We start from the raw sequence: 114364 nt of genomic DNA on the forward strand, positions 1-114364 counted from the left end.
GAGGTCGGCCGGGCGGGTGGCAGCCGTCGGCCCGAACGGGAAGATGCCGGCGCTGTTGACCAGCACGTCGACACGACCGCCACCGAGGTCGGTGGCCCGGGAGGCGAGGTCCCGGGCACTGGACGCGTCCCGGAGGTCGGCGGCGACGAAGTCGGCTCGTCCGCCGGCGGCGCGAAGGGCGGCGACGGCGGCGTCCCCCCGAGCGGAGTCGCGCCCGGACACCAGGACGTGGGCGCCGCGCGCGGCCAGGGCGGTCGCCGTGGCGCGGCCGATGCCGCTGGTGGCACCGGTGACCAGGGCGACGTGATCGGCGAGGTCGTTGCTCATGAGAGGTCCTTCCTGAATGGAGTGATTGCTCCACTATCAGAGCATCTTTCTGGAGAGACAACTCCAAAACGGCTACGGTGGTGGCGTGCCCAGGACCGGACCCCGTGCCGCGAGCGCGGCCCCGCGTCGGCTCACGGCCAAAGGAGAGGCGACGCGCGCCCGGATCATCGAGGCGGCCTCCGGTCTGGTGTTCGCGCACGGCGTCACCCGGACGGGTGTCGAGGACGTCCAGCGCGAGGCCGGTGTCAGCGCTTCGCAGCTCTACCACTACTTCGGTGACAAGCAGACCCTGATGCGCGCGGTGATCGCCCACCAGACCGCCGAGGTGCTGGCGGCCCAGCAACCCGAGCTCGACGCCCTCGACAGCTTCGACGCGCTGGCGCGGTGGCGGGACCGGTTGGTCACCCTGCAGCGGTCGCGGCACTGTGCCGGCGGGTGCCCGATCGGCTCGATCGCCGCCGAGATCGCCGACGACGACCCGGAGGCGCGGGCTGATCTGGTCGAGAGCTTCGAACAGTGGGAGTCGCCGATCCGGTCAGGGCTGGCGTCGATGCGCGAGCGCGGTCTGCTCCGCAGCGAGGCCGACACCGACCGGCTCGCTCTCGCTCTGCTCGCCGCTCTGCAGGGCGGCCTGTTGCTCACGCAGACCCGCAGGACCACGGTGCCGCTGGAGACTGCTCTCGACGCCGTCCTGGAGCTGATCAGCAGCTACGGGACCGTTCGCTCCGAGCACCGCTGACTAGGGTGAAGCGGTGGTGAAGCGGGCCGGGGAGGGCAGCGCGTTGGTGATCATGGTCGGCGAGCTCGCGCTCCTGGTCTGCAGCGCCTGCTACCTCGTCTGGTGGACGCTCACCTTTCGTCCCACGGCGCCGGGTGGCGGCGGTGGGCCGTTCCTCGGCGGCGCCGTGCTCGGTGGTCTGGCCGGACTGGTGCTGCTGGCCGTGGGCATCGCCGCGCTGATCCCACGGGCGTCCCTGCCGGGCCTGGTCGGAGTGATCATCGGCGGGGTGCTGGTCGGGGTGCTGCTGCTGGTGCTGACCACGACGATCGCGCACCGCCCGGTCACGACGGAGCTGCCGTTGATCATCGTCTGGGGAACCGCGCAGCTCGCCACCGCCGTCACCCTGAGGACGGCCGGGGCGCTGAGCGGCTCGGCGGCGACGCTGTGGGTCGTCCTCCTCGCCCTCGCGACCGTGGTCGGGCTGGTCTGCTATCTGATCTTCTACCGGCTCGACCCGGCACCGGCCTACTGGGTGGGCATGGTGCCGCTGGCCGTGGACGGGGTCGTCGCGGCGGCGCTGGCCGTGCTCGCCTGGCAGTCCCACGCGCGCTGATCTCGAACCCGAACAGGTCCGGGACTCGCGCGGTCAGCGAGCGTCGAGACCGTCGAGCCGCAGGGTCGCCTCGGCGTCGCGGTGGCTCCCCGTGCTCCCGACATGCTTCGCCGGGGCGACCGGTCCGTTCTTGAGCACCCCGTACAGCGCCATCGCGTGACCCCGGCCCAGGTCGTAGGTCCCACCCAGCCAGGCGACGACCTCCGCGGCCTTGGTGCTCGGTCCGTACCCGCGCTCGGCCGCCTCGTCCAGCAGCTGTCGCGGGGTGCGTCCGGTCTTGCGTTCGATCGCGTCGAGATAGGCCTGGTAGGACATCTGCTCGTCTCCTCCGTGCGGGTGCGTTGATCATCAGACCGTGGCGGTGGAGAAAACTCATCGGCCGGCGGAAGCTGCCGGGGGCAGGATGGCGGGATGACCAGCACCCTGCGCCTCGAGTCGATCAGGTTCGCGACCGTCGACGCTCCGTCCGCCGCTGCCTTCTGGGCCGGTCTGCTCGCACGGGAGGTCCACGCCGACGCGGACGGGCTGTTGCTGCCCGGCGACCGGGGCCAGGTCGGTCTGCGGTTCGCCCCGGCCCTTGCTGCACCTGCGAACCGACCCTGGCTCCACCTGCACGTGACCAGCCGGAGCCTCGAACACCAGCAGCAGCTCGTCGAGACCGCACTCGGCCTCGGCGGGCGTCGTCTCGACGTGGGGCAGGGCCCGGAGGACAGGTTCGTGGTGCTGGCCGATCCGGGTGGCAACGAACTGTGCTTCATCGAACCGGGCAACCGGTTCCTGGCCGGCACGGGTCCTCTCGGTGAGGTGACCTGTGAGGGCACCCCGCGGGTCGGGCGCTTCTGGCACGAGGCGTTGGACTGGCTGCTGGTCTGGGACGAGGGCGAGCAGACGGCGATCCAGTCGCCCGAGGGGGGCACCAAGATCTCCTGGGATGGTGAGGGCTGGGAGGGCCGGTCGTCGGGCGGGGAGCGGAGGCGTCAACGCTTCGTCCTGGTCGGCTCGGAGCCCGAGCGTGAGATCGCACGGCTGCTGGGGCTGGGAGCGACGAGGTCTGGGGAGGACCCCACGGAGCTGGCCGACCCCGACGGCAACCTCGTCACCTTGCGCGCCGGCTGACCGACGGCTGCGTCCTCAGCCCACCGACGAACCCAGCACCGACAGCAGCTCGAGCTTCTCGTGGCTCTCGCTGCCGGGAACGGCGGTGTAGACCAGCAGCAGGTGCGACTGGTCGGGATCGAGCAGGGTCTGGCACTGCAGATCGAGCTGGCCGACCTCCGGGTGGACGAACCGCTTGCCGCTGCCGGGGCGCAGCCCCACCTCGTGAAGCTCCCAGTACTCGCGGAACAGCGCGCTCTCGGTGAGCAGCTGGTCGGCGAGCCGAGCGGCGCGGGAGCGCGGGCCGCGGAGGGTGACCAGGTCGCGCAGCCCGGCCGCATAGATCCGGGACAGCTGATGATGATCATCGGCGAGATAGCGGGCCCGGGTGGCCGGGTCGGTGAACCAGCGGTAGCCCAGGCTCCGGGCCGGTCCGCGGAAGCCGGTCAGGTCACCGGTCAGCGCGACGCCCATCCGGGTCTGGCGCAGCGTCTCCCCGAGCTCGGTGACGATCTCGGCCGGGGTGTCGTCGAGCCGGTCGAGCACCCGGAGCAGTCCGGGGCTGACGTGCCGGTCGTCCGAGGCTCCGCGGACCGGCGGCTGGTGCCCGGCGAGCCGGAAGAGATGATCACGTTCCTCCAGCCCGAGGTGCAGTCCCTGGGCGATCGCCGCGATCATCTGCTCGGACGGCTGCGGCCCGCGCGCGCGTTCGAGCCGGGCGTAGTAGTCGGTCGACATCGAGCAGAGCACCGCGACCTCCTCGCGCCGGAGTCCCTCGGTCCGCCGCCGCTGTCCGCGCGGCAGCCCGACGTCCTCCGGCTGCAGCGCCTCGCGGCGGCGCCGCAGGAACTCGGCCAGACCGGTGCGGTCGATCGCCATGCGCACCTCCTCGGCAGCGTTTCTACCCTGCCGTCGCCACCGGAGCCACGGTCCGTCGATCCGCCCCTCGGCACGTACGCACGCTCGACCACCCCGCGGGGCGGACCCGCCAGCCACGGATCGCCAGGCCGTGGACAGTCGCCAGGGTGTGCCGCAGGCTCGTTGATCACCGACCCGACGACGAAGGAGCCCACCACCGTGGCACGCCGATCCACCGACATCACCGTCCCCGACCTCACCGGCCGGCGCGCCGTCCTCACCGGCGGCAGCGACGGCATGGGCCTGGTGATCGCCGCCCGGCTGGCGGCCGCCGGGGCCGAGCTGGTCCTCCCGGTCCGCAACCCGGCCAAGGGCGAGGCCGCGCTCGCGGCCATCCGCCGGCAGACGCCCGACGCCGACGTCACGCTGCGTGCGCTCGACCTGTCCTCGCTCGCCTCGGTGGCCGCCCTCGGGGAGACGCTGCGTCAGGACGGTCGGCCGATCCACTTGTTCATCGGCAACGCCGGCGTGATGACGCCGCCCGAGCGGCAGTCCACCGCGGACGGCTTCGAGCTGCAGTTCGGCACCAACCACCTCGGGCACGCGGCGCTGGTCGGGCACCTGCTGCCGCTCCTGCGGGAGGGTCGCGCCCGGGTCACGTTCCAGCTCAGCGTCGCGGCCCGACGGGGCGCGGTGCACTGGGACGACCCCAACTGGGAGCGCTCCTACGACGGCATGGCCGCCTATGCGCAGTCCAAGATCGCCTTCGGCCTGCTCGGTCTCGAGCTCGACCGGCGCAGCCGGGCCGGGAACTGGGGCATCACCGCGACCCTCGCGCACCCCGGCGTCGCCCCGACCAACCTGCTGGCCGCGCGACCCGAGATCGGCCGCTCCCAGGCGGTGTCGGCCCGACGGCTGATCAGCGCGCTGTCCCGGATCGGTCTGACGGGCACGGTGGAGAGCGCCGCGCTCCCGGCGCTGGTCGCCGCGACCGCCCCGGGTGTCCGCGGCGGCGCGTTCGTCGGCCCGAACGGCCCCGGTGGGGTGGCCGGCCGGCCCGCGGAGCAGAAGCTGTACCCACCGCTGCGGAGCCCGGAGGACGCCCGGCGGGTCTGGGAGCTCACCGAGGAGCTGACGCAGGTGCCGCTCGCGGTGTCCTGACTCCGCCAGCCGTGCGCTCGCGGCAGCTCCAGCGGGCCGGAACGCCGACGAGGCGGCACGTCGGGATCGACGTGCCGCCTCGGAGCGGTGCTGCGGGTCTCCGGGGCGTCCCGGAGCCGGATCAGGCGTTGAGCTTGGTGCTGATCCCGATCGCCCGGGTGACCAGGTGGTCCAGCGCGGTGTTCACCGTGTCGTCGACCGGCGCGTCATTGGCCGGGCCGGTGACGTGGCTGACGCCGTAGGGGTTGCCGTCGACGAACTTCGAGCCGTCGGTGTAGCCCGGGGACACGATCAGACCGCCGAAGTGGTGGATCGTGTTGTAGAGCGCGAGCAGCGTGGTCTCCTGGCCGCCGTGCGCGGTCTGGCTGGAGGTGAAGCCGGCGTACACCTTGTCGGCGAGCTGGCCCTGCGCCCACTGCGCACCCAGGCTGTCGATGAAGACCTTGAGCCGGCCGGCCACGTTCCCGTAGCGGGTCGGAGTGCCGAACAGGACCACGTCGGCCCAGACGATGTCGTCCGGGGTCGGGCGCTGCGGCTCGTCGGCGGCGGCCTCGTCCCCGTCGCGCCCGACCGAACGGACGCGGACCTCGGCACCCAGCGACTCGGCGGTCTGCGCGAGGCGGTTCGCCATCGTGGCGACGGTGCCCGTCTGCGAGTAGTAGATGATGGCGACCTTCGTCGACATACAGCCTCCCAAGTAGTTGATACTTCAACCTTTCTACCAGGTGCGCAGGTCGTTCTCAAGCGGGGGGACAACTCGGTTGCCGAGGGTTCACCGGCGAGGGAGGGTGGCGCCATGCAGTTGTTGCTGGTGATCGGTCCGCCCGCGGTCGGGAAGATGACGGTCGGCCGGGCGATCGCCGCGCGCAGCGACTTCCGGCTGTTCCACAACCATCACACCATCGAGCCGCTGGTCGAGGTGTTCGGCTACGGCACCCCGCCGTTCGCCGTGCTCAACGCCGAGTTCCGGCGGCGGGTGATCGAGGAGGCGGTGGCCCACGACGTCGACCTCGTCTTCAGCTTCGTCTGGGACCTGCAGAGCGAGGACGACGCGCGGTACGTCGAGGAGCTGGTCGCACCGGTCGAGCGCGGCGGCGGCCGGCTCGCCGTGCTCGAGCTCGCCGCCGACCTCGACACCCGGCTGGTCCGCAACCGCGGCGAGAGCCGGCTGGCCTCCAAGCCGACCAAACGCGATCTGGCCTGGTCGGAGGCCAACGTGCGGGAGAACGAGGCCTTCGTGCTCAACAGCGACCCGTCCGGGACGGTGCCGACCGTGGCCGACCGCTTCCTGGCCCGGCACCCGCACCTCCGGCTCGACACCTCGGGGATGGAGCCCGACGAGGTCGCGCGGGTCGCGCTCGACTGGCTGGGGGCCCGACCGGCCGGCGCGGATGAGCCGATCGGAGGCGACGGGTCCGGCGCGCGCGCGGCGGACGCGGTCAGTCGAGGACGGTGACCTCACCTCGCGCTCCCGGCCGGTGCCGACCGAAGGTGGCGACCACCTGTGCGGCTAGCGCCTCGGGTGACCGGCCCTCGACGTGGATCCGGAGATCGCAGGGCAGTTGGTCGACCACGGCGGCGTAGGCGTCGTGGTGACGACGCAGGAAGTCGGGATCCCGGCTGAGGCCGCGGCCCGGATCGCCCTGGGCCCGGGCGAGCGACGCGGCGTAGTCGGCCGTCAGCACGACGTGGAAGACCCCGCAGTCCGGCGGGGCGGCGGCGAGCACCTGACGCACCTCTTCCGGGGTGGAGGTGCCCTCGTCGACGACGAGCTCGATCCCCGTGCGGAGCCAGGCCCCGACGACGTCGGCGTGGATGCGGTGCGCCCACTCCCAGTCGGGGAGCGTCGGCAGCGCCATCTCCGCCACCGTGTCGAGATCGGTGCGGGCGACGGTCCGCCGCTGGCTGCGCAGCAGCTCGCCCACCGCCACCGCGAGGGTGCTCTTCCCGGCGGCGATCGGACCGCTGATCATCAGCAGCCTTGTCCGGCCCACCTTGTCCTGATGATCGTCAGGCGAACGCGCATGATCATCCAGATCATCCGGACCGGTCACCCGCGGCCCTGCCGGGCTTCGGTGAGGGCCTCGCGGCTCCGCTCGATCAACGGCGTCAGAGCAGCGTGCAGGGCCAGCACATCGCTCTCGTCGAGACGGAGACGTTCCATCACCGTCACCGGCACGGCCAGGGCGCGCTCACGGAGCCGGGCGCCGGTCGGGGTCAGTCCGATCCGGATGCTCCGCTCGTCCTTCGGGTCCCGCGACCGGGTGACGTAACCGATCGCCTCGAGCCGCTTGACCAGCGGCGAGAGCGTCGCCAGCTCGAGCTGGAGCAACCGTCCGATCTCGCTCAGTGACAGCGGTGCGTCCTCCCAGAGCGCGAGCATCACCAGGTACTGCGGATGGGTGAGGTCGAGCTCCTCGAGGACGGGGCGGTAGACGCTGATCACGTTGCGCGAGGCGACCGCGAGCGCGAAGCAGACCTGCCGCTCGAGCGACAGCGGGTCCGCCGCCGGCTCCGCGGCGAGGTCGTCGGAGGAACCCGTGGTCTTCACCTGCCGAACTTTACGCGTCCCCTAATACTTCGTACACTAAGCATATGACGACCTCCACCCCGATCGCGCCCGAGGACAGCTTCGGACTCTGGTACCGGTTCAGCGCGCCGCTGGTGATCAGCCTGCTCTCGGTGATCGGACCGGCTCAGCTCGAGGACCACCAGGATCCGCGCCGGCAGGCCGAGGCGGACTACATCCGGCGCGCCAACCTGCACCGCGCACGTCAGGGGAAGGGGCCGCTGCGCAAGAACCCGTTCCACTTCGGGCGCAGCATCGACCCGCTGGTGGTGGCGCTCGTCGCCGGGCCGCTGGCCCTCGTGGTGCTGCTGGCCTGGGCCGTGGCCAGCAAGTTCTGATCCGCGTGCCCGACGACCTGCGCGACCGGGCGCGGCGTGCGGCGGTGGCCGTACAGGACGCGGTGACGAACGACCTGCGTTACCACCGGACCAGCCGGCTGCTGATCGTGGCCGACGACGCCGTGCTCGTGGACGACCGCTACCGCGATCCCGGGGCCGAGCACGTCTTCTCGGTGACCAAGAGCGTGCTGGCCACTGTGCTCGGGGTGATCGCCGGTCGGGAGGGACTGCCGTCGCTGGAGGCGCCGGTCTCGGACGTGCTCGCCGAACTCCGCGGCACGCCGTCGGCCGGACAGACCTGGCGCCAGCTGTTGACCATGACCCGCGGCGCCGTGACCGACGGCACGTGGGAGATCGACGCGGTCAACGGGCTCCCGTCCGGTCAGGTCGCGCACCTGGCCCGGGCGCCGCAGGTCAGCCCGCCGGGTGAGCAGTTCGGTTACGACAACGGCGCCGCCCACCTGCTCAGCGCGGCGGCGGCGGAGCACGTCGGGGTCTCGGTCGCCGACTACGCCGAGCGGCACCTCTTCGCGCCGCTCGGGATCGAGGGCGCCCGTTGGGCGCACGACCCGGACGGCATCGCCCAGGGCGCCGACGGGCTGCAGCTGTCGGCCGACGGCGTCGCGGCGATCGGGCGGCTCTGGCTCGGTGCGGGTCGGCACCACGGTCACGAACTGGTCGAGCAGGGGTTCCTGGAGGCCATGACGAGCCGGCAGAACGACGGCGGTCCGCCCGAGGACGTCCCCTACGGCTTCCTGACCTGGCTGCCCCCGGGGCTGGTCATGGCCGCCGGCTGGGCGGGCCAGCACCTGCTGGTCGACCGGTCACGCCGGCTCGTCGTGGTGGTCACCACGGACGCCGGCTTCCGGCCGGGACCACCGCCCATCGACGCGATGCCGCAGGACTGGCGCCCCGCCGTCGAGCTGGTGCGTCCGGTCCTGTTCGGCTGAGCCCACCCGGGTCCCCGGCGGCCTCAGCCGACCCCGTGCTCCGGCAGGGTGATCACGAACTCGGCACCCTGTTCGCGGCCGACGGTTGCGGTGACCTGCCCGTCCATGGCCTGGACGAGGCGGCGGACGATGTGCAGGCCGAGCCCGGTGCCCTCGATGCCGCTGGTGTTCGAGCCGCGGACGAAGGCGGTGAACAGGTCCTCCTGGTCGGAGCCGCCGGGCAACCCGACGCCGTGGTCGGAGATCACGAAGACGATCTCCCGGGTCTCCGGCCGCCGGCTCAGGGCGATGGTGATCACGCCGCCGTCCGGGGAGTACTTCACCGCGTTCTCGGCGAGGTGCCAGAGCGCCTGGCGAGCCGCCTCCGGGTCGGCGTGGACCCAGAGGTCCGGGATGATCTCCCGCGCGATCCGGTGATCGGGACCGCAGAGGCCCTGCAGGTCGTCCGCGATCCACTCGGACAGCCGGCTGAGGTCGAGCGGCTCGGGACGCAACGACGCCGACAGGCTGCGGTCGCGTGCCTCCTCGAGCAGCGAGTCCAGCTGGCCGACCGCCCGCTTCGACGCCTCCTGGATGCTGGTCAGCCCGCGTTGCAGCTTCGGCCGCTCACGGACGTCGGTGTCCTCGAGCAGCGTCTCCGCCCACCCGGTGATGATCGCCAGCGGCGACTTCAGCTGGTGCTCGGCCTCGGCCAGGCCGACGTCGTGGTCGCGGGCCAGCTGCTCGAGGTCGCCGAGATGGTCCATCGCCGCGCGGTGGGTGCGGTCGCGGTTCCAGTGCTCGGCGATCAGCTGGGCCAGCACCAGCAGGACCGGTCGCGCACTACTGGCCACCCGGTGGTGGTCGTGACTGGCGCCGCACAGCGTGGCCACCAGCCGACGGTCGTCGTCGACGATCGGGACGCTGACGAAGGCGTTGATTCCCAGCTCGCCGGCCACCGCGGTGCCCGGCAGATCCCGTTCGACGTCGTCGGTCGCCCAGGTGCCGGTGTCGAGCGCCCGCCGGCACAGCGAGTCCCACCAGGCCGTCATCGTCCCGTTGGCGATGTCGAGCGCCGCGAGGTTGCTCGAGAACCGCACGGTCTGAGCGGTGCGGCCACCGTCGACCTCGGCGATGTAGGTCGACTCCAGACCCGTGACCGCGTGCACCATGTCGAGGATCGACGGGGCGATCATCGGGAGCGGCCGGATCCGGATCGGTGCTTCCACCCCGTCGGGTTCGAGGAAGAACGCGGCGGGCGAGGTGCGGGGGCGGGGGTCGGGCATGTCCGCGCTGAGATCTCGTTTCCGGCTCGGGTTCGACGGCGAAACGCCTGGTGACGGCAACATTATCGCGAGCGACGGACCCGGACCAGGGGTCACCGTGCGCCGTCGTCCGGCCGGTCCGTGCCAGGCTGCGCGGGTGTCCTCTCCGGTCCAGCTGCTCCGGGTCCCCGGTCTCGCGCCCGTCCCCTACGCCTACGCCGCGGTCGTCGACCCGACCCGGCGTCTGGTCCTCACCGCCGGTGCCTGCCCGCTCGACGCCGACGGCCGCACCGTCGCGGTGGGCGATCCGGTGGGGCAGGCCGAGCGGGTGCTCGACAACCTGACCGCGACGCTCGCTGCCGCCGGCGCCGGGCTGACCGACGTGGTGCGGACGACGGTCTACGTCGCGAGCAGCGACCGGGCCGACCTGGGCGCCGTGTGGGAGGTGGTGGCGGATCGCTTCGGCGACCACGACGTCCCCAGCACGCTGCTCGGCGTCGCGGCGCTCGGCTGGCCCGACCAGCTGGTCGAGATCGAGGCCGTGGCCGTGGCCGACAGCGAGCCGGTCCCTCCGGCTGATCCGCGGTGACGGCGTTGGACCGCGCTGCCACACTGGCCGTCCCGACGCGGCGCCGGGCCGCGCGGGTCCGAGCTCAGGAGTGACGATGGCCGAGTCCACGCGATCGAGCGAGACCGCGGCACCCGACCGCGACGGCGGGCTCGAACACCTGCTCAACCGGGTCGTCGCGATGAACGCCGACCTGGCCCGTCGGCACGTCCGTCGGTTCGGCGGTGATCGCACGGGTGAGGAGCTGCTGCGCCGCCTCGACCGGCAGTACCGCGCGGCGGTCACCGCCTCGGGCGGCTTCGTCGGCGCGACCGCCGCGGTGCCGGGTGTCGGGACGGCGGTCAGCGCCGCGCTCGCTGCCGGCCAGACCCTCGGCACGCTGCAGGCGACCATGCTCTACGTGCTGTCCTACGCCGAGGCGACCGGCGTCTCCGTCGACGACGTCGACCGTCGCCGGGTGCTGCTGATGGCCGTGCTTCTCGGGGAGACCGGCCAGCAGGTGGTCGAGAAGATCCTCGGCAACAGCGACCAGGACTGGGTCTCGCTGATCGGCGGCAGAGCCTCCAAGGACCTCGTCTCGCGGATCAACCGTGAGCTGCGGCGTCGCTTCCTCGGCCGCTTCGGGGTGCGCCAGGGCATCACCTCGCTGGCCCGGATGCTGCCGTTCGGGGCCGGTGCCGCACTCGGCGGGATCGCCGGGGCGGCCAGCAGTGCCGCGGTGATCAGATCGACCCGCCGCGCCTTCGGCGTCTGAGGGCGGGACCCGGCGTCCACCGGGCCGGAACGGACGCGTCGCCCGGGTGCCGGTGGGGGCACCCGGGCGACGCGTGATCTCGGGTCGGCGGTCGTGCCGCCGGGTCGTGCGTCCGGTTCAGCTGCTGGTCTCGACCAGCCGCTCGAACAGGAACTCGTAGGGCAGGTAGGAGACGTCGTACTCGTGCCCGGGCTGGTGCGCGGTGAGCTGCGACATCTGGATCAGCCGCCAGCCGTCGATCAGGGCCTCCAGCCCGGTCGCGTACGGCGGGACGTCGCTGTCGCCCATGGTCGGGCGCGACCGGCCGGTGCCGTCGTAACGCGACCAGCCGATCACGTTCGAGTCGAGGGCCGAGGTGCCCAGGTAGAGGACGAGCACCTGCTGGCGCAGGTGGGCGTCGATCGGCCGGGCCGAGAACGATTCTTCGACGGAGATGGTCATCAGGCTTCCCTTCGCTGTGCGGTCGCGGTGATCAGAAGTTCCAGCCGGCGCTCGGCTTGTTCGAGCCGAGCCGCGGGTCGGTGGCCCCCGGGGCCAGGAACTGCGGCCGCAGCGTCTCCCGGGTCAGGTAGTAGTCGATGTCGAACTCCTGGTCGCCGGTCAGCGTCCGCCACAGCTTGGCGCGGTTGACCAGCTCGAGCCGACCCTCGTTCGCCGAGGTCCAGCCGAAGTTGGTCCGGAGCTCCTTGACCACCGCGGGGTCGTCGATGTCGTCGGTGTTCCACAGCCGCAGCTGGCGCACGGTCGGGTTGAACCTGATCTTGAACATGTAGCGCGGCTGGTCGGAGTCGTTGCGGCGTCCGCCGTGCCAGATGCCGTGGTGCAGGAAGACCACGGTGCCGGCCGGGCAGGTGAGCCGGGTCTGGCCGGCCAGGTTCTGGTAGCGGCCGATCCCGGTCTGGTTGATCTTGCGCAGGTGGGTGCCCGGCACGCTCAGCGTGCCGCCCTGCTCGAGGGTGACCTCGCGCGGGTAGTACATGAGCTGGACGTCGAACGCGTCGGTCCGGGTGTCCAGGATCGCGTCGCCGTGCATGTTCTGGGCCTCGCCGCCGCGCGGCGGGCGGACGTGCACCGCGTGGTGGTCGATCACCGGGTTGGGGCCGACCAGGCTCTGCACCGCACCGGCCACGGCGGGCAGGTCGAGCAGCTCGCGGACGAAGGTCCCGGTCGGGAACGCCTCGTCGAGCGCGGTGCCGTAGGGGTAGCCGGGGATGCCTTCGTCGAGCACGTCGATCGCGCGCTCGTTCATGCTCGCCGGGACCACCGCTTCCAGAGCGATCGCGCCGTGCGACACGAAGTGGGCCATTTCCACCGAACTCAGCAGGTGCTTGCGATCCACCAGGGGCGTCACCACGCCGTCCTTTCCTCAAGTCGGGATCCGGGCGCGACTGCCGATTGCGTCACGCTCCGGTGGTCGAGCCTAAGCCGGGCGGGTCGACCCGCGGATGGTGCAAAGCCCACCGCTGCTGGTTCAATTCGTGCATGACGAGCCGAGTCGCCGACGACGTCCCGGCTACCCCGCTGGACCTGTCCGGGCCACCGGAGGTCGCGGGGATCGGGCGCAGCACCCACGGGGTGGTCCGGCCGGTCGACGAGTTCCGGCTGCCCGAGCTGTGGTCGCTGCACCTGTACAGCTACCACGCCGAGCTCGAGGTCGACGGCGCCGCCCACGCGATCGCCCCCGGCACGGTCAGCCTGGTGCCGCCGGGTGCGGTGATCCGCTACCGCTACCAGGGGCCCTCCACGCACCTGTACGCCCACCTCCGGGCCCGCGCGCTCCCGGTGCGCCGGGCTCACGCGCCGGGGTCCCGGCTGCGGCTGGTGATGTCGCCGGGGGCTGACCTCCCAGTGGTCAACGACCTGATGGCCTCTGCGGTGGCCAGCGCGCCGAGCCGACCGACGCGGTCGCGCTGCGATCTCTGGGCCGTGCTGCTGCGCCTCGACGAGCGGCCCGTGCTCGGTCAGGCGCCGCCCGCCCAGCAGCATCTGACCGCGGCGATGAGCTACGTCGAGTCCAGGCTCCCCGATCCGATCACGGTCCCCGAGATCGCGGCCGCCGTCGGCGTCTCGGCCAACCACCTGACCCGGGTGTTCACCGCCGAGCTGGGCAGCACGGTGGTCGGCTACGTGCGCCGGCGGCGGATCGAGCACGCCCGGCGGCTGCTGGCCAGCACCACGATGTCCATCGCCGCGGTCGCCGCGAGCGTCGGTTTCACCGACCTCCAGGCGTTCAACAAGACCTGTCGCGCCGTCACCGGGGTGTCCCCGCGCCAGCTGCGACGGGCGGCCGAGGAGGTCTGATCCGGGTGCCGGCCATATACCCCCAAGGGGTATATTGCGGGCCATGAGCAGTCACCAGCCCGAGCACACCGACGTCGCCACCCTCGACCCGGTGTGCGGCATGACGGTCGGGAGCGACACCCCGCACCGGTTCGTGCACGACGGTGTCGAGTACCGGTTCTGCTCGGCCGGCTGCCGGGTCCGGTTCGCCGCGGACCCCGCGTCGTTCCTCGGCGGCGACGCACCCAGCCACGGGCACGAGGAGCACGCGCACACCGATCCCGCGACGACCGACCCGGTCTGCGGAATGACCGTCGGTCCGGACAGCCCCTATCGGCTGGTCCGCGACGGTGTCGAGCACCGGTTCTGCTCCGCCGGCTGCCGGGACTCCTTCGCCGCCGGCGAGGGCGGAGGACACGACCACGGGCACGATCACGGCGGCCACGCAGGGCCGGACGCGCCCACCGAGGCCGAGTACACCTGCCCGATGCACCCGGAGATCCGCCAGGTCGGGCCCGGGAGCTGCCCGATCTGCGGCATGGCGCTCGAGCCGGTGCTGATCACCGCCGAGGCCGCTCCCAACCACGAGCTGATCGACTTCCGCCGCCGGCTGCTGATCGGGATCGCGCCGACGGTGCTGGTCGTCGCGCTCGAGATGGGCAGCCACTTCGTGCCTGGCTTCGACCGGGTGATCGGCGACCGGCTCAACGTCTGGCTGCAGCTGGTGCTCGCGACGCCGGTGGTGCTCTGGGCGGGCTGGCCGTTCTTCGTCCGCGGGGTCAACTCGGTGCGGACGCGGAACCTCAACATGTTCACGCTGATCGCCCTCGGCACCGGGGTGGCGTGGCTCTACAGCCTGGTGGCGACGGTCGCGCCCGGGATCTTCCCGAGCGGGTTCCGCAACGCGATGGGTGGCGTCGACGTCTACTTCGAGCCGGCGGCGGTGATCACCCTGCTGGTGCTCGTCGGGCAGGTGCTCGAGCTGCGGGCCCGGGACCGGACGGCCGGCTCGATCCGCGCGCTGCTCGACCTCACCCCGCGGTCGGCCCGGCGGATCGAGGCCGACGGCACCGAGCGCGAGGTGCCGCTCGACGCGGTGGTGGTCGGCGACCGGCTCCGGGTCCGTCCGGGCGAGCAGGTGCCGGTCGACGGCACGGTCGCCGGCGGCCGGTCCGACGTCGACGAGTCGATGGTCACCGGTGAGCCGATGCCGGTCGGCAAGACCACCGGCGACCCGGTGATCGGCGGCACGCTGAACGGGTCGGGAGCACTGGTCGTCGAGGCCGGTGCCGTCGGACAGGACACCATGTTGGCCCGGATCGTCGGCATGGTCGCCGAGGCCCAGCGCTCGCGGGCACCGATCCAGCGGTTGGCCGACCGGGTCTCCGGGGTGTTCGTCCCGGTGGTGATCGCCATCGCGGTGATCGCGTTCGTCGTGTGGCTGCTGGTCGGTCCCGAGCCGCGGGCTGCGCACGCACTGATCGCTGCGGTCGCGGTGCTGATCATCGCCTGCCCCTGCGCCCTCGGGCTGGCCACCCCGATCTCGATCATGGTCGGGGTCGGCCGCGGGGCGCGCTCGGGGGTGCTGATCAAGGACGCCGAGGCGCTCGAGCGGATGGAGAAGGTCGACGTGCTGGTGGTCGACAAGACCGGCACCCTCACCGAGGGCCGGCCGTCGGTGACCGCTGTCGTCACCGTGCCCGGGACCGACGAGGACCGGGTGCTCGGTCTGGCGGCCGCGGTCGAACAGGTCTCCGAACACCCGCTCGCCCGGGCGGTGCTGGCCGCCGCTCGCGACCGCGGTCTCGAGCCGTCCGCGGTCGACGACTTCGACGCCGTCGCCGGCCGCGGGGTGACCGGGACGGTCGACGGCCACCGGGTGCTGGTCGGCACCAGCGAGCTGCTGGCCGACGCGGGCCTCGACCCCCGGCCGGACGGCACGGCGGGCGTCGACCTGGCCGCGCGGGCCGAGCAGGAGCGCGCGTCCGGGGCGACCGCGGTGTTCGTCGCGGTCGACGACCGGGCGATCGGGCTGCTGGCCGTCGCCGACCCGGTCAAGGCGGGCACCCCGGACGCGCTCCGCGACCTGCGCGCCGACGGCGTCCGGGTGGTGATGCTGACCGGGGACAACCCGACGACCGCGCGCGCCGTGGCCGACCGGCTCGGGATCGACGAGGTCGAGGCCGGCGTGCTGCCCGACCGCAAGGGCGAGGTGGTGCAGCAGCTGCAATCCGCCGGGCAGGTGGTGGCGATGGCCGGCGACGGCGTCAACGACGCCCCCGCGCTGGCCGCCGCCGACGTCGGGCTGGCCATGTCGACCGGCACCGACGTGGCCATCGAGTCGGCCGGGATCACCCTGCTGCACGGTGATCTCGCCGGCATCGCGACCGCCCGACGGCTCTCGACCCGGGTGATGCGCAACATCCGGCAGAACCTGGTGTTCGCGTTCGTCTACAACGCCGCCGGGCTGCCGATCGCGGCCGGGGTCCTCTACCCGCTGTTCGGGATCACCCTGTCGCCGATCATCGCGGCCGCGGCGATGGCGCTCTCGTCGGTGTCGGTGATCGGCAACGCCCTCCGGTTGCGGACCCAGCGGCTCGGCTGACCCGGCGCCGGCGCACTGACCGTCGGGTTCGGCAGGGTCTACCAGTCCCAACCCGACGACGGAGGCGCCGGACACCGCGGACAACGGGCCGGGAGGCCCGACCAGCCGCGGTCGCGGAGCACCGTCGCGACCTGCCGGGCCACCCGGCACGGCCGGCTGGCGACGTCGGACCAGCCGTAGCGCAACGTGGTCAGCCCGCGCACCGCGGCCACGTTGTCGCGCTCGAGGTCCCGGAACCGGCCGGCGCCGAGATGGCCGAGCCGACCGTCGAGCTCCACCAGCAGGGCGAAGTCGTCGTAGGCGACGTCGACCACGCCGAGCCCACGCCGCCGCTGCCGGAGCCCGGTGGGCAGTCCGTGCGCGCGTTCGACGGTGCGCAGGTAGCGCAGCTCGAGCGGGGTCTCGGCACCGGCGGCGACGTCCTCGGGCAGGCTGCCGAGCAGCCGCCGGTGCCGCAGCCGCGGCCGGGCCGAGGCGGCGCGGGCCAACCGGGCCGGCGTGGTGCGACGGCGTTGGACCGCTCGGGTGACCCAGTCGAGCGCGGCCCTCTGGTCGCCGAGGTCGACCAGGTCGAGCACGGTGTCCTCGACGGTGGTGCGAGGCAGGTCGTCGAGCAGTGACACCCGACGGTGCGGGAGGGACTGCCGCCGCCAGCTCCACCCGTACGGAGGCTCCGGGCGGCGGAGCGGCAGGTCGGCGTCGGCGGGCAACCAGACGGCGATCTCGTCCGGCGGGTCGTCGACCAGTCCGCGGGTGAACGCGGCCGCCTCGGCCGCGAGCACGGCACCGTCGCCGCCGACCAGGACCGCGGCCCAGGCCTGGCTGAACCAGGTGGGCGGGCCGGTCAGCAGGTAGACCGCCCGGCACAGCCGCGGCCAGCCGCCCGGTCCGGTGAGCCGGGCGAGAGCGGTGCGGCTCAGTCCGTGACCGAGGCACAGGGCGCGGGTGGCGGCGCCGGCCTGGCGGTCGGCCAGGGCGAGCAGGGCAGCGGGAACCGGCTGTCGTGGGTACACACCCGCACCCTGGGGAGGTCACCGCGGCCCGCGCGGGCGTCGTCCACAGGGCCGGTCAGTGGTTCGCTCGATCCACCGTCGGATCCGGCCCCGTAGACCCTGCACAAGCCGACGACGGCGCGCCCGACGAGTTCGTTGACAGGGGAAAGCGTTGTCCACTAGCCTCCAGAAAACGCTTTCTGACTCGAGGACGAGGGTGGAGGACATGGGCGTCAACCGGAGACAGTTCCTGATCGGTGGGCTCGGAGCGATGGCCGCGACGGCCGGTCTCGCCGGGTTGAGCGGCTGCGGCGGGAGCTCGAGCAGCGGCTCCGCGACCAGCGGCGACCTGGCCTTCACCTGGTGGGGCAACGACGTCCGCAACAAGGAGACCACCGAGGCGATCGCCGCCTACGGCAAGGCGAACCCCGGGGTCAAGATCTCGCCGCAGCCGGGGGAGTGGGCGAGCTACTGGGACAAGCTGGCCACCCAGACCGCCGCCAACAACGCGCCCGACGTCATCCAGATGGACATGGCCTACATCTCCGAGTACGGCAACCGCGGCGCGCTGCTCGACCTGTCCAAGTACGGCGCGGACACCTCGAAGTTCGCGGCCGGCACGGTCGACTCGGGCAAGATCGACGGCACCCTCTACGGCATCAACGCCGGCATCAACACCCCGACGATCCTGGTCAACCCGAAGCTGTTCGCCAAAGCCGGCATCGACGTCCCGGACGACAAGACCTGGACCTGGAACGACTACAAGCAGATCGCCGGCGAGCTGACCGGCAAGCTCGGCAACGGCATCGTCGGCACCGCCTCGCCGTTCAACGACGCCACCCTGAGCGCCTGGCTGCGCCAGCAGGGCAAGGAGCTCTTCGTCGACAAGGGGCTCGGCTTCACCGCCACCGACGTCGTCGGCTGGTTCCAGCTGATGCTCGACTTCCAGAACGCGAAGGCCATGCCGTCGGCCTCGGCGATCACCGAGGAGGCCTCGCAGTCGCTCGACCAGGGCTCGCTGGTCACCGGCAAGGCCGCGATGGCCTACTTCTGGTCCAACCAGGTGGAAGCCGTCAACCAGGCCGCGGGAACCGAGATGAAGCTGCTCCGCTATCCGAGCCTGGCCGGCAAGGCCGCCGAGCGGAAGGCCTGGTACAAGGCGTCGATGCTCTGGTCGGCCTCGAGCCGGTCGAAGTCGCCCGAGGCCGCGGTCGCGTTGATCAACTGGTGGGTCAACAGCACGGACTGCGCGAACATCTGCCTGGCCGAGCGCGGCATCCCGGCCAACACCGAGGTGCTGGGCACCGTCAAGCCCAAGCTGTCCAAGGCCCAGCAGAGCGTCGCCACCTTCATCGACGAGATCAAGCCCGAGCTGGCCGACACCCCGATCGCCCCACCGCCCGGCGGCGGCACCCTGGGGGACGTGATGAGCCGGGCGATGAGCGACCTGCTCTTCGGCCGGAGCAACGTCAACGACGCCGCGAAGAAGTTCGTCGACGAGCTCACCTCCAACCTGTCCGCCTCCTGACCCGGACCGGCTGACCGATGAGTGCGATCTCCGAGCTCTCCAGTCTCAAGATCACCCGCGCCCGCACCCCGGAGGAACGCCGGATGCGGGCCAAGGAGGCCGGCCGCGACAACAAGGCCGGCTACCTCTTCCTGGCGCCCTGGCTGGTGGGGCTGCTGGTGATCACCGTGGGGCCGATGCTGGCCTCGCTCTACCTGTCCTTCACCGACTACAGCCTGATCCAGGCGCCGCGGTGGGCCGGGCTCGACAACTACGCGCGGATGCTCGAGGACCCGCGTCTGCACCAGTCGCTCAAGGTCACCTTCGTCTACGTGTTCGTCTCGGTGCCGTTGCAGCTGCTGCTGGCGCTGGCCATCGCGGTGCTGCTCGACAGGGGGATGCGCGGGCTGTCGCTCTACCGGTCGATCTTCTATCTGCCGTCGATGCTCGGCGGCTCGGTGGCGATCGCCGTGCTGTGGCGGCAGATCTTCGGCACCGAGGGGCTGGTCAACCAGATCCTCCGGCTGTTCGGGGTGAACGCCTCCACCGGCTGGATCTCCGACCCGCAGTACGCGCTCGGGACGATCATCCTGCTGCACGTCTGGACGTTCGGGTCACCGATGGTGATCTTCCTGGCCGGGCTGCGGCAGATCCCCGGGATGTACTACGAGGCCGCCGCGGTCGACGGGGCCAGCCGGTGGACCCGGTTCACCCGGATCACCCTGCCGCTGCTGAGCCCGATCATCTTCTTCAACCTGGTGCTGCAGATCATCGGCGCCTTCCAGTCGTTCACCCAGGCCTTCGTGGTCTCGAACGGCAGCGGGGGACCGAGCGACTCGACGCTGTTCTACACGCTCTACCTCTACCAGCGCGGGTTCGGCCAGTTCCAGATGGGCTACGCCGCCGCGATGGCCTGGCTGCTGGTGGTCATCGTCGGCGTCCTCACCGCGATCAACTTCTTCGCCTCTCGATACTGGGTGTTCTACGATGACTGACCTCCAGGCCGCCGCTCCCGCCCGCCTCGCCCCGTCGCGCGCGGACGCCACCCGGGCCGGGTCCCGACAGGCCCCGAGCCGCCCCGAGCGCCGCGCGCACCCGGCCGCCACCGCCCGCGCGCTGATCAAGCACCTGGTGCTGATCGCCGCCAGCCTGGTGATGATCTATCCGCTGCTGTGGATGCTGGTCAGCTCGTTCCGGCCCACCGACGTGATCTTCCGGACGCCGGGGCTCTGGGTGAACAACCTGGTCACCGACAACTACAGCACCGGCTGGAACGCCTTGTCCGAGCCGTTCGGGCACTACCTGCTCAACTCGGCGCTGGTCGTGGTCGGCGCGGTGCTCGGCAACCTGACCTCGTGCTCGCTGGCGGCCTACGCCTTCGCCCGGCTGCGGTTCCGGCTCAAGACCCTGTGGTTCTCGATCATGCTGGTGAGCATCATGCTGCCGATCCACGTGATCGTCGTGCCGCAGTACATCCTGTTCAACCTGCTGGGCTGGGTGAACACCTTCATCCCGCTGGTGCTGCCGAAGTTCCTCGCCACCGACGCGTTCTTCGTCTTCCTGATGGTGCAGTTCATCCGTGGCATCCCGCGCGAGCTCGACGAGGCCGCCCGGATCGACGGCTGCGGGCACTGGAAGATCTTCACCCGGGTGATGCTGCCGCTGATGGGCCCGGCGCTGGCCACCACCGCGGTGTTCACCTTCATCTGGACCTGGAGCGACTTCTTCACCTCGCTGATCTACCTGACCGACCCGGCCAAGTACACCGTCCCGGTGGCGCTGCGCTCGTTCCTGGACGCCACCAGCGGCAGCAACTGGGGCGCGATGTTCGCGATGTCGGTCGTCTCGCTGGTGCCGATCTTCATCGCCTTCCTGGCCGGGCAGCGGTTCCTGGTCAAGGGCATCGCCACCACCGGCGGCAAGTGATCCCGGGCCGCCGGGCCCTCAGCTCCGTCAGAGAACCGGCGCGCCAGACTCGACGGAGCGAGACCGAGCAGACCCACCCGACCCGAGCACAGGAGAGCCACACGTGAGCAGGACCCGTTACGCGGTCGTCGGCACCGGACACCGGGTGCAGATGTACCTCGGCGCGATCGCCGGTGACCACCGGGACGACGCCGAGCTGGTGGCGTTGCTCGAGCCCAACCCGGGCCGGCTGGCCGTCCACCAGGGCTGGCTGACCGACGCCGGGCTCGACCTCTCCGGGGTGGCCACCGGTCACCCGGACCGGCTCGAGGAGCTGCTGGCCGCCCAGCGGGCCGAACGGCTGATCGTCACCTCGCCGGACTTCACCCACGCCGGCTACATCGTCCGTGGGCTCGAGGCGGGTGTCGACGTGGTGGTCGAGAAGCCGCTGACCATCGACCCAGACGGCGTCCGCGCCATCGCGCAGGCGGTCGACCGGACCGGCCGGCGGGTGGTGGTCACCCACAACTACCGCTACAGCCCGCGCAACTCGGGACTCAAGCAGCTGGTCAAGGAGGGCGCGGTGGGCACCCCGCTCTCGGTCACCTTCGAATGGGTGCTCGACACCGCGCACGGTGCGGACTACTTCCGCCGCTGGCACCGGGACAAGAAGAACTCCGGCGGGCTGCTGATCCACAAGGCCTCGCACCACTTCGACCTGATCAACTGGATCCTGGCCGACGCCCCCAGCCGGGTGTTCGCCAGCGGCGGGGTGCGCTTCTACGGCGCCGAGAACGCCGAGCGGCGCGGGCTGCCGCCCCGGCCGCCGCGCGGCACGCACGACGGGTCGCGGACGCCGTGGGAGCTCGACCTGCGCGACGACCCGAAGCTCGAGGCGCTCTACCACGCCAACGAGAGCTACGACGGCTACCTGCGCGACCAGGACGTGTTCGGGCCCGGCGTGACCACCGAGGACAACCTGGCCCTGGTCGTCGACTACGAGCACGGCGCGACGCTGAGCTACGCGCTCAACGCGCACAGCCCGTGGGAGGGCTACCGGATCGCGGTCAACGGCACCGAGGGCCGCGCCGAGCTCGAGGTGATCGAGCGCGCCGCGGTGCTGGAGGACGAGGACGGCAAGGTCGTCGTCGATCCGAGCGCGCTGCCCGAGCACGCCAGCCGCCAGGGCGGTCAGCGGCTCACCCTGCAGCGGCACTGGCAGCCGGCCGAGGACGTCCCGATCGTCGAGGGCGCCGGAGGTCACGGTGGCGGTGACGCGCTGCTGCTGGCCGACGTGTTCCGCGGCCCGGGCGACGACTGGCTCGAGCGCCCCTCCGACTGGGTCGACGGCGTCCGTTCGGTGGCGGTCGGGATGGCCGGCAACGTGTCGCTGCGCACCGGACGGGCGGTCACCGTCGACGAGCTCGACCTCGGGGTGAAGCTGTCCCGGTGAGCCATCCGGACCCGTCCCGCCCGCTCGACCTCGCGGCCCTGCGGGCCGGGTTCGTCGACCCGCCACGCGAGGCCGCGCCGATGATGCGGTGGTGGTGGTTCGGCCCGAGCGTCGAACGCGGTGAGCTCGACCGCGAGCTGACCGCGATGGCGGCGGCCGGGATCGGCGGCGTCGAGATCGCCTACGTCTACCCGCTGGCGCCCGCGACCATCCGCTTCCTGTCGCCGGAGTTCCTGGCCGACCTGCGCTGGGCGGCCGAGCGCGCCCGCGCCCTCGGTCTGCGCGTCGACCTGACGCTGGGCAGCGGCTGGTCGTTCGGCGGTCCGCACGTCAGCCCCGAGCACGCCGCCCGGCGGCTCTGGTGGGACCGGCGCGAGATCGGCCCCGCAGCCCTCACGGTCTCCACCGTGGCGGGCTTCCCCGGCGACCGGTTCGTCGCGGCCTATCTCGGGTCCGGCTCCCGTCAGGAGGAATCCGACGACGTCGTCCAGCTCGCGACCGACGGCGACCGGGTCCGGGTGCCCGCCGGCGCCGGTCCGCGGCAGCTGCTGCTGGCCTGGTCGCGTCCGACCGGTCAGAACGTCAAGCGGGCCGCAGCGGGTGCCGAGGGCCCGGTGTTCGACCACTACGCCGCGGAGGCCACCGCCGAGCACCTGGCCGCGGTGGGGGACCCGCTGCTCGACGCCGTCCCCGCCGCCCTGCTCGGCTCGGTGTTCTGCGACAGCCTCGAGGTCTACGAGGCCGACTGGACGCCCGCGCTGCCCGAGGAGTTCGAGCGCCGCTGCGGCTATCCGCTGCTGCCGGAGCTGTACCGGCTGGCCGGCGACCACGGCGACGCCGAACGCGCCCGTCGGGTGCGGGCGGACCTGCACCGGACGCTCAGCCGGCTCTACGAGGAGCACTTCGTCGTCCCGGTCCGCGACTGGGCCCGGCGGCGTGGGGTGCCGTTCCGGATCCAGGGCTACGGCACGCCGCCTGCGCTGGTCAGCAGCTACCGGCACGCCGACCTGATCGAGGGGGAGGGCTGGGGCTGGAAGCGGCTCACCCAGACCCGCTGGGCCAGCTCCGCGGCGCACCGCTACGGACGTCCGGTGGTGTCCTCGGAGATCTGGACCTGGGTGCACTCGCCGTCGTTCCGGGCCACCCCGCTCGACCTGCTCGGTGAGGCGCACGAGCACCTGCTGCTGGGGATCAACGCCTTCGTCGGGCACGGCTGGCCCTACTCGCCCTCGGACGCCCCCGGGCTGGGCTGGATGTTCTACGCCGCCGGGGCGCTCGACGACCGGAACCCCTGGTGGCCGGCGATGCCTTCTCTGACCCGCCGGCTCAGCCGGCTCTGCTGGCTGCTCCGGCAGGGCGAGCCGGTCGCCGACGTCGCGGTCTACGTCCCCACCGAGGAGGTGTTCGCCCGGATGGGCACGGCGCAGGGCGGCTCGCTCGACGCCTGGCGCGAGACCCGGGCGCTGATCGGCGACGCCGTGGTCGGGGCGATCCGCGAGGCCGGGCTCGACTACGACCTGGTCGACGACGACGGCTTCGCCGGCTTGGAGGCCGATCGCTACCGCGCCCTGCTGGTGCCCGACGGCTGCGTGCTGTCGGCAGGAGCTGCGCACTGGGCCGAACAGCTGACCGCCGCCGGGGGTCAGGTGATCACGCCGGACACGCTCGACGAGCTCGAGCCGGATCTCCTGATCACGCCGCGGGTCGCCGCGCTCGGCCACGTCCACCGCCGGCTCGCCGACGTCGACGTCTGGCTGGTGGTCAACACCGGACCCGACCGGCTGACCGCCACCGTACGGCCGCGCACGAACGCGGATCGCTGGCAGAGCTGGGATCCCGCCACCGCCGCGGTGACCAGAGCGGGGACGCTCGCCGACGGGATCGCCATCGAGCTCGAGGCCTATCAGGCGGTGGTGATCATCACCGGGGACGTCGACGACGGTCCGGTGGCGGTCGCCGACCCGCCGGCCGAGCGGGTGACCCTGGGCGACTGGACGGTCGCGGTCGAGGACGAACCGCCGCGGCCGGTCGGGTTGCCGCACCGCTGGGAGGACGAGCCGGTGCTGCGTCACCACGCCGGCTCGGCGGTCTACCGCACCACGCTGCCGCCGGTCCCGGCCGGGGCCCGGGTGGTGCTCGACCTGGGGCCCTTCGTGCCCGGGGACGACCGCGGGAGTGACCAGGACGGGATGGTGGGGCCGTCGTACCGGGTGGCCGAGGGGGCCCCGGTCGGGGTCGCCGCGCGGGTCGGCGTCGACGGTGTCGAGCTCGGGGTGATCTGGGCGCCGCCGTACCGGGTGGACCTGACGACGGCGGTCGCCACCGGCGGCCGGGTGCTCGAGATCGAGGTGTTCAACACCGCGGCGAACGCGCTCGCGGTCGACGAGGAGATCCTCGCGCTGGCCGCGGCGGCGGAGGCGCGCGACGGTCGCCGGTTCCGGATGCAGCAGCTCGACCGGGCCATGGACGGCGCGCGTTCCGGGTTGCTCGCCGTCCCCACCCTGTTGGTCGGCTGACGGGTTGGTCGGCCGTCCGGGCGCTCAGCGCAGCGAGGCGACCAGCTGGTCGGCCCGATGGCGCAGCGCCCCGAGGTCGCCGCCGGTGAGGGCGTCACCGACCAGCGAGCCGCTGACCCCGACCGCCGCCGCCCCGAGCCGCAGGTAGTCGGCGGCGTTGTCGACGGTCACCCCGCCGGTGGGCATCAGCGCGATGTCGGGCAGCGGGCCACGCAGCTCGCGGAGGTAGTCCGGTCCGCCGAGCGGCCCGATCGGCGACACCTTGACCAGCGGGACGTCGAGCTCCCAGGCGGTGACGATCTCGGTCGGGGTGAGCGCACCGGGGACGTAGCTCAGCCCGAGCTCGGCTGCGGTGGCGACCAGCCGGGGCAGGACCACCTGGCTGACCGCGAAGTCGGCCCCGGCGTCGGCCGCGGCCCGCAGGTGGTCGGGGGTGCGGACGGTGCCGACGCCCAGCAGCACGCCAGGCAGCCGGCGCTTGGCCTCGACCAGCGCCTCGAGCGCGCCCGCGCTGGTCATCGTGAACTCCAGGCAGGTCAGCCCGGCCTCGGCCAGCACCTCGGCGGCCGCGACGAACCGGCCGGCGTCGGGGGCGCGGAAGATGCCGACCGCGGCCGCCTCGGGCAGCACCGAGGCGCGGCGGGCGGAGCGGGTGGTGGTGCTGGTCATCGGGCTCTCCTCGTGGGTGGTCGGTGGACGGGTGCCGGGGCGGCGGGCCGCAGGGCGTCGTCGAGGAAGGCCCAGGCCTCGGCCTGCTCGGTGGCCCCGAAGCCGTGCGGGCCGGGGTGGAAAGCACCGGTGTAGCGGTCGGTCCCCCGGTGCAGCACGGTCAGCCGGTCGTCGGCGGCCCGCATCCCCGCCGGGGTGAAGAGGGCGTCGTCGCTGCGGTAGCTGACCAGGAACCGGGCGCGGCCGAGCCGGGTCAGGTCGGGCCACTCGGTGTGCACCGCCAGCCCGGGGGCGTGCAGCAGCCAGCTGTGCTGGTCGATCCGGTCCGGGACGGTGGACGCGAAGGTCGCCATCATGCAGCTGACCACCGCGGCCCGCACCCGGTGGTCGAGCGCGCCCAGCAGCAGGGCCCGACCGCCGCCGCCGGAGAACCCGAAGCAGCCCAGTCGGTCCCGGTCGACGCCGGGCAACCCGGCCACCAGGTCGAGCGCGGCGAGGTCGTCGGCGAGCACCAGCCCGGCGAAGGTCTGGCCGAGGATCCCGGCGGTCTTGGCCACGGTCTCCTCGTGCCAGTTCGAGACCGCGTCGAACCGCTCGTCGTCGGACGGCCGGACGCCGTCGCGTGCCCAGCGGGCCTCGAGGGCGTCGATCAACCCGGCCAGCTTGACGGTGGGTCGGGACAGGTCGAACCTGCGGCTGTCCCAGGAGAAGGCGTCGTGGGCGAGCACGGCGTAGCCGCGGCGGGCCAGCGCGCTGGCCGGGGCCAGGCCGTCGTAGGCGCTCTGCTGCATCGCCCGGGCGCGCGGGCGGGTCCGCTCACCCAGGTCGACGAGCTGCTCGCCGCCGACCGACCGGGCGCCGCCGTGGCAGTGCAGGGCGAGCACCCCGGGCAGCGGCTCGGCCGTGCCCTGCGGGCGGAGCAGCCAGCCCCGCGTCCGCGGCCCGTAGCCGACCGTCCAGTCCAGCGGCTGCGCCTCGACGCCGTCGACCACGAGCGACGGGCCGGTCCGGACGTCGGTCGCGGTCAGCGCGGGGATGCCGAGCAGCCGGGCGACGGCGTCGGTCTCCGGGTCGTCGGCGGTCCAGGTTGCGGCGCCGTGGGCGTGGGCGGGCCAGTCCTCGTAGCCACCGATCGGGGTCGGCTGCGACGGGAGGGTGCTGGGTGTCGTCACCGGGCCACCCGCCGCCGGCGCGACGTCCGTCCCGCGGAGGTGGCGACCGGCGCGGGCCCGGTGCTCGCCCGTCGCTCGACCGAGGGGCGGAACACGGCGTGCCCCGGCGTCGTCCGGCCGCCGAGCCGGTCGGCCATCCGGTGCCAGGCCTGGACACCGAGCTCGTCGACCGGGACGGCCGCGGTGGTGAGCGGCGGGCTCAGGTAGCGGGCGAACGGGATGTCGTCGAAGCCGGTGACCGAGACGTCCGCGGGCACCCGGATCCCGCGTTCCCCGAGCCCGCTGAGCAGCCCCATCGCCACCAGGTCGTTGAAGGCGAGCACCGCGGTCGGCTGACCGCCCTCCGGATCGCCGGCCCCGACGTGCCCGGCGATCCGGTCGGCGACGGTGGCCGCGGCCGCGTACCCGTCGGCGAAGTTGACCCCGCAGGGCAGCGTCACCACCCGGGCGTCCGGGTGGTCGGCGCCGAAGTCGCGGACCGCGGCCAGCCGGCGGGTGTTCGACGCGCTCCGGGAGGCCCCGGCCAGATAGACCAGCTCGCGGTGCCCGTCGGCGTGCAGCAGCTCGAGCAGCTCCGCCAGCGCGGCCCGGTAGTCGGCCGCGACCACCGGGGTCCCGGTCGGGTCGGTGCTGCCCGGCTCCCGGTTGACCAGCACGACCGGTTGCAGCTCACCGAGCAACCGGCGCAGGTCGTCCTCGGGCATCCGCGGCGCGCAGAGCACCAGCCCGTCGCAGCGGCGCCGGGTGGTGCCGGCCAGCGCGATCTCCTCGGTCACCGACTCTGCCGAGTCGGCCACCAGGATGTGGTAGCCGTCGCGGCCCGCCGCCCGGCTGAGCCCGCGCAGGACGCCCAGGAAGGTCGGGTTCTCCAGGTCGGGCACCACCACCGCGACGGTGTTGGTCTTGCCGAGCACCAGGCTCCGGGCCAGCGGGCTGGCGGAGTAGCGCAGGTCGTCGGCGGCCTGCCGGACCTTGGCCGCGAGCGCGCGGTCGACCCGCGGGTTGTCGTTGAGCACCCGTGACACGGTGGCCAGGGAGACCCCGGCGCGGGCGGCGACGTCGGCGATGGTCGCGGGCCGGGACGCGCGTGGCTCGGTGCTCACCTGCGCGCTCCGGTGCTCACGGTCGCTCCTCGGGACGTCGGCCCTGGCTGCCGCACCAGGTCGTCCTGTACGGTATCAGAAAACGCTTTCTCGGCGTCCGGACGACGTCGCGGGCTCGCGTCGCGTCTCGGCGGACGAGTCCATCGTGCCCGAAGCGACGAGCGGGAGGTCAACGTGGGGAACGGTCCATCCGGGACGGAGCCGCTGCGGATCGTGGTCACCGGCGGGGCCGGCCGACTCGGGCGCAGTGTGGTCGCCGGGCTGCGGGCGGCCGGCCACGCGGTGCTGTCGGCCGACCGGGAGTCCGGTGGGGGTGAGCCGTCGGTCGCGGTCGACCTGCTCGACCCGGAGGCGGCCCGCCGGACCTTCGCCGACTTCGGTGCCGATGCGGTGATCCACCTGGCCGCGATCGCGGTGCCCTTCAGCGCACCCGAGCGGACGATCTGGACGACCAACACCGCCCTGGCCTTCACCGTGCTCGAGGCCGCCGTGCAGGCAGAGGTCGGTCGGGTCGTGGTGGCCAGCAGCCCGACCGTCTACGGATACAACGCGCCCGGCGGGTGGGTGCCCGAGCGGTTCCCACTCGACGAGGACGTCCCGCCACGGCCCTGGAACGCCTACGCCGCCTCGAAGCTGGCACACGAGCAGCTGGTCGCCACCTTCGCCCGGCAGCACGGCGATCGCGTCCGGTTCGCCGCCTTCCGGCCCTGCTACGTGATCGCGCCCGAGGAGTGGGCCGGCGCCCTCACCCAGCAGGGCCACACCGTCCGGGCCCGGCTGGACGACCCCGCGCTGTCGGCCGCCGCGCTGTTCAACTACGTCGACGCCCGCGACGTGGCCGATTTCCTCGAGCGGCTGCTCGAGCGGCTGCCGGTGATCACCAACGGCGAGACCTTCCTGGTCGGCGCCGAGGACGCGCTGGCCCGCGAGCCGCTGGCCGAGCTGCTGCCGCGCTTCCACCCCGGCACCGCCGCGGTGGCGGCCGGACTGACCGGGACCGAGCCCGCGTTCACCAGCGCCAAAGCGGCCCAGCTGCTCGGCTGGCGGCCCACCCGGCGCTGGCGGAGCGAGCTCGTCGACCATGATCATCTCGCTGGCGGTCACGGACCGGGTGATCACGACCTCCAGGTCCCGGCGGGCGGAGCGGCGCGGTGACCGGGCCGACGATCGTCGCGCTGGAGATCGAGCGCCACACCGCGCGGCTCCCGCGTCCGTGGGGGGCCGACGTGCCGGTCAACCACGTGATCGAGGTCCGGGTGACCGACAGCGACGGCGGCACCGGCACCGGCTTCAGCTGGACGCCGACGATCGGGGTCGAGTCGGTGCAGGCGCTGCTCGAGCACGACGTCCGGGCCACCGTGCTCGGTGCGGCCGCCGACGCCGCCACGCTGTGGCCGCAGCTGTGGGCCCGGCTGCACGAGGCCGGTTCGGGCGGCGTGACCACGATCGCCATGGCCGGCGTCGACCTGGCGCTGTGGGACCTGGCCGGACGCCGGGCCGGCCGGTCGCTGGCCGGACTGCTCGGCCGCCGCCGCGACGACGTCGAGGTCTACGGCAGCGGCGTGAACCTGCACTACCCGCTCGACGAGCTGCTGGCCCAGGTGCGGCGCTGGATCGAGGCCGGGTTCGGGGCGGTCAAGATCAAAGTCGGCCGGCCCGACCTCGGCGAGGACGTCGAGCGGGTGGCCGCGGTCCGCGAGCTGCTCGGTCCCGACCGTGCGCTGATGATCGACGCCAACCAGCGGTGGGACCTCGACCGGGCGACCCGGGCGATGGCCGCGCTGGAGCCCTACCGGCCGGCCTGGATCGAGGAGCCGCTCCGCGCCGACGACCTGGCCGGTCACGCCGAGCTCCGGCGACGGATCGCCACCCCGGTGGCGATGGGGGAGAACCTGCACACCGTCTACCGGTTCCGGGACGCCCTCGACCTCGGCGCGGCCGACGTGCTGCAGCCCAACGTGGTCCGGGTCGGCGGCATCACCCCGTTCCTGACCGTCGCCGCGCTGGCCGACGCGCGCGGCGTCGCCCTGCACCCGCACCTGCTCCCCGACGTCTCCGGCCAGCTCGCGCTCGCGCTCGACCGGCCCTGCCTGGTCGAGGACGTCGAGGACGCCGGGCTCGCCGGGTTGGGGCTGCTGGCCGGCCCGTCCCCGGTGCGGATCGCCGGCGGCCGGCTGACCGAGACCGGGTCGCCGGGGCTCGGGCTGACCTTCGCCTCCGGCGCCGAGCCAGGCCGGAGGACCGCACCGAACGCCGCCCGGACGGCCCCGCCCGCGCGCGCCGTGCTGGTCGGGGTCAACGGCTTCGGACGGGTGCACGCGACCAATCTGGCGCGGCTGGCCGTCGAGCGTCCGGGGCTGGTCAGGCTGGTCGGCGCGGTCGACCCCGCGGTCGATCCGGCCGTCGACCCCTACCCCGAGGGCCCGCTGTCCGGCACCCCGGTGTTCGGCGACCTGGGCACCGCCCTCGACCGCGTCGGCCCGGTGGACCTGGTGATCGTCGCCGCCCCGATCGGCGCGCACGCGTCGCTCGCGGAGACGGCGCTCCGGGCCGGGGCGGACGTCCTGCTGGAGAAGCCGCCGGTGGCCACCCTCGCCGACTTCACCCGGCTGCACGCGCTCGAGGACGAGACCGGCCGGGTCGTCCAGGTCGGGTTCCAGAGCCTGGGAGCGCACCTCGACGGTCGCCGCGGCGCCGACCTCGTCGCCGCCGACGCGGTGGGCATCGGTCGGGTGCGACGGGTCGGCGCGGTCGGGGCCTGGCGCCGGACCGCCGGCTACTGGACGCGCTCGCGGTGGGCCGGCCGCCGGAGCCTCGACGGCCGGCCGGTGATCGACGGCGTGGTGACCAACCCGCTCGCGCACGCCGTGGCCACCGCGCTGGCCGCCGCCGGCGCCCGGACCCTCGACGACGTCACCGCGGTCACCGCGGACCTGCACCGGGTCAACCCGATCGAGAGCGACGACACCTCGGTGGTGCGGATCGCCACCACGTCGGGGATCGAGGTCACCTGCGCGTTGACGCTGTGCGCGCCGGAGGAGCACCCGCCGGTCGTCCACGTCGACGGGGAGCACGGGCGCGCCACCCTGGCCTACACGACCGACCGGCTGACCCTGCCCGACGGGCGGACGCTGGGGCTCGACCGGACCGACCTCGTGGAGAACCTGCTCGACCACCGCCGGGACGGGCGTCGGTTACTGGTGCCGCTCGCCGACACCGGGGCGTTCATGCGGGTGCTGGACGCGGTGGCCGCGACCGAACCGCAGCCGGTCGACGCGGAGTGGGTGCGCTGGTCGGGCGAGGGGGACCAGCGGGCGCCGGTGCTCGAAGGCATCGAACGCTGGCTCGACCGGGCCGTCGACGAGGGCCGGACGTTCGTCGAGCTCGGGGTGCCGTGGGCCCGGCCCGGCTCCGGAGCGGGAGCCCGTACGCAGACCGTGGAGGCGAGCCGATGACCACCACCACCCCCAGCCGGGTCGGCGGCACCGACACCGGATCGGACGAGCGGCGGACCAAACAGCGCCGGCTGCGCGAGGTGCTCGACCGTGCCGACCAGGACGCCGTGCTGCTGACCAGCGCCACCGCGCTCGGCTGGTACCTCGCGGGTGCCCGGAGCCACGTGAGCCTGGCCGCCGACCCGATCGTCGCGGTCCGGGTCACCCGGGACGACCGGGCACCCGGCGGGGTCGCCGACGACGTGCTGGTCACCGACAACGAGACCGCCCGGCTGGTCCACGAGGAGCTGCCCGACGACGTCACGGTCTGGGAGCGGCCGTGGTTCGCGCCGCTGCCCGACCTGCGCGCCTGCCCGGAGTCGGTGCTGGCCGACGCGTTGCGCGCGGCCCGGGCTCCGCTGCTCGCGCCCGAGATCGACCGGTTCGCCCGGCTCGGCCGCGACGCCGCCGCGGTGCTGACCGACGCGCTGGCCGCGGCCACCCCCGACCAGACCGAGCGCGAGCTCGCCGGGGCGGTGGCCGGCGCGCTGGCCGCGCACGGTGCCGACCCGCTGGTGGTGCTCGTCGGCGGGTTGGCGCGGAGCTCGTTGCCGCACCCGCTGGCGACCGACGGGCCGCTGGGGGACCGCGCGCTGCTGGTGGCCTGCGCCCGGCGCGACGGGCTGATCGTCAACCTCAGCCGGGCGGTGGCCTTCCGGCCGCTGACCGCGGGCGAGCGCGACGCCCAGCACCGGATCCTCGAGGTCGAGCGGGAGACCCTCGACGCCACCCGTCCGGGGGTGCGGCTCTCCGAGGTGCTGACGGTGATCGCCGGCGCCTACGAGCGGCACGGCTTCGGCGCCGACCACTGGCGCGGTCACCACCAGGGCGGCGTCGCCGGGTACGCCGGGCGGGATCCACGGGCGACGCCGGACACCCACGACCCGGTCCGGCTCGGCCAGGCGTTCGCGTGGAACCCGTGGGCCCCCGGCGCCAAGGTCGAGGACACGGTGCTGCTGGCTGGCGACGACGCCCGCCCGGCGTTCGAGACGCTCACCACCGACCCCCGCTGGCCGGTCACCGAGGTCGGCGGCCGCCCGCGTCCGGTGGTCTGGGAGCGCGGCTGACAGCGAGAGCCGTCAGTGTGGGAGATCGGGCCGGGTCTTCGCGGCTCGATCACCCACGCTGTCGGGCTGACGCGGGTCGCCGGTCGCGGTGAGTCCGATGTCCACGATCGCGCTCCGCGGACCTGCGGCGTCGAGCTGGTCGAGGGCGATCCAGGCCGCGCGATCAGTGGTGCCGCCCACCTCGAGGGTGCCGAGCGTGCCGCCGACGACCGTGGCCAGGTAGACGATCCGCACCGACCGGAACGGACGTGGCCCCTCGGTCGACCAGGTGGTGAAGGTGGTGAGCGGCGCACCGACGGCCACGTCGAAGCCGGTCTCCTCGCGGACCTCGCGGACGACGGCGTCCTCGACGGTCTCCCCGAACTCGACCCCACCGCCGGGCAGGGTCCAGCCGGGTTCGCTGCCGTTGAACCAGCTGAGCAGGACCTCACCCCGCTCGACCACCACCGCGTAGGCGGCCAGCCGGGTGTCGATCTCGGTGAACTCCACCGACGGAGCGTAAAGGCGTGGTCGCGGGCGTCGCTCAGGCGCCGACGGCCTGCGGGCCGGTCGGGTCGGCTCCCGTCAGTGAGCCCTCGCCGACCAGCTGCTCGAGCACCAGGGCGGCCATCCCGAGGGCGACCGGTTCGGTCACGTCGCTGGCCACCAGCCGGACGGCCGCCGCCGAGCCGGACAGCGCCTGGCTGCGCAGCACCGGATCGGCCACCCGCAGCAGGCTCTCGCCGACGTGGCCGACCACCCAGCTGCTCAGCACCAGCAGCTCGGGGTTGAGCATGTTGACCAGGTCGGCCAGCGCGTGGCCGAGCAGGTGCCCGAACCGGTCGAGCAGCCACGCGGCGTCGGCCTCGCCGGACCGCAGCCCGGCCTCGACCGCGGCCATGAAGTGGGTCTGCAGGGCCGGGCGCAGATAGCGGTGGTCGTCGCCGAAGTGCTCGGCGAACGCCCGCATCAGCCCCGGCGTCCCGAGGTAGGCCTCGACGCACCCGGACCGGCCGCACCGGCACGGCCAGCCGTCGAGGACGAGGGTGGTGTGCCCCCACTCACCGGCGTTGTTGCTGGTGCCACGGAGCAGCCGACCGCCGATGGCGATCCCGGCGCCGACCCCGGTGCCGAGGTTGACGGTGACCAGGTCGCCGGTCTCCCGTCCGTGCCCGAACCACAGCTCGGAGAGGGTGGCCGCCTTGAGCGGGTTGTCGAGCAGCAGCCGGTGCGGCAGCCGCTCGCGGAGCATCTGCTCGAGCGGGACCCGGTTCCAGCCCCACCGCGGCGCGAACAGCGACACGCTGGCGTCCGGCTGCACCTGTCCGGGCAGGCTCACCCCGACGCCGAGGGTCGGCAGCTGCGGGGCCTGGGCCAGCGCCTGCTCGACGGTGTCGGCGATCAGGTGCGAGAGCGGTTCGGGGTCGGAGACCCCCTCGGCGTCGGCGCGCACCTGGCTCACCGGCCGCAGCGCGGCGTCGTAGACGTCGGTGGTCACGTAGGTCTCGGCGACGTCGACCCCGACCAGGGTGCCGAACGACGGGTCGACCCGCAGGCGGGCCCGTGGCCGCCCGCCGGCCGAGGACTCCTTGCCGGCCTCGCCGAGCAGCCCGACACCGAGCAGCTCGCCGACCACGGTCGAGACGGTGGGGAAGCTCAGCCCGGTGCGGGCGGCCAGCGCGTGCCGGGTCAGCGGCGACCGCGGCCGGGCTGCCTCGCCGGACAGGGCGTAGACGGCGCGGAGGATCTCGAGGCGGTTGGCGTGCCGGATGTCGCGGGTGGTGGCGTTTGCGCGGAGCTGGGTGGACACCGGCCCTCCTCTCTGCTCAGCAGGCCGAGTGCAGCATGCGGCATCCCGGCCGCCCCGGAGGGCGGCCGGTCAGCCAGCGGACAGCGTCGGGCCGGTCAGCCCTTGATGCCGGTCTCGGCGACGCCCTGGACGAGATAGCGCTGGAGGAAGACGAACACCAGCACCAGCGGGGCTATCGAGACGGCGGCGGCCAGGAACAGCTCGTGCAGGTTGATCGTCTGCGCGGTCAGGAAGGTGGACAACGCCACCTGGACCGTCCACATCGAGCTGTCCTGTCCGATCACCAGCGGCCAGAGGAACGCGTTCCAGCTGGCGATGAAGGTGATCACGGCGATCGCGGCGAAGAAGGCGCCCGAGTTGGGCACGACCACCCGCCAGTACGCGCCCATCCAGCCGAGCCCGTCGACCCGGGCCGCCTCCTCGAGCTCCTTGGGGAAGGAGAGGAAGTACTGCCGGAACAGGAAGGTGGTGAACCCGCTGAACAGCGTCGGGACGATGATCCCCTGCAGGGTGTCCACCCAGCGCAGCTGGCTGACGATGATGAAGCTCGGGATGAAGGTCACCGCGGGCGGGATCATCAGCGTGACCAGGATCGCGTAGAAGATCTTGGTCGCGTGCTTGTAGGGGATCCGGGCCAGGCCGTAGCCGGCCAGCGAGCTGAGCAGCAGCTGCCCGGCGGTCTGCAACACGGCGATGACCGCCGAGTTCCGCAGGCTCTGCAGGATGTTGACCGACGGGTCGGTGAACAGCTCGCCGAAGTTCTTCCACTGGATGTCGGTGGGGAAGAACTTCCAGGTCGGCCCGGTGATGTCGATGTCCGTGCTCAGCGCGTTCCGGACGATCAGGTAGAAGGGGATCAGGAACAGGATCGTGGCCAGGCCCAGGCAGACGTAGGCCACCGCCGAACCGACCGGCGTCCCGCGTCGGGGGTCGCGGTGCCGCCGGCCGGCGGTCGGGGCGGGCGGATCGACGAGCTCGGTCGGGTCGGTCGACGTGACGGTCATTCCGCGGCCTTTCCGAAGCCGAAGATGCGGCCCTGGGCGAGGGTCACGATCATGATCAACAGGGCGAGGATCACCGCGCCGGCGCTGCCGTGGCCGTAGTCCTGGTCACCCTGGGCGGTGTAGTAGAGGTAGACCAGCGGCGGCCGGGCGAACGAGGCGTTGCCGAGCAGGTTGAAGAACTCGTCGAACGCCTGGTAGGCGGCGATCAGCAGCAGCAGCAGGACGGCCACCGAGGTGGCCCGCAGCTGCGGGAAGGTGACGAAGCGGAAGGTCTGCCAGCCGCGCTTCGCGCCGTCCACCTCGGCCGCCTCGTACAGCTCGGGGCTGATCCGCTGCAGACCCGCGAGGAACAAGATCATGTAGAAGCCGACCTGCAGCCAGAGCCGGGCCGAGACGATCACGATCCAGTAGAGCGGCGGGCTGGTGGTGGCCAGCCAGGCGACGTTCGGGACGCCGAACCAGCTGAGCACCGTGTTGGCCAACCCGAACCGGACGCCGTTGAAGATCGACAGCTTCCAGACCAGCGAGGCGACCACGTAGGAGCAGGCGGTGGGCAGGAAGAACACCGACCGGAAGAACGCCCGGGCGAACCGGATCCGGTTGAGCAGCAGGGCCAGCCCGATCGACAGCGCGAACGTCACCGGCACGATGAACGCGGCGAAGATCGTGAAGGTGATCAACGAGTCGAGGAACGGCCCGGGCTTGAGCAGGTCGATGTAGTTCTGCAGCCCGATGAAGGCGCTCGGGGTCACCGTGTTCTGGGCCCGGTTGAAGCTCAGCACCACCGACCAGACGATCGGCAGGTAGACGAAGACCAGCAACCCGATCAGGAACGGCCCGACGAACAGCCAGAAGGCTCCGGTGACCCCGGAGATCCGGCCTCCCCGGCGCCGTCGCGCCGAGGAAGCCGGTCGTGCGGGGACGGCCGGAGCATCAACCGTCGAGGTCGCCATCTCAGCCGAAGAGCCGCTGGAGCTCGGAGTCGACGACCTTGGCCGCCTTGTTCAGGTTGGACTCGACGTCACCACCCTGGCGGACGATCGCCGTGGCGGCGTCGGCGTAGGCGCTGTTCATCTTCGCGGTCCACGCGGTGTTCGAGGCGATCGCGTAGTCGTTGAAGATCTTGAGGGCGTCGGCGGCCGGGCCCGACTGCAGCTTGGTCGCCTTGGCGGCCAGCGACTTGCGCGGCGGGATGTGGAAGCCGTAGCTGAGGTTGAAGTCCTCCTGGTCGGCGGTGTTGTCGATCCACAGCCACTTGGTGAAGGCCTTGGCCGCCTCCACGTCCTTGGCCTTGGCGCTGACCATCGAGGTCCAGCCACCGGCGAAGGTCGACGGCTTGCCCACCGTGCTGCTGAACTTCGGCCAGGCCACCACGCCGAAGTCGTCGCCCAGCGCCTTCTGGATGCCGGGCATCGCCCACAGACCGCACCACTGCATCGCGGCCAGGCCCTGGGTGAAGGACGACGGGTCCCACCAGTCGGTCGGCGCGCCGAGCAGGATCGACTTGGTGTTGAACAGCTGACGCATCTTCTCGAACGACTGCATCACCTCGTTGCTGGTGAAGCCGACCTTGTTGTCCGCGGTCAGGTAGTCCGACCCGACGGTCCAGAGGATCGGGCCCAGCAGCGAGCCACCGCCGAACGACGGGGTGACGCCCGCGTCGTTGCCGATGAACAGGCCCTTCTGGTTGCTGGTCGTCAGCTCCTGGCTGGCCGAGATCAGCTCGTCGATGGTGGTGGGCGGCTGGATGCCGGCCTTGCTCAGCAGGCTCTTGCGGTAGTAGAGGACGCCCATGTCGTCGACGATCTTGACGCCGTAGATCTTGCCGTCGACGGTGCAGGACTTGAGGTCGGCCTCGGTGTAGTCGCTCTTGAGGTCACCGATCACGTCGGTCATGTCGACGACCTGGTTGCTCTTGACCTGGTCGATGTTGACGCTCGACTCGAACACGTCCGGGCCCGAGCTCGACAGCAGACCGCTGTTGAGCTTCGAGGTGTAGTCGCCCGGGGTCCACTGCACCTTGACGGTGGCGTCGGGGTAGGCCTTGGCGTAGCGCATCACGGCCTGCTGGGTGCCGGCCTCGCCGTACTGGTGGTACCACTGCGAGATCGTCGGCTTCGAGCCGCTCCCGCCGCTGCCGCCGGAGTCACCCGAGACACCCGAGCTGCCGCCACCGCAGGCGGCGAGGAGGGGGGCGGAACCGACCGCGGCGGCTCCGAGACCCATGGCGGCCAGCAGCCGCCGACGGTTGAACGATGCGGGCAGATTCGGGCCCATGGGCTCACAACTCCTTTGTCATGGCACCGATCGCTGTGACCGGACCGCCGGCGTCGTCGCCGCGGTGTTCGGATGATACATATAAAAAGACGGAGCGGAAGTCCTCCGCGGCTGAACCGTTATCTCGGCGTGTCCTGGCCGCGTCCGGTCGGGCGCGATCCGGTCGGGACCGACCGGCGGCCGGTGCGCCGCGGTGCGGGCGCCGTGCTGTCACGCACCACCAGCTCGGGCAGGATCAGCTCGCGGGCGTGCGGGTCGCGGCCGTCGATGGCCTCGAGCAGCACCGCGATCGAGGCCCGGCCGACCGCGGGGAAGTCCTGCTGGACGGTGGTCAGCGCCGGGGTCAGGTAGGGCGTCTCGGGCAGCCCGTCGAAGCCGACCACGCTGACGTCGTCGGGCACCCGGCGGCCGGACCGGTGCAGCGCGGCGAGCAGGCCGATGGCGATCTGGTCGCTGGCCGCGAACACCGCCGTGACCGGACGGCGCGGGCCGCTGCGCGCGAGCAGCTCCTCGGTGGACCCGAAGCCGCCGGCCGCGCTCCAGGTGGTGTGCACCGGTTCGGGCGGTCGGAGCCCGGCGGCCAGCATCGCTGCCCGCCAGCCGTCCCGGCGGGCCCGCGCCTCGGCCCAGTCGAGCGGACCGCCGAGATGGGCGATCTCGCGGTGGCCGAGCGCCAGCAGGTGCTCGGTGGCCATCCGCGCCCCGGCCTCCTGGTCGACCCCGACTGTCCAGCGGGCGCGGGTCAGGTCACCCTCGACCACGACCACGGGCACCCCGACCGGAGCGGTGCGGGCCACCTCGAGCGCCTCGTCCTGCCCGGCGATCACGATGATCCCCACCACCGGGACCCGCATCAGGTGCTCGACCGAGTCGGCCAGCAGCGTCCGGGTCAGCTCGGGCAGGCTCACCGTGCTGGCGAACAGCCCGGCAGCCCGGGCGGCGTCCTCGATGGTGCGCTGGATCGATGTCGGGCCGAAGTGCGCGGCGCCGGTGCTGATCACCCCGATCACGTCGGTGCGGCCGCGGACCAGCGCCCGGGCCGCCGAGTTCGGCCGGTAACCGAGCCGGTCGATCGCCTGCTGCACCCGGGCCCGGGTCTCCGGGCGGATCAGCGGAGAGTCGTTGACCACCCGCGAGACGGTCTGCGGCGAGACCCCGGCGAGCCGGGCCACGTCGGCCATCACCGGCGGGCGCGACGCGGGGCGGGGACGACCGGTGACGGTCACGGCCCACCTCCTCGTCTCGACCGGTGGCGGGATGTTAACGCGCACATCCCGCGCGCTGCTGCCACCGCGCACGAGCCGTGTCGAATCCGTTACGGTGGTCAGCGTCCGGGTGTGAGCGCTAACATCCGGTGCCGCGGGCCGGTGTGGGCCGGCCCCGTCCGCCGTGGGAGGGACCAGTCAGGTGACCGATCAGCCCGTGACCGACACCGGCGTCCGCGACGCGATCGCCCGGCTGCGGGTGGAGGTCGCCGCGCTGCACGCCGAGCTGCCGGCGAACGACCTGGTCGTCTGGACCGCCGGCAACGTCTCGGCCCGGGTGCCCGGCGCCGACCTGCTGGTGATCAAGCCGTCCGGCGTCCGCTACGACGAGCTGACCCCCGAGGCGATGGTGGTCTGCGACTTCGACGGACAGCTGGTGCAGGGGGAGCGCGCCCCGTCCTCGGACACCGCGGCGCACGCCTACGTCTACCGGCACCTGCCCGAGGTCGGCGGCGTGGTGCACACCCACTCCACCTACGCGACCGCCTGGGCCGCCCGGCGGGAGCCGATCCCGTGCGTGCTGACGATGATGGCCGACGAGTTCGGCGGCGACATCCCGGTCGGGCCGTTCGCGGTGATCGGCGACGACTCGATCGGCCGCGGGCTGGTCGAGACGCTGGCCGGCACGCGGAGCCGCGCGGTGCTGATGGCCAACCACGGGCCGTTCACCGTGGGGCCGACCGCCAAGGCGGCGGTGAAGTCCGCGGTGATGTGCGAGGAGGTCGCCCGCACCGTCCACATCGCCCGTCAGCTCGGCGAGCCGACGCCGATCGAGCCGGCCCTGATCGACTCGCTCCACGACCGCTACCAGAACGTCTACGGCCAGCGCTGAGCGCCGGCCGCCACCCACCCGACGAACGATCCACCGAGAAAGCGAGTCCGATGCCCGCCACGTGCTGGTTCCTCACCGGTAGCCAGGGTCTCTACGGCCCCGAGGTCGTCGCCCAGGTCGAGCAGCAGTCCCGGCAGATCGTCGAGCGGTTGTCCGAGGGCGGGCTGCCGGTGCCGGTGGTCTGGAAGCCGGTGCTGACCAGCGCCGGCGACATCCACCGGGTGATGCTCGAGGCGAACGCCGACCCCGACTGCATCGGGCTGATCGCCTGGATGCACACCTTCAGCCCGGCCAAGATGTGGATCACCGGCCTGGACGCGCTGCGCACCCCGTTGCTGCACCTGCACACCCAGGCGAACGAGTCGCTGCCGTGGTCCGAGATCGACATGGACTTCATGAACCTCAACCAGGCCGCGCACGGCGACCGCGAGTTCGGCTACATCCAGACCCGGCTCGGGGTGCCCCGCAAGACCGTGGTCGGGTTCGCCGGTGACTCGCGGGTGCTGGCCAGGATCACCTCCTGGCAGCGGGCGGCGCTCGGGGCCGCGGCCGTCCGCTCGCTCAAGCTGGCCCGGTTCGGCGACAACATGCGCGACGTCGCGGTCACCGAGGGCGACAAGGTCGAGGCCCAGCTGCGGCTCGGCGTCTCGGTCAACACCTGGGGGGTCAACGACCTCGTCGAGCGGGTCGACGCCACCACCGACGCGCAGGTCGACGAGCTGGTCGACGACTACCTCGACAGCTACGAGGTGGTGTCCGAGCTGCGGCCGGGTGGCGACCGGCACGAGTCGCTGCGCTACAGCGCGAAGATCGAGGCCGGGCTGCGGAGCTTCCTCACCGAGGGCGGCTTCGGTGCCTTCACCACCAACTTCGAGGACCTCGGCGGGCTCCGGCAGCTGCCTGGGATGGCCGTCCAGCGGCTGATGGCCGAGGGCTACGGCTTCGGCGGCGAGGGCGACTGGAAGACCTCGGTCATGCTGCACACGATCAAGGCGATGACCCCCGAGGGCGGGCCGACCTCGTTCATGGAGGACTACACGTACCACCTCGGCCCGGGCCGGCAGAAGATCCTCGGCGCGCACATGCTCGAGGTCTGCCCCTCGATCGCGGCGGCGAAGCCGCGGGTCGAGATCCACCCGCTGGGCATCGGCAACCGCGAGGACCCGGTCCGGCTGGTCTTCGACGCCCGCCCCGGCGACGGCGTCGTGCTCGGCATCTGCGACCTGGGGGACCGGTTCCGGCTGGTGCTCAACGAGATCGAGGTGACGCCGTCGGACGAGCCGCTGCCCAAGCTGCCGGTGGCGCGCGCGGTCTGGGAGCCCAAGCCCGACCTGCCCACCTCGGCCGAGTGCTGGATCAGCGCCGGCGGCCCGCACCACACCGTGCTGTCCGAGGCCATCGGCACCGAGGAGATCGCCGACCTGGCCGAGATCCTCGGCACCGAGCTGGTGGTGATCGACGCCGACACCACCCCGCGCCGGTTCCGCGACGAGCTGCGCTGGAGCGCCGCCTACCACCGGCTGGCCGCGCGGCTGTGAGCGAACCGACCACCGGAGCCGGAGCGGCCACCCCCGACGTCGCCGAGCGGCTGGCGTTCGCCCGTGAGCTGATCACCGAGGCGGGTGCGCTCGCGCTGTCCTACGCCGAGCGGGTCGGCAGCCTCGACGTCAGCCTCAAGGGTCCGCAGGACCTGGTCAGCGAGGCCGACGTGGCCGTCGAGAAGCTGATCAAGGAACGGCTCGCCGCCGCCTACCCCGACGACGGCTTCCTCGGCGAGGAGACCGGGGCCGCCGCGCTCGAGGACACCGACCACGTCTGGGTGGTGGACCCGATCGACGGGACCCAGCCCTTCACCCTCGGCTTCCCCACCTGGTGCGTGTCGATCGGCGTGGTCAGCCGGGGCAGGCTGGCCTTCGGGCTGGTCAACGCCCCGGCCGCCGGCGAGCTGTTCGTCGGCGGGCACGGCGTCCCCGCGACGCTCAACGACCGGCCGATCCGGGTCCGCGACGCCGACCGGCTGACCGACGGGCTCACCTATCTGGGGCACTCCAGCCGGGCCGCGCCCGAGTACGTCGTGCCGGTGCTCGACCGGCTCCTCCGCGGCGGCGGGATGTTCGTCCGCAACGGCTCCGGTGCCCTCGGGCTCTGCGACGTCGCCGCCGGCCGGCTGGTCGGGCTGGTCGAGTCGCACATGAACTCCTACGACTGCCTCGGCGGGATCGCCGTGGTGCAGGCGGCCGGCGGGCGGGTCAACGACTACCTGGTCGGGGACGCGCTGACCCGCGGCAACTGGATCGTGGCCGGACCGCCCGGCCTCTACGACACCCTCGTCGAGGTGCTCGGCGACGCCCGTCTGCGCGAGGCGGGGGAGGAGACAGCCCGATGACGCCCCTGTCCGGTCACCAGTACGAGCTGCACGGCCACGGCTACACCGCGGTGATCGCCTCGGTCGGCGCCTCCCTGCGCCGGCTCGTCCGCCACGACCCCGGCACCGCGGCCGACCGCGACCTCGTGGTCCCCTTCGACGCCGACGTGTTGCGCCCGGCCTATCGCGGGGCGACCCTGGCGCCCTGGCCCAACCGGGTCACCGACGGTCGCTACGCCTTCGACGGCACCGAGCACCAGCTCGCGCTCACCGAACCGGCCCGCGGGCACGCCCTGCACGGGCTGGTGGCCTGGGCCGACTTCACCGCCACCGAGCTGGCCGACGACCGGGTGGGCCTGATCACCCACCTGCCCGCGCAGCAGGGCTATCCCTTCCCGGTCTCGGTCGCGGTCACCTTCGCGCTCGGCCCCGACGGGCTGACCAGCACGGTCACCGGCACGAACCTGGGGACGGTCGACGCGCCGTGGGGCACCGGGCCGCACCCGTACCTGGTGGCCGGTCCCGGCCGGGTCGACGACTGGACGCTGACGCTCCCCGCGCACCGGGTGCTGACGGTGACTCCCGACCGGCTGGTGCCCACCGGGCTGGAACCGGTCGAGGAGCACGACGGCGGGGCCCTCGACTTCACCGCGGGACGGACGATCGGCAACACCTTCGTCGACCACGCCTTCACCGCGCTCGACCGCGACGCGGACGGCCGGGCCACCGTCGAGGTGCGCACCACCGGCGGACCCGGCGTCGCGATGAGCTTCGGCCCCGAGTGCCCGTGGGTGCAGGTGCACACCGCCGACCTCGACGACCCGGCGCTCAGCCGGATCGGACTGGCCGTCGAGCCGATGACCTGCGCCCCCGACGCCTACAACGACCACCCCTTCAACCCCGGCGCCGGTCTGGTCCGGCTCGCCCCCGGCGGTGCGCACACCGCCGCCTGGACGATCACCGCACGCGACTGACGCGGGGCTCGGCTGGCATGATCTGACCACCACGGCCCGCCGGTCGGCGGGCCCGTCGTGAGGAGTCGCCGATGACCCAGAGCGCACCCGCGCAGCCCGCCGTCCCGTCGTACGCGAGCGGGACCTCGGCCGTCCCGCTGCTCGGCGACACCATCGGCGCCACCCTCGACCGCACCGCGGCCCGGGTCGGCGACCACGAGGCGCTGGTCGAGTGCGCCACCGGGCGACGTTGGAGCTATCCCGAGCTGGTCGCCGAGGTCGACGCCTGCGCGCTCGGGCTCGACGCCCTCGGGGTGGCCAAGGGCGACCGCGTGGGCATCTGGGCGCCGAACTGCGCCGAGTGGGTGTTCGTCCAGTTCGGCACCGCCAAGCTCGGCGCGATCATGGTCAACATCAACCCGGCCTACCGGACCCACGAGCTCGCCTACGTGCTCCGCCAGTCGGGCATCTCGGTGCTGGTCAGTGCACCCGAGTTCAAGACCAGCGACTACCGGGCGATGGTCGACCAGGTGCGCGACGACTGCCCCGAGCTCCGCGAGGTGCTCTTCCTGGGCGACGAGGCCTGGCAGCAGCTGCTCGCCACCGGCCGGGCGGCCGACCGGTCGCTGCTGGCCCGGCGCGAGGCCGAGCTGTCGGCCGACGACCCGATCAACATCCAGTACACGTCGGGCACGACCGGTTTCCCGAAGGGGGCGACCCTCACCCACCACAACCTGCTCAACAACGGCTTCTTCGTCGGCGAGGGGTGCGGCTACACCGAGGCCGACCGGGTCTGCATCCCGGTGCCCTACTACCACTGCTTCGGGATGGGGATGGGCAACCTGGGCTGCGTCAGCCACGGCTCGACCATGATCATCCCGGCGGCCGGCTTCGACCCGTCCGCCACCCTGCGGGCCGTCCAGCAGGAGCGCTGCACCTCGTTGTACGGCGTACCCACGATGTTCATCGCCGAGCTCGGGCTGCCCGACTTCGCCGACTACGACCTGTCCAGCCTGCGCACCGGGATCATGGCCGGGTCGCCGTGCCCGGTCGAGGTGATGAAGCGGGTGGTCGACGAGATGGGGATGACCGAGGTGACCATCTGCTACGGGATGACCGAGACGTCCCCGGTCTCCACCCAGACCGGCGCGGACGACGACCTCGAGCGCCGGACCGCCACCGTGGGCCGGGTGCACCCGCACCTCGAGGTCAAGATCGTCGATGCCGAGACCGGACTGACCGTGCCGCGCGGGGAGACGGGCGAGCTGTGCACCCGCGGCTACTCGGTGATGCTCGGCTACTGGAACGAACCCGACAAGACCGCCGAGGTGATCGACGCCGCGCGGTGGATGCACACCGGCGACCTGGCCACCATGGACAGCGACGGCTACCTCAACATCGTCGGGCGGATCAAGGACCTGGTCATCCGCGGCGGCGAGAACGTCTACCCGCGCGAGGTCGAGGAGTTCCTCTACACCCACCCCGACGTGGTCGATGCGCAGGTGATCGGGGTCCCCGACGAGCGCTACGGCGAGGAGCTGATGGCCTGGGTGCAGCTGCGCGACGGCGCCGAGCCGCTGACCGCCGAGAGCCTGCGTGCCTTCTGCAGCGGGCGGCTGGCGCACTACAAGATCCCGCGTTACGTCAAGATCGTCGACGGCTTCCCGATGACCGTCACCGGCAAGGTCCGCAAGGTCGAGATGCGCGAGACCTCGGTGACCGAGCTCGGGCTCGAGCAGGTCGCGGCGATCAGGAACGCCTGACCCGGCCGCGGGGGCTCAGACGCTGAGCAGCCGGCGGACGGCCTCGACCGCGGCGGCGTCGCTGTCCAGCCAGTCGACGCTGTCGAGGTCGGCGGCGTCGAGCCGGCGGAGCGCGTCGTGCGACCCGTCGCGCGGCGCAGGTTGGTCGTCGGTCACGGCCAGGAACAGCCGGAGCAGGTGCCGGGGCCCGATCGGCCAGCCGCCGCCGTCCGCGGCCACCACCTCGGCGCCGATCCGGACCGCGGTGAGCCCGAGCTCCTCGGCGAGCTCGCGGGCCAGCGCAGCCTGCGGGGTCTCGCCCTCCTCCTGCTTGCCGCCGGGGAACTCCCAGCGCCCGGCCAGCGCCGGCGGGCGGGTGCGGCGGGCGGCCAGCACCGTGCGCGGCCGGTCGAGGTCGTCGGTCAGCACCGCACCCACCACCGTGATCACGACCGGGAAGGCTAGCGAGGTCAGGCGGCGGAGCGGAGCAGCAGGCTGCGGGCGGCGTGCGCGGCCAGGTCGCGGTCGTAGCTGAGCACCCAGTCGAACGCGCGGTCGCGGTCACGGAGCACCAGGTTCTTGCGGTCGCGGGCGGCGAGCAGCGCGGTGCCTGCCGGCCCGAGCACCAGCAGGATCCACTCGTCGATCAGGGTGTCGCCCCGCTCGATGCCGATCACCAGCTCCGACGGCGCCTCGCGGAGTCCGCGGGCCGCCATCACCGTCTGGACGTCGTTCTGCCGCAGCCGAGCGAACCGGGCCGCGGTGGTGCGGCCGACGTTGCGCGCGTGCTGGAAGGCGGCCAGCACCATCGTGGTGGCGCCCGAGGTCATCGCGGTGTGCTCGAGGTGGCGGCTGAGGTCGACCAGCATCGGCTTGGTGCTGAGTCGATGGTCGTGCCGACGGGCGGCGAGCTCGTAGATGCCCACCCCGGGATCCAGCCGCGGGGGCGGCACGAACAACCCGATCGAGCTGTCCAGGTCGGCCGGCAGCGGGGCCATCGTCGGACGGGCGGCCCCGCCCACGGCGAGCGTCGCCCCGATTCGGACCGCGGTGGACCGTCGCTCCGGCGTGTCCACCCCGGTGGCCAGCACCGCGGCGCCGTTGGCCTGGGTGACCGCCGTGATCATGGTCAGCGTCTCGATCAGCAGCTCCGCCCCCGGTCCGGGAGCGAGCAGCCCGGCGTCGAGCATGATCACGCCCGGCTCGACCACCGTCACCGCGGGCAGCGAGCGCGGTGTCCGTCCGACCCCGGCCAGCCCGACCTCCCAGCCGCGGTCGCGGACGTCGGCGATCGCCCGCAGCGCGGTGGCCGGGCGAACGAGCACCGCGTCGGCGTCGACGGCCACCACCAGCGCCCGACGGCTCAGCCCGTCGGCGGGGGGCAGATCGGCCAGCCGTTCGAGCGGCAGCTCGAAGATCAGCGGGACGTCGATCACGCCCAGCTCGAGCCGGATGGTGCGGAGCACGGTCATGATCCGGCCGACGTCGAGCTGCCGCTCCGGGGTGGTGTCGTGCAGCTCGATGGCCACCGGACGGCTGTCGCCCAGGGCGATCACCGGGTTCACGCCCACGCCGAACAGTCGGCGTCGCAGCAGGGTCGCCACCCCGTCGAGGTCGAACGCCGCCCCGCGGATCACTTCCCTACCGTAGCCCCGACCCGGGCATCGTGCCTCGTCAGTGCGGATTCCTCCCAGGAAGGCGGCTCCGGGACGGTCGACGGCGACCGGTCCGACGGGTCAGGCGAGCTTGCGGTCCAGGTTGGTCGCCGCGCTGATCAACGCCAGGTGGGTGAAGGCCTGCGGGAAGTTGCCGAGCTGCTCCCCGGTCATCCCGATCTGCTCGGCGTACAGGCCGAGGTGGTTGGCGTAGGTGAACATCTTCTCCAGTGCGAGCTGCGCCTCGTCCAGCCGGCCGACCCGGGTCAGCGCCTCGACGTACCAGAAGGAACAGAGCGAGAAGGTCCCCTCGAGCTCGTCGTCGTCGAGCCCGTCGGGGGTCTCCTGCGGGTCGTAGCGGAAGACCAGCGAGTCGCTGACCAACCGGTCCTCGATCGCCCGGAGCGTCGAGACGAAGCGGGGATCGTTGGGCGCGACGAACTTGAGCATCGGCATCAGCAGGACCCCGGCGTCGAGGCTGTCGCCGCCCTCGCGGGCCACGAACGCGCAAAGGTCGGGGTTCCAGCAGTCGTCCATCACCCGCCGGTAGATCCGGTCGCGTACCTCGGTCCAGTGACTCAGGTCGCCGGGGAGGCCGCGCTGCCGGGCGATCCTGATCATGCGTTCGACCGCCACCCAGCACATCAGCCGCGAGACGGTGTGCGGCTGCGGGTCGCCGCGGATCTCCCACATGCCGGCGTCGGGCGCGTCCCAGTGCTCCATCAGCCACTCGAGCGCGCGCGTCAGGTCGTTCCAGGCGTCCGCGCTGATCCCGGGCCCGTACTTGTTGAACAGGTAGACCGAGTCGATCAGCTCGCCGTAGATGTCGAGCTGCAGCTGGTCGACGGCGGCGTTGCCGACCCGCACCGGGCGGGAGCCGGCGTAGCCGCGCAGGTGGTCGAGCGCGTGCTCACCGTCGGGGGCGTTGCCGTCGATGTCGTAGAGCACCCGCAGCGGACCGAGGTCGCCGTCGGCCTTGGGGTCCTGGCCGATCCGCTCCGACAGCCAGGTCATGAACGCGCCGGCCTCGTCGGTGAACCCGAGGTGGAGCAGGGCGTAGAGCGTGAACGCGGCGTCGCGGATCCACACGTAGCGGTAGTCCCAGTTGCGGTTGCCGCCGATCACCTCGGGCAGGCTGGTGGTCGGCGCCGCGATCACCGCGCCGGTCGGCTCGTGGGTGAGCAGCTTGAGGGTGAGCGCCGAGCGCTGGACGGTCTCGCGCCAGCGCCCGGTGTAGGTCGACTGCGCCAGCCAGCTCCGCCAGAACCGCGAGGTGGCGTCGAAGAGCTCGTGGGTGTCGTCGGGGTCGCAGGCGGCCACCGGCTGGTCCTCGTCGAGCACCTCGAGCACGAACAGGGCGCTCTCGCCCTCGGAGAGCGCGAAGTCGGCGGTGACGTCGCCGTCGGTGGTCTGCAGCGGGACGGTGGCGCTCAGCCCGAGCCGCACGGACGTCGTGCCGATCAGCACGCCGTCGTCGGTCTGCTCGGTCTCGGGGTGCTCGTGCCCGTAGCCGGGGCGGGCCGCGACCACCGTCCGCAGCGCGGTCTTGCCGCGGACCCCGACCACCCGGCGGACCAGCCGCTGGCGGTGCTCGGTGTCGTGCGGCCTGAGCACCGGCATGAAGTCGTGGACCTCGGCCACGCCCTCGGCGGTCAGGAACCGGGTGATCAGGATCGCCGAGTCCGGGAAGTAGAACTGCTGGGTGCGGTCCGGGTCGTCCCGGGTGCTGAGCCGCCAGGCGCCACCACGCTCGTCGTCGAGCAGGGCGGCGAACACGCTGGGGGCGTCGAACCGGCGTGCGCAGAACCAGTCGATGGTCCCGTCGCTGCCCACCAGGGCCGCGGTTCGCAAGTCGCCGATCAGCCCGTGGTCCGCGATCGGCAGCGGGACGTCGCGGGCCGGGCGGCTGCCGCCCGGCCGGTCGTGCCCGTCCGGTGCGTCGTCTGCTGCCACCCCCCGAGGCTAGTGGGCCGGCCCAGGGCCGGACCCGCCGGTCAGCCCCCGGTGGCGTCAGCCCACGGTGATCGTCAGCAGCGTCGGCTTGGGGGCCACCACCCGGCCCTCGGCGTTGAAGCCGCCGCCGTGGACGTCGTCGTAGGGGAACGCGTACCCGGCGCCGCCGGCGGTGTTGGCGTGCACGAGCCGGGCGTAGTGGTTGGTCCGGGCGGTCCGGTAGAAGCGGCCGGCGGTGACGTCGGGCTGCCGCGCGTTGGCCAGCAGGGTGGTGCGGTTGAGCGCGGCGGCGAGCCGGGCGCTGACGTTGCCCATCGCGTCGTTGCTGGTGGCGAACGGCGCGGTGCTGCAGTTGAACACCGCCGCGCTGCTCGGCCGGCGGAAGCTGCCCACCCCGCGGAACCGGAGCAGCCCGTCGGCCCCGACTCGGCCGGTCACCCGGCCCCAGGCCGACTGGGTGTCGATCACCAGGTCGTGGCTGCGGTAGTGCCGCCAGACCTGCGCGATGTAGGGGTCGAGATAGCCGGCCAGCGGATCGGGGCCGCCGACCGCGGCCAGGTTGGGGCTGAGCACGCGCAGCGGCCGGCCGCGCTCGGTCACCACCAGTCGGCCCCAGCCGCTGCCCTCGCGCGACCCCTGGCGGCGCAGCCCGGCGGCGATCCGGGCGAGCCCGTCGCGACGCAGACCGCCGACGGTCTGGGTGCCGCCCGGGGTGCGGAGCCGCAACCCGATCGGCAGCCCGACGAAGTCGACGAAGCTGATGTTGGCGTACAACCCGAACCGGTCGAGGCTGAGCTCGCAGAAGCCCCAGTCGAGGGACCGGTTGGGGTCGGAGGGGTTGGTCACCGAGGGGGTGGCGACCCCGCCGCCCGGGTTGACGAAGAACTGCAGCGGTCGGTCGACCGAGAACGAGATCCGCCCGCTGTCCATCGGGGGCACGACGATCCGGCGGGGTCGGCCCGCGGCGGCGAGCTTGATCGCCACCGAGCGTCCGAGCGGGGTCATCGGGGCGGCGTCACGGTCGGCGAAGATCTTCGTCCGGCCGTCGGCGGCCAGGAAGAACCAGCGGCCGCTGGCCCGGTCGATCCCGGAGACCACGGCGTAGACGGTCTTCCCGCGACGGCGGTGGACCAGGTCGACCGGGAGCCTGCGGACGGCGGCGGCGGCGCTGGGGAGACCGAGCGCGGTCCCGCCGACGGCGGTGGCCGACAGCAGCGCGGCGGACGACAGGGCGGAGGACAGCAGGGTGCGGCGGGTGATCACGGTGGGGCTCCTTGATCGGGATCCCGGCCACCTGGGCGGCCTCGGAGGACGCCGGTGCGGTGGGGGATCGAGGCAGGGGAGGTGGGTGGCGGCGGTGCCGGGTGGTCGTTCCGCGGCCGGGCCCCGAGCCGGTCCTCCCCCGAGGAGCGTGAACGCCCCGAGCCTACGTCGCCACCCTCCCGGCGAGGCAAGCCCGCTGTCTGCGGATCAAGATCGCGATGAACGGCGGGTGAGAGCACCCCGGGAACCGCTCAGGCGAGGACCATGATCACCGCGGCACCGACGGCCAGGTGCACCCCGGCCGCGACCACACCGCCGACCCGGCCGGAACGTCCGCGGGACGGGCGGTCGGCGCGGCGCGGCGCGAGCCAGGGCAGTCGTCGCCAGCGGAGCACGAGCCCGGCCACCCCGATGCCGAACAGGGCGGCGGCGACGGCCCAGCCGGTGATCGCCGCGCCGGGCGGGGGCGCGAGCGCCCGGACCACCGCCAGCAGGACGGCGGCGTCGAGAGCGACCAGTGCCCCGGCCAGTCGCGAGCGGGTGCCGTGCCGCGGCGACCAGGCCCGGACCAGCAGGGCGGTGAGCTGGGCCGCGGCGACCGCCCAGAGGATGATCATGATCAACAGACCGACGGTGTCCATCAGCGGCGTCCTCCCAGATCGGCGAGCAGGGCGAAACCCCGCTCGGTGACGTCGACGGCGCTGGCGGACAGCACGACCACGGCGGTGCCCGACCGGCGGTCGGCCCCGAGGAACGAGCTGAAGCCGCCGGTGCCGCCGTTGTGCCAGAGCACCAGGGACGCGGGGTCGACCGGGGACGGCGAGGTCAGCCAGGCCCAGCCGATCCGCGCCCGCCCCTGGAACGGCCGGGTCGGCGTCATCGCGGCGGCCCCGGGGAGGTCGCCGGTGAGCGCGCCGCGGGCCAGCCGGGCCATGTCGGCGATGTCGGACCGGACCCCGCCGGCCGGGGTGAGGGCCGGGCCCAGCCAGGGACCCGAGCGGCGTCCGGACGCGGTCTCGCCGAGCAGGTCGCGCCGCGTCAGCTCGTCCGTCGACACCGGCACCAGCGTGTCCCGCATCCCGGCCGGCCCGAGGATCCACTCGCGCAGCAGCGCGGGGTAGGGACGGCCGGCGGTGGCGGCCAGGGCCGCGCCGAGCAGGCCGAAGCCGGCGTTGCTGTAGGTCCCGGGCGGCGCGGTGAGCGGGGTGCGCTCGGCCGAGCTGATCAGGTCGGCGACCGTGGTCTCGTGCGGGTTGGTCGCGGTCAGCGTGCCCCACCAGGCCCGACCGATCGAGGCGCCCGTGGTCAGCGTCCGCGGGAGCCCGGAGGTGTGGCTGGCCAGCTGCCCGAGGGTGACCGCGGCCAGGCGACCGGTGACGCCGGGGAGCCGGTCGCCGAGCCGGTCGTCCGGGGCGACCACGCCGCGGGCGATCAGGTCGGCGAACAGCAGACCGGTCAGCGGCTTGCTGATCGAGCCGATCTCGAACCGGTCGTCGGCGTCGGCACCGATGACGGTGGTGCGGGTGCGGTCGCGGGTCACCCAGGCCACGGCCAGTGCGGGTCGGTCGGCGCCGATCACCCGGCGGGCCGTGCCGGCCAGCTCGGCGTCGCCGGTCTGCCGGTCGGGCAGCCGACCGGGAGCCGGCCAGGCCGCGGCGCCGAGGCCGAGGCCGCCGGCCGCGCCGAGACCGACGGCGGTCAGCAGGGTGCGGCGCCGGACCCGGGGTGCGGCCGGTTCGGGCGGGGGTGCTGGGGGCGCGGGGGTTGCTTCGGGATGCGGTGTTGACACGGAGCTCCTCCTTCGCAGGGCAGGGTCGGGCGCGTCGTGATCACCGGAGGGTGATCACGAACGTCGATGAGCAGGTGTGTGGCGGTCGGGACAGGCGGTCGGGACAGGTGACCGTCAGGCGGCCGGGGTCAGAGGGCGGCGGCGAGCACGGTGAGCAGCGGGACCACCCGTTCGGGGGGAACCCGCAGCCGTCCCCGTCCGGCGGCGCTGAGCCAGCCGGCCGCGGTCAGCGCCCGGACGTGGTGGTAGACCTGCCCGGTCGTCCCCATCCCGTCGAGCTCGGCGAGCGCGGCGGCCGTACGGTGCCCGCGGAGCACCGCGAGCAGCAGCCGCAGCCGCACCGGGTGCCCGAGCGCGGCCAACCGCTCGGTGACCAGCTCGCGGCTGTCGTCGTCGAGACCCAGCAGGTCGTCGGTGGCGCGCCCGTACTGCCACTCGACGGGGCCGTCGTCGGTGCGGACCGCGCCGGCGAAGGTGACCGCTCCCGCGGACCCCTCGGGCAGCCGGGCGCGCAACCCCTCGAGGATCCAGAACATGCCCTGATCGAGCGTGGGCTCGGTCGGTGCGGGGTCGGCGGGACCGGCCAGGCCGAGGGCCTGTTCGACGGCGGCCACCCGTCGTTCCAGCTCCTCGTACCGGTTGGTCATGTTTCAAGAGTACGTAGTTACGTAACTACGGTCAAGGGCGATTCCGGTTGGCTGGCTGAGCCGGGGCTGAGCGTGACGTTTCCTCGCCGTGTCGATGGCCCTCGACCCCTTCTCGGGCGGACACGACAGGTCTAGCGTCAGCACGCCGGTCGCCGCGGTGCGGACCAGCGGTCCGATGCCGCGTCGCGTCCACCCGCCTGTCTCAGGAGGTCCGATGACCCAACTCGCCTCGCCGGCCGCGCCGGGCCAGACCCACGCGCTCAAGCGCTCGGTCGGCTTCTGGGGGCTCACCTTCGTCTCGCTCGGGTCGATCATCGGCTCGGGCTGGCTGCTCGGCGCGCTGACCGCCGCCGGGATCGCCGGCGGCGGCGGATCGCTGGTCTCCTGGGTGCTGGCGGCGATCATGCTGATGGTGCTGGCGCTGATCCACGCCGATCTCGGCGCCGCCTATCCGGTGGCCGGGGGCACCAGCCGCTACCCGCACTACGCGTTCGGCGGGTTCGCCGGGTTCACCGCCGGCTGGACCACCTATCTCCAGGCGGTGGCGATCGCGCCGCTCGAGGTGGAGGCCTCGCTCAGCTACGTCAACTCGATCGGGTCGGTGAGCAAGACCTTCCCGCTGGTGAACAGCGACGGCACCCTGACCCTGCAGGGCATCGTCATCGGTCTGCTGGCCATGGTGCTGTTCTGCTTCATCAACCTCGGCGGGGCCAAGTGGCTGTCGGACAGCAACACCGGCATCGTGCTGTGGAAGCTGTTCGTCCCGGTGCTGACCATCGTCACCCTGCTGCTGATCGACTTCCACCCGGGCAACTTCACCGCCAACGGCGGGTTCGCGCCCTTCGGCTTCCACGGGATCTTCGCCGCGTTGCCCGCCGGCGTGGTCTTCGCCCTCCAGGGCTTCGAGCAGGCGACCCAGATGGCCGGCGAGTCGGTCAACCCGCAGAAGCACGTGGCCCGCGCGATCATCCTCGCCATGGTGATCGGGGCGATCGTCTACATCGGTCTGGAGATCGCCTTCGTCGGCGCGCTGAACCCGGGCCAGCTACTCAAGAACGGCTGGGCGCACCCGATCGGCGCCGGCGACTACGGCCCCTACTACACGCTGGCCATCCAGTCCGGCGTCGCCTGGCTGGCGGTCATCCTGATCATCGACGCGATCATCTCGCCCGGAGGCACCGGTTTGATCTACGTCGGCACCACCGCCCGGATCTCCTACGCGCTGGGCCTGCCGGACGCGCTGACCAAGGTGTCCAGGCGGGGTGTGCCGGTCTGGTCGATCATCGTGGCCACGATCTTCGGGATGCTCTTCCTCGCCCCGGCCCCGAGCTGGCAGCAGCTGGTGTCGGTGATCACCGGTGCGACCGCGATCATGTACGCGTTCGCCCCGATCGCGCTCGGCGCCCTGCTCAAGAACGACCCCGAGCGACAACGGCCCTACCGGGTGCCGGCACCGAAAGTGATGCTGCCGCTGGGCTTCTGCTTCGCCAACCTGATCATCTACTGGGGCGGATTCGCGGCCACCTGGAAGCTGGTGCTCGGGTTGCTGATCGGGCAGATCATCTTCGTGATCGCCAGTGCGGCGCGGGCCAAGAACGTCGACGCGTCGCACGCCCGTTGGCAGTTCGCCGCCTGGTTCTGGCCGTGGCAGATCGGTCTGGTCGTGCTGGGCTGGGTCGGCAACTACGGCGACGGGGCGCTCAAGCTGCTCCCCGACGACTGGGACGCGGTGATCGTCGCGGTGTTCGCGCTGGTCATCTACTTCGTGGCGACCTCGCTCGGCCAGAGCCGTGAGCGTGCCGAGGCCTCGGTCTCGGAGGACCTCTCGGACGAGGAGATGGCCGGGCTGCGTTCGCCCGCCGGCTTCGCCTGATCGCCCTTCGACAGGCTCAGGGCACCGTGGTGGGGTCCGAACCCAGGGCACCGTGATCGAGCTCGTGCCCTGAGCCGCCCCACCCGTGCCCTGAGCCGCCCACCGTGCCCTGAGCCGCCCACCCGTGCCCTGAGCCTGTCGAAGGGCAGGGAAGCGTGGCCCTGAGCCGCCCCACCCGCGCCCTGAGCCTGTCGAAGGGCGGGGGGAACGTGGCCCTGGGCCGCCCACCCGTGCCCTGAGCCGCCCCACCCGTGCCCTGAGCCGCCCACCCGTGCCCTGAGCCTGTCGAAGGGCTAGCCGGCGTCGAGGGCGCGCGCGCCGCGCCGGCCGAGCCGGTTGAGCACCGCCGGGAACAGCGCGGGGGCGACCCGGGAGAGCAGGGCGATCAGCCGGGCGTCGGAACCGATCAGCAGCGTGCGACGGCGTCGCTGCGCGGCGTCGAGGATCAGCGCCGCGGCCCGCTCGGGCGGGAAGCGCAGCGCCGAGCGGTCGAACCGGGCGACGGCCGCCCGGGCCTCTGGGGTGTCGATCGCCGAGGCCAGCCGGGCGTTCCGGGCGATGCCGGTGGCGATGCCGCCGGGGAACACGGTGGTCACGCCCACCCCGACCTCGGCCAGCTCGTGGGTCAGCGACTCGCTGAACCCGCGCAGACCGAACTTGCTGGTGGCGTAGGCGGACTGGCCGTACGGCCCGATCAGGCCGAAGACGCTCGAGGTGTTGACCACGTGCGCGTTCTGGTTGGTCACCAGCGAGGGGAGCAGCCCACGGACGATGGTGATCGGGGAGCGCAGGTTGATCTCGATCAACCAGTCGAACTCCTCGGCCGAGAGCTCGTCGAACCGACCGGCCAGCGCGGCGCCGGCGTTGTTGAACACCAGGTTGAGCCCCGGGTGCCGTTCGCGGACGGCCTCGACCAGGGCCCGGCACTCGCGCGGCCGCGACAGGTCGACGCTCTGCTCGTCGACCTCGATCCCCGGGCGAGCACGGCGGATCGCGCCGGCCACCCGGGCCAGCCCGTCGGTGTCCCGGTCGGCCAGCACCAGCGCGCAGCCGCGGTCGGCCAGCCCGCGGGCGAGGTGCTCGCCCATCCCGCCGGCCGCGCCGGTGACCAGGGCCGTCGACCCGGCCCAGCGGAGCGGGGGCAGCCCGGACCGGTTGGCGGTCATCGCGCGGCCCCGACCGGTCGACGGGTGGTCGCGGGACGGCTCGGGCGTCCGAAGACGAGGTCGGTGCGCAACCGGCCGTGGCCGAGGGTGAGCGACTCGACCGCGTAGCTCTGCCGGACCCGCCAGGGCCCGCGGTCACCGGTGCTCGGCAACGCGTCGCGGGCGCGGAGCAGGTAGCCGGCGGTGAGCGGCATCAGCGGCTGTCGGCGGACGCTGCTCGGCGGGACGGCGGTGACCGTGCGGTAGCCCTTCCTGATCATGAAGCGGAGCAGCCGGCACAGGTGCCGGGCGAGCAGGTCCGAGCGCAGCGTCCAGGAGGCGTTGACGTAGCCGATGACCGCCACCAGGTTCGGCACCCCGGCGACCAGCCCGGCCCGGTGCAGCAACGACTCCGAGGCGGTCACCTCGCGGCCGTCCACCCGGACGCTGGTGCCGCCGAGCAGCTGGACCGCGAGACCGGTCGCGGTGATGATCACGTCGGCCGGGACGAGCTCGCCCGACCCGAGCCGGACGCCGTCGCGCTCCCACCGCGCGACCCGGTCCGTCCGCATGGCCAGCCGGCCCTCGCGGACCGCGGCGAACAGCTCGCCGTCGACGGTGGCGCAGACGCGCTGGTCCCAGACGTCGTAACGCGGGGTGAAGTGCGCGGCGACGACGTCGGCGGGCAGCTGCCGGGCGATCACCGCGCCGACCATCCGGTTGGCCAGCTGCGGGCGCCAGCGCGACAGCCGCCAGATCTGCCCGAGCCGGCCGACGTTGCGGGTCCGGATCAGCCGGTGGGCCGTCGCGGGCGGGAGCCGGCGCCGCCACCGGTCGGCGAACGGGTCGCGGCGGCCGAGCGGGACGACCCAGCTGGGCGAGCGCTGCACCATCGTCACACTGCCCCCGGTCCGGGCGGTCCGGTCGGCCAGCACCGGCGCGATGGTCACCGCGGTGGCGCCCGAGCCGATGATCACCACCCGCTTGCCGTCGAGGTCGAGGTCCGCGGGCCAGAACTGCGGGTGGACGACGGTGCCGGCGAAGTCCTCCTCGCCCTCGAACCGCGGTCGGTGCCCGTGGTCGTAGGCGTAGTAGCCGGTGCCGAAGACCACGAACCGCGCGGTCCGGACGTCCTCGCCGCCGTCGGCCCGGCGCACGGTGAGGGACCAGCACTGGTCGGCGCTCGACCAGTCCGCGGCCAGCACCCGGGTGCGGTAGGTGATCAGCCGCTCGAGGTCGAGGTCGGCTGCGGTCCGACACAGGTAGTCGAGGATCTCGGCGCCGTCGGCGACCGCGTTCGGGTTGCGCCACGGCCGGAACGGATAGCTCAGGGTGAAGGCGTCGGAGTCGGAGCGCACCCCGGGATAGCGGAACAGGTCCCAGGTGCCGCCGAGGTCGGCGCGCGCCTCGAGGATCGCCACGTCGATCCGGGGCAGCCGGTCCCGCAGCCGGGCGGCCACCCCCAGCCCGGTCAGCCCGGCGCCGACGACGACCACGTCGTGGTCGGGTGAGCCGGCCGGTCGCCGCGGTGCGTCCGTCGTCCCGTGCTGCGTCGCCACCCCGCCAGTCTGTCCCCACCGCCGCAGGGACCGGCAGCGGGATGTGGTCGACTGGCGCGGTGCCGAGCCCGCCCGTCGACCGACCCGACGGGACCGACGGCGGCGGCGCCGCGGCCCGGCTGCCCGCCGCGGTGGCGCTGCCCGGCGTCCTGCTGCTCGCGCTCAACCTGCGGATCGTGGTCGGCAGCCTCGGTGTGCTGCTCCCGCAGGTGCGCGCCGACCTGGACATGTCGACCACGGTGGCCGGGGTGCTGACCACGGTGCCGGTGCTCTGCTTCGCGCTCTTCGGGTTCGCCGCCAACGCGGTCGCCGGCCGGATCGGGCTGCACCGGACGGCCGGCCTGGCCATGCTCGCGCTGACCGCGGGGCTGCTGCTGCGGCCGGCCCTCGGCTCCGCCTGGCCGTTCGTGCTGGTGACCGCGCTGGCCACCGCGGGTGCCGCGCTGGGCAACGTGATCCTGCCCGGGCTGACCCGCCGGCACTTCCCGGACCGGATCCGCGGGGTCAGCGCGCTTTACGGCGCGTTCCTGGTCGGCGGGGCGACCCTGGCCTCGGCGACCACCGTCCCGCTGGCCGGGCTGCTCGGCGGGTGGCGGCCGGGGCTGCGGATCTGGGCCGTGGTCAGCGGGGCCGCGCTGGTGGTCTGGCTGCTGCTCAGCATCCGCGACCGGCCGGCGCCCGGGGCGAGCCGCGGGACCCCGCTGCGGACGCTGGCCCGCTCCCGGCTGGCCTGGACCCTCGCGCTGCTCTTCGCGGTGCAGTCGGCCACCGCCTACGCCCAGTTCGGCTGGTACCCGGCGATCCTCGTCGACGGCGGGCTCGACCCGGGCGAGGCGGCGCTGATGCTGGCCATCGTCACGGGGGTCTCGGTGCCGCTGACCCTCGCCCTCCCTGCGTTGATCCGGTGGTCCGGGGATCGGGTGCTGCTGCCGATCGGGTTCGGCGTGGTCACCGCGCTCGGCTGGCTCGGGGTGCTGCTGGCGCCGACCATCCTGCCGTGGCTGTCGGCGCTGCTGCTCGGCGCCGGGTCGACGGTGTTCACCTGGGTGCTCGCCGTGCTCGGCCAGCGGTCCCGGACCACCGAGGGCACCGTCGCGCTCTCCGGATTCGTCCAGTCGATCGGCTATCTGATCGCCTCGGTGGGGCCGTTCGGCGTCGGGCTGCTGCACGAGCTGACCGGTGCCTGGACGGTCCCGCTGGGGGTGCTGCTCGGGCTCGCGGTGCTGATCGGGGTGCTCGGGTCGCTGGCCGCCCGACACCGCTATGTCGAGGACGAACTGGTGGGAGCACAATGGCCGACATGACCGCGCAGATCCCGACCCGGCCCTTCGGGCGCACCGGGCACGACAGCACCCGGGTGATCTTCGGCGCCGCCGCTCTCGGCGCCGTCACCCAGGACGAGGCCGACCAGACGCTCGACCTGGTCCGGCAGCACGGCATCAACCACCTCGACGTCGCGCACTCCTACGGCGACGCCGAGGAGCGGATGGGGCCCTTCGTCGCCGAGCACCGCGACGAGTTCTTCCTGGCCACCAAGACCGGCGAGCGGACGGCCGAGGCGGCCTGGGCCGAGATCAACCAGTCGCTCGAGCGGCTGCGGACCGACCACCTCGACCTGATCCAGCTGCACAACCTGGTCGACGAGCAGGAGTGGCAGACCGCTTTCGCCAAGGGCGGGGCGCTCGAGGCCGCCGTCCGGGCCAAGGACGAGGGGCTGGTGGCCAACATCGGCGTCACCGGGCACGGCGTGACCGTGGCCCGGCAGCACCTGCGGTCGCTGGCCGAGTACGACTTCGCCTCGGTGCTGCTGCCCTACAACTTCCCGATGACCCGCAACGCCGCCTACATCGCCGACTTCGAGGAGCTGTCGGCGCTGTGCGCGGAGCGCGGGGTGGCGATGCAGACCATCAAGTCGATCACCCGCGCGCCGTGGGACGAGGCGCTCGCCGACTCCGACAAGTTCGCCAGCACCTGGTACGAGCCGCTGCGCGACCCGTCGGCGATCGAGACCGCGGTGGCCTGGGTGCTCGGGCGCGAGGGCGTCTTCCTCAACACCGTCGGTGACATCCACATCCTGCCGCTGGTGATCGCCGCGGCCGAGAAGGCCAGCGAGCACCCCGGCCGGCCCGACGACGAGGCGATGGGCGAGCTCGAGCGCGCCTGGGAGATGGCCCCGCTCTTCGTCTGAGCCACCTGCAGGTTCTCCAGACCAGGGGCCGCACGAAACCGCGGCTCGACCGGGACCCCGACCACCACTGAGCGTGGTGGTCGGGGACCGACCCGATCGAGCCGCGGTTTCGTGCGTGTGGCACCAGGAACCCCTCTGTCTCACCGGTGATACCCTGCCCACATGAGCGAAGCGACCGTGCGCGACCTGCGCAATCAGGGTGCGTCCGTGCTCGCGCGGGTCACGGCCGGCGAGCGGGTGACCATCACGCGCGACGGCCACCCGGTCGCGGAGCTGGTGCCGGTGCCCCGGCCGTCCCTGTCGGCGGACGTGCTCGTTGACCGCTTTCGGCGGCTGGCGCCCGTCGACCCCGATCGTCTGCGCGAGGACGTGGACGCCGCGGTCGACCAGAGCCTCTAGCCGTGGAGGATCGCCGGAACCGGGGCGTTCTCGACACGAACCTGGTCGTGCTGCTGTCGAGGCTCGACCCGGTCGACCTGCCGGTCGAGCCGGTCATCACCGCGGTCACCCTGGCCGAGCTCTCGGTCGGGCCGCTGGTCACCGACAATCCGGCCGAGCGGGCCGCGCGGCAGGCGTGCCTGCAAGAGGCCGAAGCCTCATTCGATCCGCTGCCCTTCGATGCGGCGGCCGCACGGGCCTTCGGCGCGGTCGCGGCGAGTCTCCGCCGTGGGGGACGGAAGCCGGCCGCCCGCGCGTTCGACGCTCTGATCGCCGCGACGGCCATGGCCCACCGGCTCCCCGTGTTCACGGCGAATCCGGCCGACTTCGCGAACATCGACGGACTCGACGTCGTCGCGGTGCCGCACCCCGACCGGGTCTAGCCCGGCAGCTCAGCCGACCAGCTCGCTGCCCGCCGCCCCTTCCGAGCCGACGAAGGCCTCCCAGAGGGCGGCGTACCCGGCCCCGCGGGCGATCAGCTCGGACTGGGTGCCCTGCTCGGCCACCTTGCCGTCCTCGAGATAGACGATCCGGTCCGCACGGGCCGCGGTGGTCAGCCGGTGCGCGACGACCAGCGTGGTCCGTCGCCGGGCGACCCGCTCGGTGGCCCGGGTGACCAGCGCCTCGCTGCGCAGGTCGAGCGCGGCGGTGGCCTCGTCGAGCAGCAGGATCGCCGGGTCGACCAGCTCGGCGCGGGCCAGCGCGAGCAGCTGCCGCTGGCCGGCCGACAGGTTGCGGCCGCGCTCGCTGACCGGGTGCAGGTAGCCGCCGGGCAGCTCGGCGATCATGGCGTGCGCGCCGACCGCGCGGGCCGCCGCTTCGACCTCGGCGTCGTCGGCCCCCGGACGTCCGTAGGCGATCTGGTCGCGGACGTTGCCCCCGAACAGGTAGCTCTCCTGCGGCACCAGCCCGAGCCGGCGGCGGAAGGTGCCGAGCCCGAGCGCGCGGAGGTCGTGGCCGTCGATCAGCACGCGGCCGTCGGTGACGTCGTAGAACCGCTCGATCAGCTTGACCATGGTCGACTTGCCGGCGCCGGTCTCGCCGACCAGCGCGACCGTCTCGCCCGGGGTGATGCTCAGGTCGAGTCCGGTCAGGGCCGGGCGGTCGGCCCGCTCGTACTGGAAGACCACCCGGTCGAACTCGACCCGGCCCTCGACCTCGTCGAGCACGACCGGTTCCGTGGCCTCGGGCGTCGAGGTCGGGGTGCTGAGCAGGTCGCGGATCCGCTGCAGGCCGACCCGGGCCTGCTGGTAGCCGTCGAAGACCTGCGAGAGGTTCTGGATCGGGCTGAACAGCAGGTCAATGTAGAGCAGGTAGGCGATCAGCCCGCCCGCGGTCAGCGTCCGCTCGTGGAACTGGGTGGTGGCCAGCACCAGCACGAACGCCCCGGCCAGGTCGCTGAGCAGGGTGACGAAGGGGAAGTAGAGCGAGATCAGCCGCTGGGCCTGGGTGCGGGTGACCCGGTAGCCGTCGGACAACTCGGCGAACCGGTCGGCGTTGACCCGCTGCCGACCGAACAGCTGGGTGACCCGCAGCCCGGCGACGTTCTCCTGCAGGTCGGCGTTGACCACCGACACCTGCTCGCGGGCCCGGCGGTACTTGCGCGCCGAGGCGGACCGGAAGAACAGGGTGACCACGACCAGCACCGGCACCACCACGCCGACGACCAGCATCAGGTCGAGGTTGAGGATCAGCAGCGCGATCAGGATGCCGACGAAGGTGAGCAGGCTGACCACCGCGGTGACCAGGCCGGTCTGCAGGAACTGGCTGAGCGCGTCGACGTCGGTGGTCATCCGGGTGAGGATCCGGCCGCCCATCTCGCGCTCGTAGTAGTCGAGCCCGAGCCGCTGCAGGTGGGCGAAGATCTTGACCCGCAGCGTGTAGAGGAACCGCTCGCCGGTGCGGCCGGTGATCCGCTGCCCGGTGGTCTCGGTCTGCCAGTCGAGCAGCACCACCACCAGCGCGACCACCGCGGCGCCGATCACCACCGAGATCGCGCCGCGGTTGACGCCGTCGTCGATGCCGCTGCGGATCAGCACCGGGAGCGCCAGCCCGAGCAAAGCGTCGAGCGCGACCAGCAGCAGCCCGAGCAGGAACGGGCCGCGGAACCGGCGGAGCATCCGGCCGAGCGAGAACCGCTCCTCGGCGGCGCGGGCGAAGGCCGGGTCGACCTGCGGGTCGTCCTCGGTGGCCGGCAGGCTCTGCACCGCCCGGAGCAGCTCGGGGGTGGCGGGCATCGAGGCGAGGCCGCTCATCAGGCCACCCCCTCCGCCGCCCCCGCCCATCCCGCGGCCGGGACGCCCGGCGGTGCCGGTGGAGGCCGGGCCGTCGAGGTGGGCCGGCACCCGGGAGGGGTCCCAGAGACTCGCGGTGACGCCGTCGGGCCCCGGCGGTTCGGGCTCGGCGACCTGGTCGAGCTCGGCGTCGTCGGGGCCGGCCAGCAGCATCCGGAACAGCTCGCTGCGCCGGGCCAGCTCGTCGAGCGTGCCGAGGTCGACGATCCGGCCCTGGTCGAGCACGGCGATCCGGTCGGCCAACCGCAGGGTCGAGCGGCGGTGCGCCATCAGGATCGTGGTCCGGTCGGCCGCGACCGCGTGCAGCTGCTCGTGGATCCGGGCCTCGATCCGGGCGTCGATGGCCGAGGTGGCGTCGTCGAGCAGCAGGATCCGCGGGTCGACCAGCACGGCCCGGGCCAGCGCGACCCGCTGCCGCTGGCCGCCGGACAGGGTCAGGCCCTGCTCGCCGACCACGGTGTCGTAGCCGTCGGGCAGCTCGCGGATGAAGTCGTCGGCGCAGGCGATCCGGGCGGCGGCCTCGATCTCGTCCCGGGTGGCTCCCGGACGGCCGTAGCCGATGTTGTCGGCCACCGAGGTGCTGAACAGGAAGCTGTCCTCCATCGCCACCCCGACCGAGGCGCGGAGCGAGGCGAGGGTGACGTCGCGGACGTCCTGGCCGTCGACCAGCACCCGGCCGCCACCGACCTCGTAGCTGCGGGTCAGCAGGTGGCCGAGGGTGGACTTGCCCGAGCCGGAGCCGCCCACCACGGCGATGGTCTCGCCGGGCTCGATCCGCAGGTCGAGCCCGCGGAGCAGCGGCTGGTCGGGCCGGTACCCGAACGCGACGTCCTCGAAGGTCACCGCGCCGGGGCCGGGGCGGAGCGCGGTGGCGTCCGGGCGCTCCTCGATCACCGGGCGGGTGTCGATCAGCTCGAACACCCGGATCACCGAGGCGCGGGCCTGCTGGCCGGTGGTGAGCAGCAGGCTGAGCAGCCGGACCGGCCCGGAGAGCTGGGCGACGTAGGTGGAGAAGGCCAGGAAGGTGCCGAGGGTGAGGTGGCCGCGGATGGCCAGGTAGCCGCCGAGGGCCAGGATGCCGACGGTGCCGAGCTGCGGGATGGCGGCCAGCGCGGGGGAGAAGAAGCTGTTGAACCGGACGGTGCGGAGCCGGGCGCCGAACAGCTTGCGCGCGATCGACTCGACCCGGTCGAGCTCGCGCGACTCCTGCCCGAAGCCCTTGACCACCCGGACGCCGGTGGTCGCAGCCTCGACCGCGCCGGCCAGCTCGGCTTCGTGCTGCTGAGCGACCCAGCTGGCCGGGAAGAGCTTGGCCCGGCTCCGGCTGCCCAGGATCCACAGCGCCGGCACCGCGGCCAGGGCCAGCAGCGCGAGCACGGGGGAGAGCCAGAACATCACGGCCAGCGAGACCACGAAGAGCACGAGGTTGCCGGTCAGGTTGGGCAGCATCTGCAGCAGACCCTGGACCACGGTGAGGTCCGAGGTGGCCCGGCCGACCACCTGGCCGGTGTCGAGCTCGTCCTGCCGCCGCCCGTCGAGCGCGGCCAGCGAGGCGAACACGTCGGTCCGCATCCGGTGCTGGACGTCGACCGAGAGCCGCCCGCCGTTGAACCGGCGCAGGTAGGTGAACCCGAAGACGGCCAGCGCGGCCACGACCAGCAGGCTCGCCCAGGGCAGCAGCGGCGCCTGCCGGGTCAGCACGACGTCGTCGATGATCTTCCGCTGGATCAGCGGCACCCCGACCGAGACGGTCTGCCCGACGATCCCGGCTCCGAAGGCGATCAGCACCCGGCTGCGGAACTGCCAGCAGTAGCCGGCCAGCCGGCGGATCCAGCCGCGCTCCGGGTACGCCGCACCCGGCGGAGCCGCCGACGTCGGGGTCTCGCGCTGGTCGGGTCTGGTGAGCGTGGTGTCGATAGTTAGCAAGTCTAACCACAACCTGCGAACGCCTCGCCAAGACCTCGAGGTGAACGCGGCAGCTCCGCGCAGAGCGCGGTCCCCGGCCACCCACCCGCTCCGGCGCGGGCCGTCCTGAGAAGGCGGCGGCCGGGGCGAGGGTGTCGGGGTGTGGTCGGGCGTTCCGAGCGCGGCGTCGGGGACGCGAGGTGGACGATCAGGCGCAGGCTGCCGCGCGAGGTGGGCGGGACACCCTCGCCCCGGTCGCCGCCGACGGGAGCGACCACCGGCCCCGCGCTTCGACGGGCTCAGCGAGCGTTTGCGCTTCGACGGGCTCAGCGAGCGTTTGCGCGCTGAGCCTCGAAGCCCGTCAGCCCTTGAGCCCGCTCCCGGCGACACCCTCGACGATCCGGCGCTGGAAGATGACGAACAGGATCACCAGCGGCAGGGCGCCGAGGATCGAGGACGCCTGGATGTCGCTGAGCCGCTGCCCGAAGGAGCCCTGCACGGTGGCCAGGCCGACCGGGATGGTCATCAGCTTGGGGTTGGAGAGCACGAACAGCGGCAGGATCAGGTTGTTCCAGACGCCGACGAAGGTGACGATCGACATCGCCGCGATGACCGGCTTGGAGAGCGGCAGCACGATCCGTCGGTAGATGGTCCAGAAGCTCGCGCCGTCGATCCGGGCCGACTCCTCGAACTCCTTGGGCAGGCCGTCGAAGAACTGCTTGAAGACGAACACCGCGATCACCGACGGCACCTGCGGCAGGATCACCGCCCAGTAGGTGTTGAGCAGCCCGACCGCGTTGAGCTCGGCGAAGACCGGGACGATCAGCACCTGCGGCGGCACCATGATCCCGAGCACCATGGCCAGGAACACCGCCCGCCGGCCGCGGAACCGCAGCCGGGAGAGGGCGTAGGCGGCCATCGAGCCGAAGATCACGGTCAGCGCCACGGTGATCACCGAGGTGATCGCGCTGGCCAGGTACCAGTTCCAGATGTCACCGCCGGCCAGCAGGGTGCCGTACGAGCCGAGGGTGAGCTTCCAGTCGGTGAGGATCGGCAGTGCGCCGAGCGCGGCGGTGGCGTTCGAGGTCAGCGAGGTCTTGATCGCCCACAGGCTCGGGATCAGCCAGAGCACCGCGAAGACGATCAGCACCAGCCAGGAGACGACGGTGAAGACCTGGCCGGACTTGCGTTCCTGGGCTTCGGAGCGGCGCGGCGGCGGGGCGGCCGCGGAGACCCCGGACCGGTGCTTGCGCGCGGTCTGCTCGGGACGGGCCGGGTCGGAGACGGTCTGGCTGGCCATCAGGCGGCCCTCCTGTTCTGCGCGCGCTCGATCAGCTGGCGGATGCCCGTGACGATCAGGATGACGATGAGGAGCAGCACCGAGGCGGCCGACCCGGCACCGACCCGGTAGTTGGTGAACGCGGTGTCGGTGACCAGCCCGAGCACGACCTGGGAGGAGGTGCCGGGTCCGCCCGCGGTCATCAGGTAGACCTGGTCGAAGATCTTGAGGCTGGCGATGATCTGCAGCAGCACGACCAGGGTGGTGGTGCGGCCGAGCAGCGGGATGGTGATCGACTTGATCTGCTGCCACTGGCTGGCCCCGTCCACCGCGGCCGCCTCGTAGAGCTCGCGCGGGATGTCCTGCAGGCCGGCGAGGTAGAGCACGAAGTTGAAGCCGATGGTCCACCAGATGGTGGTGACCGCGACGCCGATCAGCGCCAGGTCGGGGGTGCCCAGCACCGGGTTCGGGGCCGGGTTGCCCAGCGCGGTGCGGAGCGAGTCCCAGAGCCCGGTCGACGGTGAGTAGATGAAGGTCCAGACGATCGCGATCGCCGCCGACGGCAGGATGAACGGGACGAAGAAGGCCAGCCGGAAAAACCACTGCGCCCGGCGCACCCGGTTGGCCAGGATGGCGAAGACGAAGGCCAGCACCACGAGCGGGATGGTGGTGATGATCGTGAAGAAGATCGTGTGCCACATCGACTCCCAGAACAGCGGGAGGGTGAGCATCTCGGCGTAGTTGCCGAACCCGGCGAAGCTGCCGAAGCCCTTCGCCACCAGCGAGGTGTTGAAGAAGCTGGAGATCAGCATGTAGATGATCGGCCAGATCAGGAACAGCACGTAGAAGATCCCGAACGGCGCGATGAACAGCCAGGCCGGTCGGGCCTCGCCGCGGCGGACGTCGGACTCCTCGCGAGCCGACGGACGGGCGACCGGTGCGGTCGGTCGCTCGAGGGTCGAGGCGGTCATCGGCGCTCCTTCGCGCTCGGGACGGTGGGGTCGACTCGTTCAGTCGGGCGGCGCTCGGCCGGCGGCCGGGCCGCCATCAGAGCGGGCTCTTGGTGTCGGCGTAGACCAGCAGCTGGTCGCGTGCGGTGGACAGCGCGGCCGCCGGGGTGGCCTGGCCTTGCTGGACCAACCCGAACTGGGCGCCCACGGTGTTCTCGAAGTTGGAGCCCGAGCCCGAGTACCAGGCCTGGGCGTCGTAGACCACCGAGTTGACCGCGTCGGCGTAGTTCGACTGCGGCTTGAGGTCCTTGTACTGCTGGCTGTCCAGCGTGGGGACGTAGGCCGGGATGTGACCGCCCTGGGCCCAGGTGAGGCTCTGGTCGAGCAGCGACTTGACGAAGCCGAGGGCCCGCTTGAGCTGGTCCTCGCTGCGGTTCATCCGCGGCAGCACGAAGGTGTGCGAGTCGCCCTGGCAGGCCGGCTGGTCGAACAGGGTGGGCACCGGCACCATGCCGAACTTGAGACCGTCGATCGACTCGGCGGTGGTGATCTCCCACTCGCCCTGCAGGTAGAAGGCCGACTTGCCGGTAAACATCAGCGTCTGCGACCCGGTGTAGTCGGTGATCGCCGGCATCAGCTTCTTCTTGGTCAGCGACTGGATGTAGTCGAGGGTCTTGATCGTCAGGTCCTCGTTGTACGTCAGCTTGCGGCCGCCGTCGCCGAGCCACGGGGTCGAGCCGGTCTGCTGGGAGTAGAGGCTCTGGAACCAGCGCCAGCTGGTCGCGGTGTCGCCCACGGTGGCCACCGAGGCGCCCCAGCTGCCGGTGACCTTCTTGGCCGCCTCGAGCGCGGCCTCCCACTGGTCGGTGCCGCGGATCTCCTTGAGGTTGCCGTCGCCGTCGAGCAGGTCGGCCTTCTCGCAGACGTCCTTGTTGTAGTAGAGGACGAACGGGTGGGTGTCGATCGGGATGGCGTAGCGCTGGCCGTTGACCGCGAGCGCCTCCCAGACCTTGGGGGAGAAGCTCGACGAGGACAGCCCGACCATCGCGAGCATGTCCTCGGTGATCGGCTCGAGCAGCCCGGCGATGGCCAGGTTCGACTGCCGGGTCAGGTGCGAGACCGCGACGTCGGGCGGGGCGTCGCCGAGGGTGGCCAGTGAGACCTTGGTGTAGTACGGGTTGCCCCAGGCGAAGGTGGCCGCCTGCAGCGAGTTCGGGCCCTTCTGCTTCTCGTAGGTGGCCTCCATGGTCTGCATGCGCGACCCGTCGCCACCGCCGAAGAGGTTCCAGTAGGTGACCGTCCCCGGGTCGAGCTGGCTGCCCACCAGGCCGGCGGAGATCGCACTGCCGCAGCCGCTCAGACCACCGGCGATGCCCAGTGCCCCGGCGGCACCGAGGCCGCCCCTGAGCAGTGATCGCCGCGAGAAACGTCCGCTCGGATTGCCCGAGGGTCTCTGGGGTACAGCCGTCACAGGGGCCTCCTCGCCGTCCTTGCCGTGCGGCCGACCCTAGCGAGGGCCGCACGGGATTGCAACGTTGTAGAAGGGCGCGCGGCGGATACGGTGTCCCCGTGCGAGCGACCGTCCGGGATGTGGCGAAGCTCGCCGGGGTGTCCCCGAAGACGGTCTCGAACGTGGTCAACGGGCAGGTCCCGGTGAGCCCGCACACCCGGGACAGGGTGGAGCAGGCGATGGACCAGCTCGACTACGTCCCCAACCTCTCGGCCCGCGGACTGCGGAACGGCCGGACCGGGGTGATCGCCCTGGCGCTGCCCGCGCTGGCCACCTCCTACTCGGCCTCGATGACCAGCGAGATCGTCGCCGCCGCGGCCGAGCGCGGCTGGAACGTGCAGATCGAGGACACCGGGGTGACCGACGGCCGGCGCGAGGCGATGCTGCTCAACCGGGCCCGGGCTCACCTGGTCGACGGGCTGATCCTCAACCCGGTGCTGCTCGAGACCTCGGCGGTGCAGCGCGGGGTGTCGTTGCCCCCGGTGGTGCTGATCGGCGAGGTCGACCAGCCGATCGCCGACCACGTGTGGATCGACAACGTCGCGGCCGCCGACGCCGCCACCAGCCGCCTGGTCGGGGCCGGGCACCGCCGGATCGCCTTCCTGGGCCGGATGCGGTCGGCCACCGCGCGGCTGCGGCAGAAGGGCTACCGGGCCGCGCTCCGCCGGGCCGGGATCCGGCCGGACCCCGAGCTCGCCGTGCCGTGCCGGATCTGGAACCCCGACGGCGGCTACACGGCGATGCGGACCTGGCTGGCCGACCACGAGCCGCCGGACGCGATCTTCGCCAGTACCGACTCGCTCGCCCTCGGGGCGCTGCACGCGCTGGCCGACCTCGGGCTGACCGTTCCCGGCGACGTCAGCCTGGTGGGTTACGACGACGTGCCGGAGGCGGCGCACTACACCCCGCCGCTGACCACGGTCGGCTTCGACCGCCGGCTGTTCGCCGAGACCGTGCTGACCCTGCTGGCCGAGCGGATCGCCGATCCGGCCCGGCCGATCGTCTCGCGCACGATCCCCTTCCGCCTGGTCGAGCGCGAGAGTGTCCGGGACCGCTGACGCCCGGCTTTACCGCCCGCTCTACAACGATGTAACGTCTGCGCGCATGACTCGTGCGCGCGTGGTGATCGACCGTGACTTCACCCTCGGGGAGGTGCCGCGCCGGATCTTCGGCTCGTTCGTCGAGCACATGGGGCGCTGCGTCTACACCGGCATCTTCGAACCGGGCCACCCGGAGGCCGACGAGGACGGGCTGCGGACCGACGTCCTCGAGCTGACCCGCGAGATGGGAGTCAGCGTGGTGCGCTACCCCGGCGGCAACTTCGTCTCCGGCTACAACTGGGAGGACGGCGTCGGTCCGGCCGACCAGCGCCCGGCCCGGCTCGACGGCGCCTGGCACACCGTCGAGTCGAACGCGTTCGGCCTGCACGAGTTCATGACCTGGGCCCGCAAGGCCGGGGTCGAGCCGATGGAGGCGATCAACCTCGGCACCCGCGGTGTGGACGCCGCCCGCGAGCTGGTCGAGTACGCCAACCACCCGGGCGGCAGCGCGCTGTCGGACCGCCGGATCGCCAACGGGGCCAAGGACCCGTTCGGGATCAAGCTGTGGTGCCTGGGCAACGAGATGGACGGTCCCTGGCAGATCGGGCACAAGACCGCCGAGGAGTACGGCCGGCTGGCCCAGGAGGCCGCCAAGGCGATGAAGTTCGTCGACCCGACCATCGAGGTGGTGGCCTGCGGCAGCTCGAACCTGCAGATGCCGACCTTCGGGCACTGGGAGCACACTGTCCTCGGGCACGCCTACGACGACGTCGACTACGTCTCGCTGCACGCCTACTACGAGGAGCACGACGGCGACCACGCCAGCTTCCTGGCCAGCGGGGTCGGGATGGACACCTTCATCGAGTCGGTGATCGCCACCGCCGACGCGGTCGGGGCGGCGCGGAAGAGCCGCAAGAAGATCAACCTCAGCTTCGACGAGTGGAACGTCTGGTACACCCGTCCGGGCTCGGAGGACGCCCCGGGTGACGTCGCCGACGCCGGCTGGCGGCACGCCCCGCGGCTGATCGAGGACGCCTACAGCGTCACCGACGCGGTGGTGGTGGGCACCTTCCTCAACTCGCTGCTCCGGCACGGCGACCGGGTCAAGATCGCCAACCAGGCCCAGCTGGTCAACGTGATCGCGCCGATCCGCAGCGAGGAGAACGGGCCGGCCTGGCGGCAGACCAGCTTCTGGCCGTTCGCCCGGATGTCCGCGCTGGCCAAGGGCGAGATCGTCGCCCCGCGGGTGATCTCGGACCGCGTCGACACCGCGCAGTACGGCGACGCCGACCTGGTCGACGTGGCCGGCAGCTACGACGCCGAGTCGGGTCGGCTGGCGCTGTTCCTGGCCAACCGCGACCTCGACGGCAGCGCCGAGGTCGAGGTCGACCTGCGCGGGCTGACCGCTTCGTCGGTGACCTTCGCCGAGGTGCTCACCGTGCCGGAGGGCGGCGACCGCAACTCCGCCAACACCGAGCAGGACCAGGACCGGGTGCGGATGGTCGCGCTCGACGGGGTGGCCGTCGACGGCGGCACCGTCCGGCTCACCCTGCCGGCGCTCTCCTGGGCCGCGGTCGAGCTGGCGGTGGCCACGGCCTGACTCCGGCGGGGCACTGCGCTGCGCTGAGTCTGTCGAAGGGCGCTTCGACAGGCTCAGCGCACGGGTCGGGAGACGGCGCCCCGAGCGCGGCACCCAGCACGTTGCCATGAGCCCAACACCCACCACGGTCCCTGAGCCCGTCGAAGGGTGTCTGGTGGGGAAGTGACACATCCCTTAGGTTGAACGGCGGAAGTTCACCCCCAGGGAGGTCACCGATGACGCGTCGCCTGTTGCTCAGCCTGCTGTCCGTGCTGTCCGTGCTCGCACTGGTGGTGGGCGGCGTCGCGCCGGCCGCCGCCCGTCCCGGGCCGGGCGGCCCGAAGCCGGGCCACCTGCTCCGGGCCCACGACCGGGTGGTCGCCTACTACCAGACCATCTACACCACCGACGCCGACGGCACGAAGCACTACGTCGATCCGAGGCCGCTGGCCAAGGTCGCCACCGACGTCAACGTCGGTGCCGTCCACCTCAACGACGACCGCAGTCTGCACCTCAACGACGACCCGCCGAACGACCCGTCGTTCGACCGGATGTGGGCCGACCTGCACGCGATGCAGCGCCGCGGCGTCAGGGTCAACGCGTTCGTCGGCGGCGCGGCCCAGGGCAGCTACCGCAACCTGGCGGAGCACTTCGACGTCTACTACCCGATCCTCCGGGACTTCCTGCGGACCTACCGGCTCGACGGCGTCGACCTCGACATCGAGGAGCCGTTCAGCCTCGACGACACCGTGCACCTGGTCCGCGCGCTGCGGCACGACTTCGGCCCGCGGTTCGTCATCACGCTGACCCCGGTGGCCGCCGACCTGGCCGGTCTGACCGACTTCTCCGGCGGCTTCTCCTACGCCGAGCTCGAGCGCCGGGCCGGTCGCGACATCAACTGGTACAACGCGCAGTTCTACTGCGGGTGGGGCGACCTGCGCACCACCGACATGTACGACAAGGTGCTGGCCAACGGGTTCGCGCCGTCCCGGTTCGTCGCCGGCACGGTGACCAACCCGGCCAACTGCGGCGGCTACGTCGAGCCCGCCACCCTGGCCTCGGTGCTGCACACCCTGACCCACGAGCACCCGGACTTCGGTGGGGTGGCCGGCTGGGAGTACTTCAACGCCCTCGGTCCGGGCGACACGGGTCCGGCCGGGTGGTACGGAGCGGTGCGCCGCGACCTCCGTCCGTAGAGTGTGGCGGGTGCCTCCGGAGTCGCCCGCATGATCGCGATCCTGGTGGCCGCCGCGACCGCCCTGCTCTTCACGCTCTTTCTCACCCCGCTGTTCGTCCGGCTGTTCCAACGGCTCGGCTGGGGGCAGCGGATCCGGGTCGACGGCCCGACCAGTCACCACACCAAGGCAGGCACCCCGACCAAGGGCGGGATCGTCTTCCTCAGCGGGGCGGTCGTCGGCTACTTCGCCGCCCACCTGTTCGTGCCCAACACGGCGATCACCGCCAGCGGTCTGCTCGCGCTGTTCCTCACCCTGGGGCTGGCCCTGGTCGGCTTTCTCGACGACTACACCAAGACCCGGCGCGACCGCAGCCTCGGGCTGACCGGCTGGCAGAAGATCGGCGGGCAGGTGGTGGTGGCCAGCGTGTTCGCCGTGCTGGCCCGGATGTTCCCCGAGGGCGGCACCGGGATCCGCCCGGCCAGCACCGCGGTCTCGGTGGTCGGCGACGTGCCGTGGCTCGACTTCGCGCTGCTCGGACCGGTGGTCGGGCTGGTCGGCTACGTGCTCTGGGTCAACCTGCTCTCGGTGGCCGCCTCGAACGCGGTCAACGTCACCGACGGGCTCGACGGCCTCGCCGCCGGGGCCAGCATCATCGCGCTGTCGGTCTACGTGCTGATCACCCTCGGCGAGTTCCGGCGCAGCTGCGCGGTGGTCAGCGCGGCCGACGCCAGCGCGGGCCGGTGCTACGGCGCCCGGGACCCGCTCGACCTGGCGATCTTCGCCGCGGCGCTGGCCCTCGCGCTGGCCGGCTACCTGTGGTGGTCGGCGCCGCCGGCCCGGATCTTCATGGGCGACGTCGGCTCGCTCGGGCTGGGCGGGGCGCTGGCCGCGCTGGCCATCCTCAGCCGCACCGAGCTGCTGCTGGTGGTGATCGGCGGGCTGTTCTGCGCCACCACCGGCTCGGTGATCATCCAGCGCGCCTACTTCAAGATCACCGGCGGCAAGCGGATCTTCCGGATGAGCCCGCTGCACCACCACTTCGAGCTGCTCGGCTGGCCCGAGCCGTTGATCACCATCCGGTTCTGGCTGATCGGCGGCATCTGCGGGGTGGCCGGACTGCTGCTCTTCTACCTCGGCCGGGTGCTCACCTGACCGCTGCGGCGCACGCCGTCAGCCCAGGGTGAGCAGCACCGCCGCCGTGCCCGCCCCGGGGACGTCGACGCGCACCCGGCCGTCGGTGACCGGCAGCGGCTCGCCGGGATCGCCCAGATAGCTCGCCGTCGACGCGGTGACCACTCCCGGCGGCAGCCGGAGCGTGGTGCGGACGCCGGCCGGGTCGAGACCGACCAGCCGGACGACCAGCGCGTCGGTGCCCTCGCTCCGCAGCCCGACCAGCCGGACCCGCGGGTCCTCGACCGCGAGCAGCGACGCGCTGGCCGGTGCTTCGAGGCCGGAGGTGCCGGCGTCACCCTGGAGACCGGGGCCGACCAGCACCGTCCGGAACGGCTGCACCAGCGGTGCCGCGGTCTCGGCCGCGATCACCGCCGCGTCCCCGGTGCCGACGCCGACCGCGTAGCGGAGCTCGGCGTCGAAGGCCTGCTCGACCGGGAAGTTGGTGTCCCAGACGTTGTTGTGGACCCAGGAGTAGACCGTCCCCGGCTCGACCTGACCCATGGTGTTGGGGAACGGCAGGTAGGGCAGCGCGATGGTGCCGAGCTCGACCAGCGGGACGTCGCCGCTGGCCCAGCCGATCCCGGTCGCGCCGTCCTGGAGCGCCACCCAGGAGCGGATCGTGTGGAGGTAGGTCGCCCCGCCGGGGACCCGGTCGGCGCCCGGCCCGGCGAGCCCGCCCGCCACTTCCGCGACCACCCGGGGCTCGGCCGCGGCGAACCCGAAGGCGAAGAACGCGCTCTCCTTGTCCCAGGTACTTTTCTTGCGAAGCCGGTTGACGATCTCGAGCCGACCGTCGCCGTGCCGCAGCCGGTAGGTGGTGCGGAGAAGCTCGGCGCCCGGCGCGCTGCGCTCGACCACGACCCGCGCCTCGACCCCGTCGTCGACCGCCTCGAGCACCGCGGCGGCGCCGTTGAGCGCCCGCGAGCTGAGCAGGGCGAGGTTGCCCTGGTCGGCGAACTTGGAGGTGTTGTGGTTCGAACGGCCGACGGTGGCGTACCGGTCGTAGACGTAGCCGTTGAACCCGACGGCTGCCTCGGGATCGACCAGCTCGCGGCCGGTGGCACGGTCGACGATCGAGGCGACGGTGCCGCGGAGGTGGTCGAACCGGGCCGTCAGCCGGTCGTTCTCCAGCACGGTCGGGTCGGGCAGCGGTCGCACCGACGGCGTCGTCCCGTCGGGGTCGACGGTCAGGTCGACCCGGACGTGCCCGACCGGCGGGACGTCGCGCAGCACGAACCGCAGGTAGCGGCCGAGACCGCGGCTGCCGGCCGGCTCCTCGCGTTCCGCGTGCGCCAGCCGGGTGCCGTCGCGGCCGTCGGTGAGCACCAGGGCCGTCCCGAGCGGGACCAGACCGGCCGGGACGAACACCTCGACGGGGTCGGTCCGCGGCTGCCCGGCGGTGTTGACCACGTAGACCGAGGCGTCGGCGCCGGGCCCGGTGGTGACCAGGTCGCCGAAGCCGGCGGTGGCGCGGTGCAGCCCCTGCTCGGCCTCGTCGAGCGCGGCGTAGGCGCGAGCCACCTTCCACGCCCACTGGTGGGTGCCCGAGGACGAACCCTGCTCGGCGTACTCCCAGGAGTCCGAGGCGCCCCAGGTGTGCTCGTCCCACAGCGCCAGCTGGGCGTAGCCCTCGTCGGCACCCTGCGGGTCGTCCACGCTGTGGACGGCGCTGTCGTCGGCGGGCGTCGCACTCTTGACGCCGAGCAGCCCGACGGCGGCGTCGAGGGTCTGCGCGTCGGCCAGCGTCCACTGCGCCCGCCGGCCGACCGCCACCGGCGCGACCGCGGACCCGACGCCGTGGGCCCACCAATCGTTCCAGTCGCCGGTGAACGTCTCCAGCCGGTCGCCGATCCGGGCGGTGACCGCGTCGAGGAAGTCCTCGTTGGTCGAGACCCGCAGCCGCGGGTAGGCCCAGCGGGCGTTCCAGGCGGCCACCACGTCGCTGATCGTCCGGCTCGGCGGGGCGTTGTCCGACCAGCGGCCGTGCACCCGCAGGTGCAGCAGGTCCCACGGGTACGGCGTCCGGGCCAGCTGGGCCTCGCTCCCGGTCAGCCAGCCGAACACACTGCCCGGCGGCAGCGGGTAGGGGTGCTTGCCGAGCGAGGACAGGTAGGCCGGGAACAGCTCCTCGGTCACCGGGTAGTCCTCGTGGAACCCGTTGATCGGGCCCTCCATGTAGGCCATCCCGTGCGGCGAGTCGGTCCGCCAGACGGTCAGCTCGTGGCCGGCCGGGCCGCGCCAGCGGAACAGCCGCGGCAGGTCGAGCCCGCCGGTGGCGTCCGGGTCGGACCGGCCCGCCCAGTTGTGGGCCACGCTGAGGAACTCGACGCCGAGCTGGCCGAGCGCGTCGGGCAACCCGGTGACCGAGCCGGGGACGTCTGTCTGCATCGCGGTCCGGAACCGCAGCCCGTGCGCGTCACGCAGCCGGCGGGCCGGGCGCAGCAGCTCGTGCAGCTCGTCGGTGCTGCACATCTCGGTGTGCAGGTTGAACGGCATCGCCGACAGCGACAGCCGGCCGCCCCGGACCAGGTCGAGCAGCTGGTCGCGGCGGCGCGGGGTGCGCCGGTCGAGCCAGTCGGTGACCGAGAAGAGCGCCTCCTCGTTCCACCGGAAGCGGGCGTCGTCGTCGAGGTCGTCGGTCCGGGCGGCCAGCTCGACGACGCTGTCCAGATAGCCGAGGTGCTGGGTGCGGACGACGTGCTGCGGGTCGGTGTAGCCGATGTCGAGGTGCGAGTGGTGGATCAGGTGCACCTCCCAGTGCCGCTGCGGCGACACCGTGAGCGCGGCCTCCACCCCGAGCTCGGGCAGCCGCACCCGGAGCGCGGTCGGGGCGTCGACCTCGGGGATGGCGAACCGCAGCGCGTGCGCGCCGGCGTCCAGCCGGTCGACCGCGACCGGGGCCCCGGCGAGCTCGAGCTCGACCGGCTGGTCGGGCCGCAGCGCGTGCCGGTCGAGGGACTGCACCCGGACGGTCTGCCGCAGCCGGCCGTCGTCGGCCCGGACGATCAGCGGCTCGGCCAGCACCCCGAGCGGTCCGAGCGGGGACGCGACGACCACGTCCATCGCGTACTCGAGCAGGGCCCGGCGCTGCAGTCCCGGGTCCCAGACCGGGCTCGGCGCCATGAACGCGTGACTGGCCACGAGGTTCCTCCGTCGGACTCGTCGGTGAGGTCAGCGGATCTGCGTGCGGGAGCGGTCCGATCGTGCCCGACCGGGCCGCCCGGCTCCCAGCCGGCGTCCGCGACCCGGACGCCGGGCCACCGGAGCCCGGGAGCCTCAGCCCTGACCGGGCAGGTCGCTCAGCGGGACGGCGGGCGGACGCTCGGTGGTGGTGTCGACGGTGATCGTCCGGCCCTCGTCGGCCGAGCGGAGCAGCGACTCCATCACGTCGAGCACGTGCAGGGCGAGCGCGCCCCCGGCCCGCGGTTCCTCGGGATCCGGGGTCGCGGCCAGATCGGCGATCCCGTAGCCGCGACCGGAGTCGCGGTAACCGGCGCTGACCGGCAGCTCCTGCCAGCCGTCGCCGCCCAGCGGGAACAGCGAGGTGGTGCCGTCGAACCGGTTGGGGTCGGGCACGGCCAGCGAGCCGGCGGTGCCGTGGACCTCGATCGGCGCGGTCTGGGTGGTGGCGACCGCGTCGAAGCTCATGATCAGGGTGGAGAGCGCGCCGCTGGTGTGCTCGAGCACGCCGGTGACGTGGGTGTCGACGGTGACCCCGATCGTCTCGCCCTCCCGGGCACCGCTCCCGATGGTCCGCTCGTCCCGGGCCCGCGAGCTGCGGCCGGTGACCGAGCGGACCGGGCCGAGCAGGGTGACCAGTGCGGTGACGTAGTACGGCCCCATGTCGAGCAGCGGGCCGCCGCCCGGCTGGTAGTAGAAGTCGGGGTTCGGGTGCCAGCGCTCGTGACCGGGGGTGAGCATCACCGCGGTCGCCGCCACCGGCGTCCCGATCAGTCCGTCGTCGACCGCGCGGCGCGCGGTCTGGATGCCGGTGCCGAGCACGGTGTCGGGGGCGCAGCCGACCCGGACGCCGGCGTCGGCCGCGGCGGCCATCACCCGCTGGGCGTCCGCGGTGGTCGCGGCCAGCGGCTTCTCGCCGTAGACCGCCTTGCCGGCGGCGATGGCGTCCAGCGCGATCTGCGCGTGCGCGGCCGGGATGGTCAGGTTGAGCACCAGGTCGACGTCGTCGGCGGCCAGCAGCTCCTCGACCCCGAGGGCGCGGACGCCGTCGCGGTCGGCGGCCACCGCGGCCGCCCGGTCGGCGTCGAGGTCGGCGACCGCGACCAGGGTGACGTCGGAGCCCAGCGAGGCCAACCGGTCGAAGCTGGCCAGGTACTGGCCGGAGATCGCGCCGCAGCCGATCATCCCGACCCGCAACGCGGTCACCGGCTGGCCCACAGGATGCCGCGCTCGACGATGGTGCGCACCGACGGGTCCTCCAGCACGTCGAGGCTGTGGCCGGGGGTGACGACGAAGATCCGGCCCTCGCCCCACTGCCGGGTCCACACTGCCGGCGAGGTCACCGGCCGGTGCCACGGGTCGAACGACCGGGCGTCGAGGGTAGTGGTGGCCAGCACGTCGTTGAGGTCGTCGCTGAGCACCCAGTACTGCTCGGTGACCAGGTCGAAGTCACCGATCCCGGCCATGATCGGGTGCTCGCGCTGCTCGGGCACCACGTTCACGGTGTAGGGCAGGAAGTTGTTCGACGCCTCCCCGGGGACGTGCTCGTCGGGGTGCTTGCCCGGGTGGCAGGCGAACTGCCCGCCGATGAGCTGGAGGTAGTCCGAGGAGTTCCGGTAGGAGTCGGCGATGCCGCCGTGCCAACCGGCCATCCCGGTGCCGGCCTCGATCGCCGACCGCAGCCCGGCCAGCTGGTCGGGCTCGATGGTGCTCATGGTCACGCACTGGACGATCACGTCGACGCCGTCCATCACCGACCGGTCGGCGTAGACGGCCGGGGAGTCCTCCACCCGGACGTCGTAGCCCTGCTCGTCGAGGAACGGCCGGAACAGATCGGTCGCCTCGACGGGGGAGTGGCCCTCCCACCCGCCGCGGACGATCAGGGCCTGCTTTAGGGTCTGCGCTGACTCAGTCATCGGACCTATCTTGGCGCAGCCCTCCGACAGCGGGACGCGGACCCCGGGACCGACCGGTGCCGGCCGCGCGGAGAGCGCGGCAGCGGGGGTGGCTCAGGCCAGCAGGGTGGGCCGTTCGTGGTCGAGCAGCCAGCGCTTGGCGTCGATCCCGGCGGCGTAGCCGACCAGGCGGCCGTCGCCCCCGACCACCCGGTGGCAGGGCACCACGACCGCCAAAGGGTTGCGCCCGTTCGCGCGTCCGACCGCGCGGGCCAGCCCGACGTCGCCGAGCTCGCGGGCCAGCTGGCCGTAGCTGCGGGTCTCGCCGTGCGGGATCTGCGAGACCAGCCGCCAGACGCGCAGGGTGAAGGGGTCCGCCTCGAGCCGGACGGCCAGGTCGAACCCGGTCCTGCGGCCCGCGAACCAGTCGCCGAGCTGCCCGGCGGCCGCCTCGAGGCCGGCCGCGGTGCGCCGGCCGTGCGGGGCCGTGGCCGCCGGACGCCCGTCACCCGGCAGGAAGACCCCGGTCAGCCGTCCGTCGATCCCGGTCAGGGTGACCGGGCCGAGGGGCGACTCGATCACGGTGTGGGTGGTCGGGCCGGCGATCGCCGTGGTCATGTCCGGTAGACGTCGGGCAGGCCCGGGTCGTGAGGTGGCTGCGCAGGTCGACGGACGAGGAGCTCAGGGCGTCTGGGCGCCGAGCGCCTCGACGTGGACGCTGTAGAGCGAACGGCTGGCGGTCATGAACAGTCGGTTCTTCTTGATCCCGCCGAAGGTCAGGTTGGCGCAGGCCTCGGGCAGCAGGATCCGGCCGAGCAGGGTGGCGTCGGGGGCGTAGCAGTGCACGCCGTCCCAGCCGGCGCCGCCGCCGAAGGCCGCCGCCCAAAGGTTCCCGGCGCGGTCGCAGCGGATGCCGTCGGAGTTGCCCGGCTTCATGTCGACGAAGACCCGACCGTTCGCCGTCGCGGTGCCGCCCTCGGTGACGTCGTAGACCCGGATGGTGTCGACGTCGACCACGTAGACCAGCGTCTCGTCGGGGGAGAAGCAGAGGCCGTTGGGCCGGTCCATGTCGGTGATCACCGGCACCCCCACGCCGGTCTCCGCGTCGACCCGGTAGACGTTGCGGGGCAGCTCGGCCTCGGCCTTGTCGCCCTCGTAGTGACCGAGGATCCCGTAGCCGGGGTCGGTGAACCAGACCGAGCCGTCGGAGTGCACGGCCACGTCGTTGGGCGCGTTGAGCGGGTGCCCGTCGTAGCGGTCCATGATCACGCTGACGGTGCCGTCGTGCTCGGTGCGGGTGACCCGTCGGGTGCGGTGCTCGCACCCCACCAGACGGCCCTGCCGGTCGCGGGTGTGGCCGTTGGCGTTCTCCGACGGCTGGCGGTAGACGCTGACCTCCCCGGTCTCCTCGCTCCAGCGCAGGATCCGGTTGTTGGGGATGTCGGAGAACAGCAGATAGCGGCCGTCCCCGAACCAGACCGGACCCTCGAGCCAGCGGCCGCCGGTCCACAGCCGCTCGACCGTGTCGTTCCAGACGGTGAGCGAGGAGAATCGGTCGTCGACGACGTCGTAGGCCGGGTCCGGGTAGCGGATGATGCTGCGGTCGCGGTCCCAGACGTCGTCGCTCATGGCGCCGATCGTAGGGGCTGCGCTTCGACAGCATCCGCACAGGCGCGACGGGCTCCCTGCACAGCCGGCGCCCGCAGGATCGGGTCATGCGAACCGACGGCGACCGCTTCGACGACGACCTCTTCGGCCCCGGTGCCGGCGCGGCCCGGCGTCGACGACGGGCCGCCGCCGCGCAGGCCGCGGCCAGCGTCGGGGGACTGGCCAGCCTGAGCGCCGTGCTGCTGGGGATCCCGGAGCTGACCAGCCAGGCGCACGCCGTCCGGGTCGGTGCCGCGCTCGACCGGTGAGCCGGGCCGCCGTCCCGGCCGCTCCGACGGTGTGGTCGCGCTGACGACCTGGACGGTCGACCGGCCCGCGCTGGGCACCCGGTGCCGGCTCCGGGCCTACCTGCCGGAACCGGGCCAGCGCTCCGAGGAGGAGCCCGAGGAGGACCTCGAGGACGCGGGACCCGACGCCGTGCTCGACCTGCTCGACGACCTCGACCGGGCCTGGGGGCCGGGTGGCGAGCTCGAGGCTCTGGCCCGCGTCCCGGAAGGCCGCCGCACCGAGCTGAGCTGGGACACCGTGCTGCTGCTCGGGCGGACCGAGCCGCCGGGCCTCGCGCTCGACGTCCCGGGGCACGCGGCGACCCGGACCGGCCCGGTGCTGCTCCCGGACGTCGAGACCCGGCACGCGCTGGCCGCCGAGCTGCTCTGCTGCGAGCTGATGGACGCGGGTGCGCTCGCGGCGCGCGTCGACGTCGGTGCCTACCGCAGCAGCGCCAACCGCGGGATCCGCGCCGTCTTCGCTGACTGAGCCCGGCCTCGCCCTCCGGGGCTCACGAGCTCTGCACCGCGGCGGCGATGATCGCGGCACCGGTCATGTCGAGGGCGGGTTCGTCGGTCTGCCAGGACCGGACGTCGTCGAGGAAGACGCTGCCCGAGCCGTCGAAGACCCCGGCCCGGACGGCGGGCACGGCGCCGGTGCCCGGGCAGTGCCGCATGCCGTCCTGGAAGCCGTCCAGTCCGTCGCTGAACAGGTCGGCGCCGTTCGGGCCGTTGACCACCGCACCGACCGGCAGCGGCGGACGTCCGTCGAGCCGGCCGGCCAGGTTCGCCACCTGGTGCTGGAGGCAGCGCGGGAAGGTGGTCCCGACCCCGACCATGAAGCTGACGCCCCAGGCGTTCGCGCCGAACACCCAGGCCTGCAACGAGGCGGCCAGCGCGTCGAACCGGTGGCTGCCGGTGAGCCGGTGGTACCAGCCCGCGGTGGCGACCAGCCCGAGGGTGTGGCTGTCGACGTCGAACTGGGTGCCGTCGACCCCGGCCCGGAACGGGTCGGCAGCCGACCGCCGAGCCGCCCCGGACAGCTGCGCGGCCAGGTCGGCGGTGACCCGGGCGTCGATCGTGCGGAGGGCCGACCGGCCGCGGGTGGCCCGGACCAGCTCGACGTGGGCCAGCGCGCTGTCGTCGTAGAGGTTGAGGGTGTCGCCGCGGTCGTGGACGAGATAGCCGGCGGCCCAGTGCGCGGCCTGGTCGAGGTAGCCACCGGTCGGCCGGCCCAGGGCCCGGCGCGCCTGCGCGATCTCCACCGCGCCGAGCTCCATGTCGTCCCGCCAGACCGTCTCGGGATAGAACGCCCACGGCAGCGCGGTGACCAGCTGGCGGTGCGGGTGCTGCTCGTAGCCCGCGGTGTCGGCCAGCCGGTAGATCGCGGTGGCCTCGGCCAGCTCGGCGCGGGCCCGGGCGGGATGACGGCGGGCGTCGGCGCGCGCGGCCATGGCCAGTGCGGCGGCGGTGCGGCCGGCCAGGTTCGGGCTGATCCGCTGCCCGGGCCGGTTGGCCACGAACACCGGCCGGTGCGCGGCGCTGTAGCGGTCGGCGTGCGCGGTGTCGTGGTCGTCGGCCTGCGGGAGGCGCCACAGGTCGTGGTCGCCGGTGAAGGTGCCGGCGGCGTTGCCCGAGCCGATCCCGACCTGGAAGGCGAGGACGCCGCGTCGGCCGTCCCACATCTGACGCAGCCAACGGGTGCCGTGCCGGGCCTCGGCGAGCAGCGCGGCGCGCCGGGCCCGGCCGATCCGGTCGGCGGGCGCCTGCGCGGCGGCGGCGTAGAGCAGCACGTCGGCGTACGCCGTCGAGTGGGTGAACTTGAGGTAGTCGCCGGCGTCGAACCAGCCGCCCTCGGCGTCGACGTGCTCGCCGGGATAGGCCCGCAGGTCGGCGTCGGCGATCTCGTCGGTGTCCGGTGCGGTGAACCGCGGCCAGTGGTAGACGCCGGCCCGGGCGTCGTCGCGGTGCGACGGCGCGCGCCGGATGGTCCCGGCCGCCGCGGGTCGCGGCCGGACCGCCGCCCCGTCGCGCTGCAGCTGGTCGAAGGCCACCCCCTTGGCCAGCACCGGTGCCCACAGGGTCCGGGCCGAGGCGACGGGGAAGCTCGGCGACACGGCGGTGCTGCCGAGCAGCACCAGCCGGTAGCGCCCGTGGCGGCGCACGGCGCCGAGATCGGCCTGGTAGACGTCGGGGTAGGCGGCGCTCCACCGTCCGCGGCGGGTCGCGACGACGGTGGCCACGGTCCGGCCGCGCGCGTCGACCACGGCCAGCCGCGGCCGGGTCAGGGGAGCCGCGGAGAGCACGAAGGCGTACTTGGGTGCGTCGTCGACGTAGCCGAGCTGGTCGACCCGGACGGCCACCCGCGGACCGGACGGGGTCGCGGCCGGCCCGGTCGCCTGTCCCGCGGCCGGCCCCGAGGGCGCCCTCCCGGTGGACGGCGCCGCCCCGGACGGTGTTCCGGGGACGAGCAGCGCACCGACCAGGCCGAGCACGGTCGCCCCGGCGAGCAGCCGGTGGGTGCGGGCTCGCGCAGCGCGTCGCCGGGTCGGTGGGGTGCGGCTCTCGATCGCTGCCATGACGCTCCTCGTCGGGTGGTGCCGAGCCGCATGCTGCCAGGTCCGGCCGCGCTGCGGGCGTTTGGCAGGATGGTGCGGTGACGTCCTCCACCGCAGCGAAGCTCGCCGCCGTCGTGATGGGCGTCTCCGGGTCCGGCAAGACCACCGTCGCCGACCTGCTGTCGGCGCGGCTCGGCTGGCCGGTCGCCGAGGCCGACGACTTCCACAGCGCCGCCAACAAGCAGAAGATGAGCTCGGGCGTCCCGCTGACCGACGCCGACCGGCAGCCCTGGCTGCAGTCGCTGCGGGAGTGGATCGACGAGGCCGACGGCGACGTCATCCTCACCTGCTCGGCGCTCAAGCGCGCCTACCGCGACGTGCTGCGGACCGCCGACGCCCGGGTGGTGTTCCTGCACCTGGCCGGCAGCCCGCAGCTGCTCGCCGACCGGATGCAGCACCGGACCGGTCACTTCATGCCCACCAGCCTGCTCGAGTCGCAGCTGGCCACCCTCGAACCGCTGCAGTCCGACGAGGACGGCACCGAGATCGACGTCGCCCATCCTCCGGAGGAGATCGTGCGCCTGGCCCTGGAGTTCCTCGACCGCGAGCAGGAGGTGGCCGGATGACCGCCCCGTCGCTCGCTGCCGCCGACCGTGACGTGGCCGCCGACCTGGCCGCGATCGGCGAGACCCTGGCCGGCGTCGAACGGCTCGGGGTGGCCTTCTCCGGCGGTGTCGACTCCTCGGTGCTGCTGGCCGCCGCGGTCCGCGTGCTGGGGGCCGACCGGGTGCTCGCGGTGCTCGGCGTCTCACCGAGCCTGGCCACCGAGGAGCGCGCCGCCGCGCACCAGGTGGCGGCCTTCATCGGCGTCCCGGTGGTCGAGGTGGAGACCCGCGAGGGCGACCGCCCCGAGTACCGCGCCAACGGCGCCGACCGCTGCTTCTTCTGCAAGGACCAGCTGTTCACCCAGATCTCCGGCGAGGTGGTGGCCGCGCACCGGCTCGACGCCGTCGCCTACGGCGAGAACGCCGACGACGCCAAGCGCCCCGACCGGCCGGGTGCGCAGGCGGCCACCGACCACCGGGTGCTCCGGCCGCTCGCCGACGTCGGTCTGGACAAGGCGGCGGTCCGCGCGCTGGCCCGGGCCTGGCAGCTGCCCTGCGCCGACAAGCCGGCCGCACCCTGCCTGGCCTCGCGGATCCCGCACGGCGAGGAGGTCACCCCGGAGAAGCTGGCCCAGATCGACCGGGCCGAGGCCGCGCTGCACCGGCTGGGGTTCGCCGACGGCCGGGTCCGGCACCACGGCGAGATCGCCCGGCTCGAGCTGAGCGCCGACGACCTGGTGCGGGCCGCCACCGAGCCGACCCGGACCGCGCTGCGCCGCGCCGTGCTCGACGCCGGCTTCCGCTGGGTCACCGTCGACCTGGCCGGGATGCAGTCGGGGGCGTTCACGCTGACCGTGCTCGACCGCCGGTGAGCGCGCCGGTGGACCCGGCCGCGGCGCCGGACCCGCTGGACGGCATCGACCTCGACCTCGAACGGACCGCCCGGCGCGGCTATCCCGAGGCGATCTACTGCGCGGGCAAGACGCCGGAGCAGGTGGGGGCGATCGCCCGCGAGGTCGGCACCCGTCCGGACGTGACCACGCTGTTCACCCGTGCCGGGGACGCGCACGCCGAGGCCGTGCTGCACGAGCTGCCGGACGCGTTCCACGACCGCGAGGCCGGGCTGCTGGCCTGGCCTCCGACCCCACCGGAGACCGGGGGCGGCCGGGTCGTGGTGGTCGGGGCCGGGACCTCCGACCTGCCGGTGGCCCGCGAGGTGGTGCACACCGCCCGCTACCTCGGCCGCGAGGTCGAGCTGATCATGGACGCCGGGGTGGCCGGGCTGCACCGGATCCTCCGCCGCCGCGACACCCTGCGGGCCGCCCGGGTGGTCGTGGTGGTGGCCGGGATGGACGGCGCGCTGCCCAGCGTGGTCGCCGGCCTGGTCTCCGCGCCGGTGGTGGCGGTGCCGACCTCGGTCGGCTACGGCGCCTCGTTCGGCGGGGTGGCGGCGCTGCTCACCATGCTCAACTCGTGCTCGCCGGGGGTGAGCGTGGTCAACATCGACAACGGCTACGGTGCCGGCCACCTGGCCGCCCAGATCGCCGCCCCCTTCCCGACCGACGTGTCCCCGGCGTCCCCGGGAGCACACCCGCAGACCGACAGCGAAGGCGACGCGTGACCCGACACCTCTGGATCGACGCCTCCGCGGGCGTCGCCGGCGACATGCTGCTCGGTGCCCTGATCGACGCCGGGGCGGCGCTGCCGGCGGTGCAGGCGGCGGTGGACGCGGTGGTCAGCGACTCGGTCCGGCTCGAGGTCGACGGCGTCCAGCGCGCCGGGCTGCGGGCCACCAAGGCCGACGTGATCATGACCGTCGACGACCCGCCGCACCGCACCTGGTCGACCATCCGGACCATGATCACCGACGCGGGACTCGAGCCGCCGGTTCGTGATCACGCCCTGGCCACCTTCGCCGCGCTGGCCGAGGCCGAGGGCCGGGTGCACGGGATCCCGGCCGACAGCGTGCACTTCCACGAGGTTGGCGCGCTCGACTCGATCGCCGACGTGGTGGGGGTCTGCGCCGCTCTGCACGACCTCGGAGTCGAGTCGGTCAGTGCCGGACCGGTCGCGCTCGGTTCGGGTCGCACCCGGGCCGCACACGGCAGCATCCCGGTGCCGGTGCCGGCGGTGACCGAGTTGTCCACCGGCTGGCGGGTGACCGCGGGCGGGGAGGGTGAGCTGACCACGCCGACCGGGATGGCGCTGGTGGTCACGCTGGCCGAGCGCTCGGAGGACCTGCCCGGACTGGTCGTCGAGCGGGCCGGCGCCGGGGCCGGCACCAAGGACTTCCCGGGACGGGCCAACGTGACCCGGGTGATCATCGGCGAGCGGCAGGCGCCGGCCGCGGCCGAGGACGCCGTGGTGATCGAGGCCAACGTCGACGACCTCGACCCGCGGGTCTGGCCCGACGTGATCAGCCGGTTGCTGGCCGCCGGCGCCGACGACGCCTGGTTGACTCCGGTGATCATGAAGAAGGGGCGGCCGGCGCACACCCTCTCGGTGCTCGCCCGTCCCGACCGGGCCGCTGCGCTCCGGTCGGTGATCACCGCGACCACCCCGACCTTCGGGCTGCGGCAGAGCGGCTGGACCAAGTTCCCGGCCACCCGGGCCTGGCACACCGTGACCGTGACCGGTGGTGAGGTGCGGATCAAGATCGCGCACGCCGACGGCGTGATCACCCGCGCCACCCCCGAGTTCGACGACGTCGCCGCGCTCGCCGTCGACCGTCCGGTGCTCGACGTGCTCACCGAGGCCAACGCCGCCGCTGTCGCGGCCGGGCTCGTCCCGGGCCGACCGCTCCCCGCCTCCTGACCGCCCGGCCGTGCCCTGAGCCCGTCGAAGGACACCTCGGTCCACCCCTCCGTGCCCTGAGCCCACCCCTCCGTGCCCTGAGCCTGTCGAAGGGCGCCCCGGGTGACACTGGTGGCGTGAGCACGCCGCGACCGGAGCACCGTGAGGTCAACCGGGCCGCCTGGGAGGCGGCCTCGACCAAGCACGTCCGCGAGCACGACGAGATGGTCGAGCAGCTGCGGGCCGGGGGCTCGCTGCTGCCCCTCGAACGCGCGCTGCTGGCCGACGTCCTGGCGACCGCCCCGCGGGTGGTCCACCTCCAGAGCGGTCACGGCATCGACGACGCCGGGCTGCTGGCCGCCGGGGCCGGCTCGGTGCTCGGGATCGACTTCAGCACGGTGGCCGTCGGGGCGGCCCGCCGGCGGGCCCGGGAGGTCGGGCTGGCGGCGGACTACGTGGTCGCCGCGCTGCCCGACGTCCCGCTGGCCGACGGCTGCGCCGGTCTGGTCTACACCGGCAAGGGCGCCCTGATCTGGCTGGCCGACCTCGACGCCTGGGCGGCCGCGGTCGCGCGGGTGCTCGAGCCGGGCGGGGTGCTGTTCGTCCACGAGGAGCACCCGATGGCGCCGTTGTGGAGCTGGGATCCCGACGTGCCGCGGGTCCGCGACGACCGCAGCTACTTCGGCACGGAGTTCGTGGTCGACGCCTTTCCCGACGGCGGGGCGGTGGTCAGTCAGCACACGCTGGGCGAGGTGGTCACCGCGGTGGCCGGTGCCGGACTGCGGGTCCGGCACCTGGCCGAGCACCCCGACCCGTTCTGGTGGCCGGGCGGGGTGGACGCGGCGGCCTGGCGCGGGCGGTTGCCCAACGCCTACAGCCTGCTGGCCGAGCGACCGCGGGACTGAGCCCGACAGGCCGGCGTCAGGCCGGACCGAGCGCGGCGCGGGACTGCTCGGCGCGCCGCAGCTCGCCGGGCCGGCCGTACCGGACCCGGACGCTGCCGAAGCCGACCGAGCCGCGGAAGACCAGCACCGGGCAGCCCGGGGCGGGCTGGGATGCGACCTCGACGGACTTGCTGCCCCAGGCCTTGTTGACCCGGTCGAGGTCGGCCGCCCAGCCCTCCGGGAGGATGATCAACACCGAGCCGGCGCCCGGGGTCAGCTCGACCATGATCGTCGGGGCGGCGGCCACCGCGGCCAGGCAGTTGAGCTTGACCGACCCGAAGCCCTGGTTGATCGCCAGGAACGGCGGCACGGTCCAGACCCCGTCGCGCTTCTCGCTGCTCATCCCGCCGTCCAGCCGGAGCGGGTCCTCGGCGGAGTAGCCGGCCGCGTGCGGCGCCGGCGGTCCGGGCACCCGGGCCGGCACGGCGGAACGCGGCGCGGTGCTCGGGACGCCCGGGAGACCGCTGCGCGAGGGCAGGTCGTCGGTCAGGTCGACGACGAGGTCGTCCAGCTCGCCGAAGGTGCGCGCCGACAGCGCCGACCCGATCCGCTGGTCGAGCTCCTCGAGATCGATCCGCCCCTCCGCGGCGGCCTCGCGGAGCAGGTCGACCACGGCGTCGCGGTCCCGGTGGCCGGCGCGCAGCCCGCGGTTGTCGACCGTCGGCTCGTCCATGCCGCTGCATCGTAGCGACCGTCATGATCGCAAGCGGCAGCGCGAGCGGTCGTATTTCGACGGTGTAAAGGATTCAATACAAACTGAACTTTCACTGGACCTTGAGAGCGCTACCTGCCTACGGTCATCGCCATCCGCGGGTTCTCCGCGGCGGTGCGCACGGCCGAATCCGTGCCTCGGGAGGCCCGATGTCCGTTCACCGTTCCCGCCTCACCCGGTTGACGCGACTGAGTGCATTGGCGGCCGCCGCCGTGCTGGTCACGGCCGGGTGTGCGGTCGGCACGCAGGATCCCGACTCCAGCAGCGGCGGCTCAGCAGCCGGGGTCGGAGGCACGCTGGTCTACGCGACCGGGGTGCCGGACCACCTGACGCCCGGCCGGCAGACCGTCGCCTTCGACCAGGTGATGTCGCTGTTCGCGCCGCTGGTCGAGGTCGACTCGTCGAACAACATCAGCTATCTGCAGGCCAAGTCGGTCACGTCGGACGACGCGCAGCACTGGACGATCACCATCCGCCAGGGCTGGACCTTCCAGAACGGTGAGCCGGTGACGGCGAAGAGCTACGTGGACGCCTGGAACGCGACGGCGCTGAGCACCAACGCCTTCGAGAACAGCGGCCAGCTGGCTGGTATCCAGGGCTACACCGACCTCAACCCGTCCAAGGGCAAGCCGAAGACCACGACGATGAGTGGGCTCAAGGTGGTCGACGACCACACCTTCACGGTGACGTTGAGCAAGCCCGACAGCTCGTTTCCCCTGCAGCTGTCGCAGGCGCAGACCGGCTTCTACCCCATGCCGGAGTCGGCTTACAAGGACCTCAAGGCCTATGACCAGCACCCGATCGGCGATGGTCCCTTCGAAATGACCGGGGACTTCACCCCGGACAAGGAGTTCACTGTCAAGAAGTGGGCCGACTACAAGGGCAGCAACGTCGCCAAGGTCGATGCCGTCACCTTCCGCCCTTACGCCGACACGAACACCGCCTACACCGATGTGCTCGCCGGCAACGCCGACATCGTCTTCCTGCCGACCGGGAAGATGACCTCGGCCAGCAAGGACTTCGGCGACCGCCTGCACAGCTTCGATGCTCCCGGCATCGACTACCTGGGCTTCCCGCTGTGGGACAAGCGGTTCTCCGACAAGCGGGTCCGTCAGGCGATCTCGATGTCGATCGACCGGCAGGCCGTCAACAAGGCGATCTACGGCGGCTTGTACGCGCCGGCCACAGCGCTGACCCCACCGACCATGCAGGGCACGCCGACCGGCGTCTGCGGCCAGTACTGCACCTTCGACCCGGCGGCGGCCAAGCAGCTGCTCGCCGAGGCCGGTGGCTGGAAGGGCGGGACGATGAAGATCGTCTATCCGGGCGGTCTGTCGCTCGACAGTCTCTACAAGGCCTACGCGAACCAGATCCGTCAGAACCTCGGGATCCCGAATGTCGTGGCCACGCCGACCACCGACTGGTCGGAGTACTGGCAGAGCCTCACCGACTCGACCGTCGCGGGACCGCACTTCGGTCACTGGGGTGCCCTGTACGTCAGCCAGCAGAACACCCTGCGAGCGTTGTTCACCACGACCGGCGGATGCACGCTCTGCACCGGCAAGTACCACAACGACGAAGTGGATGCGATGCTGGCCAAGGCCGACGCGGCGACCAGCACGGACCAGGCAGCCCAGCTCTACGCCGACACGCAGAAGGTGATCATCGGCGACTTCCCGGTGGTGCCGACGTTCTTCGACAAGTACTCCTACGTGGTCAGCGACCGGGTCGGTCAGCTCCCCGCTTCTGCGGGCAGCCCGGTGATCACCGGCATCACCCTGACCAAGTCGTGACGACGGGGGAGGTGGTCACCAGCTCGACGCTCGGCCCGAACGAGATCGTCCGACGCGCCGGAGCGGTGCGGCCGATCGGATCGTTCTGGTCGGTGGACGAGCTGGCCGACCGGTTCGACCGGCTGGCCGAGCAGCACCCCGGCCGGGTCAGTCGGCGCCGGATCGGCACCAGCCGGCTCGGCGAGCCGATCCACGTCTACACCGTCGACGGACGCGAAGTGGCCGGGCAGGCCGGCTCGGCCGACCGCGAGCACCTCCTCGTCGGTGGCGTCCACCCCAACGAGCCGATCGGGTTCCACACCGCCCACGAGCTGGCCTCGACCGTGCTGACGGATCAGGCCCTGCGTCGGGCGGTGCCGGCTCGCTGGCACGTCGTCCCGTGTGTCGATCCGGACGGTGCCCGGATGAACGAGCGCTGGTACGCCGACCCGTCCGACCGCAACTTCTACGCCCGCTGGTTCTACCGTCCGGCGCCGGACGAGCAGGTCGAGTGGAGCTTTCCGACGGACTACCGCGACGCCTACTTCGACGCAATGATGCCCGAGGCCCTGGCGCTGATGCGGCTGATCGACGCGGTGCGGCCCGACCTCTACGTCAGTCTGCACAACGGCGAGTTCGGGGGTGTGTACTACTACCTGTCCCGGCGGGTCCCCTCGCTGACCGAGACGTTGCATGCGGTCCCGGCCTCGCTCGGGCTCCCGCTCGACGTCGGTGAGCCCGAGTCGCCCTACCTGCAGACCTACGCGCCGGCGATCTTCGGCACCGGCACGATCGCCGACGCCTACGACTACCTCGACCGGCTCGGCCTCGACGCCGCCGCGCAGATCAGTGGTTCGTCGTCCGGCGAGTACGCCGCGCAGCGGCACGGGACCTTGGGGCTGGTGGCCGAGCTGCCCTTGTGGAGCCACCCGGCCGCCGACGACCTGACCGTCACCGACGAGTCCTATGCCGAGCTCGTCCGCCGGACGGCGACCGACCTGCGTGCGCTCGGCGACCGCTTGCAGCACACGCTCGACGCCGCCGAACCGCTGCTCGGCATCGAAAGCCCGTTCCGCCGGGCTTCGCGGGTCTTCGTCCCGATGCTCGGGGAGCTGGCCGGTATGGACCTCGCCCGCGCAGACCTCGAGGAGGCCCAGCGCCCGGCCACCGTGGCCGAACGGTTCGGGCGGGAGGACCTCGTCCGCTGCTTCGGCCTGCGCCACGGGGGAATGCTGTTGCGCGCCCTCGACGTCGAGGCCGAGGCCGGCACCGCGCCGGTCACCGTCCGCCGACTGCGGGGCGAGCTGGGAGCCGACTACGCGCGGTGGCAGGCTGCCGCCGCCGCGGACGTGTCGGACGCCTGGCTGGTCCCGATCGAACGCCTGGTCGGCGTCCAGCTCGGCGCCGTGCTGGCTGCCGCCGCGCACCTCGCGGCGTCGGCATGATCACCGGGCGCACCGCGTTACGGGTCGGGCAGCGGCTGCTCGGCCTGGTCGTCGTCTTCCTCGGCGTCACCTTCGTGATCTACCTGATGGTGTTCTCGCTGCCGGGAGACCCGATCCGCGCCCTGGGTGGAGACCGGCCGCTGACCGAGACGGTGATCGCCAACCTGCGCGCGGAGTACCACCTGGACGAACCGGTCGGCGAGCAGTACCTGCGCTTCCTCGGTGGTCTGCTGCACGGGGATCTCGGGACGTCCTTCACCGGCCGGTCGGTCACCGAGCAGCTGCGCGAGCGCTGGCCCGTCACCATCGTCCTCGCGCTGACCGCCTGGGTCTTCGAGATCGTCCTCGGCGTCGGGCTCGGGATCCTCGCCGCCCTGCGTCGGGGGACGGTGATCGACAAGGGCGTGCTGGCCGCCACCATCGTGCTCAGCGCGATCCCCGTCTTCGTCCTCGGCTCGGTCGCCCAGCTGGTCTTCGGGGTCCGGCTCGGCTGGTTCCCGGTGGCCGGCTCGCGGGAGGGCTGGCCGATCTCGTTCATCCTGCCGGGCCTGGTGATCGCCGTCTTCGGGCTGGCCTCGGTCTCCCGGCTGACCCGCGGGTCGATGCTCGAGGGGCTCGGTGCGGACTACGTCCGCACCGCACGCTCGCTCGGAGTGCCTCCGCGCCGGGTGGTCGGTGTGCACGTGCTGCGGAACTCGCTGATCCCCACGGTGACCTATCTGGGTACGGACCTGGGGTACCTGCTCGGCGGCACGGTGATCGTCGAGGGCATCTTCAACCTGCCCGGCGTCGGCAACCTGCTGGTCACCTCGATCCGTGCGCACGAAGGGCCGACCGTGGTCGGCATCTCCACCGCACTGATCGTGATCTTCCTGCTCACCAGCCTGCTCGTGGACCTCGCCCACGGTCTGCTCGACCCGAGGATCCGTCGTGGCTGAACTGACTGAGGTGGTCGTGCCCGACCTGGCCACCGACCCCGAGGACGTCCGACGCCCGTTCCGTGGCCTGGTCCGGCGGCCCGGCTTCGTGGTGCCGGCCGTGCTCGTGCTGGTGCTGATGATCATCGCCCTGTTGCCCGGCCCGGTCGCCGGGCTGTTCGGTCACGGGGACCCGACCGTCTGCGATCTCGGCTCGAGCGGCGACCCGCCGCGAGCCGGGCACCCCTTCGGCTTCGACATCCAGGGCTGCGACCTCTACGCCAATGTCGTCTACGGCACACGCTCGTCCCTGGCCGTCGGGGTGCTGACCACCGTGCTGGCCCTCGCGCTGGCCCTGGTGATCGGGCTGGTCGCGGGCCTGATCGGCGGGTGGGCCGACTTCCTGCTCTCCCGGCTGACCGACATCTTCCTCGGCTTCCCGTTCCTGCTCGGTGCGATCGTCGTGCTCAACAGCGTCGGGCAGCGCTCCGTGCTGACCGTCTCGATGACCCTGGCGCTGTTCGGCTGGCCGACCATGGCGCGACTGGTCCGTGGGTCGGTCCGCTCGGTCCGGGGAGCCGACTACGTGCTGGCCGCCCACACGATGGGGCTCGGGTGGTGGCGCGTCGTCACCCGGTACATCCTTCCCGGGGCGGTCGCGCCGGTGTTGGTCGTGGCCACGATCACGGTCGGCGGGGTGATCGTCGCCGAGAGCTCCCTGACCTATCTCGGGATTGGACTGCAGGCGCCGGCGATCTCCTGGGGTCTCCAGCTCTCCGACGCCTCCGACCAGTTCCAGAACGCCCCGCACCTGCTCTGGTTCCCGAGCCTGTTCCTGGCCGTGACGGTGCTGAGCATCATCTCTCTGGGCGACACGCTCCGTGCCGCCCTCGACCCGAAGCAAAGGAGCTGACGTGACCACCGATGCATCCCACCCGACCGATCCCTGGATCCCCGACGAGGACACCCTCGCGGCCGTCGACCGGTGGCTGGCCTACCGGGTCTGGCACAGCCGGGTTCCGGGCGCCCAGGTCGCCGTCGGCGTGGCCGGGCGGGTGCTGCTCTCCCGGGCCTACGGCTTCGCCGAGCTGGAGACCCGGACACCGCTGACCCCCCAGCACCTCTTCCGGATCGCGTCGCACTCGAAGACGTTCACCTCCACGGTGGTCCTGAAGCTGGTGGAGCAGGGTCGGCTGGGTCTGGAGGACGCGGTCGCGGCCCACGTGCCGGAGCTCGCGGACGACTACGGCGCGATCACCGTCCGCGAGCTGCTCGAGCACACCGGCGGCTTGCTCCGGGACGGTCGCGACGCCGACTACTGGCAGGCGGCGCGAGCCTTTCCGGACCGCGCCGAGCTGCTCGAGCTCGTCCGTGGCGGACGCAAGCGGGAGCCCGGAGAGCTGTTCGCCTACAGCAACCTCGGGTTCTCCGTGCTCGGTCTGGTGATCGAGGACGTCACCGGTGGCAGCTTCTTCGACGCCTGCCGGGAGTTCGTGACCGGGCCCCTCGGGTTGGACGACACCGCGGCCGAGTACCTGCCCGAGCGGGCCGGAGACTACGCCGCCGGCTACACCGGCCTGACCGTCGGAACCACGCGCGAGCGGCTCGACCACGTCGACACCCGCGCGATGGCTGCGGCCACCGGGTTCACCTCCACCGCCACCGACCTGGTGCGGTACTTCGCGGCACACCGGATGGGCGACGAGCGGTTGTTGACCGACCGCAGCAAGCGACTGCAGCAGCGCAAGCTCAACAGCGGCGACCCCGAGAAGCCTGACGGTCCGGGCTACGGCCTCGGCATGGTGCACGAGCGCGTCCACGACCACCTGCTGGTCGGTCATTCCGGCGGCTACCCCGGGCACATCACCAAGACCTATTGCGACCCGGTCACCGGGCTGGTCGTCTCGGTGCTGACCAACGCCACCGACGGGCCGGCCACGGCGCTGGCCACTGGCGTCGTGCGGCTGCTCGACCGAGCCCGGCAGGAGCGGGAGGACCACGCCGATCGGGCGGTGAGTCCGGAGGCACTCGGCCGGACCGGCCGTTACGCGAGTCGGTGGGGTGTGCTCGACCTGGCCGCGCTCGGCGGCTCGCTGACTGCGATCTTCCCGGCCGGCTGGGACCCGATCGAGGGCTCTGACCGGCTGATGGAGGAGAGCGCGGACCGTTGGCTGATCGCTGAGGGCGACGGCTACGGGTCGGTGGGAGAACCGGTGACGTTCAGCGCCGACGGTCTCCGCTACGGCGGGATGAGCATGGCGCGCTTCGACGAGTTGCCGGAACGCGGCGATGTCCTCGCCTAGGGTTCCGGGCACGATGACCAGAGCCCGCTCCGAACGTCCCGACCCCGGATCCTCCGGTGACGGGCAGCCCGCGCCCGGCCCGCCGGACGAGAACGAGCTCGCCCGGCGACGGTACGCCGCGGAGTTCGGCCTGATGTGGGAGTCGATCGGCTCCCCGCAGATGGACGGGCGGATCCTCGGCTACCTCATGATCATGAAGGCGCCGTACATCTCCTCGGCCGGACTGGCCGAGGCGCTGAACGCGAGCAGCGGGTCCATCTCGATGGCCACCCGACGGCTGCTGGACACCGGATTCATCAAGCGTCAGGTCGTCGCCGGCGACCGCAGTCACTATTTCCGGGTCGAGAACGACGTCTGGGGGAGCTGGTTGGCCGGCGAGCGCCGCTACTTCGATCAGGAACGTCAGCTGATCGAGAGCGGTCTGGACCTGCTCGACGACGGCGAAGAGGACGACCGGGTCCGGGAACGGCTGATCAACGGCCGCGACTACTTCGTCTGGCTGGCCACCTACCACCGGCGGATGCTCGAGGACTGGGAGCGGTACAAGCGACGCCGGGACTCCGGGGCCTCCGAGGAGGAGTCGTGACGTCGCCAGCCGCTCGGGAGCAGGTGCCGCTGCTCTCGGTCCGAGACCTCCGGGTGGTCTTTGACGTGAGCGGTCGGCCGGTGACCGGGGTCGACAGTGCCGGTTTCGACGTCCGAGCGGGTGAGGTGCTCGCCGTGGTCGGCGAGTCCGGTTCGGGGAAGTCCGTCACCGCGATGTCGGTGCTCGGCCTGCTGCCCGAGACCGCGACCGTCACCGGTTCGATCCGGTTCGACGGTGTGGAGCTGACCGGACGGGACGACCGGGCCATGCGCGTCGTCCGTGGTCGGCGGATCGCGATGATCTTCCAGGACCCGCTCGCCGCCCTGAATCCGACGTTCACGATCGGCTGGCAGCTCGCCGAGGCGCTCCGCGCCACCCGGCCGGGCATCCGAGGCGACCAGATCCGCCGTGCGTCGCTCGACCTGCTCGAGTCGGTCGAGCTGGGCGACGCCGAGCGGCGGCTCCGGCACTGTCCGCACCAGCTCTCCGGCGGTCAGGCCCAGCGGGTCGTGATCGCGCTGGCGCTGGCCGGTGAGCCCGAGCTCCTGATCGCCGACGAGCCGACCACCGCGCTCGACGTCACCGTCCAGGCCGAGGTGCTCGGCCTGCTGCGAAGGCTCCAGCACGAGCGACGGATGACGGTGATGATCATCACCCACGACATGGGGGTGGTCGCCGACATCGCCGACCGGGTGGTGGTCATGCGTTCCGGCGCGGTGGTCGAGAGCGGCGACGTCGAGCAGGTCTTCGCCCGCCCCTCGGCGGCCTACACCGCCGACCTGCTCGCCGCGGTCCCGCGGCTCGGCTCACGCGGGCCGGCGGCCGAGCGGGACGGCGGTCGCCCGCTGGTGCAGGTCGAGGCCCTGACCGTCGAGTACGGCAACCTCCTGCGCGGAACGTTCCGGGCCGTCGACGGCGTCGATCTCCGGATCGACCGAGGCGAGATCCTCGGCCTGGTCGGTGAGTCCGGCAGCGGGAAGACCTCGATCGGCCGCGCGCTGATCGGGCTGGCGCCGGTCAGCGGTGGCCGGGTCGTCCTCGACGGCATCGACCTCCGCAGCGCGTCCCGGAGTCAGCGCGCCGGGCTGCGTCGACGGATCGGGGTGGTGTTCCAGAACCCGGCGACCTCGATCAACCCGCGCTACACCGTCGAGCAGACGGTAAGTGAACCGCTTGCGGTGCACCGAGGACTGCGCGGTTCCGAGCTCGACCAGCGCGTCGACCGGCTGCTCGCGGCGGTCGGGCTCGGGCCGACCGCCGGCCGGTCGTGGCGGCAGCGCTATCCACACGAGCTCTCCGGCGGGCAGCGGCAGCGGGTGGCTATCGCCCGGGCGGTGGCACTCGATCCCGATCTGTTGATCGCCGACGAGCCGACCAGCGCGCTGGACGTCTCGGTGCAGGCGGTCGTCCTCGACACCTTCCGCGAGCTGCAGGAGCGCCTCGGCTTCGCCTGCCTGTTTGTCAGCCACGACCTCGCTGTGGTCGACGAGCTGTGCGACCGGGTGGTGGTGCTGCAGGGCGGCCGGGTGGTCGAGTCCGGCGAACGGACAGCCGTGCTCGCCGACCCACAACAGGACTACACCCGGCAGCTCATCGCGTCGGCGCCTTATCCGGACCCGGTGATCCAGCGCTCGCGTCGCGCCGCCTGAGCCGGTCACGGAAGGCTTCCGGAGGTCGGTCGAACCGCCAGCCGTCGGCCAGGTGAGGTTAGCCTTACCTCATGTCATCGTCCTCGGGGTTCTCCCGTCGCCGCCTGCTGACCGTCGCGCTGCCCGCCGCGCTGAGCCTGCCGGTGCTCGTCGCCTGCCAGTCCGACCCGACCGTCGGGAACGCCCCGAGCGGTGCCGGGACACCGAGCGAAGGCGGCAGCGGCGCCGCGGGCCCGTTCCCGGTGACCATCGAGCACCAGTTCGGCTCCACCACCGTGCCGGCCGCCCCGACCCGGGTGCTCACCGCGGGTTTCAACGAGCAGGACTTCGCGCTGGCCTTCGGCGTCGAGCCGGTCGGCGTCCGGGAGTTCCTCGGCTACGACGCCCCGCAGCGGCCGTGGGCGCCGGCGTCGGTGCGCGGGAAGCAGCTCCCGACGGTCGGCGCCAACGAGCTCGACTTCGAGAAGGTCGCCGCGCTCGACCCGGACCTGATCCTGGCGGTCAACGCCTATATCGACCGGGCGGCCTACGAGAAGCTCGCCGCCATCGCCCCGACGGTCGCGCAGTCCGGGGACGTCGCCGCCGGGGCCACCAGCTGGCAGGACCAGACCCGGGTGACCGGTCGCGCGCTCGGACGCGAGCAGCGGGCCGACGAGCTGGTCACCGAGGTCGAGGGCCGGTTCGCCGCGGCCCGGTCCGCGCACCCGGCGTTCGCGGGCAAGAGCGCGGCGTTCGCCCTCGGGTCGTCTGCCGACGGCAGCTACAGCCTGGGTGCCGACGACTACCGGACCGGCTGGCTGGTCGACCTCGGGTTCATGGTGCCGCGGACCGGCGGCGACGTCAGTTTCGAGCGCCTCGACGTCTTCGACGCCGACGTGCTGATCGGCGAGGGCCTCGATCGCGACTTCCTGCAGAACCGGCTGTTCACCGCGCTCGACGTGGTCCGCGAGAAGCGGTTCGTCGACGTCGGCGGGTTCGACCAGGACTTCGCGGGCGCGCTCGGCTTCAACTCGCCGCTCAGCCTGCCGTTCCTGCTCGACCAGGCGGTGCCGAAGCTGGCCACCGCCCTGCAGGCGGACTGAGCGCCGGAACCTGCGGGGCGCACGGAACCGCGACCCGATCCGCCCGGCTCCGCCGCTCGGGCGGGGCCGGCGCTGCAGAACCGGATCGAGCCGCGGTTCCGTGCGGGCTCAGCGGCTGACCGCCACCACCGCGGGACCGTCGGGGAGTGCGCCGGTGCGCACGGTCAGCCGTCCGTCGGTCACCGTCGCCTCACCCTCGCCGATCAGCAGCCGGGCGGTGCCGGTCGCCCACGGGCCGCCGACCGCCACGGTCACGCCGTCCGGCCGGTCGGTCTGGTCGACCAGCGCCACCAGCTCGCCGTCGGGCGTCTGCAGCCAACGGGTCCACGGCTCCTCGCTCGGCGCCACCGCCCCGTCGATCACCGGCGTCGCCGTGGCGAAGAGGTCGCGGACCGCGGTGTGCCAGCGTCCGAACGACCGCAGCGAGCGCTGCTGGATCTCCGGGATCTCGCCCGCCGCGGTCGGGCCGACGTTGAGCAGCAGCCGACCACCGCGCGAGACCACGTCGCCGAGGTAGCGCGAGAGCTGCGGACCGGACAGCGTGCTCTGCTCGTCCTCGACCTGGTTGTAGCCGAACGAGAAGCCGATCCCGCGGCAGTTCTCCCAGGCGCCCTCCTCGTTCTCGGTGCCGGCCTCGTACTCGCTCGTCCGGTAGTCGGCGTAGGGGATGCCCCAGCGGTCGTTGACCACCCCGTCGGGGTTGCGGGCGTAGAAGTCGCTGAACAGCTCGTGCAGCGACCAGGCGCCGTCGCGCTTGCCGGCGTCGGGCCAGTTGATGTCGTTCCAGAGGACGTCGGGGCCGTAGCGGTCCACCAGGTCGCGGACGTGCAGCAGCGCGTACGCGTTGTAGGCGGCGTCGCGGGGGCGGAGCTCGCCGACCTCGGCACCGGAGCGGTGCGGCGGGAAGTCGCTGACGCTCCAGTCCAGCCCGCCGGAGTAGTAGACGCCGAACCGCATCCCGGCTGCTCGGACGGCCTCGGCGATCGCCCCGACCAGGTCGCGCTGCGGCCCGCGGTGCACGGTGTTGCGGCGGCCGGTGCCCGGTGCGTCCCAGAGTGCGATCCCGTCGTGGTGCTTGGTGGTGGGCACCACGTAGGAGGCGCCGGTGGCCGCGAACAGCTCGGCCCAGGCGGCCGGGTCGAACCGCTCGGCCCGCCAGGCGTCGAGGAAGTCGTCGTAGGGCGCACCGCCGTAGACCTCGGCGTGCCGCCGGGCCGCCGGGCTGCCCTCGATCCGGATGGTGTTGAAGTACCACTCGGCGTAGGGGTTGTGGGCGAACCACTCGTCGTCGGGCACCGCCCCGAGCGCGCCGGTCGGCTCGGCCCAGGCCGGGACCGCGTAGGCGCCCCAGTGGATGAAGATGCCGAACCGGGCCCGCGCGAACCAGTCGGGCAGCGGTCGGGTCAGGTCGCTCCACAGCGTCGGGTCTTCGGTGGCTGCCATCGGATCTCTCCCTCGAGTCGGACCTCCCCGCGCGACCACGGGCTGGGCACGGATCGTACCGGATCACCAGCAAACATCAGATGTCTGGTGTCGAACTCGCATCCCGCGCGGGACGTCGTTTGCGCCCGGACCGCCGGTACCTCCCGGCCGGTTCCGGACAGCCGGGCCGGCCGCCGCTCGGGGCGCACGTCTTCGACGCCGCCAACGGTGGCCCGATCCTGTGGCAGCACCTGTTCTGGTTCTTCGGGCACCCCGAGGTCTACATCATCGCGTTGCCGTTCTTCGGGATCGTGACGGAGATCCTGCCGGTGTTCAGCCGCAAGCCGATCTTCGGCTACATCGGCCTGGTCGCGGCCACCCTGAGCATCGCCGCCCTGTCGGTGGCGGTCTGGGCGCACCACATGTTCGTCACCGGGGCGGTCAGCCTGCCTTTCTTCAGCTTCATGACGTTCCTGATCGCGGTGCCGACCGGGGTGAAGTTCTTCAACTGGATCGGCACGATGTGGGGCGGCAGCCTGACCTTCGAGACCCCGATGCTGTGGGCGATCGGCTTCCTGGTCACCTTCCTGTTCGGGGGTCTGACCGGGGTGATCCTGGCCAGTCCACCGCTCGACTTCCAGCTCTCCGACTCCTACTTCGTCGTCGCCCACTTCCACTACGTGGTGTTCGGCACGGTGGTGTTCGCGATGTTCGCCGGCTTCTACTTCTGGTGGCCCAAGTTCACCGGCCGGATGCTCGACGAGACCTGGGGCAAGATCCACTTCTGGCTGCTGTTCATCGGCTTCCACACGACGTTCCTGGTCCAGCACTGGCTCGGTGTGGAGGGGATGCCACGCCGGTACGCCGACTACCTGCCGAACGAGGGGTTCACCGTTCTGCACCAGGTGAGCTCGGCCGGGGCCTTCCTCCTGGGCGCCTCGACACTGCCGTTCCTGTGGAACCTGTGGAAGTCGCGGCGCGGGCCGCGGGTGAACACCGACGACCCGTGGGGCTGGGGTCGGTCGCTGGAGTGGGCGACCTCGTGTCCTCCGCCGCGGCACAACTTCTTCTCGCTGCCGCGGATCCGCTCGGAGTCCCCGGCCTTCGACCTGCACCACCCCGAGGTGGGGCTGCTGGAGTACCCGGCGAACGAGGCCGGCCCGAACTCGCTGCTCGACGCCGGCGACGACGCCGGACGGCACGAGGAGCTGCGGGCCCGGGTCGCCGGCGAGAGCGACGATCCGGCGTTCCCGCAGCACCGCGACCCCACCCGGACGTCCGACCAGGAGGGCGAGGGCTGAGCCGGTCCGGTCAGGGCCGTCCGTGCGGGCGGCTCCGGTCGACGGCGCGGTCGAGCCGCTCGTCGACCGCGGCGGCCATCCGCTCCGGCCCGGCGACGGCGCGGACGATCCGGTGCCGCCCGGTCGGGTCCTCGGCGAACCGCGAGGTGCCGTCGGCCTCGAGCCGCACCCGGCCGGGCGCGGAGAAGGCGAACAGTTCGGGGTCGTCGGTCAGCGCCAGGTGCGCGGTCAGCGGGTCCCAGCTCTCGCGGCCGTTCCCGGGTCCGCAGTAGGCGCGGTAGGCCGCCCCGACCGGGGTGTCGGCCGCCTCGACGGACAGTCGTGCACCGCTGATCACCGGAGCCCCGACCTCGAAGCCGAGCAGGTCGACCGGCGTCGGCCACCGTTCGAGCACCGCGACCGCGGAGGCGACGTCCTGCTCGAAGTTGAACTCGCGGCCCTCGGGGAACCGGCCGCCCATGATCACCAGCCGGCACACCTTGGCCGCCACCAGCGCGGACCCGGACCGGGCGTCCGTGCGGTCGCCGGGGCTGTCGAGCAGCGCGGCCAGGTTGGTCAGGAAGCCGAGCGAGACCACGGTGACCGCCCCGTCCTCGGCCGCAGCCAGCGCCCGCCGGTGCACGACCACGGCGGGTTCGGGCTCCGGGACGTCGCCGCCAGGGAACCGGGTGGCCAGCAGTCGGGCGTAGTCGCGTTCGGCCACGCTGTCGTCCGGCGGGTGCCGGTCGGGGTCGAGGATCCCGAGCGGGACGGGGCGGTCGAAGAAGCGGTTGATCACGGCGACCGCCCGGTGGCCCCAGCGGCTCGGGGTGTTGACGCCGATCGCCAGCAGGCGCGCGGCACCCCGGTCGGCGGCCTCGTGCACCAGCGCCAGCGCCCCGACGTCGTCGACGTCGGCGCAGACGTCGGTCTCGATGATCACCGGCAGTCCGGGCTCGGTCACCGGGCCAGTCTGCCCGCGGGTCGGGACGGTCGGGCAGGTGGCCGCCCGGGCGACCGCGGTCGGTAGCGTGCGGGGGTGAGCACTGACTCCCGTCCTGCCGACGACCGCCGGCTCCGCGTGGTGGTGGCCAGCCCGCTGCCCGACGAGCTGTGCCGGCTGATCACCGACCGCGAGCCGCGGGTCGAGCTGGTGGTCGACCAGGAGCTGATGCCGCCGATGCGGCACCCCGGTGACCACGGCGGCGACCCGGACTTCCGTCGCAGCGACGACCAGCAGCGCCGGTTCGAGCAGCTCGTCGACTCCGCCGAGGCCCTCTACGGCATCCCGGACGAGAAGCCCGACCAGCTGGCCCGCACCGTGCGCGCCAACCCGGGTCTGCGCTGGGTGCAGACCATGGCCGCCGGCGGTGGGGCGTCGGTCAAGGCGGCCGGACTCGACCCCGACGAGCTCGACCGGGTCACCTTCACCACCAGCGCCGGTGTGCACGGCGGGACGCTGGCCGAGTTCGCCCTGTTCGGGGTGCTGGCCGGCGCCAAGGACCTGCCGCGGCTGCAGGCCGACCAGCGCGACCGGCGCTGGGCCGGCCGGTGGATCATGCGGCAGGTCAGTGAGCTGACCGTGCTGGTGGTCGGGCTCGGCGGGATCGGTCGCGAGGTCGCGGCCAAGCTCGACGCCCTCGGCGCCACGGTGATCGGCAGCCGGCGCGGCGACGAGCCGGTCGAGCACGTCCACCGGCTGGTCAAGCCGGATGCGCTGGCCGCGGTGGTCGGTGAGGTCGACGCGATCGTGATCACTCTGCCCGGCACCGCAGCCACCGAGAAGTTGATCAGTGCCGAGGTGCTCGCCGCGGTCAAGCCGGACACCGTCCTGGTCAACGTCGGACGCGGCACGGTGATCGACGAGGAGGCGCTGGTGCCGGCGTTGTCCGACGGGCGGATCTCCTTCGCCGCGCTGGACGTCTTCGCCACCGAGTCGCTGCCGGAGCAGAGCCCGCTGTGGGGCCTGCCCAACGTGGTGGTCAGCCCGCACACTGCTGCGCTCAACGGCGCCGAGGACCGCCGGATCGCCGAGCTGTTCGCCCGGAACGCCACCCGGCTGCTCGACGGTGAGCCGATGATCAACGCCGTCGACACCGTCGACTTCTACTGATCCCTGACCGGGCTGCGGTCCGACGACGCCGAGGAGTTGATCATGGACGTTCCCGACCGGGTGCGCGCGGTCCGGGTGCCACGGGCCGGTGAGCTCGAGGTGACGAGCGTCGAGCTGCCCGCGCCCCGGCCCGACGAGGCGGTGGTGCGGATCGGCTACGGCGGGGTCTGCGGCAGCGACCTGCACTACTGGACGCACGGCAACTCGGGCACCTCGATCCTGCGCGAGCCGCTGGTGCTCGGGCACGAGGTGGTCGGCACGGTGGCCCGGACGGCGGCCGACGGCAGCGGTCCGGCCGAGGGCACCGAGGTGGCCGTCCACCCGGCCACCCCGGTCGACGACGGCGTCACCCGCTACCCGGCCGACCGGCCCAACCTGGCCCCGCTGGGCACCTATCTCGGCAGCGCCGCGCACCTGCCGCACACCGCCGGCGCGTTCGCCGACTACGCGGTGCTGCCGTCGCGGATGCTGCGGCCGCTGCCGGCCGGGCTGTCGCTCCGGCTGGCCGCGCTGACCGAGCCGGCCTCGGTCGCCTGGCACGGCGTGGCCCGGGCCGGAGACGTCCGCGGGCGGTCGGTGCTGGTGGTCGGAGCCGGGCCGATCGGCGCGCTGACCGTCGGTGTGCTGGTCCGCGCGGGTGCCGAGGTGACTGCGGTCGACCTGCACGAGCGTCCGCTCGCGCTGGCCACCGCGCTCGGCGCGCACCGGGTGGTCGACGCCCGCGACGCCGACGCGGTCCGCGCCGTCCAGCCCGACGTGGCCATCGAGACCTCGGGCAGCGCGCCCGGGCTGGCTTCGGCGGTCGAGTCGGTGACCCGGGGCGGGATCGTCGTGCTGGTGGGGATGCTGCCGCCCGGACCGCAGCCGGTCCCGGTGGCGGTGGCCACCGTCCGCGAGCTCGAGCTCCGCGGCTCGTTCCGGTTCAACGACGAGATCGACGAGGTGATCACCGCCCTCGCCGACGGCAGCCTGGCCGTCGAGCCGGTGATCAGCCACGAGTTCGACGCCGACGACGCGGTCGAGGCGTTCCGGACCGCCGGCGACCCGGCTGCCTCGTCCAAGGTGCTGCTGCGGTTCTGACCCCGGTCCGGCCGGTCGGGGCGCCACCGCCGTCCGGACCGCCCGGTCGTGGTCTGCCAGACTGCGGGCCGTGACCGAGCAGCAGGCGGAGCGGATGCGTCGGGTCGAGGTGCGGCCGGGGGAGATCGTGCTGGTCGAGGTGCCGCGGCCCGAACCGGGGCCGGCCGAGGCCCTGGTCGAAACGGTGGTCACCGGCGTCTGCGGCTCGGACACCCACGCCGCCGCCGGCCACCACCCGTTCGTCCCGCTGCCCTACCACCCGGGCCACGAGGTCGTCGGCGTGGTGCGGGCGGTCGGGGCCGAGGTCACCGGCGTCGCCGTCGGTGACCGGGTCACCGTCGAGCCGACGCTGCCGTGCTGGAGCTGCAAGATGTGCCGCACCGGCCGGCAGAACCTGTGCGAGAACCTCGTCTTCTTCGGCTGCGGGTACGAGCAGGGCGGGATGGCCGACTTCTTCACCGTCCCGGCGAACCGGCTGCACACGCTGCCGCCGGGGATGAGCGACCTCGAGGCCGCGCTGATCGAGCCGCTCTCGACCCCGGTGCACGCGGTGGCGCTGGCCGGCGACCCGGTGACCGGGCTCGAGGGCCGGGCGGTGGTGATCATCGGCGCCGGGACCATCGGGCTGCTGGTGCTGGCCGCGGCCCGGCACGCCGGGGCGGACCGGGTGGTGATGACCGACCTGCTGCCCAGCAAGCGGGAACGGGCGCTCCGGCTCGGCGCCGACGCGGTGGTCGACGCCGGACGTCCGGACGTCGTCGCTGCGGTGCGGGCCGAGCTGGGCGAGAGCGCCGACGTCGTCTTCGACTGCGTCTCGGTGCAGCCCACCGTCGACCAGGCGTTGGCGATGGCCGACAAGGCCGGGACCGTGGTGATCGTCGGCGTGCCGACCCGGCCGGTCACCGTGCCGGCGCCGATCGTTCAGGACCACCAGCTGCGGATCCAGGGCAGCGCCACCTACCTGCCCGCTGACTACCGGGTGGCCGCCGACATGATCAGCGCCGGCGAGGTGCGGGCGGCCGACTTCGTCACCAGCCGCTACCCGCTCGAGCGGGTGGCCGAGGCGTTCGCCGCCTCGGCCGGCGGCGAGGAGGTCAAGGTGCTGGTGGTCCGCGACCCGGCGCTGGTGGACAGCCCGCTCTGAGGCTCAGGCGGCCAGGGTGAAGCCGTCGCGTCCGCGCCGGTCGGTGTCCGGACGGCGCGGCCGGTCGGCCCAGACGCTCAGCCCGATCACCACCACACCGAGCGCGAGCTGGACGATCGCCGCCCCGAAGCCCATCCCGGCCGGGGCGCCGACCGTGCCGACCGGGGTCCCGGGCGGCACCGGGTGCCGGATCATGAAGATCACGTAGTCGAAGAACCCGTGGATCGAGCCGAACGCGGTGACGGTCCAGCCGAGCACCACCAGGCGCACCATGGCCAGCGCGCCCTCCTCGAAGATCCAACCGGCGCCGAGCAGCATCGGCAGCACCAGCATCTCGGCCGGCCAGGTGAGCCAGCCGCTGGTGGCCAGCCGGAGCGCGGCGTCCGGGGTGACCAGGTCGACGATCCCGAGGACAGCGGCCAGCAGCGGCTGCGCGGCGACCACCAGGGTCACCAGGGTGCGGATCAGCCGGCGTCGCGCCCAGCCGACGGCCAGCACCCAGGCCAGGAAGAGCAGGAAGCAGGCGATCACGGTCAGCACCGCGGTGGTCGGGTCACGGTGCCCGGCGGACGCCCAGACCGGCGCCGCCAGGCTGACCTCCTCGCGGAGCAGACAGCCCGCGCTCGACGGGTCCGGCCGGCACACCGCCCAGTGCCGTTGCGCGGCGACCAGGGTCAGCGTCCCGGCGGCCAGCAGCAGGGTCCCGCAGACCAGCCATCGCAGCAGCCGCGCCATTCCCGGACCCTAACCCCGGCGTTCGCGCCCGCGGCACCCCTCGGGAGCGAACCGTGACCTCCGGCCCGCGGTGCGCCGTCCCGGCTCTCCCGTCCGTCCCACCGGTCCCGGCGGCCCCACGGTGCGCTCCACCTCTCCGCCGACGTCGCACCCCTTCGGAGCAACTCGCACGCCCTATATCCGGTGCGAGGTGGACGCAGGGCGTGCGACGTGGGTTTCGAGGTGGGCCTCGAGGTGGGCGTAGGGCGTGCGAGGTGGGCGCGAGATGGGGGCGCAGGGTTCGGCTCAGGCGGCGAGCAGCAGGGCCAGCGCAGCGGTGTCGGCGTCCCGGTTGGGGTCGATCCCGCACCGGCTGTGCAGCTCGGTCACCGTGCCGCCGGCGTCGGCCGCCACCCAGGCGGCCCGGTGGTCGAGGCCGAGGTGCGGCAGCCCGGGCAGCAGGATGCAGCCGGAGGCGACCTCGTACTCGGGGACGCTCGACCGGGTGCTCGCCGGCGGGTGCAGCACGACCAGGGCCGGCGGCAGCGGGTCGGCGAACCGTCCGGGCTGGAGCGGTTGCTCGCCCACGAACGAGCCGGCCCGGGTGGCCCGGCCGACTGCGTGCAGCCCACCGCCGTCCGCGGAGTCGTCCGGGACCTTCTCCTCGACGCAGAAGACGGTCGAGGCGGGCAGCAGCCCGGGCACCGCGGCGAGCTGGACGGCGAGCACGAGCATCTTGGACCACTCCACCACCTCGCGCGGCCAGCGTCCGATGATCATGAAGCCCCCGAAGCCGCCCTGGTACTGGAGCGGTGCGATCTCGATCGACGACGGTTCCATGACCACCCTCCTCGCGCGCCCCGGGACTCGACCCGGGTCCGGCTCTCGACCGGTGAGACCGTGTCACCGGTGTGACACATGGTGCGAAGGGAACGTCTGGCACACAAGAGGGGGAGAGTGCCAGCCCGCGGGGCGCAGCATGATCGTTACACGACACCGGCACGACGGCCGGCAGGTCGGCCGGATCAGGCGCCCCCACGGCGTGCCGAGGAGCGGAGGACGATGGTCAGGACGACCGGACGGCCGCCGCTCGCGCCCGCCCCGGTGGCGAGCGCGGTGCTGGCCCTCGGGCTGGTGCTCGCGCTGACCGCCGGCCGGTACGGCTACCACCGCGACGAGCTCTACTTCCGGCTGCTCCCGCTGCGCTGGGGCTACGTCGACCAACCGCCGCTGCTCCCGGCGCTCACCCGTGCCGCGATCGCCGTGCTCGGCGACGAGGTGGCCTCGCTGCGGCTGCCCGCCCTGCTGCTGGCCTGCGGCGGGGTGGTGGTGATCGCGTTGCTGGCCCGCGAGCTCGGCGGGGGCCCGTTCGCCCAGGGGCTGGCCGCCTGGGGCCACGCGTTCGGCAGCTTCACCCTGTCGCTCGGCCACCTGCTGCTGACCTCGACCGTCGACCTGGTGGTCTGGCCGGCGATCCTGCTCGCGGTGGTCCGGGTGGTGGCCCGCGACCAGCCCCGGTGGTGGCTGCTCGCCGGGGCGCTGGTCGGCCTCGACACCTGGAACAAGTGGCTGATCGTGATGCTGGTGCTCGGCGTTCTGCTCGGGCTCCTGGCCGTCGGGCCGCGACGGGTGCTGCGGACCCGCTGGCTGGCCCTGGGCGCGGGGCTCGCCGTGCTGCTGGCGCTGCCGAACGTGGTCTGGCAGCTGACCCACGGGCTGCCGCAGCTCGGGATGGCCGCCGCGCTGTCCGGCGACAACGGCGCCGGCGTGCGGGTCAGCGTCGGGCCGCTGCTGCTGGTGATGATCGGGCCGTTCCTGTGCTGGGTGTGGGTGCTGGCGGTGGTCCGGGTGATCCGGCGTCCCGAGCTCGCCCGCCTGCGGTTCGTGGTCGCCACCTTCGTGGTGGTGCTGGCCCTCACCGTGGCCGGCGGGTCGCAGGTCTACTACCCCTATCCGGCGCTGGCCGCGGTCTACGCGCTGGGCTGCGTCCAGGTCGAGCGGCTGGTCCGGCGCCGGCGTCCGTACGTGATCGCCTGCGTCGGGCTGACCGTGGCCAGCGGGGTGGTGCTCAACCTGCCGGTGCTGCCGCTCGGGGTGCTGCGCTACACCCCGGTGCCGTCGGTCAACCAGTCGGTCCGCGACCAGATCGGATGGCCGCGCTACGTCGACCAGATCGACCGGGTCGCCGAGGCGGCCCGGCGCCAGGACCCGGCCGCGGTGATCGTGGCCAGCAACTACGGCGAGGCGGGCGCCCTCGACCGGTACGGGGTCAGCGGGCTGCCGGTCTACAGCCCGCAGAACGCGCTCTGGGAGCTCGGCCGGCCGGCCGCCGGCGTCCGGACGGTGGTGCTGGTCGGCGGGCTGGCCGAGCGTGACCGCGGCGAGTTCGCCAGCTGCCGCACGGTGGCCCGGCTCGACGACGGGGTCGGGGTCGACACCGAGGAGCAGGCTGAGCCGGTGGCCCTGTGCACCGGTCCGACCCGTCCCTGGGACGTGCTCTGGCCGGCCTGGCGCCGGCTGAGCTGAGGCGGCCTCAGCCGGCGGGACGGTTCCGGTACCGGCCGACGAGCTCGGGCGCGGCCGGCTGCATCCGCACCGGTGGCAGCGCACGGGCAAGCAGGGTGAGGTCGTCGAGCACCAGCTCACCGATCTCGGCGAACGCCGCGGGGATGCCGCCGGCCCGGTGCGCGGACAGCACCAGCCCTTCCAGGCGGCGGGCGCGGGCGTCGGCGGGTACCGGCTCGTCCGGCCAGACGTCGACCGCGGCCAGGAAGCGGCCGGCCTCGACCCGGTCGAGCAGCGCGTCGTAGTCGGTCATCGCCGCCCGGCTGACGAAGACCACCCGAGCCCCGGCCGGCAGCCGGTCGAGCGCGGCGGCGTCGAGCAGCCGCCCGCCCTCGCTGTTCTCGCTGGTCACCGCGGCCAGCACGAAGACGAACCGGCTGTCGCCGAGCACCTGGTCGAGCCCGGCCGGCTCGACGCCGGCCTCGGCGAGCACGGCGTCGGGCAGCCACGGGTCGAAGACCCGGACCCTCGGCCGGAACGGAGCCAGCAACGGCAGCAGCGCACGGCCGAGGTTGCCGAGACCGATCAGCCCGACGTCGGCGCCGCGGAGCAGCACCGCGTCGGCGTTGCCGTCACCCAGGTAGCGCTCGCGCCCGGCGCGGAACGCCCGGTCCTCGCGGCTGATCCCGCGGGCCAGGTCGAGGGCGAGCCCGAGGGCGTACTCGGCCACCGCCTGCGCATAGGCCGGGCCGCAGCCGAGCACCCGGACCCCGCGGGCGAAGGCGGTGGGGTAGTCGACGTTGGGATAGAAGTTGCCCTCGACGTTGAGCACCGCGCGGAGCCGGGTCGCGCGCTCGAGCCGGGCGGCCGGCAGGTCGGTCTGCCCGACCACCGCGAACGCCTCCGGCAGCAGCGCGTCGAACCGGTCCGGGTCGCCGCCGCAGTCCACCACCCGGAAGCGCTGTTCGAAGGTGGCCCGGGTGTCCGGGGTGAAGATCCGGCCGACCGGCTGCGGGGCGGTGTCCAGCAGCACCAGCGGCGGCTCGGGGTCGGGACGGTCGGACGCAGGGCTCACCGGGTCATCGTCGCAGCCGGCCCTCAGAGGGTCTCGGTGACCTTCTTGAGCCCGCGCGGCGCGTCCGGGTCGCCGCCGCGGAACAGCGCGAGGTGCCGGGCGAGCTGCTGGAACGGCAGGATCTCGAGCAGCGGCGAGACCTCCTCGGCGACGCCGTCCGGCAGCGCGATGCCGACCGTGGCCGCGGCCACCGCGTCGGGCGTCCCGACGCAGAAGACGTCCGCGCCGAGCTCGGAGAGCCGCGGCAGCACCTGGCCCATCGCCCGGCCGCCGATGCCGTCGCCGACCACCGTCAGCACCGGCACCTGCGGGTCGATCATGGCCAGCGGGCCGTGCAGCAGGTCGGCGCCGGAGAACGCCTGGGCGCTGAGGTAGCAGGTCTCCATCAGCTTGAGCGCGGCCTCGCTCGCCGTCGGGTAGGAGTAGCCGCGGGCGGTGGTGACCAGCCGCGAGGCGAACCGGTAGCGCTGGGCCAGCTCGGCCACGTCGTCGTCGCGGCCGAGCAGCGCGGTGCCCCACTCCGGCAGCCGGCGGGCCGCGGCGCCGTCGCCGCCGCGGACCCGGTCGAGCAGCAGATAGAGGGCCAGCAGCTGGCCGGTGTACGACTTGGTCGCTGCCACCGCCTTCTCCGGCCCGACCGCGATGTCGATCTGGGCCTCGGCGGCCTGGGCGAGCGCCGACGTCGGGTTGTTGGTGACCGCGACGGTGAGCGCGCCCTGCGCGCGGGCCCGCTCGAGGGTGGTCACCAGGTCCGGCGAGCCGCCGGACTGGCTGACCCCGATCATCAGCACGTCGGTCAGGTCGGGCTCGGCGCCGTAGGCGGTCATCGTCGAGGGCGAGACCAGTCCGCAGGGCAGCTGCAGGACGATCTCGGCGAAGTACTTCGCGTAGAGCGCGGCGTGGTCGGAGGTGCCGCGGGCCACGAACTGGACGAACCGCGGCCGGCGCCGCCCGATCAGCGCCGCCGCGGCGGCCAGCTCGCCGTCGGGCTGGTCGGCCCGGTCGAGCAGTCGGGCCCAGACGTCGGGCTGTTCGGCGACCTCGGCGCCCATCAGCGCACCGCGGGTCGCGCGCTCGCTGCTCGGTTCGGTGCGGTCCTGGCTCATCACGGCTCCCGGCTGGGGTCGACGGTGCGGAACAATTGGCATAGACCAATCTACGCAGCATCATGGGCGCACGCCAACCGGCGTCAGGACGACGAGCGCAGGACGGGAGGTCGGGTGCGGGTCCCGAAGTACTACCGGGTCAAGGAGCAGATCGGTGCGCTGCTCGACGGATCCGCGCCCGGCACCGCGCTGCCCACCGAGCGCGAGCTGGCCGAGCAGTTCGCCACCTCCCGCACCACGGTGCGGCAGGCGCTGGCCGAGCTCGGCGTCGAGGGCCGGCTGGTGCGGACCCAGGGCCGGGGCACCTTCGTCGCGGACCCCGGGCTGGTCCGGCTGCACCAGCTCAGCTCATTCACCGCCGACCTGGCCACCGACGGTCAGCGGGGCACCGACACCGTCCTCGGGCTGGCGGTCGTACCGGCCGAGGAGCCGGTGGCGGCCCAACTGGCGGTCGCCCCGGGCGACCCGGTGGTCCGGCTGGAGCGGGTGCGGGGGATCGACGACCGGCCGGTGGCGCACGAGACCGCCTGGCTGCGCGGCCCGCTGCCCGGGCTCGACCGGCACCTGGCCGCGACCGGTTCGCTCTACCGCACCCTGGCCGACCGCTACGGCATCACGGTGGCCGCCGCCGAGGACCAGATCGAGACCGCGCCGGCCGTCCCCGAGGACGCCGCGTTGCTGGGCGTCGACGTCGGGGTCCCGATGCTGCTGGTGCACCGGACAGCCTGGGACGCGGCCGGCCGGCCGGTCGAGTGGACCCGCTCGGTCTACCGCGGCGACCGGTTCCGGTTCCTGGCCCGCTCCGCGCTGACGGACCCGCCCGCGGCGCCGGTCTGACAGGATCGGCCGGAGACCCACCGTCGGGGGCTTGCGACCACCAGGCCTCCGCGCCCCGCTCGGGCAGCAGCCGCTGCCCGGCGTGGTTCTGCATCCAGTCGCCCGGCATCTGTGAAGGTACCCAGAGGATCGGGGCCGTTCGGAGCACCGGACCACGCCACACTCGTCCAGGAGGTCCCGATGCCCGGTCCCACCGTCCCCTTTCCCGCCCCCCGCAACCTCAGCCGGCGGCGGCTGCTCCAGGGCGGCCTGGGTGCCGCGGCGGCGCTCGGCGCGGGTGCCCTGGCCGGGTGCGCCGGTCTCACCGGCAAGGCCGACTCGGGCAGCGGCTCCGGGTCCGGCTCGGGCAGCTCCGGCGGCTCGGCGCAGCTGACCTTCGTCAACTGGTCGGGAGACACCGAGAAGCAGGCGTTCGACAAGCTGATCGCCGACTTCCACACCCAGAACCCGAACATCACGGTCAAGACCGAGACCGTCCCCTACGACAGCATCCAGACCAACCTGGACAGCCGGTTCCAGGCGGGCAACCCGCCGGACCTGTTCCGGGTCTCCTACATCGACATCGGGCAGTACACCAGCCAGGACGTGCTGCTCGACGTCTCGAGCACCTTCGACCAGGCCAAGATCGACGCCTTCGTTCCCGGGTTGTGGCAGGGCGTGGTCTACGACGGCAAGCCGTACGGCGTGCCGCACCAGATCGACACCACCGCGATCCTCTACCGCAAGGACGCCTTCGAGGCGGCCGGGCTGACCGCGCCGACCAGCCTGGACGACGCCTGGACCTGGGACCAGTTCGCCCAGGCCGCGGAGAAGCTGACCAAGGTCGTCAAGGGCAACCAGACGCCGTTCATCTACGACTGGCAGCAGGCCGGTGCCTACCGCTGGCTGTCCTGGCTGTTCCAGGCCGGCGGCAACCTGCTCGGGGACGACCTCAAGACCCCGGCGGTCGACTCCGACGCCGGCCGCAAGGCGGTGCAGTTCACCCAGAGCTTCTTCACCAACAAGTGGGTGGCCCGGAGCAGCTCGGTCAAGAGCAGCACCTACCCCGACAGCGCGTTCATCGCGGGCACGGTGGCGATGGCGTTCGCCGGCGACTTCCTGATCCCCACCATCGACTCCGGGGTGAAGAAGAAGTTCGAGTACGGGGCGATGCCGATGCCGCGGGACACCAACGCGGCCAGCGACCTCGGCGGCAACGCGATCGTGGCCTCCAAGGACGGCAAGAACACCGAGGCCGCCGCCAAGTTCCTCGACTTCATCGTCTCCGAGCAGCAGCAGAAGACCTACTGCGAGGCGACCGGGCAGCTGCCCACCCTGAAGTCCCTGACCAGCGCCAAGCTCGACTTCGCCGTCCGGCCCGACCTGATGGAGACCTTCGTCCAGCAGGCCACCACGATCACGCCCGAACAGGTCAAGCAGGTCACCGTGCCGCAGTTCGGCAAGATCAACGCGGGGATGCTCGACGCGCTCGAGAGCGCCTTCCTCGGCGGGGCCACGCCGGCGGCCACCACCGCGGCGCTGGCCAGCGTCGTGCAGAAGGCCGGGGCGTGAGCGCAGCGACCCTCGACACCGCGCCGCGTCCCGCCACCAGCGGGCCCCGGCGGCGGCGCCGGTCGCGCTGGGACCGCTCCGCGATCGCCTTCGTCGCGCCGACGATGATCTTCGCGATCGTCTTCCTGCTGGTCCCGATGGTGCTGGCCTTCGCCTACAGCTTCGCCGAGATCGCCCCGCTCAGCGGCAAGGTCACCTGGGTCGGGTTCGCCAACTACGTCACCATGCTGACCGACCCGACCTTCTACCGGGCGCTGCTCAACACGGTGCTGTTCATCGTGCTGGTGGTGCCGCTGAGTCTGGTCATCGGGCTGGCGCTGGCCGTGCTGCTCAACTCGGTGATGCCGGCCCGCAAGCTGTTCCGGACGATCATCTACCTCCCGCTGGTGATCTCCGGCGTGGCCACCGGTCTGATCGGCACCTTCCTCTACAACGAGACCATCGGCGTGATCAACAAGGCGCTGCTGGCCCTGCACCTGCCGACGGTGCCCTGGCAGTCCGAGGGCGGGCCGGCCTTCGCGTCTGTGGTGCTGGTGACGCTGTGGATCCGGGTCGGCTTCACCATGATCATCTATCTGGCCGGGCTGCAGGCGGTGCCGGTCGAGCTGCAGGAGGCCGCCTCGGTCGAGGGGGCGAACGCCTGGCAGCGGTTCCGCTACATCACCCTGCCGCTGCTCGGGCCGTCGACCTTCTTTCTGCTGATCATGAGCGTGATCTACGCCTTCCAGGTCTTCGACACGGTGTTCGTGCTGACCGGCGGCGGACCCGGCTCGGCGACCGAGGTGCTCGGCACCTACGCCTACAAGACCGCCTTCGGGCCGGCCCGCGACCAGGGCTACGGCGCCGCGATCGGCGTGGTGATCTTCTTCTTCACCCTGGTCTTCACCGTGCTGCAGTGGCGGACCAACCGGACCCGGGACGAGGTGGCCTGATGACGCTGGTGGCTCCGAAGACGGAGGTCTCCTCGAAGCGGATCGACGAGGCGCCCGCGCTGCGCACCGCCGGGCGGCACTCCCGCGCCGGCCTGGTGGTGCGGATCGTGGTCTCGGTGGTCGTCTGCCTGGTGATGATCTTCCCGTTCTACGTGCTGGTGCTGACGGCGTTCACCGACACCACGGTGTTCAGCCAGCAGCTCCAGCTGATCCCGCGCGCCCTGACCCTGGTGAACTACACCAAGGTCCTGGACGCCTGGCCGGTGCTCAGCTGGTTCGGCAACTCGGTGATCATCACCGTGATCACCACCGTGCTGACGGTGGCCTTCAGCACCCTGGCCGGGTACGCCTTCGCCAAGCTGAAGTTCCCCGGTGCCGGCGTGCTGTTCCTGGCCCTGCTGGCGACGATGATGATCCCCTCGCAAGCGACCCTGGTGCCGCTGTTCCGGATCGTCAACGGGATGGACCTGGTGGGGACCTTCTGGGCGGTCATCCTGCCCGGTGCGGCCGGCACCTTCGGGGTGTTCCTGGCCCGCCAGTTCATGCTGGCCATCCCCACCGAGGTGATCGAGGCGGCCAAGATCGACGGTGCGGGCAGCGTCTCGATCTTCCTGCGGATCGTGCTGCCGCTCTCCAAGCCGCTGCTGGCCGTGCTCACCCTGCTCAGCGTGATGGGGCAGTGGAACGACTTCCTCTGGCCGCTGATCGTGCTCCGCGACCCGGTGCTGTTCACCCTGCCGATCGGGCTGCAGTTCCTCAAGGGCCAGTACACGACCGACTACGGCGCGCTGATGGCGATGACCCTGCTCTCGGTCGCCCCGCTGGTCATCCTGTTCCTGGTCTTCCAGCGCTACTTCGTCCAGGGGCTGGCCACCACCGGCATCCGCTGACGCTCCCTGAGCCGGTCGAGGGGCTGAGCCGGTCGAAGGGCTGAGCCTGTCGACAGAACCGAGGGTGGGCGGTCAGCCGGGCAGCTGGCCGCGCACCAGGCTGTGGTGCGAGTGCGCCGGGTTGCCGTCGTACGGCTCGATCGACACGTCGACCACGGTGTAGCTGCCCAGCCCCTGGGCGAGCTCGGCCGGCAGCGGGTAGGAGGCCGCCGCGCCGTTCGGCGGCAGGGTGCCCAGGTCGTACATCCGGTCGCCGGCGCTGTCGAGCAGCCACAGCTGATAGAAGCGGTCGGGGGTGACCGAGGCGTCCACCGACACCCGGAGGTCGAGGATGCCGTCGGTGCGGACCAGTTCGGCCGTGCCGCGGCCCTGCTCGCCGGGCAGCGCGGTCAGCGCGGTGCTGGCGACCACCTGGCCGGCCGGGGCGGTGGCCTGGCGGATCGCCACCGTGCCGCCGACGCCGACCACGAGGCCGACCGAGGCGGCGACCAGGGCGATCGCCGCCCGGCTGCGTCGTCGCACGGACCGGCGTGGCGTGCTCCCCGCCGCGGTCGACGGCGCGTCCGCGGGGGTGGCGGGCAGCGGGCCGAACGGGGCGCTCGGGTTGGCGGCCGGACGCAGCGGTGAGACCGGCGAGGTCGCGCGCGGGCGCACCCCGACCTCGGTGGCCGGGGCGAGGGCGGGTGGTCCGCTGATCCCGGCGGCGATCCGCGACCACAGCTCGGGCCGCGGCTCGGTGAGCTCGGTCAGCGCCTGCCCACCGCCGGTGCCGAGGGAGACGACGCGGACCAGTGCGTCGAGCTCGTAGCGGCACACCGCGCAGGTGGCGACGTGGTCGCGTTCGGCCGGACTGAGCTCGGCCAGCTCTGCGGGTGGATGACTGTCGGCTCCGTCGTCGCTGCCCTCGGGACGCTCGTCGGTCCCCGAGGTGCCCTCGCCGAGGGCACCCAGAGCAGCGGCGGCGAGCCGTTCGGCGCTGAGGTGGCCGCCCGGATCGCCCGGATCGGCGGTCACGAGGTGACCTCCTCCAAGCGCGCCCGGAGGTGGAGCAGCCCGCGCCGTGCGTGGCTCTTGACGGTGCCCAGCGGCAGACCGAGCCGGTCGGCGATCTGGGAGTAGCTGAAGCCATGCCAGAAGGCCAGCTCGAGGATCGCGCCGCGCGGATCGGGAAGCAGCCGGATCTCCTCGGCCAGCACCAGCCGGTCGACGCTCTCGGCGACCTCGGAGGTCCGGCGCTCGGGTTCGGAGCGCAACCGGTTCCGCAGCGTCAGCTCACGTTCGCGGCTGCGGATCCGGTCGATCACCCGGTGCCGGGTGATCCCGAGCAACCAGGCAGGCAGGCTGCCGAGCGCCGGGGCGTAGCCGCTGCGCGACCGCCAGGCACTGACGAAGACCTGCTGCACGACGTCCTCCGCGTCCGCGAGATCCCCGAGCGCGCGATGGGCCGCGGTCAGCACCAGGGCCCCCCAGCGTCGGTACATCTCCTCGAGGTGGGCGGTGTCGCCGGTGACGAAGGCCTCGGCCAGCTCCTCCTGCGTCAGCTCCCGGAGGTCGTCGGAGGCACCCGGCCGCCCGCTGTCTCGGGGCGACGAGGAGCCCGCATCGGGAGGCGGAACGCCGAGCGTCACCTGCACGACACTAGATCATCTGTCCAACTCCGCCCGGCCGCCGAGCGGCTGGGGACCGGTCCGGCGACCGGGGCGGTGACCGGGGCGGAGCCGTCGCCACGAGGGC

103 protein-coding genes and 1 pseudogene (1 of these 104 only partly in view) are annotated in these 114364 nt (G+C 72.9%); 57 read left to right on the forward strand and 47 right to left on the reverse strand.

The genetic code is table 11. From position 1 onward, the window contains the following. Nucleotides 1–327 carry the 5' portion of an SDR family NAD(P)-dependent oxidoreductase gene (locus FHX74_RS08560; protein ID WP_182559628.1) on the reverse strand. It extends 423 nt beyond the left edge of the window, so the window shows 327 of its 750 coding nt (coding positions 1–327); it begins with the start codon at nucleotides 325–327; its stop codon lies beyond the left edge, outside the window. Between the two features lie 85 nt (nucleotides 328–412). Here FHX74_RS08560 and FHX74_RS08565 point away from each other — a divergent pair, with 85 nt between their 5' ends. After that, nucleotides 413–1066, forward strand: coding sequence for a TetR/AcrR family transcriptional regulator (locus tag FHX74_RS08565; RefSeq protein ID WP_182559629.1), 654 nt, complete (start codon nucleotides 413–415; stop codon nucleotides 1064–1066). Between the two features lie 13 nt (nucleotides 1067–1079). Then, nucleotides 1080–1661 (forward strand): hypothetical protein, encoded by a 582-nt coding sequence (locus tag FHX74_RS08570; protein ID WP_182559630.1) that lies wholly within the window; start codon nucleotides 1080–1082, stop codon nucleotides 1659–1661. Between the two features lie 33 nt (nucleotides 1662–1694). Here FHX74_RS08570 and FHX74_RS08575 read toward each other — a convergent pair whose 3' ends face one another. Continuing rightward, nucleotides 1695–1976 (reverse strand): DUF4287 domain-containing protein, encoded by a 282-nt coding sequence (locus FHX74_RS08575; RefSeq protein WP_182559631.1) that lies wholly within the window; start codon nucleotides 1974–1976, stop codon nucleotides 1695–1697. Nucleotides 1977–2072: 96 nt separating this feature from the next. On the opposite strand from FHX74_RS08575, the gene FHX74_RS08580 reads away from it, so the two are divergent. Next, nucleotides 2073–2777, forward strand: coding sequence for a VOC family protein (locus tag FHX74_RS08580; RefSeq protein WP_182559632.1), 705 nt, complete (start codon nucleotides 2073–2075; stop codon nucleotides 2775–2777). Between the two features lie 15 nt (nucleotides 2778–2792). Here the strand turns inward: FHX74_RS08580 and FHX74_RS08585 are convergent, their stop codons facing one another. Continuing rightward, a complete protein-coding gene (locus FHX74_RS08585) occupies nucleotides 2793–3635 on the reverse strand; it encodes a helix-turn-helix transcriptional regulator (RefSeq protein ID WP_182559633.1) in 843 nt (280 codons plus the stop codon). A 198-nt stretch (nucleotides 3636–3833) separates the two neighbouring features. Between FHX74_RS08585 and FHX74_RS08590 the strand changes: the two genes are divergently transcribed. Continuing rightward, the gene (locus FHX74_RS08590) at nucleotides 3834–4775 is read left to right on the forward strand and encodes an SDR family oxidoreductase (RefSeq protein ID WP_182559634.1); all 942 of its coding nucleotides are present in this window, start codon (nucleotides 3834–3836) and stop codon (nucleotides 4773–4775) included. A gap of 121 nt (nucleotides 4776–4896) precedes the next feature. Here FHX74_RS08590 and FHX74_RS08595 read toward each other — a convergent pair whose 3' ends face one another. Next, nucleotides 4897–5460, reverse strand: a complete 564-nt coding sequence (locus tag FHX74_RS08595) for a flavodoxin family protein (protein ID WP_182559635.1) — start codon at nucleotides 5458–5460, stop codon at nucleotides 4897–4899. Nucleotides 5461–5571: 111 nt separating this feature from the next. On the opposite strand from FHX74_RS08595, the gene FHX74_RS08600 reads away from it, so the two are divergent. Then, the gene (locus tag FHX74_RS08600) at nucleotides 5572–6231 is read left to right on the forward strand and encodes a DEAD/DEAH box helicase family protein (protein WP_220483606.1); all 660 of its coding nucleotides are present in this window, start codon (nucleotides 5572–5574) and stop codon (nucleotides 6229–6231) included. On the opposite strand, the gene FHX74_RS08605 is transcribed toward FHX74_RS08600, so the two are convergent. Together FHX74_RS08605 and FHX74_RS08610 are read right to left on the reverse strand one after the other, a co-directional pair. After that, a complete protein-coding gene (locus FHX74_RS08605) occupies nucleotides 6215–6748 on the reverse strand; it encodes a hypothetical protein (RefSeq protein WP_182559636.1) in 534 nt (177 codons plus the stop codon). The two genes, FHX74_RS08600 and FHX74_RS08605, sit on opposite strands and share 17 nt — an antisense overlap. Nucleotides 6749–6825: 77 nt before the next feature. Further along, entirely contained in the window at nucleotides 6826–7326 is a 501-nt protein-coding gene (locus FHX74_RS08610) for a MarR family winged helix-turn-helix transcriptional regulator (RefSeq protein ID WP_182559637.1), read from the reverse strand. Between the two features lie 44 nt (nucleotides 7327–7370). On the opposite strand from FHX74_RS08610, the gene FHX74_RS08615 reads away from it, so the two are divergent. Both FHX74_RS08615 and FHX74_RS08620 read left to right on the forward strand, forming a co-directional pair. Next, nucleotides 7371–7682, forward strand: coding sequence for a hypothetical protein (locus tag FHX74_RS08615; RefSeq protein ID WP_182559638.1), 312 nt, complete (start codon nucleotides 7371–7373; stop codon nucleotides 7680–7682). A 5-nt stretch (nucleotides 7683–7687) separates the two neighbouring features. Beyond that, the gene (locus FHX74_RS08620) at nucleotides 7688–8632 is read left to right on the forward strand and encodes a serine hydrolase domain-containing protein (RefSeq protein ID WP_182559639.1); all 945 of its coding nucleotides are present in this window, start codon (nucleotides 7688–7690) and stop codon (nucleotides 8630–8632) included. 23 nt (nucleotides 8633–8655) lie between these two features. Here FHX74_RS08620 and FHX74_RS08625 read toward each other — a convergent pair whose 3' ends face one another. Beyond that, a complete protein-coding gene (locus tag FHX74_RS08625; RefSeq protein WP_182559640.1) occupies nucleotides 8656–9897 on the reverse strand; it encodes a sensor histidine kinase in 1242 nt (413 codons plus the stop codon). A gap of 136 nt (nucleotides 9898–10033) precedes the next feature. Here FHX74_RS08625 and FHX74_RS08630 point away from each other — a divergent pair, with 136 nt between their 5' ends. Beyond that, nucleotides 10034–10465, forward strand: a complete 432-nt coding sequence (locus tag FHX74_RS08630) for a RidA family protein (protein ID WP_328823710.1) — start codon at nucleotides 10034–10036, stop codon at nucleotides 10463–10465. Between the two features lie 76 nt (nucleotides 10466–10541). Further along, nucleotides 10542–11198, forward strand: coding sequence for a hypothetical protein (locus FHX74_RS08635; RefSeq protein ID WP_182559642.1), 657 nt, complete (start codon nucleotides 10542–10544; stop codon nucleotides 11196–11198). Between the two features lie 117 nt (nucleotides 11199–11315). Here FHX74_RS08635 and FHX74_RS08640 read toward each other — a convergent pair whose 3' ends face one another. Beyond that, nucleotides 11316–11639 carry a hypothetical protein gene (locus FHX74_RS08640; protein ID WP_220483607.1) on the reverse strand — a complete coding sequence of 108 codons (324 nt, stop codon included), beginning with the start codon at nucleotides 11637–11639 and terminating at the stop codon, nucleotides 11316–11318. A gap of 31 nt (nucleotides 11640–11670) precedes the next feature. After that, a complete protein-coding gene (locus tag FHX74_RS08645) occupies nucleotides 11671–12552 on the reverse strand; it encodes a phytanoyl-CoA dioxygenase family protein (protein WP_328823711.1) in 882 nt (293 codons plus the stop codon). A gap of 128 nt (nucleotides 12553–12680) precedes the next feature. Here FHX74_RS08645 and FHX74_RS08650 point away from each other — a divergent pair, with 128 nt between their 5' ends. Together FHX74_RS08650 and FHX74_RS08655 are read left to right on the forward strand one after the other, a co-directional pair. Further along, nucleotides 12681–13499, forward strand: a complete 819-nt coding sequence (locus FHX74_RS08650) for a helix-turn-helix transcriptional regulator (protein ID WP_182559643.1) — start codon at nucleotides 12681–12683, stop codon at nucleotides 13497–13499. A 43-nt stretch (nucleotides 13500–13542) separates the two neighbouring features. Further along, nucleotides 13543–16083, forward strand: coding sequence for a heavy metal translocating P-type ATPase (locus tag FHX74_RS08655; RefSeq protein ID WP_235970350.1), 2541 nt, complete (start codon nucleotides 13543–13545; stop codon nucleotides 16081–16083). Nucleotides 16084–16121: 38 nt separating this feature from the next. On the opposite strand, the gene FHX74_RS08660 is transcribed toward FHX74_RS08655, so the two are convergent. Further along, complete coding sequence (locus tag FHX74_RS08660) at nucleotides 16122–17096, reverse strand: PDDEXK family nuclease (RefSeq protein ID WP_182559644.1); 975 nt, start codon at nucleotides 17094–17096, stop codon at nucleotides 16122–16124. Nucleotides 17097–17301: 205 nt separating this feature from the next. On the opposite strand from FHX74_RS08660, the gene FHX74_RS08665 reads away from it, so the two are divergent. The 5 genes from FHX74_RS08665 to FHX74_RS08685 all read left to right on the forward strand — a co-directional run bounded on the left by FHX74_RS08665 (nucleotide 17302) and on the right by FHX74_RS08685 (nucleotide 24456). After that, entirely contained in the window at nucleotides 17302–18603 is a 1302-nt protein-coding gene (locus FHX74_RS08665; RefSeq protein WP_182559645.1) for an ABC transporter substrate-binding protein, read from the forward strand. Nucleotides 18604–18620: 17 nt separating this feature from the next. Beyond that, nucleotides 18621–19577: a carbohydrate ABC transporter permease gene (locus FHX74_RS08670; RefSeq protein WP_182559646.1), complete on the forward strand. Its 957-nt coding sequence runs from the start codon at nucleotides 18621–18623 to the stop codon at nucleotides 19575–19577. Further along, entirely contained in the window at nucleotides 19570–20508 is a 939-nt protein-coding gene (locus FHX74_RS08675) for a carbohydrate ABC transporter permease (protein WP_182559647.1), read from the forward strand. The genes FHX74_RS08670 and FHX74_RS08675 overlap by 8 nt, the downstream gene beginning before the upstream one ends. A gap of 103 nt (nucleotides 20509–20611) precedes the next feature. After that, nucleotides 20612–21940, forward strand: a complete 1329-nt coding sequence (locus FHX74_RS08680) for a Gfo/Idh/MocA family protein (RefSeq protein WP_328823712.1) — start codon at nucleotides 20612–20614, stop codon at nucleotides 21938–21940. Further along, nucleotides 21937–24456 (forward strand): glycosyl hydrolase, encoded by a 2520-nt coding sequence (locus tag FHX74_RS08685; protein ID WP_182559648.1) that lies wholly within the window; start codon nucleotides 21937–21939, stop codon nucleotides 24454–24456. The genes FHX74_RS08680 and FHX74_RS08685 overlap by 4 nt, the downstream gene beginning before the upstream one ends. A gap of 24 nt (nucleotides 24457–24480) precedes the next feature. Here FHX74_RS08685 and FHX74_RS08690 read toward each other — a convergent pair whose 3' ends face one another. From FHX74_RS08690 to FHX74_RS08700, 3 genes are read right to left on the reverse strand one after another with little or no spacing between them, the layout of a single operon-like run. After that, nucleotides 24481–25125, reverse strand: a complete 645-nt coding sequence (locus tag FHX74_RS08690; RefSeq protein WP_182559649.1) for a bifunctional 4-hydroxy-2-oxoglutarate aldolase/2-dehydro-3-deoxy-phosphogluconate aldolase — start codon at nucleotides 25123–25125, stop codon at nucleotides 24481–24483. Next, nucleotides 25122–26297: an acetylxylan esterase gene (locus FHX74_RS08695; RefSeq protein WP_182559650.1), complete on the reverse strand. Its 1176-nt coding sequence runs from the start codon at nucleotides 26295–26297 to the stop codon at nucleotides 25122–25124. Before FHX74_RS08695 ends, FHX74_RS08690 begins: the two co-directional genes overlap by 4 nt. After that, nucleotides 26294–27400: a LacI family DNA-binding transcriptional regulator gene (locus FHX74_RS08700; RefSeq protein WP_182559651.1), complete on the reverse strand. Its 1107-nt coding sequence runs from the start codon at nucleotides 27398–27400 to the stop codon at nucleotides 26294–26296. Before FHX74_RS08700 ends, FHX74_RS08695 begins: the two co-directional genes overlap by 4 nt. 174 nt (nucleotides 27401–27574) lie before the next feature. Between FHX74_RS08700 and FHX74_RS08705 the strand changes: the two genes are divergently transcribed. From FHX74_RS08705 to FHX74_RS08720, 3 genes are read left to right on the forward strand one after another with little or no spacing between them, the layout of a single operon-like run. Continuing rightward, nucleotides 27575–28555, forward strand: coding sequence for an NAD-dependent epimerase/dehydratase family protein (locus FHX74_RS08705; protein WP_220483608.1), 981 nt, complete (start codon nucleotides 27575–27577; stop codon nucleotides 28553–28555). Continuing rightward, entirely contained in the window at nucleotides 28552–30855 is a 2304-nt protein-coding gene (locus FHX74_RS19820; RefSeq protein WP_220483609.1) for an enolase C-terminal domain-like protein, read from the forward strand. Before FHX74_RS08705 ends, FHX74_RS19820 begins: the two co-directional genes overlap by 4 nt. Next, complete coding sequence (locus FHX74_RS08720; protein WP_182559652.1) at nucleotides 30852–31961, forward strand: M24 family metallopeptidase; 1110 nt, start codon at nucleotides 30852–30854, stop codon at nucleotides 31959–31961. The genes FHX74_RS19820 and FHX74_RS08720 overlap by 4 nt, the downstream gene beginning before the upstream one ends. A 12-nt stretch (nucleotides 31962–31973) precedes the next feature. Here the strand turns inward: FHX74_RS08720 and FHX74_RS08725 are convergent, their stop codons facing one another. From FHX74_RS08725 to FHX74_RS08750, 6 genes are all read right to left on the reverse strand, one after another. After that, nucleotides 31974–32450, reverse strand: coding sequence for an NUDIX hydrolase (locus FHX74_RS08725; protein WP_182559653.1), 477 nt, complete (start codon nucleotides 32448–32450; stop codon nucleotides 31974–31976). A gap of 34 nt (nucleotides 32451–32484) precedes the next feature. Further along, nucleotides 32485–33750, reverse strand: coding sequence for an ROK family protein (locus FHX74_RS08730; protein ID WP_182559654.1), 1266 nt, complete (start codon nucleotides 33748–33750; stop codon nucleotides 32485–32487). Nucleotides 33751–33845: 95 nt separating this feature from the next. Further along, the gene (locus FHX74_RS08735) at nucleotides 33846–34754 is read right to left on the reverse strand and encodes a carbohydrate ABC transporter permease (protein WP_182559655.1); all 909 of its coding nucleotides are present in this window, start codon (nucleotides 34752–34754) and stop codon (nucleotides 33846–33848) included. After that, on the reverse strand, nucleotides 34751–35707 hold the full coding sequence (locus FHX74_RS08740) for a carbohydrate ABC transporter permease (protein ID WP_182559656.1): 957 nt from the start codon (nucleotides 35705–35707) through the stop codon (nucleotides 34751–34753). Before FHX74_RS08740 ends, FHX74_RS08735 begins: the two co-directional genes overlap by 4 nt. Nucleotide 35708: 1 nt before the next feature. Continuing rightward, the gene (locus FHX74_RS08745) at nucleotides 35709–37031 is read right to left on the reverse strand and encodes an ABC transporter substrate-binding protein (RefSeq protein ID WP_182559657.1); all 1323 of its coding nucleotides are present in this window, start codon (nucleotides 37029–37031) and stop codon (nucleotides 35709–35711) included. A gap of 119 nt (nucleotides 37032–37150) precedes the next feature. Further along, complete coding sequence (locus FHX74_RS08750; protein WP_220483610.1) at nucleotides 37151–38257, reverse strand: LacI family DNA-binding transcriptional regulator; 1107 nt, start codon at nucleotides 38255–38257, stop codon at nucleotides 37151–37153. 181 nt (nucleotides 38258–38438) lie between these two features. On the opposite strand from FHX74_RS08750, the gene FHX74_RS08755 reads away from it, so the two are divergent. From FHX74_RS08755 to FHX74_RS08775, 5 genes are all read left to right on the forward strand, one after another. Beyond that, nucleotides 38439–39128 (forward strand): L-ribulose-5-phosphate 4-epimerase, encoded by a 690-nt coding sequence (locus FHX74_RS08755; RefSeq protein ID WP_328823713.1) that lies wholly within the window; start codon nucleotides 38439–38441, stop codon nucleotides 39126–39128. A 50-nt stretch (nucleotides 39129–39178) separates the two neighbouring features. Beyond that, on the forward strand, nucleotides 39179–40666 hold the full coding sequence (araA, locus tag FHX74_RS08760) for an L-arabinose isomerase (RefSeq protein ID WP_182559658.1): 1488 nt from the start codon (nucleotides 39179–39181) through the stop codon (nucleotides 40664–40666). Next, nucleotides 40663–41514, forward strand: a complete 852-nt coding sequence (locus tag FHX74_RS08765) for an inositol monophosphatase family protein (protein WP_182559659.1) — start codon at nucleotides 40663–40665, stop codon at nucleotides 41512–41514. The genes araA and FHX74_RS08765 overlap by 4 nt, the downstream gene beginning before the upstream one ends. Continuing rightward, complete coding sequence (locus FHX74_RS08770; RefSeq protein ID WP_182559660.1) at nucleotides 41511–42467, forward strand: aldose 1-epimerase family protein; 957 nt, start codon at nucleotides 41511–41513, stop codon at nucleotides 42465–42467. The genes FHX74_RS08765 and FHX74_RS08770 overlap by 4 nt, the downstream gene beginning before the upstream one ends. 71 nt (nucleotides 42468–42538) lie before the next feature. After that, a complete protein-coding gene (locus FHX74_RS08775; RefSeq protein WP_182559661.1) occupies nucleotides 42539–44209 on the forward strand; it encodes an AMP-binding protein in 1671 nt (556 codons plus the stop codon). Nucleotides 44210–44224: 15 nt separating this feature from the next. Here FHX74_RS08775 and FHX74_RS08780 read toward each other — a convergent pair whose 3' ends face one another. The 7 genes from FHX74_RS08780 to FHX74_RS08810 form a co-directional block, all read right to left on the reverse strand. Then, nucleotides 44225–44638, reverse strand: coding sequence for an NUDIX domain-containing protein (locus tag FHX74_RS08780; protein WP_182559662.1), 414 nt, complete (start codon nucleotides 44636–44638; stop codon nucleotides 44225–44227). A 20-nt stretch (nucleotides 44639–44658) separates the two neighbouring features. After that, nucleotides 44659–45825 (reverse strand): EAL domain-containing protein, encoded by a 1167-nt coding sequence (locus FHX74_RS08785; protein ID WP_182559663.1) that lies wholly within the window; start codon nucleotides 45823–45825, stop codon nucleotides 44659–44661. A 99-nt stretch (nucleotides 45826–45924) separates the two neighbouring features. Beyond that, the gene (locus FHX74_RS08790) at nucleotides 45925–47796 is read right to left on the reverse strand and encodes a glycoside hydrolase family 15 protein (RefSeq protein ID WP_182559664.1); all 1872 of its coding nucleotides are present in this window, start codon (nucleotides 47794–47796) and stop codon (nucleotides 45925–45927) included. Nucleotides 47797–47853: 57 nt separating this feature from the next. Beyond that, a complete protein-coding gene (locus FHX74_RS08795; protein ID WP_182559665.1) occupies nucleotides 47854–49059 on the reverse strand; it encodes a beta-1,3-glucanase family protein in 1206 nt (401 codons plus the stop codon). A gap of 251 nt (nucleotides 49060–49310) precedes the next feature. Further along, entirely contained in the window at nucleotides 49311–49700 is a 390-nt protein-coding gene (locus FHX74_RS08800; protein ID WP_182559666.1) for a hypothetical protein, read from the reverse strand. Continuing rightward, nucleotides 49700–50848: a serine hydrolase domain-containing protein gene (locus FHX74_RS08805; RefSeq protein WP_182559667.1), complete on the reverse strand. Its 1149-nt coding sequence runs from the start codon at nucleotides 50846–50848 to the stop codon at nucleotides 49700–49702. Before FHX74_RS08805 ends, FHX74_RS08800 begins: the two co-directional genes overlap by 1 nt. Nucleotides 50849–50976: 128 nt before the next feature. Beyond that, on the reverse strand, nucleotides 50977–51495 hold the full coding sequence (locus FHX74_RS08810) for a helix-turn-helix domain-containing protein (RefSeq protein WP_182559668.1): 519 nt from the start codon (nucleotides 51493–51495) through the stop codon (nucleotides 50977–50979). 214 nt (nucleotides 51496–51709) lie between these two features. On the opposite strand from FHX74_RS08810, the gene FHX74_RS08815 reads away from it, so the two are divergent. Next, nucleotides 51710–53368 carry an APC family permease gene (locus FHX74_RS08815; RefSeq protein WP_182559669.1) on the forward strand — a complete coding sequence of 553 codons (1659 nt, stop codon included), beginning with the start codon at nucleotides 51710–51712 and terminating at the stop codon, nucleotides 53366–53368. 293 nt (nucleotides 53369–53661) lie between these two features. Here the strand turns inward: FHX74_RS08815 and FHX74_RS08820 are convergent, their stop codons facing one another. Both FHX74_RS08820 and FHX74_RS08825 read right to left on the reverse strand, forming a co-directional pair. Further along, nucleotides 53662–54534: an SDR family NAD(P)-dependent oxidoreductase gene (locus FHX74_RS08820; RefSeq protein WP_182559670.1), complete on the reverse strand. Its 873-nt coding sequence runs from the start codon at nucleotides 54532–54534 to the stop codon at nucleotides 53662–53664. Further along, a complete protein-coding gene (locus FHX74_RS08825) occupies nucleotides 54531–56072 on the reverse strand; it encodes a flavin-containing monooxygenase (protein ID WP_182559671.1) in 1542 nt (513 codons plus the stop codon). The genes FHX74_RS08820 and FHX74_RS08825 overlap by 4 nt, the downstream gene beginning before the upstream one ends. Before the next feature lie 59 nt (nucleotides 56073–56131). Here FHX74_RS08825 and FHX74_RS08830 point away from each other — a divergent pair, with 59 nt between their 5' ends. The 4 genes from FHX74_RS08830 to FHX74_RS08845 all read left to right on the forward strand — a co-directional run bounded on the left by FHX74_RS08830 (nucleotide 56132) and on the right by FHX74_RS08845 (nucleotide 59081). Next, on the forward strand, nucleotides 56132–57376 hold the full coding sequence (locus FHX74_RS08830) for an MFS transporter (RefSeq protein ID WP_182559672.1): 1245 nt from the start codon (nucleotides 56132–56134) through the stop codon (nucleotides 57374–57376). Continuing rightward, nucleotides 57373–58260, forward strand: coding sequence for an aldo/keto reductase (locus tag FHX74_RS08835; RefSeq protein ID WP_182559673.1), 888 nt, complete (start codon nucleotides 57373–57375; stop codon nucleotides 58258–58260). Before FHX74_RS08830 ends, FHX74_RS08835 begins: the two co-directional genes overlap by 4 nt. A gap of 162 nt (nucleotides 58261–58422) precedes the next feature. Continuing rightward, on the forward strand, nucleotides 58423–58659 hold the full coding sequence (locus FHX74_RS08840; protein WP_182559674.1) for a type II toxin-antitoxin system Phd/YefM family antitoxin: 237 nt from the start codon (nucleotides 58423–58425) through the stop codon (nucleotides 58657–58659). 2 nt (nucleotides 58660–58661) lie between these two features. Continuing rightward, on the forward strand, nucleotides 58662–59081 hold the full coding sequence (locus tag FHX74_RS08845) for a type II toxin-antitoxin system VapC family toxin (protein ID WP_182559675.1): 420 nt from the start codon (nucleotides 58662–58664) through the stop codon (nucleotides 59079–59081). 9 nt (nucleotides 59082–59090) lie between these two features. Here FHX74_RS08845 and FHX74_RS08850 read toward each other — a convergent pair whose 3' ends face one another. From FHX74_RS08850 to FHX74_RS08865, 4 genes are all read right to left on the reverse strand, one after another. Continuing rightward, nucleotides 59091–62918, reverse strand: coding sequence for an ABC transporter ATP-binding protein (locus tag FHX74_RS08850; RefSeq protein WP_220483611.1), 3828 nt, complete (start codon nucleotides 62916–62918; stop codon nucleotides 59091–59093). Between the two features lie 340 nt (nucleotides 62919–63258). Beyond that, nucleotides 63259–64197 (reverse strand): carbohydrate ABC transporter permease, encoded by a 939-nt coding sequence (locus FHX74_RS08855; RefSeq protein WP_182559676.1) that lies wholly within the window; start codon nucleotides 64195–64197, stop codon nucleotides 63259–63261. Beyond that, nucleotides 64197–65147 (reverse strand): carbohydrate ABC transporter permease, encoded by a 951-nt coding sequence (locus FHX74_RS08860; protein WP_182559677.1) that lies wholly within the window; start codon nucleotides 65145–65147, stop codon nucleotides 64197–64199. Before FHX74_RS08860 ends, FHX74_RS08855 begins: the two co-directional genes overlap by 1 nt. 76 nt (nucleotides 65148–65223) lie before the next feature. Next, a complete protein-coding gene (locus FHX74_RS08865) occupies nucleotides 65224–66597 on the reverse strand; it encodes an extracellular solute-binding protein (RefSeq protein WP_182559678.1) in 1374 nt (457 codons plus the stop codon). 119 nt (nucleotides 66598–66716) lie between these two features. Between FHX74_RS08865 and FHX74_RS08870 the strand changes: the two genes are divergently transcribed. From FHX74_RS08870 to mraY, 4 genes are all read left to right on the forward strand, one after another. Beyond that, on the forward strand, nucleotides 66717–67694 hold the full coding sequence (locus FHX74_RS08870) for a LacI family DNA-binding transcriptional regulator (RefSeq protein WP_328823727.1): 978 nt from the start codon (nucleotides 66717–66719) through the stop codon (nucleotides 67692–67694). A 46-nt stretch (nucleotides 67695–67740) separates the two neighbouring features. Next, nucleotides 67741–69276, forward strand: coding sequence for an arabinosylfuranosidase ArfA (gene arfA / locus FHX74_RS08875; protein WP_182559680.1), 1536 nt, complete (start codon nucleotides 67741–67743; stop codon nucleotides 69274–69276). Between the two features lie 215 nt (nucleotides 69277–69491). Then, nucleotides 69492–70451 (forward strand): glycosyl hydrolase family 18 protein, encoded by a 960-nt coding sequence (locus FHX74_RS08880; protein WP_182559681.1) that lies wholly within the window; start codon nucleotides 69492–69494, stop codon nucleotides 70449–70451. A gap of 30 nt (nucleotides 70452–70481) precedes the next feature. Further along, nucleotides 70482–71585 (forward strand): phospho-N-acetylmuramoyl-pentapeptide-transferase, encoded by a 1104-nt coding sequence (mraY, locus tag FHX74_RS08885; RefSeq protein ID WP_182559682.1) that lies wholly within the window; start codon nucleotides 70482–70484, stop codon nucleotides 71583–71585. A gap of 18 nt (nucleotides 71586–71603) precedes the next feature. On the opposite strand, the gene FHX74_RS08890 is transcribed toward mraY, so the two are convergent. From FHX74_RS08890 to FHX74_RS08910, 5 genes are all read right to left on the reverse strand, one after another. After that, a complete protein-coding gene (locus FHX74_RS08890) occupies nucleotides 71604–74747 on the reverse strand; it encodes a glycoside hydrolase family 38 N-terminal domain-containing protein (protein ID WP_182559683.1) in 3144 nt (1047 codons plus the stop codon). 135 nt (nucleotides 74748–74882) lie between these two features. After that, nucleotides 74883–75992, reverse strand: coding sequence for a Gfo/Idh/MocA family protein (locus FHX74_RS08895; RefSeq protein ID WP_328823715.1), 1110 nt, complete (start codon nucleotides 75990–75992; stop codon nucleotides 74883–74885). Continuing rightward, nucleotides 75989–76702 carry a ThuA domain-containing protein gene (locus tag FHX74_RS08900; protein ID WP_182559685.1) on the reverse strand — a complete coding sequence of 238 codons (714 nt, stop codon included), beginning with the start codon at nucleotides 76700–76702 and terminating at the stop codon, nucleotides 75989–75991. The genes FHX74_RS08895 and FHX74_RS08900 overlap by 4 nt, the downstream gene beginning before the upstream one ends. A gap of 93 nt (nucleotides 76703–76795) precedes the next feature. Next, a complete protein-coding gene (locus FHX74_RS08905; RefSeq protein WP_182559686.1) occupies nucleotides 76796–77299 on the reverse strand; it encodes a methylated-DNA--[protein]-cysteine S-methyltransferase in 504 nt (167 codons plus the stop codon). 63 nt (nucleotides 77300–77362) lie between these two features. Continuing rightward, on the reverse strand, nucleotides 77363–78310 hold the full coding sequence (locus FHX74_RS08910; RefSeq protein WP_182559687.1) for an SMP-30/gluconolactonase/LRE family protein: 948 nt from the start codon (nucleotides 78308–78310) through the stop codon (nucleotides 77363–77365). Nucleotides 78311–78396: 86 nt separating this feature from the next. Here FHX74_RS08910 and FHX74_RS08915 point away from each other — a divergent pair, with 86 nt between their 5' ends. Together FHX74_RS08915 and FHX74_RS08920 are read left to right on the forward strand one after the other, a co-directional pair. Beyond that, entirely contained in the window at nucleotides 78397–78597 is a 201-nt protein-coding gene (locus FHX74_RS08915) for a hypothetical protein (protein WP_182559688.1), read from the forward strand. A gap of 31 nt (nucleotides 78598–78628) precedes the next feature. After that, a complete protein-coding gene (locus FHX74_RS08920) occupies nucleotides 78629–79105 on the forward strand; it encodes a hypothetical protein (protein WP_182559689.1) in 477 nt (158 codons plus the stop codon). A gap of 22 nt (nucleotides 79106–79127) precedes the next feature. Here FHX74_RS08920 and FHX74_RS08925 read toward each other — a convergent pair whose 3' ends face one another. Continuing rightward, nucleotides 79128–81194: a glycoside hydrolase family 9 protein gene (locus FHX74_RS08925; RefSeq protein WP_182559690.1), complete on the reverse strand. Its 2067-nt coding sequence runs from the start codon at nucleotides 81192–81194 to the stop codon at nucleotides 79128–79130. Nucleotides 81195–81271: 77 nt separating this feature from the next. Here FHX74_RS08925 and FHX74_RS08930 point away from each other — a divergent pair, with 77 nt between their 5' ends. The 5 genes from FHX74_RS08930 (at nucleotide 81272) to FHX74_RS08950 (ending at nucleotide 85476) form a co-directional block, all read left to right on the forward strand. Beyond that, entirely contained in the window at nucleotides 81272–81799 is a 528-nt protein-coding gene (locus FHX74_RS08930) for a gluconokinase (protein WP_328823716.1), read from the forward strand. Continuing rightward, nucleotides 81796–82650, forward strand: a complete 855-nt coding sequence (larE, locus tag FHX74_RS08935) for an ATP-dependent sacrificial sulfur transferase LarE (protein ID WP_182559691.1) — start codon at nucleotides 81796–81798, stop codon at nucleotides 82648–82650. Before FHX74_RS08930 ends, larE begins: the two co-directional genes overlap by 4 nt. Next, nucleotides 82647–83399, forward strand: coding sequence for a nickel pincer cofactor biosynthesis protein LarB (gene larB / locus FHX74_RS08940; RefSeq protein WP_328823717.1), 753 nt, complete (start codon nucleotides 82647–82649; stop codon nucleotides 83397–83399). Before larE ends, larB begins: the two co-directional genes overlap by 4 nt. Continuing rightward, complete coding sequence (gene larC / locus FHX74_RS08945; RefSeq protein ID WP_182559692.1) at nucleotides 83396–84592, forward strand: nickel pincer cofactor biosynthesis protein LarC; 1197 nt, start codon at nucleotides 83396–83398, stop codon at nucleotides 84590–84592. Before larB ends, larC begins: the two co-directional genes overlap by 4 nt. Before the next feature lie 116 nt (nucleotides 84593–84708). Beyond that, the gene (locus FHX74_RS08950) at nucleotides 84709–85476 is read left to right on the forward strand and encodes a methyltransferase domain-containing protein (RefSeq protein WP_328823718.1); all 768 of its coding nucleotides are present in this window, start codon (nucleotides 84709–84711) and stop codon (nucleotides 85474–85476) included. Nucleotides 85477–85492: 16 nt separating this feature from the next. On the opposite strand, the gene FHX74_RS08955 is transcribed toward FHX74_RS08950, so the two are convergent. Then, on the reverse strand, nucleotides 85493–86188 hold the full coding sequence (locus FHX74_RS08955; protein ID WP_182559693.1) for a DUF1707 SHOCT-like domain-containing protein: 696 nt from the start codon (nucleotides 86186–86188) through the stop codon (nucleotides 85493–85495). Between the two features lie 188 nt (nucleotides 86189–86376). Here FHX74_RS08955 and FHX74_RS08960 point away from each other — a divergent pair, with 188 nt between their 5' ends. The 8 genes from FHX74_RS08960 to FHX74_RS08995 all read left to right on the forward strand — a co-directional run bounded on the left by FHX74_RS08960 (nucleotide 86377) and on the right by FHX74_RS08995 (nucleotide 95981). Next, nucleotides 86377–88020, forward strand: coding sequence for a peptide ABC transporter substrate-binding protein (locus FHX74_RS08960; RefSeq protein WP_182559694.1), 1644 nt, complete (start codon nucleotides 86377–86379; stop codon nucleotides 88018–88020). Continuing rightward, nucleotides 88017–89444, forward strand: coding sequence for a M14 family zinc carboxypeptidase (locus FHX74_RS08965; RefSeq protein ID WP_182559695.1), 1428 nt, complete (start codon nucleotides 88017–88019; stop codon nucleotides 89442–89444). The genes FHX74_RS08960 and FHX74_RS08965 overlap by 4 nt, the downstream gene beginning before the upstream one ends. After that, complete coding sequence (locus FHX74_RS08970) at nucleotides 89441–90382, forward strand: ABC transporter permease (protein ID WP_182559696.1); 942 nt, start codon at nucleotides 89441–89443, stop codon at nucleotides 90380–90382. The genes FHX74_RS08965 and FHX74_RS08970 overlap by 4 nt, the downstream gene beginning before the upstream one ends. Beyond that, complete coding sequence (locus FHX74_RS08975; protein WP_220483613.1) at nucleotides 90375–91274, forward strand: ABC transporter permease; 900 nt, start codon at nucleotides 90375–90377, stop codon at nucleotides 91272–91274. The genes FHX74_RS08970 and FHX74_RS08975 overlap by 8 nt, the downstream gene beginning before the upstream one ends. Nucleotide 91275: 1 nt before the next feature. Next, a complete protein-coding gene (locus tag FHX74_RS08980; RefSeq protein ID WP_220483614.1) occupies nucleotides 91276–92664 on the forward strand; it encodes a serine hydrolase domain-containing protein in 1389 nt (462 codons plus the stop codon). 13 nt (nucleotides 92665–92677) lie between these two features. Continuing rightward, entirely contained in the window at nucleotides 92678–93250 is a 573-nt protein-coding gene (locus FHX74_RS08985; RefSeq protein WP_182559697.1) for a GbsR/MarR family transcriptional regulator, read from the forward strand. Nucleotides 93251–93273: 23 nt separating this feature from the next. Next, entirely contained in the window at nucleotides 93274–94899 is a 1626-nt protein-coding gene (locus FHX74_RS08990) for an ABC transporter ATP-binding protein (RefSeq protein ID WP_328823728.1), read from the forward strand. 71 nt (nucleotides 94900–94970) lie between these two features. Next, a complete protein-coding gene (locus FHX74_RS08995) occupies nucleotides 94971–95981 on the forward strand; it encodes an ABC transporter substrate-binding protein (protein WP_182559699.1) in 1011 nt (336 codons plus the stop codon). A 108-nt stretch (nucleotides 95982–96089) separates the two neighbouring features. On the opposite strand, the gene FHX74_RS09000 is transcribed toward FHX74_RS08995, so the two are convergent. Continuing rightward, a complete protein-coding gene (locus FHX74_RS09000; RefSeq protein WP_182559700.1) occupies nucleotides 96090–97424 on the reverse strand; it encodes an alpha-L-fucosidase in 1335 nt (444 codons plus the stop codon). A 176-nt stretch (nucleotides 97425–97600) separates the two neighbouring features. Between FHX74_RS09000 and FHX74_RS09005 the strand changes: the two are divergent. Then, a pseudogene (locus FHX74_RS09005) lies at nucleotides 97601–98704 on the forward strand (cytochrome c oxidase subunit I); the annotation flags it as partial. 10 nt (nucleotides 98705–98714) lie between these two features. On the opposite strand, the gene FHX74_RS09010 reads toward FHX74_RS09005, so the two are convergent. Further along, nucleotides 98715–99647 (reverse strand): nucleoside hydrolase, encoded by a 933-nt coding sequence (locus FHX74_RS09010; protein WP_182559701.1) that lies wholly within the window; start codon nucleotides 99645–99647, stop codon nucleotides 98715–98717. A gap of 75 nt (nucleotides 99648–99722) precedes the next feature. Here FHX74_RS09010 and FHX74_RS09015 point away from each other — a divergent pair, with 75 nt between their 5' ends. The 3 genes from FHX74_RS09015 (at nucleotide 99723) to FHX74_RS09025 (ending at nucleotide 103020) form a co-directional block, all read left to right on the forward strand. Next, nucleotides 99723–100796 (forward strand): D-2-hydroxyacid dehydrogenase, encoded by a 1074-nt coding sequence (locus FHX74_RS09015; protein ID WP_328823720.1) that lies wholly within the window; start codon nucleotides 99723–99725, stop codon nucleotides 100794–100796. A gap of 42 nt (nucleotides 100797–100838) precedes the next feature. Continuing rightward, nucleotides 100839–101876 (forward strand): L-idonate 5-dehydrogenase, encoded by a 1038-nt coding sequence (locus tag FHX74_RS09020; protein ID WP_182559702.1) that lies wholly within the window; start codon nucleotides 100839–100841, stop codon nucleotides 101874–101876. 70 nt (nucleotides 101877–101946) lie between these two features. Further along, on the forward strand, nucleotides 101947–103020 hold the full coding sequence (locus FHX74_RS09025) for a zinc-dependent alcohol dehydrogenase (RefSeq protein ID WP_220483616.1): 1074 nt from the start codon (nucleotides 101947–101949) through the stop codon (nucleotides 103018–103020). A 3-nt stretch (nucleotides 103021–103023) separates the two neighbouring features. Here FHX74_RS09025 and FHX74_RS09030 read toward each other — a convergent pair whose 3' ends face one another. Then, on the reverse strand, nucleotides 103024–103755 hold the full coding sequence (locus FHX74_RS09030) for a hypothetical protein (RefSeq protein WP_182559703.1): 732 nt from the start codon (nucleotides 103753–103755) through the stop codon (nucleotides 103024–103026). Between the two features lie 285 nt (nucleotides 103756–104040). Then, on the reverse strand, nucleotides 104041–104574 hold the full coding sequence (locus tag FHX74_RS09035) for a peptidase (protein ID WP_182559704.1): 534 nt from the start codon (nucleotides 104572–104574) through the stop codon (nucleotides 104041–104043). 222 nt (nucleotides 104575–104796) lie between these two features. Here FHX74_RS09035 and FHX74_RS09040 point away from each other — a divergent pair, with 222 nt between their 5' ends. Next, a complete protein-coding gene (locus FHX74_RS09040) occupies nucleotides 104797–106260 on the forward strand; it encodes an ArnT family glycosyltransferase (protein WP_182559705.1) in 1464 nt (487 codons plus the stop codon). 7 nt (nucleotides 106261–106267) lie between these two features. Here FHX74_RS09040 and FHX74_RS09045 read toward each other — a convergent pair whose 3' ends face one another. Both FHX74_RS09045 and FHX74_RS09050 read right to left on the reverse strand, forming a co-directional pair. Continuing rightward, nucleotides 106268–107314: an NAD(P)-dependent oxidoreductase gene (locus tag FHX74_RS09045; protein ID WP_182559706.1), complete on the reverse strand. Its 1047-nt coding sequence runs from the start codon at nucleotides 107312–107314 to the stop codon at nucleotides 106268–106270. 23 nt (nucleotides 107315–107337) lie between these two features. Continuing rightward, nucleotides 107338–108420, reverse strand: a complete 1083-nt coding sequence (locus tag FHX74_RS09050; RefSeq protein ID WP_220483617.1) for an SIS domain-containing protein — start codon at nucleotides 108418–108420, stop codon at nucleotides 107338–107340. Nucleotides 108421–108534: 114 nt separating this feature from the next. On the opposite strand from FHX74_RS09050, the gene FHX74_RS09055 reads away from it, so the two are divergent. The 4 genes from FHX74_RS09055 (at nucleotide 108535) to FHX74_RS09070 (ending at nucleotide 112630) form a co-directional block, all read left to right on the forward strand. Next, entirely contained in the window at nucleotides 108535–109257 is a 723-nt protein-coding gene (locus FHX74_RS09055; protein WP_182559707.1) for a GntR family transcriptional regulator, read from the forward strand. A gap of 180 nt (nucleotides 109258–109437) precedes the next feature. Next, the gene (locus tag FHX74_RS09060; protein ID WP_182559708.1) at nucleotides 109438–110808 is read left to right on the forward strand and encodes an ABC transporter substrate-binding protein; all 1371 of its coding nucleotides are present in this window, start codon (nucleotides 109438–109440) and stop codon (nucleotides 110806–110808) included. Further along, nucleotides 110805–111740, forward strand: coding sequence for a carbohydrate ABC transporter permease (locus FHX74_RS20225; RefSeq protein WP_220483618.1), 936 nt, complete (start codon nucleotides 110805–110807; stop codon nucleotides 111738–111740). Before FHX74_RS09060 ends, FHX74_RS20225 begins: the two co-directional genes overlap by 4 nt. Beyond that, nucleotides 111740–112630, forward strand: coding sequence for a carbohydrate ABC transporter permease (locus FHX74_RS09070; RefSeq protein ID WP_182559709.1), 891 nt, complete (start codon nucleotides 111740–111742; stop codon nucleotides 112628–112630). The genes FHX74_RS20225 and FHX74_RS09070 overlap by 1 nt, the downstream gene beginning before the upstream one ends. Before the next feature lie 72 nt (nucleotides 112631–112702). Here the strand turns inward: FHX74_RS09070 and FHX74_RS09075 are convergent, their stop codons facing one another. Both FHX74_RS09075 and FHX74_RS09080 read right to left on the reverse strand, forming a co-directional pair. After that, complete coding sequence (locus FHX74_RS09075) at nucleotides 112703–113644, reverse strand: anti-sigma factor (RefSeq protein ID WP_182559710.1); 942 nt, start codon at nucleotides 113642–113644, stop codon at nucleotides 112703–112705. Beyond that, entirely contained in the window at nucleotides 113641–114264 is a 624-nt protein-coding gene (locus tag FHX74_RS09080) for an RNA polymerase sigma factor (protein WP_220483619.1), read from the reverse strand. The genes FHX74_RS09075 and FHX74_RS09080 overlap by 4 nt, the downstream gene beginning before the upstream one ends. Nucleotides 114265–114364: the final 100 nt, after the last annotated feature.

The sequence above is a fragment of the Microlunatus kandeliicorticis genome (assembly GCF_014137855.1).
Lineage (GTDB): Bacteria > Actinomycetota > Actinomycetes > Propionibacteriales > Propionibacteriaceae > Microlunatus > Microlunatus kandeliicorticis.

Bases quoted from the DNA above. Each gene is read 5' to 3' on its own strand.
- FHX74_RS08575 (WP_182559631.1), bottom strand. From the start codon at position 1,976: ATGTCCTACCAGGCCTATCTCGACGCGATCGAACGCAAGACCGGACGC.
- FHX74_RS08770 (WP_182559660.1), top strand. From the start codon at position 41,511: ATGACGCCCCTGTCCGGTCACCAGTACGAGCTGCACGGCCACGGCTAC.
- FHX74_RS08925 (WP_182559690.1), bottom strand. From the start codon at position 81,194: ATGGCAGCGATCGAGAGCCGCACCCCACCGACCCGGCGACGCGCTGCG.
- FHX74_RS08775 (WP_182559661.1), top strand. From the start codon at position 42,539: ATGACCCAGAGCGCACCCGCGCAGCCCGCCGTCCCGTCGTACGCGAGC.
- FHX74_RS08900 (WP_182559685.1), bottom strand. From the start codon at position 76,702: ATGACTGAGTCAGCGCAGACCCTAAAGCAGGCCCTGATCGTCCGCGGC.
- FHX74_RS08635 (WP_182559642.1), top strand. From the start codon at position 10,542: ATGGCCGAGTCCACGCGATCGAGCGAGACCGCGGCACCCGACCGCGAC.
- FHX74_RS08970 (WP_182559696.1), top strand. From the start codon at position 89,441: ATGATCACCGGGCGCACCGCGTTACGGGTCGGGCAGCGGCTGCTCGGC.
- FHX74_RS08985 (WP_182559697.1), top strand. From the start codon at position 92,678: ATGACCAGAGCCCGCTCCGAACGTCCCGACCCCGGATCCTCCGGTGAC.
- FHX74_RS09040 (WP_182559705.1), top strand. From the start codon at position 104,797: ATGGTCAGGACGACCGGACGGCCGCCGCTCGCGCCCGCCCCGGTGGCG.
- FHX74_RS08840 (WP_182559674.1), top strand. From the start codon at position 58,423: ATGAGCGAAGCGACCGTGCGCGACCTGCGCAATCAGGGTGCGTCCGTG.
- araA (WP_182559658.1), top strand. From the start codon at position 39,179: ATGCCCGCCACGTGCTGGTTCCTCACCGGTAGCCAGGGTCTCTACGGC.
- FHX74_RS09060 (WP_182559708.1), top strand. From the start codon at position 109,438: ATGCCCGGTCCCACCGTCCCCTTTCCCGCCCCCCGCAACCTCAGCCGG.
- FHX74_RS09000 (WP_182559700.1), bottom strand. From the start codon at position 97,424: ATGGCAGCCACCGAAGACCCGACGCTGTGGAGCGACCTGACCCGACCG.
- arfA (WP_182559680.1), top strand. From the start codon at position 67,741: ATGACTCGTGCGCGCGTGGTGATCGACCGTGACTTCACCCTCGGGGAG.
- FHX74_RS08720 (WP_182559652.1), top strand. From the start codon at position 30,852: ATGACCACCACCACCCCCAGCCGGGTCGGCGGCACCGACACCGGATCG.
- FHX74_RS08665 (WP_182559645.1), top strand. From the start codon at position 17,302: ATGGGCGTCAACCGGAGACAGTTCCTGATCGGTGGGCTCGGAGCGATG.
- FHX74_RS08835 (WP_182559673.1), top strand. From the start codon at position 57,373: ATGACCGCGCAGATCCCGACCCGGCCCTTCGGGCGCACCGGGCACGAC.
- FHX74_RS08625 (WP_182559640.1), bottom strand. From the start codon at position 9,897: ATGCCCGACCCCCGCCCCCGCACCTCGCCCGCCGCGTTCTTCCTCGAA.
- FHX74_RS08820 (WP_182559670.1), bottom strand. From the start codon at position 54,534: ATGACCGCCAACCGGTCCGGGCTGCCCCCGCTCCGCTGGGCCGGGTCG.
- FHX74_RS08615 (WP_182559638.1), top strand. From the start codon at position 7,371: ATGACGACCTCCACCCCGATCGCGCCCGAGGACAGCTTCGGACTCTGG.
- FHX74_RS08800 (WP_182559666.1), bottom strand. From the start codon at position 49,700: ATGGACACCGTCGGTCTGTTGATCATGATCATCCTCTGGGCGGTCGCC.
- FHX74_RS09035 (WP_182559704.1), bottom strand. From the start codon at position 104,574: ATGGAACCGTCGTCGATCGAGATCGCACCGCTCCAGTACCAGGGCGGC.
- FHX74_RS09070 (WP_182559709.1), top strand. From the start codon at position 111,740: ATGACGCTGGTGGCTCCGAAGACGGAGGTCTCCTCGAAGCGGATCGAC.
- FHX74_RS08910 (WP_182559687.1), bottom strand. From the start codon at position 78,310: ATGAGCGACGACGTCTGGGACCGCGACCGCAGCATCATCCGCTACCCG.
- FHX74_RS08675 (WP_182559647.1), top strand. From the start codon at position 19,570: ATGACTGACCTCCAGGCCGCCGCTCCCGCCCGCCTCGCCCCGTCGCGC.
- mraY (WP_182559682.1), top strand. From the start codon at position 70,482: ATGATCGCGATCCTGGTGGCCGCCGCGACCGCCCTGCTCTTCACGCTC.
- FHX74_RS08745 (WP_182559657.1), bottom strand. From the start codon at position 37,031: ATGGGCCCGAATCTGCCCGCATCGTTCAACCGTCGGCGGCTGCTGGCC.
- FHX74_RS09030 (WP_182559703.1), bottom strand. From the start codon at position 103,755: ATGGCGCGGCTGCTGCGATGGCTGGTCTGCGGGACCCTGCTGCTGGCC.
- FHX74_RS08855 (WP_182559676.1), bottom strand. From the start codon at position 64,197: ATGGCCAGCCAGACCGTCTCCGACCCGGCCCGTCCCGAGCAGACCGCG.
- FHX74_RS08605 (WP_182559636.1), bottom strand. From the start codon at position 6,748: ATGATCAGCGGTCCGATCGCCGCCGGGAAGAGCACCCTCGCGGTGGCG.
- FHX74_RS08600 (WP_220483606.1), top strand. From the start codon at position 5,572: ATGCAGTTGTTGCTGGTGATCGGTCCGCCCGCGGTCGGGAAGATGACG.
- FHX74_RS08880 (WP_182559681.1), top strand. From the start codon at position 69,492: ATGACGCGTCGCCTGTTGCTCAGCCTGCTGTCCGTGCTGTCCGTGCTC.
- FHX74_RS08655 (WP_235970350.1), top strand. From the start codon at position 13,543: ATGAGCAGTCACCAGCCCGAGCACACCGACGTCGCCACCCTCGACCCG.
- FHX74_RS08580 (WP_182559632.1), top strand. From the start codon at position 2,073: ATGACCAGCACCCTGCGCCTCGAGTCGATCAGGTTCGCGACCGTCGAC.
- FHX74_RS08690 (WP_182559649.1), bottom strand. From the start codon at position 25,125: ATGACCAGCACCACCACCCGCTCCGCCCGCCGCGCCTCGGTGCTGCCC.
- FHX74_RS08735 (WP_182559655.1), bottom strand. From the start codon at position 34,754: ATGACCGTCACGTCGACCGACCCGACCGAGCTCGTCGATCCGCCCGCC.
- FHX74_RS08810 (WP_182559668.1), bottom strand. From the start codon at position 51,495: ATGACCAACCGGTACGAGGAGCTGGAACGACGGGTGGCCGCCGTCGAA.
- FHX74_RS08815 (WP_182559669.1), top strand. From the start codon at position 51,710: ATGACCCAACTCGCCTCGCCGGCCGCGCCGGGCCAGACCCACGCGCTC.
- FHX74_RS08670 (WP_182559646.1), top strand. From the start codon at position 18,621: ATGAGTGCGATCTCCGAGCTCTCCAGTCTCAAGATCACCCGCGCCCGC.
- FHX74_RS08960 (WP_182559694.1), top strand. From the start codon at position 86,377: ATGTCCGTTCACCGTTCCCGCCTCACCCGGTTGACGCGACTGAGTGCA.
- FHX74_RS08640 (WP_220483607.1), bottom strand. From the start codon at position 11,639: ATGACCATCTCCGTCGAAGAATCGTTCTCGGCCCGGCCGATCGACGCC.
- larE (WP_182559691.1), top strand. From the start codon at position 81,796: ATGACCGCCCCGTCGCTCGCTGCCGCCGACCGTGACGTGGCCGCCGAC.
- FHX74_RS08995 (WP_182559699.1), top strand. From the start codon at position 94,971: ATGTCATCGTCCTCGGGGTTCTCCCGTCGCCGCCTGCTGACCGTCGCG.
- FHX74_RS08585 (WP_182559633.1), bottom strand. From the start codon at position 3,635: ATGGCGATCGACCGCACCGGTCTGGCCGAGTTCCTGCGGCGCCGCCGC.
- FHX74_RS08860 (WP_182559677.1), bottom strand. From the start codon at position 65,147: ATGACCGCCTCGACCCTCGAGCGACCGACCGCACCGGTCGCCCGTCCG.
- FHX74_RS08955 (WP_182559693.1), bottom strand. From the start codon at position 86,188: ATGGACGAGCCGACGGTCGACAACCGCGGGCTGCGCGCCGGCCACCGG.
- FHX74_RS08740 (WP_182559656.1), bottom strand. From the start codon at position 35,707: ATGGCGACCTCGACGGTTGATGCTCCGGCCGTCCCCGCACGACCGGCT.
- FHX74_RS08650 (WP_182559643.1), top strand. From the start codon at position 12,681: ATGACGAGCCGAGTCGCCGACGACGTCCCGGCTACCCCGCTGGACCTG.
- FHX74_RS09050 (WP_220483617.1), bottom strand. From the start codon at position 108,420: ATGAGCCAGGACCGCACCGAACCGAGCAGCGAGCGCGCGACCCGCGGT.
- FHX74_RS08915 (WP_182559688.1), top strand. From the start codon at position 78,397: ATGCGAACCGACGGCGACCGCTTCGACGACGACCTCTTCGGCCCCGGT.
- FHX74_RS08905 (WP_182559686.1), bottom strand. From the start codon at position 77,299: ATGACCACGGCGATCGCCGGCCCGACCACCCACACCGTGATCGAGTCG.
- FHX74_RS08595 (WP_182559635.1), bottom strand. From the start codon at position 5,460: ATGTCGACGAAGGTCGCCATCATCTACTACTCGCAGACGGGCACCGTC.
- FHX74_RS09020 (WP_182559702.1), top strand. From the start codon at position 100,839: ATGGACGTTCCCGACCGGGTGCGCGCGGTCCGGGTGCCACGGGCCGGT.